The sequence below is a fragment of the Paenibacillus xylanilyticus genome (assembly GCF_013359935.1).
Taxonomy (GTDB): domain Bacteria; phylum Bacillota; class Bacilli; order Paenibacillales; family Paenibacillaceae; genus Paenibacillus; species Paenibacillus xylanilyticus.
This window is the reverse complement of the sequence record NZ_JABMCB010000197.1, coordinates 1-115,343: the sequence shown is the minus strand read 5'-3', so window position 1 is coordinate 115,343 and position 115,343 is coordinate 1. Positions and strand designations below refer to the sequence as shown.

At 47.4% G+C, this 115,343-nt stretch carries 89 protein-coding genes and 2 pseudogenes (1 of these 91 running past the window's edge); 60 read left to right on the top strand and 31 right to left on the bottom strand.

Going from position 1 to position 115,343, the window contains the following annotated elements:
* The 3 genes from HP552_RS22985 to HP552_RS22975 all read left to right on the top strand — a co-directional run.
* Positions 1-466: the 3' portion of a methionine ABC transporter ATP-binding protein gene (locus tag HP552_RS22985; protein WP_175397723.1), read on the top strand. The gene continues 320 nt to the left of window position 1, outside the view; 466 of the gene's 786 nt are visible here — the last part of the coding sequence; the start codon falls outside the window, past its left edge; the stop codon is at positions 464-466.
* A complete protein-coding gene (locus HP552_RS22980) occupies positions 463-1,134 on the top strand; it encodes a methionine ABC transporter permease (protein ID WP_175397722.1) in 672 nt (223 codons plus the stop codon). The genes HP552_RS22985 and HP552_RS22980 overlap by 4 nt, the downstream gene beginning before the upstream one ends.
* 74 nt (positions 1,135-1,208) lie before the next feature.
* A complete protein-coding gene (locus tag HP552_RS22975; RefSeq protein WP_175397721.1) occupies positions 1,209-2,048 on the top strand; it encodes a MetQ/NlpA family ABC transporter substrate-binding protein in 840 nt (279 codons plus the stop codon).
* A gap of 120 nt (positions 2,049-2,168) precedes the next feature.
* On the opposite strand, the gene HP552_RS22970 is transcribed toward HP552_RS22975, so the two are convergent.
* Positions 2,169-3,035: a helix-turn-helix transcriptional regulator gene (locus tag HP552_RS22970; RefSeq protein WP_175397720.1), complete on the bottom strand. Its 867-nt coding sequence runs from the start codon at positions 3,033-3,035 to the stop codon at positions 2,169-2,171.
* A 140-nt stretch (positions 3,036-3,175) separates the two neighbouring features.
* Here HP552_RS22970 and fabF point away from each other — a divergent pair, with 140 nt between their 5' ends.
* Complete coding sequence (gene fabF / locus HP552_RS22965; RefSeq protein WP_175397719.1) at positions 3,176-4,420, top strand: beta-ketoacyl-ACP synthase II; 1,245 nt, start codon at positions 3,176-3,178, stop codon at positions 4,418-4,420.
* Between the two features lie 73 nt (positions 4,421-4,493).
* Here fabF and HP552_RS22960 read toward each other — a convergent pair whose 3' ends face one another.
* Positions 4,494-5,723 (bottom strand): nitrate/nitrite transporter, encoded by a 1,230-nt coding sequence (locus tag HP552_RS22960; RefSeq protein WP_175397808.1) that lies wholly within the window; start codon positions 5,721-5,723, stop codon positions 4,494-4,496.
* 433 nt (positions 5,724-6,156) lie between these two features.
* On the opposite strand from HP552_RS22960, the gene HP552_RS22955 reads away from it, so the two are divergent.
* The 7 genes from HP552_RS22955 (at position 6,157) to HP552_RS22925 (ending at position 21,737) form a co-directional block, all read left to right on the top strand.
* Complete coding sequence (locus HP552_RS22955) at positions 6,157-8,343, top strand: FAD-dependent oxidoreductase (RefSeq protein WP_175397718.1); 2,187 nt, start codon at positions 6,157-6,159, stop codon at positions 8,341-8,343.
* A gap of 19 nt (positions 8,344-8,362) precedes the next feature.
* On the top strand, positions 8,363-10,495 hold the full coding sequence (gene nasC / locus HP552_RS22950) for an assimilatory nitrate reductase catalytic subunit NasC (protein ID WP_175397717.1): 2,133 nt from the start codon (positions 8,363-8,365) through the stop codon (positions 10,493-10,495).
* Positions 10,496-10,774: 279 nt separating this feature from the next.
* Positions 10,775-11,194, top strand: coding sequence for a hypothetical protein (locus tag HP552_RS22945; RefSeq protein ID WP_175397716.1), 420 nt, complete (start codon positions 10,775-10,777; stop codon positions 11,192-11,194).
* A gap of 22 nt (positions 11,195-11,216) precedes the next feature.
* The gene (locus tag HP552_RS22940; protein WP_175397715.1) at positions 11,217-16,193 is read left to right on the top strand and encodes a DUF4132 domain-containing protein; all 4,977 of its coding nucleotides are present in this window, start codon (positions 11,217-11,219) and stop codon (positions 16,191-16,193) included.
* Positions 16,194-16,838: 645 nt separating this feature from the next.
* The gene (locus HP552_RS22935; RefSeq protein ID WP_175397714.1) at positions 16,839-19,538 is read left to right on the top strand and encodes a beta-glucosidase; all 2,700 of its coding nucleotides are present in this window, start codon (positions 16,839-16,841) and stop codon (positions 19,536-19,538) included.
* Positions 19,539-19,609: 71 nt separating this feature from the next.
* The gene (locus HP552_RS22930) at positions 19,610-21,157 is read left to right on the top strand and encodes a glycoside hydrolase family 30 protein (protein WP_175397713.1); all 1,548 of its coding nucleotides are present in this window, start codon (positions 19,610-19,612) and stop codon (positions 21,155-21,157) included.
* Between the two features lie 115 nt (positions 21,158-21,272).
* Positions 21,273-21,737 (top strand): acetyltransferase, encoded by a 465-nt coding sequence (locus HP552_RS22925; RefSeq protein ID WP_217506536.1) that lies wholly within the window; start codon positions 21,273-21,275, stop codon positions 21,735-21,737.
* Between the two features lie 28 nt (positions 21,738-21,765).
* On the opposite strand, the gene HP552_RS22920 is transcribed toward HP552_RS22925, so the two are convergent.
* From HP552_RS22920 to HP552_RS22910, 3 genes are all read right to left on the bottom strand, one after another.
* On the bottom strand, positions 21,766-22,554 hold the full coding sequence (locus HP552_RS22920) for a formate/nitrite transporter family protein (RefSeq protein ID WP_095361044.1): 789 nt from the start codon (positions 22,552-22,554) through the stop codon (positions 21,766-21,768).
* Positions 22,555-22,696: 142 nt separating this feature from the next.
* A complete protein-coding gene (locus tag HP552_RS22915) occupies positions 22,697-23,107 on the bottom strand; it encodes a hypothetical protein (protein ID WP_175397711.1) in 411 nt (136 codons plus the stop codon).
* A 156-nt stretch (positions 23,108-23,263) separates the two neighbouring features.
* A complete protein-coding gene (locus tag HP552_RS22910; protein ID WP_175397710.1) occupies positions 23,264-23,482 on the bottom strand; it encodes a bacteriocin immunity protein in 219 nt (72 codons plus the stop codon).
* 456 nt (positions 23,483-23,938) lie between these two features.
* Between HP552_RS22910 and HP552_RS22905 the strand changes: the two genes are divergently transcribed.
* The 4 genes from HP552_RS22905 to HP552_RS22890 all read left to right on the top strand — a co-directional run bounded on the left by HP552_RS22905 (position 23,939) and on the right by HP552_RS22890 (position 31,715).
* Entirely contained in the window at positions 23,939-27,130 is a 3,192-nt protein-coding gene (locus HP552_RS22905) for an S-layer homology domain-containing protein (protein WP_175397709.1), read from the top strand.
* A 15-nt stretch (positions 27,131-27,145) separates the two neighbouring features.
* Entirely contained in the window at positions 27,146-30,634 is a 3,489-nt protein-coding gene (locus HP552_RS22900; RefSeq protein WP_175397708.1) for an S-layer homology domain-containing protein, read from the top strand.
* Between the two features lie 159 nt (positions 30,635-30,793).
* Complete coding sequence (locus HP552_RS22895; RefSeq protein ID WP_175397707.1) at positions 30,794-31,477, top strand: hypothetical protein; 684 nt, start codon at positions 30,794-30,796, stop codon at positions 31,475-31,477.
* Positions 31,478-31,487: 10 nt separating this feature from the next.
* A complete protein-coding gene (locus HP552_RS22890; protein ID WP_246311017.1) occupies positions 31,488-31,715 on the top strand; it encodes an SMI1/KNR4 family protein in 228 nt (75 codons plus the stop codon).
* Positions 31,716-31,717: 2 nt separating this feature from the next.
* Here the strand turns inward: HP552_RS22890 and HP552_RS22885 are convergent, their stop codons facing one another.
* Positions 31,718-32,758, bottom strand: coding sequence for a PocR ligand-binding domain-containing protein (locus HP552_RS22885; RefSeq protein WP_175397706.1), 1,041 nt, complete (start codon positions 32,756-32,758; stop codon positions 31,718-31,720).
* A gap of 310 nt (positions 32,759-33,068) precedes the next feature.
* Between HP552_RS22885 and HP552_RS22880 the strand changes: the two genes are divergently transcribed.
* The 4 genes from HP552_RS22880 to HP552_RS22865 all read left to right on the top strand — a co-directional run bounded on the left by HP552_RS22880 (position 33,069) and on the right by HP552_RS22865 (position 40,143).
* The gene (locus HP552_RS22880) at positions 33,069-34,208 is read left to right on the top strand and encodes a glycerol dehydrogenase (protein WP_175397705.1); all 1,140 of its coding nucleotides are present in this window, start codon (positions 33,069-33,071) and stop codon (positions 34,206-34,208) included.
* Complete coding sequence (gene dhaK / locus HP552_RS22875) at positions 34,208-35,977, top strand: dihydroxyacetone kinase subunit DhaK (RefSeq protein WP_175397704.1); 1,770 nt, start codon at positions 34,208-34,210, stop codon at positions 35,975-35,977. The genes HP552_RS22880 and dhaK overlap by 1 nt, the downstream gene beginning before the upstream one ends.
* A gap of 368 nt (positions 35,978-36,345) precedes the next feature.
* On the top strand, positions 36,346-38,493 hold the full coding sequence (locus tag HP552_RS22870; protein WP_175397703.1) for a hypothetical protein: 2,148 nt from the start codon (positions 36,346-36,348) through the stop codon (positions 38,491-38,493).
* A gap of 471 nt (positions 38,494-38,964) precedes the next feature.
* Positions 38,965-40,143 (top strand): alanyl-tRNA editing protein, encoded by a 1,179-nt coding sequence (locus tag HP552_RS22865; protein WP_175397702.1) that lies wholly within the window; start codon positions 38,965-38,967, stop codon positions 40,141-40,143.
* Positions 40,144-40,657: 514 nt separating this feature from the next.
* On the opposite strand, the gene HP552_RS22860 is transcribed toward HP552_RS22865, so the two are convergent.
* Together HP552_RS22860 and HP552_RS22855 are read right to left on the bottom strand one after the other, a co-directional pair.
* Positions 40,658-40,999 carry a DUF1801 domain-containing protein gene (locus HP552_RS22860; protein WP_175397807.1) on the bottom strand — a complete coding sequence of 114 codons (342 nt, stop codon included), beginning with the start codon at positions 40,997-40,999 and terminating at the stop codon, positions 40,658-40,660.
* Between the two features lie 2 nt (positions 41,000-41,001).
* Positions 41,002-41,574, bottom strand: a complete 573-nt coding sequence (locus tag HP552_RS22855; RefSeq protein WP_175397701.1) for a GNAT family N-acetyltransferase — start codon at positions 41,572-41,574, stop codon at positions 41,002-41,004.
* A 181-nt stretch (positions 41,575-41,755) separates the two neighbouring features.
* Between HP552_RS22855 and HP552_RS22850 the strand changes: the two genes are divergently transcribed.
* The 5 genes from HP552_RS22850 to HP552_RS22835 all read left to right on the top strand — a co-directional run bounded on the left by HP552_RS22850 (position 41,756) and on the right by HP552_RS22835 (position 45,996).
* Positions 41,756-42,223: a GNAT family N-acetyltransferase gene (locus HP552_RS22850; RefSeq protein ID WP_175397700.1), complete on the top strand. Its 468-nt coding sequence runs from the start codon at positions 41,756-41,758 to the stop codon at positions 42,221-42,223.
* Between the two features lie 213 nt (positions 42,224-42,436).
* Complete coding sequence (locus HP552_RS22845) at positions 42,437-43,789, top strand: amino acid permease (protein ID WP_175397699.1); 1,353 nt, start codon at positions 42,437-42,439, stop codon at positions 43,787-43,789.
* A 366-nt stretch (positions 43,790-44,155) separates the two neighbouring features.
* Complete coding sequence (locus HP552_RS36025) at positions 44,156-44,383, top strand: DUF8570 family protein (protein ID WP_512698969.1); 228 nt, start codon at positions 44,156-44,158, stop codon at positions 44,381-44,383.
* A complete protein-coding gene (locus HP552_RS22840; RefSeq protein WP_175397698.1) occupies positions 44,361-45,224 on the top strand; it encodes a prohibitin family protein in 864 nt (287 codons plus the stop codon). Before HP552_RS36025 ends, HP552_RS22840 begins: the two co-directional genes overlap by 23 nt.
* A gap of 67 nt (positions 45,225-45,291) precedes the next feature.
* The gene (locus HP552_RS22835) at positions 45,292-45,996 is read left to right on the top strand and encodes an endonuclease V (RefSeq protein WP_175397697.1); all 705 of its coding nucleotides are present in this window, start codon (positions 45,292-45,294) and stop codon (positions 45,994-45,996) included.
* 278 nt (positions 45,997-46,274) lie between these two features.
* Here the strand turns inward: HP552_RS22835 and HP552_RS22830 are convergent, their stop codons facing one another.
* Complete coding sequence (locus HP552_RS22830) at positions 46,275-47,186, bottom strand: LysR family transcriptional regulator (RefSeq protein WP_175397696.1); 912 nt, start codon at positions 47,184-47,186, stop codon at positions 46,275-46,277.
* Positions 47,187-47,316: 130 nt separating this feature from the next.
* Between HP552_RS22830 and HP552_RS22825 the strand changes: the two are divergent.
* Positions 47,317-48,361 (top strand): annotated as a pseudogene (locus HP552_RS22825) (2,3-butanediol dehydrogenase).
* A gap of 149 nt (positions 48,362-48,510) precedes the next feature.
* On the opposite strand, the gene HP552_RS22820 reads toward HP552_RS22825, so the two are convergent.
* Together HP552_RS22820 and HP552_RS22815 are read right to left on the bottom strand one after the other, a co-directional pair.
* Positions 48,511-49,023 carry a GNAT family N-acetyltransferase gene (locus HP552_RS22820; protein WP_175397695.1) on the bottom strand — a complete coding sequence of 171 codons (513 nt, stop codon included), beginning with the start codon at positions 49,021-49,023 and terminating at the stop codon, positions 48,511-48,513.
* Positions 49,024-49,182: 159 nt separating this feature from the next.
* On the bottom strand, positions 49,183-49,950 hold the full coding sequence (locus HP552_RS22815) for a helix-turn-helix transcriptional regulator (RefSeq protein WP_175397694.1): 768 nt from the start codon (positions 49,948-49,950) through the stop codon (positions 49,183-49,185).
* A gap of 201 nt (positions 49,951-50,151) precedes the next feature.
* Here HP552_RS22815 and HP552_RS22810 point away from each other — a divergent pair, with 201 nt between their 5' ends.
* The 5 genes from HP552_RS22810 (at position 50,152) to HP552_RS22790 (ending at position 57,077) form a co-directional block, all read left to right on the top strand.
* Positions 50,152-52,473 (top strand): glycoside hydrolase family 127 protein, encoded by a 2,322-nt coding sequence (locus tag HP552_RS22810; protein WP_175397693.1) that lies wholly within the window; start codon positions 50,152-50,154, stop codon positions 52,471-52,473.
* Positions 52,474-52,551: 78 nt separating this feature from the next.
* The gene (locus tag HP552_RS22805) at positions 52,552-53,232 is read left to right on the top strand and encodes a Uma2 family endonuclease (protein WP_376768979.1); all 681 of its coding nucleotides are present in this window, start codon (positions 52,552-52,554) and stop codon (positions 53,230-53,232) included.
* 254 nt (positions 53,233-53,486) lie between these two features.
* Positions 53,487-54,218 carry a hypothetical protein gene (locus HP552_RS22800; RefSeq protein ID WP_175397692.1) on the top strand — a complete coding sequence of 244 codons (732 nt, stop codon included), beginning with the start codon at positions 53,487-53,489 and terminating at the stop codon, positions 54,216-54,218.
* A 12-nt stretch (positions 54,219-54,230) separates the two neighbouring features.
* Positions 54,231-55,919, top strand: a complete 1,689-nt coding sequence (locus HP552_RS22795) for a vWA domain-containing protein (RefSeq protein WP_175397691.1) — start codon at positions 54,231-54,233, stop codon at positions 55,917-55,919.
* Positions 55,920-55,937: 18 nt separating this feature from the next.
* The gene (locus HP552_RS22790) at positions 55,938-57,077 is read left to right on the top strand and encodes a toxic anion resistance protein (protein ID WP_175397690.1); all 1,140 of its coding nucleotides are present in this window, start codon (positions 55,938-55,940) and stop codon (positions 57,075-57,077) included.
* A gap of 118 nt (positions 57,078-57,195) precedes the next feature.
* Here the strand turns inward: HP552_RS22790 and HP552_RS22785 are convergent, their stop codons facing one another.
* Entirely contained in the window at positions 57,196-57,729 is a 534-nt protein-coding gene (locus tag HP552_RS22785) for a hypothetical protein (RefSeq protein WP_175397689.1), read from the bottom strand.
* A 151-nt stretch (positions 57,730-57,880) separates the two neighbouring features.
* Positions 57,881-58,477, bottom strand: coding sequence for a TetR/AcrR family transcriptional regulator (locus tag HP552_RS22780; protein ID WP_175397688.1), 597 nt, complete (start codon positions 58,475-58,477; stop codon positions 57,881-57,883).
* A 192-nt stretch (positions 58,478-58,669) separates the two neighbouring features.
* Between HP552_RS22780 and HP552_RS22775 the strand changes: the two genes are divergently transcribed.
* On the top strand, positions 58,670-59,428 hold the full coding sequence (locus tag HP552_RS22775) for an SDR family oxidoreductase (protein ID WP_175397687.1): 759 nt from the start codon (positions 58,670-58,672) through the stop codon (positions 59,426-59,428).
* A gap of 152 nt (positions 59,429-59,580) precedes the next feature.
* Here HP552_RS22775 and HP552_RS22770 read toward each other — a convergent pair whose 3' ends face one another.
* Positions 59,581-60,615, bottom strand: a complete 1,035-nt coding sequence (locus HP552_RS22770) for a LacI family DNA-binding transcriptional regulator (RefSeq protein ID WP_175397686.1) — start codon at positions 60,613-60,615, stop codon at positions 59,581-59,583.
* 445 nt (positions 60,616-61,060) lie between these two features.
* On the opposite strand from HP552_RS22770, the gene HP552_RS22765 reads away from it, so the two are divergent.
* The 3 genes from HP552_RS22765 to HP552_RS22755 are packed head-to-tail and all read left to right on the top strand — an operon-like array spanning position 61,061 to position 64,587.
* A complete protein-coding gene (locus HP552_RS22765; RefSeq protein WP_175397685.1) occupies positions 61,061-62,353 on the top strand; it encodes a sugar ABC transporter substrate-binding protein in 1,293 nt (430 codons plus the stop codon).
* A 45-nt stretch (positions 62,354-62,398) separates the two neighbouring features.
* Positions 62,399-63,754 carry a sugar ABC transporter permease gene (locus tag HP552_RS22760; RefSeq protein WP_175397684.1) on the top strand — a complete coding sequence of 452 codons (1,356 nt, stop codon included), beginning with the start codon at positions 62,399-62,401 and terminating at the stop codon, positions 63,752-63,754.
* The gene (locus HP552_RS22755) at positions 63,751-64,587 is read left to right on the top strand and encodes a sugar ABC transporter permease (protein ID WP_175397683.1); all 837 of its coding nucleotides are present in this window, start codon (positions 63,751-63,753) and stop codon (positions 64,585-64,587) included. The genes HP552_RS22760 and HP552_RS22755 overlap by 4 nt, the downstream gene beginning before the upstream one ends.
* 339 nt (positions 64,588-64,926) lie before the next feature.
* Here HP552_RS22755 and HP552_RS22750 read toward each other — a convergent pair whose 3' ends face one another.
* The 3 genes from HP552_RS22750 to HP552_RS22740 all read right to left on the bottom strand — a co-directional run bounded on the left by HP552_RS22750 (position 64,927) and on the right by HP552_RS22740 (position 70,136).
* Positions 64,927-67,074, bottom strand: a complete 2,148-nt coding sequence (locus HP552_RS22750) for an alpha-amylase family glycosyl hydrolase (protein WP_376768981.1) — start codon at positions 67,072-67,074, stop codon at positions 64,927-64,929.
* A gap of 465 nt (positions 67,075-67,539) precedes the next feature.
* Entirely contained in the window at positions 67,540-69,312 is a 1,773-nt protein-coding gene (locus tag HP552_RS22745) for an alpha-glycosidase (protein WP_175397681.1), read from the bottom strand.
* A gap of 245 nt (positions 69,313-69,557) precedes the next feature.
* Entirely contained in the window at positions 69,558-70,136 is a 579-nt protein-coding gene (locus tag HP552_RS22740; protein WP_175397680.1) for a hypothetical protein, read from the bottom strand.
* A 422-nt stretch (positions 70,137-70,558) separates the two neighbouring features.
* On the opposite strand from HP552_RS22740, the gene HP552_RS22735 reads away from it, so the two are divergent.
* Positions 70,559-74,020, top strand: coding sequence for a glycoside hydrolase family 2 TIM barrel-domain containing protein (locus HP552_RS22735; RefSeq protein WP_175397679.1), 3,462 nt, complete (start codon positions 70,559-70,561; stop codon positions 74,018-74,020).
* 145 nt (positions 74,021-74,165) lie between these two features.
* Here HP552_RS22735 and HP552_RS22730 read toward each other — a convergent pair whose 3' ends face one another.
* Positions 74,166-74,612, bottom strand: a complete 447-nt coding sequence (locus HP552_RS22730; RefSeq protein WP_175397678.1) for a hypothetical protein — start codon at positions 74,610-74,612, stop codon at positions 74,166-74,168.
* Between the two features lie 45 nt (positions 74,613-74,657).
* Positions 74,658-76,199, bottom strand: a complete 1,542-nt coding sequence (locus tag HP552_RS22725; protein ID WP_175397677.1) for a stalk domain-containing protein — start codon at positions 76,197-76,199, stop codon at positions 74,658-74,660.
* 175 nt (positions 76,200-76,374) lie between these two features.
* Here HP552_RS22725 and HP552_RS22720 point away from each other — a divergent pair, with 175 nt between their 5' ends.
* On the top strand, positions 76,375-76,854 hold the full coding sequence (locus tag HP552_RS22720) for a DinB family protein (protein ID WP_175397676.1): 480 nt from the start codon (positions 76,375-76,377) through the stop codon (positions 76,852-76,854).
* Positions 76,855-76,975: 121 nt separating this feature from the next.
* Here HP552_RS22720 and HP552_RS22715 read toward each other — a convergent pair whose 3' ends face one another.
* Positions 76,976-77,131: a hypothetical protein gene (locus HP552_RS22715; protein WP_175397675.1), complete on the bottom strand. Its 156-nt coding sequence runs from the start codon at positions 77,129-77,131 to the stop codon at positions 76,976-76,978.
* A 266-nt stretch (positions 77,132-77,397) separates the two neighbouring features.
* Between HP552_RS22715 and HP552_RS22710 the strand changes: the two genes are divergently transcribed.
* Positions 77,398-78,627, top strand: a complete 1,230-nt coding sequence (locus tag HP552_RS22710; protein ID WP_175397674.1) for a WXG100 family type VII secretion target — start codon at positions 77,398-77,400, stop codon at positions 78,625-78,627.
* A complete protein-coding gene (locus tag HP552_RS22705; protein WP_175397673.1) occupies positions 78,627-79,097 on the top strand; it encodes a hypothetical protein in 471 nt (156 codons plus the stop codon). The genes HP552_RS22710 and HP552_RS22705 overlap by 1 nt, the downstream gene beginning before the upstream one ends.
* A 377-nt stretch (positions 79,098-79,474) precedes the next feature.
* Here the strand turns inward: HP552_RS22705 and HP552_RS22700 are convergent.
* Positions 79,475-80,066, bottom strand: a pseudogene (locus HP552_RS22700) (IS30 family transposase); the annotation flags it as partial.
* Positions 80,067-80,125: 59 nt separating this feature from the next.
* On the opposite strand from HP552_RS22700, the gene HP552_RS22695 reads away from it, so the two are divergent.
* The 7 genes from HP552_RS22695 (at position 80,126) to HP552_RS22665 (ending at position 88,521) form a co-directional block, all read left to right on the top strand.
* Positions 80,126-80,365: a hypothetical protein gene (locus tag HP552_RS22695; protein ID WP_175397672.1), complete on the top strand. Its 240-nt coding sequence runs from the start codon at positions 80,126-80,128 to the stop codon at positions 80,363-80,365.
* A gap of 252 nt (positions 80,366-80,617) precedes the next feature.
* On the top strand, positions 80,618-80,803 hold the full coding sequence (locus tag HP552_RS22690; RefSeq protein WP_175397671.1) for a hypothetical protein: 186 nt from the start codon (positions 80,618-80,620) through the stop codon (positions 80,801-80,803).
* A gap of 41 nt (positions 80,804-80,844) precedes the next feature.
* Entirely contained in the window at positions 80,845-81,111 is a 267-nt protein-coding gene (locus HP552_RS22685; protein WP_175397670.1) for a hypothetical protein, read from the top strand.
* Positions 81,112-81,346: 235 nt separating this feature from the next.
* Positions 81,347-84,484, top strand: coding sequence for a DUF3427 domain-containing protein (locus HP552_RS22680; protein WP_175397669.1), 3,138 nt, complete (start codon positions 81,347-81,349; stop codon positions 84,482-84,484).
* A gap of 393 nt (positions 84,485-84,877) precedes the next feature.
* The gene (locus HP552_RS22675) at positions 84,878-85,612 is read left to right on the top strand and encodes a restriction endonuclease (RefSeq protein WP_175397668.1); all 735 of its coding nucleotides are present in this window, start codon (positions 84,878-84,880) and stop codon (positions 85,610-85,612) included.
* A 157-nt stretch (positions 85,613-85,769) separates the two neighbouring features.
* Complete coding sequence (locus tag HP552_RS22670; protein WP_175397667.1) at positions 85,770-86,096, top strand: nucleoside triphosphate pyrophosphohydrolase; 327 nt, start codon at positions 85,770-85,772, stop codon at positions 86,094-86,096.
* The gene (locus HP552_RS22665; RefSeq protein WP_175397666.1) at positions 86,080-88,521 is read left to right on the top strand and encodes a DEAD/DEAH box helicase family protein; all 2,442 of its coding nucleotides are present in this window, start codon (positions 86,080-86,082) and stop codon (positions 88,519-88,521) included. The genes HP552_RS22670 and HP552_RS22665 overlap by 17 nt, the downstream gene beginning before the upstream one ends.
* A 164-nt stretch (positions 88,522-88,685) precedes the next feature.
* Here the strand turns inward: HP552_RS22665 and HP552_RS22660 are convergent, their stop codons facing one another.
* The gene (locus tag HP552_RS22660; protein WP_175397665.1) at positions 88,686-89,168 is read right to left on the bottom strand and encodes a hypothetical protein; all 483 of its coding nucleotides are present in this window, start codon (positions 89,166-89,168) and stop codon (positions 88,686-88,688) included.
* Positions 89,169-89,251: 83 nt separating this feature from the next.
* The gene (locus HP552_RS22655; protein WP_175397664.1) at positions 89,252-89,773 is read right to left on the bottom strand and encodes a hypothetical protein; all 522 of its coding nucleotides are present in this window, start codon (positions 89,771-89,773) and stop codon (positions 89,252-89,254) included.
* Between the two features lie 229 nt (positions 89,774-90,002).
* On the opposite strand from HP552_RS22655, the gene HP552_RS22650 reads away from it, so the two are divergent.
* The 3 genes from HP552_RS22650 to HP552_RS22640 all read left to right on the top strand — a co-directional run bounded on the left by HP552_RS22650 (position 90,003) and on the right by HP552_RS22640 (position 92,797).
* Entirely contained in the window at positions 90,003-90,776 is a 774-nt protein-coding gene (locus HP552_RS22650; RefSeq protein ID WP_175397663.1) for a hypothetical protein, read from the top strand.
* 174 nt (positions 90,777-90,950) lie between these two features.
* Positions 90,951-92,249: a galactokinase gene (locus HP552_RS22645; RefSeq protein WP_175397662.1), complete on the top strand. Its 1,299-nt coding sequence runs from the start codon at positions 90,951-90,953 to the stop codon at positions 92,247-92,249.
* Positions 92,250-92,515: 266 nt separating this feature from the next.
* A complete protein-coding gene (locus tag HP552_RS22640) occupies positions 92,516-92,797 on the top strand; it encodes a hypothetical protein (RefSeq protein ID WP_175397661.1) in 282 nt (93 codons plus the stop codon).
* Between the two features lie 11 nt (positions 92,798-92,808).
* On the opposite strand, the gene HP552_RS22635 is transcribed toward HP552_RS22640, so the two are convergent.
* Both HP552_RS22635 and HP552_RS22630 read right to left on the bottom strand, forming a co-directional pair.
* Positions 92,809-93,126: a hypothetical protein gene (locus tag HP552_RS22635; protein ID WP_175397660.1), complete on the bottom strand. Its 318-nt coding sequence runs from the start codon at positions 93,124-93,126 to the stop codon at positions 92,809-92,811.
* A 163-nt stretch (positions 93,127-93,289) separates the two neighbouring features.
* A complete protein-coding gene (locus HP552_RS22630; protein WP_175397659.1) occupies positions 93,290-93,817 on the bottom strand; it encodes a hypothetical protein in 528 nt (175 codons plus the stop codon).
* Positions 93,818-94,183: 366 nt separating this feature from the next.
* Here HP552_RS22630 and HP552_RS22625 point away from each other — a divergent pair, with 366 nt between their 5' ends.
* The 3 genes from HP552_RS22625 to HP552_RS22615 all read left to right on the top strand — a co-directional run bounded on the left by HP552_RS22625 (position 94,184) and on the right by HP552_RS22615 (position 95,513).
* Positions 94,184-94,549: a hypothetical protein gene (locus HP552_RS22625; RefSeq protein WP_175397658.1), complete on the top strand. Its 366-nt coding sequence runs from the start codon at positions 94,184-94,186 to the stop codon at positions 94,547-94,549.
* Between the two features lie 66 nt (positions 94,550-94,615).
* The gene (locus tag HP552_RS22620; protein ID WP_175397657.1) at positions 94,616-94,972 is read left to right on the top strand and encodes a hypothetical protein; all 357 of its coding nucleotides are present in this window, start codon (positions 94,616-94,618) and stop codon (positions 94,970-94,972) included.
* A gap of 40 nt (positions 94,973-95,012) precedes the next feature.
* The gene (locus HP552_RS22615) at positions 95,013-95,513 is read left to right on the top strand and encodes a hypothetical protein (RefSeq protein WP_175397656.1); all 501 of its coding nucleotides are present in this window, start codon (positions 95,013-95,015) and stop codon (positions 95,511-95,513) included.
* 103 nt (positions 95,514-95,616) lie between these two features.
* Here HP552_RS22615 and HP552_RS22610 read toward each other — a convergent pair whose 3' ends face one another.
* Genes HP552_RS22610 through HP552_RS22600 form a run of 3 tightly spaced genes read right to left on the bottom strand, consistent with a single transcriptional unit; the run spans position 95,617 to position 99,375 of the window.
* Entirely contained in the window at positions 95,617-96,780 is a 1,164-nt protein-coding gene (locus tag HP552_RS22610; RefSeq protein WP_175397655.1) for a Ger(x)C family spore germination protein, read from the bottom strand.
* Positions 96,777-98,282 (bottom strand): spore germination protein, encoded by a 1,506-nt coding sequence (locus HP552_RS22605; RefSeq protein WP_175397654.1) that lies wholly within the window; start codon positions 98,280-98,282, stop codon positions 96,777-96,779. Before HP552_RS22605 ends, HP552_RS22610 begins: the two co-directional genes overlap by 4 nt.
* On the bottom strand, positions 98,239-99,375 hold the full coding sequence (locus HP552_RS22600; protein WP_175397653.1) for a GerAB/ArcD/ProY family transporter: 1,137 nt from the start codon (positions 99,373-99,375) through the stop codon (positions 98,239-98,241). The genes HP552_RS22605 and HP552_RS22600 overlap by 44 nt, the downstream gene beginning before the upstream one ends.
* A 275-nt stretch (positions 99,376-99,650) precedes the next feature.
* Here HP552_RS22600 and HP552_RS22595 point away from each other — a divergent pair, with 275 nt between their 5' ends.
* From HP552_RS22595 to HP552_RS22555, 9 genes are all read left to right on the top strand, one after another.
* Complete coding sequence (locus tag HP552_RS22595) at positions 99,651-101,666, top strand: beta-galactosidase (protein WP_175397652.1); 2,016 nt, start codon at positions 99,651-99,653, stop codon at positions 101,664-101,666.
* Positions 101,667-101,670: 4 nt separating this feature from the next.
* Positions 101,671-102,624 carry an ABC transporter permease gene (locus HP552_RS22590; protein WP_095288712.1) on the top strand — a complete coding sequence of 318 codons (954 nt, stop codon included), beginning with the start codon at positions 101,671-101,673 and terminating at the stop codon, positions 102,622-102,624.
* Between the two features lie 42 nt (positions 102,625-102,666).
* Positions 102,667-103,548: a carbohydrate ABC transporter permease gene (locus tag HP552_RS22585; RefSeq protein ID WP_175397651.1), complete on the top strand. Its 882-nt coding sequence runs from the start codon at positions 102,667-102,669 to the stop codon at positions 103,546-103,548.
* A gap of 80 nt (positions 103,549-103,628) precedes the next feature.
* Positions 103,629-105,161, top strand: coding sequence for an extracellular solute-binding protein (locus HP552_RS22580; protein ID WP_175397650.1), 1,533 nt, complete (start codon positions 103,629-103,631; stop codon positions 105,159-105,161).
* Between the two features lie 18 nt (positions 105,162-105,179).
* Positions 105,180-107,261 (top strand): alpha-amylase family protein, encoded by a 2,082-nt coding sequence (locus HP552_RS22575; protein ID WP_175397649.1) that lies wholly within the window; start codon positions 105,180-105,182, stop codon positions 107,259-107,261.
* A gap of 59 nt (positions 107,262-107,320) precedes the next feature.
* Positions 107,321-109,654 carry a helix-turn-helix domain-containing protein gene (locus HP552_RS22570; protein WP_175397648.1) on the top strand — a complete coding sequence of 778 codons (2,334 nt, stop codon included), beginning with the start codon at positions 107,321-107,323 and terminating at the stop codon, positions 109,652-109,654.
* A gap of 108 nt (positions 109,655-109,762) precedes the next feature.
* Complete coding sequence (locus HP552_RS22565) at positions 109,763-110,656, top strand: NAD(P)-dependent oxidoreductase (protein WP_175397647.1); 894 nt, start codon at positions 109,763-109,765, stop codon at positions 110,654-110,656.
* 283 nt (positions 110,657-110,939) lie between these two features.
* Positions 110,940-111,683 (top strand): nuclease-related domain-containing protein, encoded by a 744-nt coding sequence (locus HP552_RS22560; protein ID WP_175397646.1) that lies wholly within the window; start codon positions 110,940-110,942, stop codon positions 111,681-111,683.
* Between the two features lie 263 nt (positions 111,684-111,946).
* Positions 111,947-112,804 carry a hypothetical protein gene (locus HP552_RS22555; protein WP_175397645.1) on the top strand — a complete coding sequence of 286 codons (858 nt, stop codon included), beginning with the start codon at positions 111,947-111,949 and terminating at the stop codon, positions 112,802-112,804.
* Positions 112,805-112,911: 107 nt separating this feature from the next.
* Here HP552_RS22555 and HP552_RS22550 read toward each other — a convergent pair whose 3' ends face one another.
* Genes HP552_RS22550 through HP552_RS22540 form a run of 3 tightly spaced genes read right to left on the bottom strand, consistent with a single transcriptional unit; the run spans position 112,912 to position 115,099 of the window.
* Positions 112,912-113,580, bottom strand: a complete 669-nt coding sequence (locus HP552_RS22550; protein WP_312884333.1) for a YwrJ family protein — start codon at positions 113,578-113,580, stop codon at positions 112,912-112,914.
* A 13-nt stretch (positions 113,581-113,593) separates the two neighbouring features.
* Positions 113,594-114,961 carry an arsenic transporter gene (locus HP552_RS22545; protein ID WP_175397644.1) on the bottom strand — a complete coding sequence of 456 codons (1,368 nt, stop codon included), beginning with the start codon at positions 114,959-114,961 and terminating at the stop codon, positions 113,594-113,596.
* Positions 114,962-115,099, bottom strand: coding sequence for a hypothetical protein (locus HP552_RS22540; RefSeq protein WP_175397643.1), 138 nt, complete (start codon positions 115,097-115,099; stop codon positions 114,962-114,964).
* Positions 115,100-115,343: the final 244 nt, after the last annotated feature.

Genomic DNA, 115,343 nt, shown 5'->3' with positions numbered 1-115,343 from the left:
GTGCATGCCTCTTGAACTGGCGGGTGTATCCCGGAGAGAACGGGAAGAACGTGGACTTGAGGTGCTGAAGTTTGTAGGTTTAGAGGATAAGGCGAAGCAATATCCTGCCCAGTTAAGTGGCGGACAGAAGCAGCGTGTGGCGATCGCAAGGGCTCTTGCGAGCCGGCCCGATGTACTGCTCTGCGATGAACCGACATCTTCGCTCGACCCACAGACGACGAATGGTATTCTGGACGTGCTGCGTCACGTCAATGAGACGCTGGGCGTAACTATTGTGCTGGTTACACATGAGATGGAGGTTGCGCGAAGACTCTGCCACCGGATTTCTGTTATGAAGGAAGGACGTATTGTCCGGACGCTGACAGAAGCCGAAGTTCGCAGCATTCCCGCACCACAGCCCGATTTGCTGACATCCCTGCTCACTGGTGAAGAGGCGGCGACGGCGGGAGTGGAGGGCAATGAATGATGATACCTGAATCCGTGTTGAAGTATCAGCATGAAATATGGCAGGCCATCGGAGAGACCTTTGTCATGGTAGGGATCTCGATCGCGGCAGCTGTTCTGATCGGCCTTCCGCTAGGCACCCTGCTGTATCTGTTCAGAAGAGGGCAGCGGTATCAGAACCGGCCCCTGTTCACGATTTTAGGCAGCCTCGTAAATATCATTCGTTCGTTCCCGTTTTTGCTGCTCGTTGTATTCATGATTCCGTTCACACGAATGATCGTTGGAACGGCGATGGGAACGCTCGCGGCGGCTGTTCCACTCTCGGTCATTGCCATTGCCTATTATGCGAGATTGGTGGAACAGGCCCTGCTCGACGTGCCCAAAGGTGTGGTTGAGGCTGCATCATCCATGGGTGCATCGACGATGCAGCTTGTGCTGAAATTTTTGTATGTGGAAGCACGTTCAGGTCTCGTATTGGGGCTGACCACAGCGACGATCAGCTTTATCTCCTATTCCACGGTGATGGGCATTGTGGGCGGTGGAGGCGTTGGTGATTTTGCCATTCGGTACGGATATCAGCGATTTGAGACAGATCTCATGGTATTTACGATCATTGTTATGATCATTCTGGTACAGATGATCCAGTTTACCGGAAGCAGACTGTCCCGCTGGCTCGACCGGAGATCATGACGAAACACAGGGTTTACAGATGAGAAGAATTCAGTATCGCACTACAGATTACATGATGAAGGGGTTAAACGCAGATGAAAGCAAAAATGGTACTTATGCTGCTCGCAGTTATGCTGGTTGTAGCCGCGTGCGGTAAAAAAGAAGAGACACCTGCTGCAGAAGGAAGCAATGAAGGTAGCCAAACCACACAGGAAGTCAACTTGAAAGTAGCTACATTGATTCCGCCAATGACAGATGTGCTTGATATTGTGAAACCTTTGCTGAAAGAAGATGGCGTTAATCTGGAAGTAGTTGTTCTTTCCGATAACGTTCAACCGAACACTGCACTGGCGGACAAGGAAGTGGATGCAAACTTCTTCCAGCATGTACCTTACATGAACCAATTCAACGAAGCAAATAACGCTAATCTGGTCGCTGTACAGCCGATTTACAACGCGATCTATGGCGCTTATTCCAAAAAGTATAAATCCATCGATGAACTGCCTGAAGGAGCAACGGTGGCTATTGCCAACGACCCGTCCAACATTGGACGTTCCCTGGTCATGATGGAACAGAACGGCCTGATCAAGCTGAAAGAAGGCGCCGGTTTCAATGCAACACAATCAGACATCATCGATAATCCAAAAAACTTCAAGTTCCAGGAAGTAGATCTCCTGATGCTGGCCCGCATGCTGGATGATGCAGATCTGGTTGCCATGACACCAGCGTATGCAAGCCCGCTGGGACTTACACCGAAGAAGGATGCGCTGTTCACGGAGAAGGATGATTCCCATTTTGCCATCACCCTGGTTGCACGTGAGGACAACAAGGATTCCGAAGCAATTCAGAAGCTGGCAAAACGTATGGCAGGACCTGAAGTGAAGGCCTTCTTTGAAGAGAAGTATGCTGACATCGCGATTCCGGCGTTTGAATAAAGTTTAATGTGAATAAAGTGATCAGTACCTGATTCAAAAGGACTGACTGATCAATAAGAAGATCCGAGCGGAACCCGCCCGGATCTTTTTTGTTGTTGATTATACGTGTTGTTGTAATGCTTAAACGTTAGGATTAGAGTGGCGTTCCTTCTCCCGTTCCATAAGGCGCATCAGTTTCCGCTCGGTTGCTGTATCCTGTGCAGGTGTGTATATGCTGCATCGCAGATCTGTACTTCCCTGAACCTGTAATGAGGTGAGGTCAAACAACATCTTGCCTGCTCGGGAATGTCTGAATTCGATCAGAACATCCGGGGCGCTGCTCACACTGCTTTGTTTCCACAGGGACTGAAATTCCGGATATCGATCCATCATTTCGTTCAGAAATAAATTGTACCATTCATCATCTACATATTGACCGTAATAAGCACGGAAGATCGCAAGGTATCCGAGAACAAAATCCTCCCAGTTTACCGCCAGTCTTCGGAATTCCTTCCGTTCAAACAATAGACTGATCATGTTTCGCTGTTCGGCAGGAATCTGCTCAAAATCGATGAAGACATGGCGGGCTGCGTCATTCCAGCCAACGATGTAACAGCGGCGGTCCGAAATGATGGTGGGACAATTCTGGAGCTCCTGCAGTATCTTTTGCAAGGAAGGGTGAAGCTGATAAGGTTCTTCTTCTCGGATGTGGAGCTCTGAGTAATGCTCCATGGCTAGAGAGAACAAGTACTTTCGTTCATCCGAGGTCAACTTGAGGGCGGACGCAATGTTATCGAGTACCGAATGGGATACCTGGATATCCCTTCCCTGTTCAAGCCAGGTGTACCACGTCGTGCTTACACCCGCCAATTGCGCTACTTCTTCTCTTCTCAAACCCGGTGTTCTACGCCGGGTGCCTTCTGGCAATCCCACCGCCGCCGGGGCAATTTTGGCACGTTGTGTTTTCAGAAATACGGATAATGCCTGAAGCCGGACATCCTGGTTCATCTCATTCCACCTCAACCTCGTTTATCATGGTAGTCATTATACTATTATAATTGACAACTTGTAATAGGATATTGCACGTGCCAATATAAATGCAGAAGTTCAGTTGCAAGCAAGAAGTGTCCAAGGAGGATGATTGGTATATGGAACGCGAACGGGTTGTTATTACAGGAATGGGGATCGTCTCACCACTGGGTAATGATGTAGATACATTTTGGAACGGGCTTGTGCAAGGGAAATCGGGCATAACACGTATTGATGCCTTTGACACAACTTCATATAAAACAAAAATGGCCGGTGTCGTCCGGGATTTTGACGGGGAGGGGCGGTTCGGACGCAAGGAAGCCCGCCGTATGGATCGATTTTGCCAATTCGCTGTAGCAGCAGCTGACGATGCCCTCGTGCATTCGGGTCTGGATATGGAGAAGCTGGACAGGGAGCGAGTAGGGGTATACATTGGATCCGGCATTGGCGGCATTCAAACACTGATGGAGCAAGGAAAGCTGCTGTCAGAACGTGGTCCTGGCCGGGTCAGTCCAACCCTTGTGCCCATGATGATTTCCAATATGGCAGCTGCCATGGTGAGCATGAGGTTCGGATGCTGGGGACCAACCCTTTCACCCGTAACTGCCTGTTCCATTGGCAATACTGCCATAGGGGAAGCATATCGGCTCATCCGGGACGGAGGCGCAGATGTGATTTTTGCCGGGGGTACAGAAGCTGCCATCACTGAAGTTTCACTGGCGAGCTTCGGTAATGCGACCGCATTATCGACAAGAAATGAAACCTATGAAACGGCGAGTCGACCCTTTGACGCAGGGAGGGACGGATTTGTTATGGCAGAAGGGGCAGGGATTGTAGTCGTGGAATCACTGGCACACGCACGGGCCAGAAATGCTCAGATCCTTGCCGAGATTGTTGGGTATGGAGCCAGTTCAGACGCATATCATATGGTTGCGACCCACCCGGAAGGACGAGGAGCATATCTGGCCATGAGAGCTGCGCTGGCTGATGCGAAGCTTCAGCCCCATGAGGTGGATCTGATCAATGCCCATGCGACCAGTACCGAAGCGGGAGATCTCTCGGAGACCAGAGCGATTAAACAACTCTTCGGTGAAGCTGCTTATCGCATTCCGGTAACGGCTAACAAGTCAATGACAGGACACATGTTAGGAGCTGCTGGTGGAGCTGAGGCCATCTCTCTAATCCAAAGTTTGCAGCATGGACTCATTCCACCAACGATCAATCAGGAGCAGCAGGACCCGGAGTGTGATCTGGATTACGTGCCAAATGAAGCGAGAGAGGCTGAAGTGCAGGTTGGCATGTCCAATTCTTTTGGTTTTGGCGGGCATAATGCCGTCGTTGTCTTTCGTAAATATTCATCCTGACAAAAAAGAGAACAGCACCAGCCAAAGGGCTGTGCTGTTCTCTTTTCAGGTTATGATGCAGTTACCATATCGTTTATGAAGTGAGGGATGTGGATTCCGTTTTGCTTGTGAAGGAATTTTTCAGCCATTGGCCGCGCCATTTGGACTGCATAATCAGTACCAGCAGCATGGATGCGGCAGCGATAAGACTGAGGATAACGAATCCTGGTGTATAGGATTGGTAGGAGCTGTACAGTTGACCCAGAATCAGCGGAAGTGCATATCCGCCCAAGCCTCCAGCTGCGCCAACAATCCCGGTCATCAGACCGATCTCATTGCCGAATCGTTGTGGAACCAGCTGGAACACGGAACCATTACCGGCCCCAAGACACATCATGCCCAGGAATAACATGACGACGACAACGGGAAGGGGCGGGAGGAAAGACACGCCTACAAGCATGATGCATGCACCAGTATAAAGGAATGTCAGCATGCGTGTACCCCCGATTTTGTCTGCCAGGTAACCTCCGACAGGTCGGAAGAAGCTTCCTGCAATGACGCAAAAGGTTGTGATATCGGCGGCGCGAACAGGGGACAGGCCATACTGGGTGTTAAAAAAGATGGTCAGATAGTTACACAACCCGACAAAACCGCCAAAGGTCACACAATAAAATGCACAGAACACCCAGGCATCTCTTTGTTTCAGCAATGTGCCGTATTCAGACAGCTTCTTCGGTGCTGGTCGGTGGGGACTGTTACGGGCAAAGATGGAGAACAGGATGAACACGACCACGATTGGAATGATGGCAAGCCCGAATACAACTTCCCAGCTGCCAAAATGAGTTGCCAGCCGATTGGCAAACAGGGTAGCAAGTACTGTTCCGCTATTACCTGCTCCGGCGATCCCCATGGCAAGTCCCTGATGCTCCTTGGGATACCATTGTCCTGCCAGGGGTAGAGCAGCGGCAAACGAGGCGCCAGCAACACCGAGCAGAAGAGCAACCACGTACAATTGGCTTAGCGAGTCCACCCACAGCCAGCCCAGCAATAGAGGGACAAGCGTTACACCCATACCAATCTGCGCCGTGAGCTTTGGACCGATATAATCGGACATAAAGCCAAGAACGAGTCTAAGAATGGAGCCACCAAGGATGGGCAGTGCCACCAAATTGGCTTTTTCCAAGGGGGTCATCGGGTAGTCCATTGCAATAACAACCGCAAGTGGGCCCAGCATGCCCCAGATCATAAAACTGATGTCAAAATACAGAAATGCCCCGAAGAGGCTGGGCTTATGCCCGCTCTTCCAAAAACTTTTGCTCTCCATCATTTAGCATCGCTCCTCATCCAATAGAATAATCTTAACCTGTCTATGTGCATGTTTAGGCAGAAAAAGGCCGCAATTCGTCCAGATGTTGAACGATTTGCGGCCTCATTGCCGACAGGCAGGACACGTCATTGTGTTCCCGCACCTGATTTGATCACAGCACTGTGATTTTGATTCAAATTATAAAAAGAGAATTTATTTATGTCAACAAAAATAACATAAATTTTGAAATGAATTGTTCAGAAACATAAATTCATATTTTCCGTGTTAATTTTATTGACATACAATGAGGATTGCCGTAATCTGAATTTAATATGAACTCACACAAAGGCGTGTAAGTTCCGGAGGCAACGGTGCCCTTTTCCTAATGAATGGAGAAGGGATTTTTCTGTTTATTTTTAAATCGATATGTAACAGAGACAGGGGGCAGCCCATGAGCAAGAAGAAATTGGTCGTTATCGGCAATGGCATGGCAGGTGTTAGGTGTGTGGAAGAGATTATTGCGCTTTCTTCGGATACCTATGAGATTGTCATCTATGGGGATGAACCGCGGCCCAACTACAATCGGATCATGTTATCGAAAGTGCTGCAGGGAGAGCATGCGCTGCAGGACATTATCATTAACGATTGGACCTGGTATGAGCAGCATGGCATTCGGCTGTGCACGGGCGAGATGGTCCACAGAATCGATACGCAGGCCAAAACCATTGAAACGGTATCCGGGATAAAGGAATCTTACGACATTCTGATTTTGGCAACAGGGTCCGCGCCTTTTATTCCGCCCATTCCGGGTGTGGATAAAGAGAGGGTAATGTCCTTCCGGACCATAGACGACTGCACACGCATGTCCGAATATTCCAAGGAGCATCGTAAGGCAGCCGTCATCGGTGGTGGATTGCTTGGATTGGAAGCTGCGCGTGGGTTGCTGCATTTGGGTATGGAAGCCGTAGTCGTGCATAACGCACCCTATATTATGAATCGGCAATTGGATATGCAGGCAGCGACCATGCTTCAGCGAGAACCTGAAGCGCAGGGCATGACATTCCTATTAGCCAAAAACACACAGAAAATTGTTGGCCGGTCACAGGCTCAGGGACTTCTATTTACGGATGGTTCAAAGCTTGAAGCTCAGGTTGTCGTTATTGCCGTGGGCATTCGTCCCCATGTTGATGTGGCCAGGCGGAGCGGAATCAGGACCAATCGGGCTATTGTGGTTGACGACTATATGCGTACGAGTGTGCCGGATGTGTACGCCGTTGGGGAATGTGCTGAGCATCGGGGAATCAGTTATGGACTTGTTGCTCCCTTATATGAACAGGGCAAGGTTCTCGCACGCTGGCTGTGCGGACAGGAGACAACAGAGTACAGAGGTTCCATTCCATACTCCCAGCTGAAGGTATCAGGTGTTGATGTGTTCTCGGCCGGCCATATTAGCGGAGACGGAATGCAGACGGCTGTACAGATGCTTGATGGCATTCGCGGAACGTACAAAAAAGTATTAATGAAGGATGGGAAAGTAAGTGGGGCGATCCTGTTCGGGGATACAACGGAAAGCACAAGCTTACTGGGTCTTGTTCAGCGGGGGGCTGAAGTTACTGCGCTGGCTCCCCGTGAAGATGGCCCGGATCCTGCAGAGATGGCTGCAGCGGCATTGCCTGAACAAGAGACGGTATGTGCCTGCAACAATGTAAACAAGGTGGCGATTATGAGAGCCATTCAGGATAAGGGGCTGCAAACGGCAGAACAGGTCAAGGAACATACCAAAGCCTCCGGTTCCTGCGGCGGATGTCGCCCTATGGTCGCAGCACTGGTGAAGCATACCCTGAATCTCAAGAAAAACGGCGGTGATGCAAACGGAGCGGTGACAGCAGCAGGAGCAGTGAAGTCCTTAGAAAGGCCTGTTTGCAGCTGTACGGACCTGGATCATGCCTCGCTAAAAGAAGCTTTGGATCCGATGTCTTCTGGAGATGGCTGTCTGCTTGAATCTTCAGCAGATCGCGTACGTGAGATCAATAAGAGCGATGAAATGAAAAGGATTATGCAAAGGCTGGACTGGAAAACAGAAGAAGGCTGCCGCATCTGCCGTCCTGCACTTCGTTATTATGTGCTGATCTCCAGAAGGCAGATGAACGTGCAGCAGCTTGACCAGGCTGAGACGTGGAACGATAAACTTCGGGGTACCTTTACGGGTATTGAAGTCCATGCGGATGAGCTGAAGTTCGAATCGTTGGCAGAGCAGCTTCAACTTAGGTGGAGAGGGACAGAAATGCCTTCTCCCGTGAGAGTGGCCGTGTCTGCCGGAGCCGGTTCCTGGGTAAGCCCCATTGTACAGGATATTGGCTTGCAGCAATCTCCTGCAGGTTGGGAAATTTACGTGGGTGGTCATGCAGCAAATCCGGTGAAGGAGGGAAGGCTCCTTGGACTTGCCGAGATGGAAGAAGATGCGGAACGGCTCATCTCGGCATGTATGGAGTGGTATCGCCGGACGGCTTGGTACGATGAACCCCTCTGGGCATGGGTAGAGCGATTAGGATTCATGTCGATCCGAGAGAATTTATTGGATGAACAATTCCAGCATGAGCTGGTTGGCAGAGAAGTGGGCGAAGTGACTTTTACTTGATTGAAAGGCGGGGATGGAAATGAAATCGTCAGCTGAGTACGGTTCGGCTGGTTCGAAGCTGTATGTACGGGAGACACAATGTCCTTATTGCAGCGTGCAGTGCAAAATGACCGTCGAAGAAGTTGCTGGACCAATTGCTGGTGAACGCCGTGCCATGTACACGGTTGAAGGCGTACCGAATGAGGCTTCACAGGGAAGATTATGCGTCAAGGGCATGAATGCGCATCAACATGCACTTAGTGGACAGCGACTCCTGAAGCCGCTCATTCGTCGGAATGGTGAGCTGGTACCGTGTTCATGGCCTGAAGCCATTCAGCTGATTACGAAACGCTTTGCCAGCCTTCGAGATCGACACGGTGCAGATACCATTGGAGTATATGGTGGAGGCTCTCTGACCAATGAGACGGCCTACTTGCTTGGTAAATTTGCAAGAGTTGCGTTAGGTACACGATACATTGATTATAATGGACGGTTCTGTATGTCTGCCGCCGCATCTGCCGGAAGTAAAGTATTCGGTATGGACCGGGGTCTGACGTTTCGATTGTCCGATATCCCGCGGGCTCAATGTATTGTGCTCGCAGGGACCAACGTTGCGGAGTGCCAGCCAACCCTGCTGCCTTATTTCAATCAGGCGAAGGAGAACGGGGCTTACATTATCGTTATTGACCCACGCAAGACGGCCACTGCAGCGATCGCTGATCTTCATTTGCAGGTCAAGCCGGGAATGGACGCACTGCTTGCGAACATCATGCTGAAAATAATTATGGAAGCCGGACTGGTGAACGAGCAGTTTATCGGGGCCAGAACCCATGGGTATGAGCAGCTGCAGAATGCACTGAGCGAGATTGATCTGGAAGAAGCCGCAGTACAATGCGGGGTGGACCTGTCTCTGATCCGCCAGGCTGCAATGGCCTATGGTCAGGCTGAGACAGGCATGATAATGACAGCACGTGGAGTGGAGCAGCAAACGGATGGACATCTCGCTGTCCGGCATTTTCTTAATTTGGTACTGGCAACCGGGAAAATTGGCAAGCCTGGCTGCGGCTACGGCGCAATCACTGGACAGGGAAACGGACAGGGCGGAAGGGAGCATGGACAGAAGGCTGATCAGCTGCCGGGATATCGCTCCATAGAGAATGAGCAGGACCGTGCATATGTAGCAGCAGTCTGGGGAGTGGAGCCTGAAAGCTTACCGGGAAAAGGCGTATCCGCCTACGAAATGATGGAACGGGTTCATGATCAGGAAATTCGTTCCCTGCTTGTGATGGGCTCCAATCCGGTCGTATCCAATCCCAATGTACGTTTGGTAGAAGAGGGACTCCGCAAGCTGGAGTTTCTGGTCGTGGCGGATATGTTTCTGTCCGAAACGGCAAAAATGGCCGATGTGGTGCTCCCGGTCACGGCTTATCTGGAGAACGAAGGCACGCTGACCAATCTGGAGGGCCGGGTTCTTTTGCGTGAACAGGGCAGACCGGCACCGGGTGAAGCACGCCATGATTGGGATATTCTATGCTCCATTGCTGACGGACTCGGCAAAGCTCCCTATTTTCAATATGGATGTGCCGAAGATATTTTTAACGAGCTGAGGATGGCGAGCCGGGGCGGGATTGCTGATTATTATGGAATGACCTATGAACGTTTGCGAAGGGAAAAAGGGATCTATTGGCCTTGCTCTTCTCTGGAAGATACGGGGGAAGGCCTGCTGTTCGTTGAGCGGTTCGCCCATGATGACGGCAAGGCTGCATTTACAAGCGAATTGAGCCCGGGCTGGCAAGATGTATCCCGTGAATTCCCTCTGATTCTGACCAATGGCCGCGTGCTTCCGCACTATCTTACCGGCGTGCAGACCCACCGCAGTCCAACTCTGGAAGCCCGTGAATTGGAGAATTTCGTTGAACTGCATCCGGCAGCAGCTGCTCGTAATCGAATTATGGATGGTGAGTGGGTAGAGATTCAATCTGTGCATGGCAGCTTTAATGTTCGTGCCCGCATCAAAGAAAATATTCGGGAAGATACGCTGTTTGTACCGATGCACTGGGGAGGCATTCAAAACGTCAATCGGGCGACAAGACCCGATCTGGACCCATACTGCCGTATGCCAGGCTTCAAAACGGCTGCTGTAACGATTCGTCCAATGCGATTGGCCAGATGATCGACGTTATGTTTCCTTAACACAATGCAAGTCGGATAGACTGCTGAAGTGGCTGGGAGTTCCAAGGTTATTGGAACAGCCCGGCTTTTTTTGCGTAAGTACGTTAAAATGCAATAGTGCGGAGGGTTCAGGTAAACATGAGAAATGGCTCATGATTGTGGAAGAGATATTGGTTATCATGCTAATAAGGGGTACATGTGTACGCATTTTTTTGTTTTTTCGATAGACAGAGACGTTATTAGTAGTTCAATTTATATAGAAGAAGCGGAGGAGAGCGTAGTGAACGTATGGGTCACGGTCAAAAGCCTGGGCAAGCGTAAACCCGCAATTGCCAAGCAAAGGGCAGAACTTCCGGAAACAACCGGAACGTTACGCCAACTAATCAAGAGCATGGTACGTTTGCAAGTCAACGCTCTTCAGAACAAGCAGAGCAGTGCAGAACTGCTCACTTATCTAATGCCTGAGGATATTCAGGTACAGGAATCCACCGGAAAAGTAGGATTTGGGACGGTGTATAACGAGGTCATGCCCGATCTGGAGCAAGCGGTGCAAACGGCTGTGACAGCACATGAAGATGGGCTATACAAAGTGTTTCTTAATGATGAGGAAGTGCAGGACCTGGATGAACCATTGGAGCTGCAGGAAGATGACGAATTGGTGTTCGTTCGATTTACCATGCTTGCCGGACGTCTATGGTAGTGAGTGATAAGGAGGAGATTGGATGAATCAGAACGATAACGAACAGGTATATATCAAGAGTCTGCAGGAGAAGGCAGTGTCTTTGAAAGGTATAGAGCAGGAGCTCGCGGGATATGTGGTGGAGATGGCCGGATTCACTTATTTGCGCGGAGACGAAAAAGCATACTTGAATACAGAACAGATCCTTCGGGACCGGGCTGCCGATACGCAGAATTCCTTATTTGAGCCTTTACTGAATGTACTTGGGCATCTGGTGAATGAACCGTTGGTGGAACGATTCCGTTACATTGCTGACCGAGCCACAAATTACCCGTACAGCATCATGTACGAGCGCCGGCCATTTCGAAGTTTGGATCCTGAACTGCATATTGGACAGGTCATCCGCAAACTCATTGGTTTGATGCGTATGGAGATACAGGAGTTCTCCCTGGACGAATATGTATCGCTTCGTGAATACAAGTTTGATTATTTGTATGAGATCCGATCTGTACTTCCGGATTGTATTGCCTATGAACTGGACCATCTAAACGGGGGTATGAAGCAGGCATTGCATGAGATCATTTATGGTGACAATCAGTCGGCGTTACTCACAGGCGAGATGATCAAAGGCATATTCATGAGTGACCAGGCAGAGGCGTACCAAATGGTGGGTGAGCTGCTTGTAGCAGCAAGGCTGCAGGAAGGATTGCGTCAGAGTATCGTTGAACGGATGGATGAAGGAACAATTGAGGCGTTTGTATACATATTAAAAGTAATTATCGATCACAATTTAATTCGTTTCAGTTCGGTGGTTAGGGCACTGGCCGTTTGGACAGGTATCGGGATTGACGCAGCGAATGCTCGCGTTGCTGCACAGTTAATCGAGCAGGCTTACGAAGCATTGACCGATACAGGCGTACGTGAAACTTGGATGCAGGATTCGAATGCCAATAAGTTATTTATTAGTCTGTGGGCGACAGCCGTCATTGAAGAGAACAATTTGCAGGATAAACTGATCCACATTATGGACCATGGTCCGTTGTACCAGAAGATCGTCGCTCAATATGTACTAGCGAACAGCCAGAATCGAGAACTGCGGCTTAACATTGCACGTCGTTATCTGGCGGTGCAGGATTTGGAGCTGCTGCATTGGATTGTCCAAAATTATGATGCAATGTATATGCACAACTGGCGTTTCGAGAATGGGGAGAATCAGCGCAGTATCTACATTTCGCCATTGCCTGTTTTTGCAGACAAGACGATACGGCGTCATGACTTCGACCAGTTCAAACAGTTGCTGGCCCTCATTCCCCAGGGAGGGGAAGGTGGACAGTCTGGAGTTCTTGAATATGTCCATTACCGGGTTGATCGGGATGATGTGGTCAAAAAAATGCTGTATCTGGCTGCCTACGATATGGACCCCGACTGGATCGGGGAAGTCATCGCGGTGAAGGACAAGCTGAGCCCGGAACTTCGAGGCGAGCTATTGTCCCAGTTCGTTCAGCACCCCGAAAACGAGGTGCAAAGACAGTTTATTTTTGATAGCCTTTCCGACAAAAGTATAAATAATCGTGAGAGTGCCCTTGCCAAAGCGAAGCAGCTCACCTTAACAGGCGAAGAGCTGATGCAGATGGAGGCTTTACTTAAACTCAAGACCGGATCGCTTCGCCAGAAGGTTATTCAGGTGCTTTTACTGCAGCCTGTCGAACAACTGAAGGCTTCCGTAGAACGTTTGCTGCAGGCGAAGAGCGAACTGCAGCGTCTGGGTGCGCTGGAACTGTTGACGGAAATTGCGGCAGATCCGGAACGGACAGACCAGCACGAGCAATTACAACCGTCAGCCGGACTGATCCAGAAGCCTACGTCGAAGGAGCAAAAACTGCTGGACAAGCTGACGGAGGAGGGCAGCCGATATACTGCTTCGAACGGTTTTGGCCTGTTCGACCCATCCCGGGTGGAGCCACTGCTGCAGGAGAAGCGTGATCTTAGTGGCTTCAGTCCCAAGGATATCTTCACCCTTTCGCTGGAGAAGGCTAAACCCTTTATGGAAGGATTGGACGCTCTGGTTCATCAGCACAGGGATCATGAGTATGAGGTGGAGTATTATGCGGGCTACCGAGAGACGCTCTTGATCGGAGCCAGCCTGCGCTCCATGGTGTCTTATGCGGAACGGAACAATATGAAACAGATGGAGCAATATCCTCTTCACGAAGTATGGGAGGAGTATGTTGCGCAAAGTGATCTGAACGGCCCTGAACTGATGCAGCTTTATTTTGTTTTGCAGTTCAGCACACTGAACGGCAGCTTAAATGAACATTACAGTTATTATCACGATCAATATGATTATAACGAATTAAGCAAAATCCCGTTATTGGAAGGCTGGCGCAAGTCCTTTGCCGAACAGACATATCCGCTTGTCTATATGGAAGAACTGAAACAAATGGCGGCTTCGCTGACATATAAGGATCAGGTGGCTGAATTGATCTCGGCAGCGTTCAAAGACAGCAACCCGGCAGAAACGTTTGAAATAGCGGAGAAGACGTGGGCTTCCATTATCGCAAGCATGCCGGAGGAACAACTGGAGAAGGAAACCGGAATGCTTCATATTCTGACGGAACGGTGGAACTATCTCGTAAGAAGCAGAATATACGATGATGCCAGTTTCCAAAGATTTTTCCAAACGGCTTATCAGTTTATCAACCTTGTGGGAAATACACAGCGTTTCTCCCTGTTATCATTCGAGGATTACCTGCGGGCATTCAAATTGCGTTTGATTGATGATCAGACCATGTACCGTCAGCTGCTGACGGGCGGGGATCGCCTCACATTTATTCGTGATTTGACATGGACACGGACGGAAGGCATCACAGATGATCCGGAACTCGTAGAATTACGAAATACCGTTGTTGAACGAATTTTGGAGATTGAATTGACACGAGGCGAGCTTTCGACAGAAGTCAGCACACTGGCAATGAAATTTGGAAGAATTGAAGGTATGGAACACTGGGTGCATCTTGTCTCTGCCATGGATAAGGATACCTTTGTACGAGGCTATATTTACAGCTACGGAGATAACACAACACGCAAGGAGACGTTCAGTCATCTGATTCAAGTCTGCCATCCACGGGATGGTGAAGATGAGAAGCTTCTGAGACAATTACTTGAGCAGCATCCCATTCCGGAGAAAAAGTTATTGGAAGCGGCCATGTATGCACCCCAGTGGATGGAGATCGTATCGAAGTATCTGGGATGGGAGGGGCTCCGCAGTGCGGCGTGGTACTTCCATGCCCATATTAACGAACGTTTTACGGCTGAAAAGGAAACCATCGTCGCGCACTATTCACCTATATCACCGCAGGAATTCAACGACGGGGCATTTGATATTGCCTGGTTCGAGGAAGCTTATGCAGCTGTCGGCGAGGAAAGATTCAATCTGTTATATGACTGTGCCAAATATATATCCGGCGGATCCAATCATCGCAGATCCCAGTTGTTTGCCGATGCAGCGTTAGGAAAGCTTCATCTGGAGGATATGCGTCAATCCGTGCAAGACAAGCGTAATAAGGATCATCTGTTAACGTACAGTCTGATTCCATTCCAAGAGCAGCAGGAACAGGATCTGCGTGAACGATATAATTTTATTCAGAAATTCCTGCTTGAGAGCAAGGAATTCGGAGCCCAGCGCCGTGCCAGTGAAGGTGCCGCAGCACAGATTGCTCTTGGCAATCTTGCCCGAAATGCAGGATATACGGACGTCACCCGGCTGATCTGGAATATGGAAGCGAGCAAGCTGGACGAGATGAAATCCTATTTTGAACCAAAGGCTCTGGATGAGACAACGACAGCACAATTGGTCATTGATGAGGAGGGTCAGTCTGAGCTTGTCCTTGTAAGTAAAGGTAAGTCGCTCAAATCTGTACCTGCGCGGTTCAAGAAAGACGGATACATTACGGAGTTGAAGGAAATAAAGGGCGATCTGGTTCTGCAATATCGCCGGGCAAGACAGGAATTGGAGCGTTCCATGACCGCAGAGACTGCCTTTACCGTCCAGGAAATTGCCAGCCTCATGCAAAATCCGGTCATTCGGCCGTTGATTCGTACGTTGGTATTCCAGTCAGGAGAGCGTTTGGGGTATTTTGATAGGAAGACAAGTGGAGGTTGCCTCATTGTACCTGGTCAACAACATGCGACGCATTCATTGACGGATCAGGATAACCTGGTGATTGCACATCCACTGCAACTGCTGCACAGTGGCACGTGGAGCGAGTTTCAGCGGGATCTGTTCACCCGTCAGGAACGTCAGCCTTTCAAACAGGTTTTCCGTGAGCTGTACCTTCCCAATGAAGACGAACTCGCGAATGGAACCGTATCCCGCCGATATGCCGGGTATCAGATTCAACCGAAGAAAGCCGTTGCCCTGCTCAAAGGACGTCAATGGACAGTCAGTTATGAAGAAGGGCTGCAGAAGGTCAGCTATGAGCATAACCTGATTGCCAATCTGTATGCCATGGCAGACTGGTTCTCTCCGGCAGATACGGAGGCACCTACGCTGGAGACGGTACAATTTTATGACCGCAAGACGTATAAGCCGGTAGCCTTGAAAGATGTACCGCCACTCTTCTTCTCAGAGGTCATGCGTGATGTTGATCTGGTGGTCAGTGTTGCACATGTGGGCGGGGTTGATCCGGAAGCCAGCCTGACAACCATTGAAATGCGCCACGTCATTGTCAATGAATCCCTGCGTCTGCTCAAGATCGATAATGTTCGTCTGGATGGAAATTATGCACGGATCGAGGGTGCACTCGGCGAATATGCGGTTCATCTGGGCAGCGGCAATGTATTTAAACAAGCAACAGGTGCACTTTATATCGTTCCTGTGCATAGTCAGCACCGAGGAAGAATATTCCTTCCGTTTTTGGATGAAGATCCGAGAACGGCTGAGATTTTATCCAAAATCATGCTGCTGGCAGAAGATACGAAGATCAAGGACCCACAGATTCTTGCACAGCTGAGAAGCTAGAAACAGCACAAGGTAGACAGGACCAGATCAAACAAGACCCGTTCAAGCAGGACAAGTTTGCATAGATGTATCGGTTTAAGCAAGCTTGCAAAAAAAGTTACGATAATACGTTAAGTAATAAGTGGAGAAATAGCAGCCGGAGTACCTGTTAAAAGGGACTTCGGTTGCTTTTTATTTTCGAGGTTGAATGGACGTGTACCGTGCATCCGGTTTCAAATAGACTTTGGGCCCAGAGAATCGAGACAGTTTCCTTATTTTGATAATTAATTGAATAAATTGTTAAGTTGGATGTGGGACATATCGACTGTTTTTAAAAGTGAATGTTTTGTATGATTTACGTTACAAAAATGTAAATAATTCGTTTTCATATATTGTTATCCGCATTCATCTGGACATAATGCCTAAGAACTAGTTCACTCCATTCGGCCCTATTTCCAAATTTAAGGGGATGCATTCTGCCAGAAGGTCGGCTATCGTAAGGAAGCGAAATTGCTCGCTCGCTAATTGAGCTGCACTTTTCGCAGTGATGTGCAAGGCTGCCTGAATGCTTGAATGGCTGGGACAAGCCAGTTTGCATTCCCTTGTATACATGTATTCAATATGCATACGAGAAAAATGATCAAGAGAGAAGGAGAGCTTACAAACATGAACAGAAGACTCAACCTGATTTTCCTCAAACGATGGTTTATGCTGTTAATCATCGTGGCGGTTGCGGCGATGCCGCTGCACGCCTTTGCCGCAGAAGCGGAATCCGGGGCAGACCGCCCATGGATGAACAAGTCACTGTCTGCGGAGGAACGTACCGAACTGCTGCTCAAAGCGATGACGCTGGAGGAGAAAGTCGGATTCGTTACCGGTAAAGTAAATAACTATTATGGTTTCTATAATGATGGACTGGAGCGCCTTGGCATTCCGGCATTACAGATGGCAGATGGACCGGCAGGGGTGCGGGTTGCGAACCCGGATATTCAGGACAAAAAGTCCACAGCACTGCCTGCACCGATTGCCCTCGCAGCATCATGGGATACCGATCTTGCCAAGAAATATGGTGACCTGATCGGGCAGGAAGCCCATGACACAACACATAATGTGGTACTGGGCCCTGGCCTGGATATCGCACGTACCCCTTGGGGTTCCCGTAACTTCGAATCCCTTGGTGAAGATCCGCTGCTGGCATCCGGCATGGGTGCGGCATATGTAAACGGGATTCAGAGCAATCCGGTTATTGCTACCGCAAAGCACTACATCCTGAACAATCAGGAGACAGAACGTTTCACCACCAATGCAACAGCCAGTGAACGTGCCATTCAGGAGATTTATACACGTCCGTTCAAGGCGGTGGTGGAGAAAGCGGATCTGGGTTCTGCAATGTGCTCGTTTAACCAGGTTAACGGTACATATGCTTGTGAGAACAAGGAGATGCTGACCGATGTCCTCAAGGACCAGTTCGGCTTCGAAGGGTTCGTCATGAGTGACTACGGTGCCAACTTCAGTACAGTGGAATCCGCGAACGCGGGTCTCGATCTGGAAACACCGGGTGAACCATATGGCAAATGGGGAAGCAAGCTGCTTGAAGCCGTGAACAAAGGTGAAGTCAGCGAACAAACCATTGATGAAAAGGTCAGACGGATCTTGCTTCAAATGTTCGAAAAAGGGCTGTTCGATAACCCTGTAACCAATACACAAATCAATGCGAAGGCAGATGGGGCTAAAGCACGTGAGTTTGCGGAAGAGAGCATGGTTCTCTTGCAAAATAACGACAACATGCTGCCACTGTCGAGCAAAAATCTGAAGTCTATTGCAGTGATCGGACCCGATGCGGATACCGCATCCGCAGCCGGTGGTGGTAGCAGTCTCGTTAATCCGACCTATACGGTGAGCCCGCTTGAAGGGATTCGTAACCGTGCAGGAAACGGTGTAGATGTGCAATATGCAGCCGGAACCGATCCGATCTCGGCAGGAGATGCGTTTAACGGACCGTCCGCGGTACCATCCACGCTCTTGTCTCCAGCGGGTGCTAACGAAAGTGGTTCAGACAATGTGAAAAACGGATTGCATGCCGAATACTGGACAAACAAAGATATGGAAGGCAATCCTTCTCTGGTTCGTACAGATAATCAGGTCAACATGAATCTTGGATTTTACAACTATGAAGGCTTCAATGCACAATCATCCAAGCTTCCAACGACGCCTACGGAGTTCAATGGCAAAATGTCCGCCCGCTGGACAGGTTCCATTAAGGCACCGAAAACAGGTGATTACAAACTGTCTCTGACCAGTCTGGGTTCTGCAAAACTATACGTGGATGATCAGCTGCTGGTAGACAATCAAGGTGCGAAACTGAGCACTACAAAGAAAGAAATTACGCTTAAAGAAGGCGAGTCTCACAACATTCGGATTGAATATCGTACAGATTTCCCGGTACAATCCAGTAATGACATGGGAGCCCAAGTTCGTTTCGGCTGGGAAACTCCTGAAGATGCGGTGGATGCCAAAATGCAAAAAGCAGTCGATCTGGCCAAAAAATCGGATGTCGCGGTTGTTGTGACACGTACGTATGACAGTGAAGGTTATGTAGACCGTTCCGATCTGGAACTGCCAAATAACCAGGAGCAGCTGATTCGCGAGGTAGCGGCAGCCAATCCAAAAACGATCGTTGTACAAATGAGTGGTCGCGCCGTTGAAATGGACTCCTGGCAGAAAGAAGTGCCATCCATCGTTCAGGCTTGGTATGCAGGTCAGGAACAAGGTAACGCTGTGGCACGTGTTCTGTTCGGTGATGTGAATCCATCCGGTAAATTGCCGGTGACGTTCCCATCTGACGATTCACAAACACCGGTATCCACTGCGGAACAATTCCCGGGTGTGAATGGTGTGGGCAGTTACTCCGAGGGTATCTTTGTAGGCTACAAAGGATATGACAAAGAAGGCATGACACCGGCGTTCGCATTTGGACACGGGCTGTCTTACACCGATTTTGACTACCGTAACCTGCATGTGAAAAACACAGGCAAAGGCGACGATGCTACCGTAGAAGTATCCCTGAATCTGCGCAACACGGGTAAAGTATCCGGTGCAGAAGTGGTACAGGTTTATGTAGGCAACTTGCCAACCAAAGTGGAAACTCCGGAAAAACAACTCGCTGGCTGGGCCAAGGTCGATCTGAAAGCAGGCAAGCAGCAGCGTGTCAACATTAAGCTCGATCGCAGTGCACTATCCTATTGGGATGAAAAGTCGAATGAATGGGTAATGCCTAAAGGTAAAGTATCTGTTTATGTCGGTAGTGCATCAGATGATATTCGTCTGACAGGCAGTGTGAATATCGGAAGCAAGTCCGGTAAATAAAAGGAAGAAGCAAAGAGTCGTGGCCGAATGGCCGCGGCTTTTTCCACACTTGTAGAGGAGCGTGACATGAGATGAGCTCGCGATGGAGAGAGAAGAAAACAGGGTGGATTATCCTGTTGCTCGCTGTATGCATTGTGGCTGGCTTCGGCGGATGGTGGATGACAAACCGCACCGAAGAGGACGCCATCCCGCCACCATTAGAGAAGAAACCAGCAACAGCTGAAGTATGGCTGACAACCGGAGATCAGCAGCATTTGCTGGAACCGCAGCAGCCGCTCCCCTGGATTACATCGGAAGCGAATGATTCCGAAGCAGAATTCACCATAACCATTGATCCGTCCCAAACGTATCAGACCATGGACGGGTTCGGTGCTGCCATGACAGGTTCATCCACCCACTTGATCAACCAGCTTCCGCCAGAGCAAAGAGAACAATTGCTGAAGGAGCTGTATACAACGGAAGGCTTGAATTTGGATATGGTGCGTCATACCATTGGGGCTTCCGATTATTCGGTGGATGCATCCGGTCAGCCTTCAAGTTATACGTATAATGATATCGAATCCGGTACCGATTATGATATGAATCATTTTTCGATCGACAAAGACCAGGAAGTTGTGGATATGCTCAGACAGATCGTTGGATTAAAGCCGGATATCAAGGTTATGGGCACACCCTGGACCGCTCCAGCCTGGATGAAATATGGCGAGAAGACAACGAATGGCTGGTATTTGGATTACAGCAATCCTCAGGTGTATGAAGCGTACGCACGCTATTTCGTAAAGTACATCCAAGCCTATGAGGCCCAGGGTGTGCCCATCTATGGAATGACCTTGCAGAACGAACCGGAGTTCACCTCGCCCAACTATCCGAGCATGAGTATGGGAGCCCAAGAACAGGCCATGTTTATCCGTGATTATCTTGGGCCGGCCATGCAAGAGGCAGGACTGGATACACGAATCATCAATTATGACCATAACTGGGATCAGGCAGTGGAATATACAAGCAGCGTGCTTGGGGACGAAGCGGCTGCACAATACACGGATGGCTCAGCCTTCCATTGTTATGAAGGGGATCCGGTCTCCATGTCGGAAGTGCATGATCGCTTTCCGGATAAAAATATCTATTTTACCGAATGCAGCGGCGGGGAATGGAGTCCTGATTTTGGCGAAAATCTAAGCTGGCAGATGTCCAATCTGATGATCGGTGCTCCGCGAAACTGGGCCAAAAGCGTCCTGCTCTGGAATATTGCGCTCGATCCGCAAGGCGGACCTACGAATGGTGGCTGTGCGAACTGCCGGGGAGTGGTGACAATCAATCCGGAGAATGGGGACGTGACCCGCAATGTGGAGTATTATGCGCTTGGTCATGTTAGTCGTTATGTACGTCCGGGAGCCTTAAGAGTGGATTCGACCGAAGAACGGGGCAAGCTTGAGAACGTTGCTTTTCGTAATCCGGATGGCACAATGGTGCTGGTTGCAGCTAACACAGAGAACGAAGAAGTTATTTTCCGAGTGGCCATGGAAGGAAAGACGTTTCAATACATGCTGCCATCCCAATCCGCTGCCACGTTTCGTTGGAATCTGAATCTGGTCAAGGATAGCCTGAGTAAGGATAAATGACAAGCATAAAGATGAATAGAACCATTTCGATCTAAAATGAAAAATTGGAAGTCGCTTATTGGATTTATGCAAAATGCTCATATAATAGTCACTATAGGAAAGGGGCGAAGTGAAGATGGCAATTATACCATACCGAGAGCAGGATCATGCCAAGCTGGTTTCCATCTGGGAACGTGCTGTAAGGGCAACCCATATGTTTCTGGCCGAAAAGGATATCGTTTTCTATAAGAGTGTGGTGAGTGAGGCCTTGGCAGACATGGAAATATGGGAAGCGGTAGACTTAGCGGATGAACCGAATGGTTTTATTGGGATGGACGGCAAGCACATTGAGATGTTATTCGTGGACGGGGACAAGCATGGACAAGGTCTCGGACCGATGCTTATTACGCATGTTATTCAACTTAAGGGTAATGATCTCAAAGTGGATGTGAATGAGCAAAATGAGGGTGCTGCCCGGTTTTATGCCCGAATGGGGTTTGTACAGACCGGCAGATCGGAACTGGATGGATCAGGCAATCCTTTTCCCCTGTTACATCTGGAGATGAAAAAGAAATCCTCCGCAGCCAACATCTTGAGATGAGTGGTTGCGGGGGATTTTGCTACACGAATTAATGTGTTTCATCATCAAGAAATGGTTTGTTCACCGCATAATACATGAAGCCCATCAGCAGCACGCCTCCCACCAGATTACCGAGGGTTACCGGAACCAGGTTATGGATGACTCCGCCAAATGAGATCGTTCCCGGATGGTTCAGCACGAGTGCAATCGCAAACGTACACATATTGGCTACGCTGTGCTCATACCCCGAGATGAAAAAGCAGAAGACAAAGAGCATCATGGCAAACATTTTGGCCCCGTTCTCCTTCATGAACATCGGCACGAAGAACGCAAGGCATACGAGCCAATTACACAGAATTCCCCGGAAAAAGAGCTGCATTGCCGGAGCCTCCATCTTGTGCTCCACCACACTTAACAGGAACCCGTTGACCTGAGATGAATCGAATAACCCTGTTAGATAGATTAATAGAGCAAAGACCGCAGCGCCCATCAGGTTTCCACTGTAACTGGCAATCCACAGCTTCACCACTTCGAACCAGCGCAGCTTCTTCCTGAGTGCAGCGTACGTGTAATAAAACGTATTCCCGGTAAACAGGTCACCCCCGCCATACGCAATCAGGATAATAGCCGCTCCAAACGTAAGTGCTGCCATGGGGTATGTAAATGGGGACTGCTCCATATAAAAGAAATTTCCTGTCTTAAAAGCCACGATTACCCCAAATCCGATAAACATGCTGGCCAGCATGGAGCGTGCAAGGTACCGGATCAAACTTTGTTTGTAGATCTTGTGCTTCTTCAAGGCTAGTTGTTCAACGTTGCGTAAACCTTCAGTTTCCATAATTCGCCTCCGTTTCTCGGTGTAATGTTTACATTATAACGAAAATTTGGAAGAGAGGTGGTATGAGTTTAACTACCACGGCAAAAGTTTAGCTAAACAACCATTCTTTAATAATGCGTATCTCCAAAAGTATAATGGTTATTTATTTCACTGGAAAAGGATACATGCAGGAACTGAGAATTTCGGCTTTTAGTTCTTCTGTACGTTCGCGTGGAGCTAATTCTTCCGCGTAGGAACGTTCAAGCTTGGCACGCATAAATGCCTCTGCATGTTCATTCGGGCGGGAGTGGAAGTCTTTGGCGTACTCTGCAAAGGCATCCGCATCCCTTACCTTTTTCAGCACACTGTTCAGCAGGGGGCTGCCCGCGTAGAGTAGGGAGTCGGTCTCTTCACATTCAAATTTAAGGAACATGATTGCCTTCTGTAATGCATTAATCTCACCTTGGGTCAGGTAGACAGGCTTTACGGCGTGTTCTCCGGATTCTGCATTGGACTGATCTGTGTTCTCATAAGCTTCATGTTCTCGGGAAGAAGGATCATCATATTTATTCATTGGCTATCACTTCCTTGATTCAATTGTAGTACCCGCTTCGCGGAAGAGCCAAAATCGAGCCTGTAATTTTTCTTCTCCGCTGAAAGCATCAAAATCAGGCTGTTCATTGTTATTGAATTCATATCAGACATAGCCGATCGTTCACCTCCTGAAGAACTAGAATTGGGACGGAAGCTGAATGGGGCGAGCAGCTAGCGCTTCTTCTACAATCTGCTCAGGCGTCAGGTCTCGATTATCCCAAAAAATCAAATTACTGATCTCCGCATGAGGGACCTGCAGCTGCAGCTCAGTTAGTATGTCATCCAGTTCCGCTTCGGTCCCTTCAGCATTCATCAGCTTCCGAACCCAATCTACCAATTGTGAATGGTCAGACATAAACAATACCTCCTGAATAATTCATAGTATTACTTAACTAGACTTACACAGTTTAACGCCCGCGTACAACTCCGTTTTCCATAATTATCTTTCATTTTCCAAGTGGATGATTGCATAAACTTACAAATCTCGCCAAGTTCACTTCATTATAACGAATTCTACGACAGAGATACGTTATTTTTAAAAAGAAATCGACGTAAATTTTGATGTGAACACACATTATAAAGGCACATATTGTTTGCATTATTGCGACACTTATTTGCACTTAGTTCACTAGAGTTTTCTGATTTTTTTGTATGCGTTGACATAAATCAATGTTAACAGAAGTGATCGTCGAATTATCATTAATAACCTCCTTTTAAATGGGTATTTTGTTAATCATTTTGTTCAGAATCCGTTCAGAGTTCCTTGTTAGAATATGGGCCGAAAAGGAAGTTTTATGGGGAGGAACGGACAATGAATCACGACTGGAAAAAGATGCTGCTTACCGTCACGGTCATCGGAATGCTGTGGGGGAATCAGAACGTCAATGCAGCAGAAGATCAAACAGGAGGAGCAAACAAAATATCGTCTGTTTTTACAGATGAAACCGATATTCGTTCCACTTCCCTGCAAGCCGTGCAAGAGGCAGTAAACCAAGGCTTAATCTCGGGTTATCCGGATGGCTCATTCCATCCACGCCAGTATTTGACCCGGAGAGAGATGGCTGTATTGCTGGCCAAAGCATCACAGTTACCCCTTGAAGAATCAATGGTTGCTGGCCTTAAAAGCACAGATTGGGCAGCTCCTTATATAAATGCTATTCGTAAAGCGGGCTGGATGACTGGCGATACTTTGGGGAATTTTCGTGCAAATGATCCAATTCGCCGGGAAGAGCTTGCTTCCATATTGGTAAGAGTTACGGGCACACAAGGAATCAAGGGAGGTCAGCAACAGACGATCTCAGATGAATCCCTGGTGAGCAATTGGGCCAAAGAACAGGTGCAAACTGCACTAAAGCTCGGTTTAATGGAATCCAATGAGGGCAGATTTGAATCCAAGGCTTTGGTTGAACGGCAAGATATTGCGGAGATCCTGGTGGATGTGTTTCAGACAGGAGAGCGGACAGCTTCCTTAACCGAATTGGATGGAGATATTGCATATATCGATGGGCGCCCTTTTGTAATTGGGAAGGAACTGCAAGGCATTTTGAATGAAGGAAACAAAGAAGCATTACAGAATGCTGTGGTTACCTATGATGCACGCACACGCAATCTGTCCTCCTTATCGGAAATCGAGATTACACAGGCGGGTACAGCTGCTGATCCCGTGACTTTGGATCTGAAGGGTTCATCCTATAAGGGTGTGATTTCAGTCTCGGCAGATCATGTGATTTTGAAAGCTGATATCTTGTCCCAAGTTGTTTTGAAATCTGGATCAAGTGCATTAACCATCGAAGGTGATGTTGATGAAGTAACTGTCGATACCACCGACAAAGTAACGGTTCAGGGAAGTGGAACGTGGAAACAGCTTGTACTGAAAGACGTGAAATCGTTAATTCAATTACCTGCGAGTGTGAAGACAGAGAAAGTAATTCTTCCAGAGGGCGGAGTACTATCACAGATCATTCGCAATACGCCTTCGACAACGGGACCATCCACGTCTACAGGGACAAGCACTTCAAATTCAGGTTCATCAGGGCCATCAACACCAGACCCAACACCGACGCCGACACCGGAGCCAACACCAGGCCCAACACCGACGCCGGAGCCGGAGCCAACACCGACGCCAACACCAAGCCCAACACCGACGCCGACACCGGAGCCAACACCAAGCCCAACACCGACGCCGACACCGGAGCCAACACCAGACCCAACGCCGACACCGACACCGGAGCCAACACCAGACCCAACACCGGAGCCAACACCAGATCCAACGCCTGCTCCGGAAGATCATCCTCCAGTGGCTTCAAGTGTTCTGATCTCCGGCAGCAAGCTGGAAGCTGGGGAGACTCTTTCGGGAAGGTACACCTATGATGATCAGGACGAAGATGTGGAAGGTGAAACGACTTTTAAGTGGTATAGGGTGGATAACGACGGTGTCAGCAATCAAACTTTGATTATTGGTGCTAATGAGAAGGACTATACGCTGACAGCCGAAGACAGTGGACATAAAATTATTTTCGAAGTTACGCCTACAGATAACAAAGGCGTGCATGGTTTGCCAACAACCACAGTCACAGATATCGATATTTCCGATCCTGCACCTCTGATCACAGGCCTTTCGGCAAAAACGCCGGAACAGCAATCTTATTTTAATGCTCCGTATACTCCAAGATCGGATGACAAAGACATCGCTACAGCAGTTTTGTGGAGAACAAGTTCTGATGGTTTGAACTATCAGTCCCCGGTTTATGAGTTCCAGTCGACAGACTACCGCCTGGGCAATACGATCTCAATGGACGGTAACTATAAACTTGTCGTAACAGATAAGGGTGGAAACGAGACAACCGCATATTTCACCATAGACCGAATGATTCCAGCGGTTACCGAGGTTGTTCAATCGCAGAATTACGGAAATGATCCTTCTGTGTATGATTCTGGTGACGTTATTACGGTCAAATTCAACAACTACATTAAAAAGTTTGATTCGTATGACGAAATGTCTGGGACTGGCAATGCCTCCGAGGCTAAGGGGCTGACTATGGCAGCGCTTGAAGCGGCGGCGCAGCAATCCGGGCACAGCTTCGGAGAAGGAGCGCAATTAACAGCTACTTCTTACATTCCGGTCAATCCACTTTATGGGAATGAGTTTGAAATTACGCTTGGTGAAAATGCTAACCTCCCGATTACGGGACTTGAGCTTGAGCTGGATGCAGCAGATATTTATACTCCATCCAAAACACAAGCGCCAGGTGATACAGTCTCCATAGCCATTCCTGCTCTGGAACAGATCAACCACTCTCCGGTCGTTAACGAGGCTTGGACTGCCCCTGAGTTTACAGTAGGTGAAGCTGGGAGCCTGAATCTAACCGGGCTGTTTACAGATGAGGATGCAGATGATGTACTCACTTATTCGATTGAAAACTTGACTCCAGCTATTGCGACAGTTCCGGAAGATTCGGGAGATTTGTTGACCATTACCCCGATTGCAGCAGGTACAGCGGAATTTAAGATTACCGCCAGCGATGGAAAGTCGCAGAAGGATACGGTAATTCAAGTTACGGTGAAACCTGCGATAGTACAGCCCACCCTGTTTATCTCTGAGATGGTTTGGGGGAGCGATGAAAGTACCCAGGCAATCGAGCTTTATAATCCGACAGATAATCTCATAACGAATGTAAAGCTGACCATCGGAGGAGTAGAAATGGACTTAGATTCCTTTATAATTCAGCCTCACACGGTTCGAGTGATAGCGGATTGGTTAGGTCCTTTTGATTTCGATGAAAATTATTATGCAGCTACTGACATGAATTTTGATCCTGACGGGATTGAGCCGCTTGAGGTTGTTCTTTTCATAAATGGAATTCCACTGGATTCCTCAACGTTGTACCCACAACAAACCATGCGCAGAAAAGCCGGCATCACAAGAGGTGCCGCCGCTTATCAAGAGTCGGAATGGGATATTTACCCTGTAGATACCATGGACGGACTTGGAAGTTACGAATAAGGAGAGGAATTATCAATGGACAAGTCAGCAAGCATAAAATATTTCTTGGCCGCGGTCTTAATGACCGCGTCCGTTTCTCCTTTTTCGACGGTCAGTTATGCGGCTACGAGTCAGACACTGAGCGATCTGGCAAAAGTCTCTTCGGATCGGCAGGCCGAAATCACACAGGCGGTGCAGCAAGGACTGTTGGTGGGTGACCCGGATGGCAAGTTTCGACCGTATGACAGTATTACCCGGCAGGATATGGCTGTAATTTTGACTAGAGCGCTTCAGCTGCCGACGGTTCATGCCAGAACTTCCGAATTTTCGGACGTAAAACAAACCAATTGGGCCGCTTCTTCTATTGCAGCGGTACAGCAGGCCGGTTTAATGACCGGCAACAACAAGGGGCAGTTCCGCCCTAAAGCTGCCATAACGTACCAGGAATTAGCCGTAGTGTTGAGCCGAGCCGTTCAGTGGAAAGCATCCGGAGAAGAAAATCAATCGAATAACGGTAAATTGAAATCGGCTGCACCATGGGCTTGGGATGCCCTGAACCTTTCACTTGCAGAAGGTGTTTTTAGCGAATTGGAGGTATTGAATGCCGATCAACCGGTGCAAAGACAGGTACTTGCAGGTATTTTGTTAAATTCCTTTTTCCCGGAAGATCGTGCAGCAACGCTGCAGCGAATTAACAATGGAAGCGTACAAATCAACGGCATTACCTATTCGCTTTCCAATCGGGTGAAAAGCCTCCTTGATCCTAGCAATGCGAAAGTGCTGGATGGTGCGAAAATCAAATTTCTAGCCGAAGGCCGGACTATCAGTAGCATAACTTCGCTTGAAATTATTGCAACCGGTTCTGCACCTAAGGGCGGACAAGCTGAGTTTACCGGAAACCTTAAGCTGGATGGCAGTGGGGCAACGCTGGATGGAGATCTGAAAATTTCTGGCGATTATATTTCGGTTTCAAATTTAGAGGTACATGGTGACTTTGAGATTTCTTCAAAACTTTCTCACGATTTTTTCTCAAAGGATTTGAACGTAACTGGACAAACGAGGGTTTATGGCGGTGACAGCAACACCGTTGTCTTTGAGGGTGCGTCTCTTGGCCAGGTGGAAGTGAACAAGCAGGACGTGCATGTCGAAGCCACAGGCAGCACCACGATCGATAAAATGGCCCTCCATTCGGATGCGTCGCTTACCTTCGGCGATTCCGCATCAGTCGAACAAGTTAGCCTTCTGGATGGGGCTGGAAACGTCGCACTATCCGGAAACATTGGCACCCTAGAGCTGGCAGGAAGCCAAAACGTTACCCTTGCCGGGAACGCCAATATTAATGAAGTTCAGGTCAACGGTTCGGGTGCCGCTTCGATTAACCTCACAGGCAGCATTCAGCAGCTGAAGGTTAATAATCCAGATGCCACAGTAGCCGTAGGAAACAATACAAAGGTTGAAAGTGTTTCTTTAGGTACGAACGTATTGGCGTCTGCTGTAAGCGGGGTAACTCCAGCATCGGAAACGCCGTCAGCTCCAGCGTCATCAACACCAGCACCGGTTGTCAACCAGGCACCAGTTGCAACTCGTGTTTTGGAGGACCGAACCATCTCGATCTCAGATGGAGTTGTTGTCGATGTAACAGGATTATTTAGCGATCCGGATAACGATAAGCTTACCATTGGCGCACAAACCTCGAATAGAAATGTTGTTAGGACAACATTGAGCGGCAACAGCTTAACCCTTACCCCTGTCGCTGAAGGTAGTGCGATGGTAACGCTTCGTGCCAGCGATGGAAAAGGGCATTTGGCTAGCACCTCTTTTAATGTCACTGTAGTGGATGCTCCAGCTACACCGATACCAGATCCAACACCGACACCAGAACCAACGCCGACGCCAGATCCAACACCGACACCAGAACCAACGCCGACGCCAGACCCAACGCCGACGCCAGATCCAACGCCAGCACCGGATCCAACACCGACACCAGATCCAACACCGACGCCAGATCCAACACCGACGCCGGACCCAACGCCGGCACCAGATCCAACACCGACACCGGATCCAACGCCGACGCCAGATCCAACGCCAACACCGGATCCAACACCGGCACCAGATCCAATACCGGCACCAGAACCAACGCCAACACCGGATCCAACACCGACGCCAGATCCAACACCGGCTCCCAATCAAGATCCTGTGGGAATGGATATACCGGACCAAACTTTGGAGGTAGGAGATCCGGCAAAAGATATCGAATTGACGCAGTATTTTTCGGACCCGGATCAAGATCTGTTGGCGTTTTCATCGGTAGTAACGGATGATCAAGTTGCCACCGCTGTTGTTGACGGCAGTACATTAACGATAACGCCTTTGACAGGTGGTAGTGTGGTCATTAACGTTACGGCATCAGATGCCAAGGGAGGTTCTGCTGCAAAAACCATTAATCTCACAGTCATGCCCAAAGCTCAAAATTCGAATGCTGCTCCAGAGGTAGTGGCAGCCATTCAGACCCAATTGCTAAGTCCGGGTTATACAGATGAACGGAGTTATGATGCTTCCCAGTTGTTTAGCGATCCGGAAGGAGATGCAATGACTTATTCGGCCGTTTCAAGCGATCCGGATGCTGCTCAGGTCAGCGTGAATGACAGTACGATTACGTTGTCTCCTGGAACGGCAGGGCATACCGGAACGGCTGTAGTTACCATAACGGCTACTGATAGCCACGGCAATCAGACGACATATGACTTAAATGTTGTGGCCGTTTCCCTGGTGGATAATGGGTTTATTCCGGTGAATTCGAAACAAGGGGTACCCAGCGTTACAGTGGACCTCAGTGCCTATTTCCCGACAGACTCGAACCTGCAGCAATATTGGGCGACACCGGCTCAGACCTTAACAGGACCTACGCCTATGAACGGGAAAGTTTGGAATGCTTCTCCAATGAACATGGATTACTGGATTGTTGGTGCTAACTATAAAGCGGTTTTAATTCGGGTTTCAGTATCGGCTCAGACTAATTCCAACGCTTACTTCAGCCAGTATATTGACGGAGGGGGTTACAACAAAACGATTCAAATCATGAATCCTTATTTCGGCACAAGTCAGAAGTTCGTAGGCTTCTCGCTTGAAGTTAAGCATTACAATCCGGCGACGAACCAAACAACCAGTGAAACCTACAAAATATTCGATGGCTTACCTTTGGACCAAATAAAGGATCTGAAATACGTTAATTCTATAGACCGTGCATTTTATGATTTTTTTGATCTCATCCCAACTACGTATTACAACAATGAACTTATTCTGAATGTTCCCGGTTCGAAATTAACGGCCATCATTCTGAAGAAAGACGGTCAAATCATGGATGTTCTGGGAGATCCGAATGGTCAATTGGAAATTCTGCCGAGTGGCGGAACGATTATTCGCAAGAGCGCGATCCACAGCTCCTCACCAATATATAACTTGCCGGGTGAGTGGAATTTGTATCCGAAAGGAACTTACCAATATTACGACCAGCAAACGCCATAAGTGACTTATGAATCATCTATTGCAGCCCCCATCTTGGGGGCTGCTTATTTATCATTGGTTAAAAAAGACTTAATCTACAAAACTAGATGGGGTTGAGCACTGTTATTAATAGTGAGATACGAAATTCAATTTCTATTTATAGTAAAGGAAGGTTTGATCATGAGCATGTGGTTCATACCCAAACTATTAAGTGCAGCGTTCATTGCTTTATCTGGTTCTCTTTCGGTTCCGAATCAAGATCATACAGTGTTGGCCGAGATCAAAGAAAATCATCACGAGATTACATTGAACACATCAACCAAACCTGTTCAAGGAATGTACTCCGGAATCACCGTCTCTTGGAATAACCGAACGAAATCTTTTCCGTGGGAAAACATCAGCGAACCAGCTTTTTACCCAGAAGTCGCAACGAGCAATATCGATGGGAAAGGTCAGGACGAAGCAATTATTATTCTTACCACTGGGAAGGGCATTGGGGCACGGGCTTCAGCGGTTCATGTGATAAAGGATGATTGGACAGAGATTCCCGTTGGGGACGCGGTAACCAAAGCTAAAAATGCGTTGGCTTCCATGTATAAGGAGCACACAGCAACTGTTGAATACACGATGAATATCGCGGGGAACGAGTATGTCTATTCCTATCCTATTGAAGACGCAGAAATGTGGTTTAAGCAGGCAGTTGTGGGCAATATTCTGAGGTACCGGGTTCAGGACAACAAGCTGATTGCTGAAATACCGGTGCAAGTTTCTCCGGGTACGTATACAGGTACGATTGAAGTTGAATTCAGGGAGTACAATGGTGAATTGATTCCCTCAGAAGTCAGTTACATAGAGGACTTCTGAGTCAGTAACTATGTTACACCGGGCTCTCTTGCTTGAATATGGCGCCTGCAACTTCGGTGATCCTGCCCTGTATTCTGTAAAAGAATTGGACTGGGCATACCCCGCATTTGTGGAGGCGTACCGTGAATATAAGAAGGAGTATGACCGGTCTGATGACCTGAACCCGTGCACCTCATTTCAATGGATTAATGGAGATGCTGGCCGAGTCTGCGATATGGGCCCAGGAACAGATGAATGAGTTCAGGTGACAGATTGCTCTTGAATGTATTTGCGATAGAGGGCAGGTGTAATCTCTTCAAACTTTTTGAAAATTTTAATAAAATATCCCGATTCGTTAAACCCCAGCTCATCACTGATCTGTGAGATCGGCATGTCGGTAACCTCCAGCAATTGTTTGGCCCACTTGATTTTGAGCTTGGCCAGATAAGTCGTAAAATTTTCCCCTGTCTCTTTGGAGAACAGTCTGCTGAAATAACTTGGACTTAGGTGGCACAGTTCTGCCATTTGTTTCAGTGTGACCTGCTCACTCTTGTGGCTGTGAATGTATTCAAAAGCTGGCTGCAGTGCCGGACTGGTACATGCATTGTCGCTGGGACTGCTTTTGAGATAGGCATCCGCAATGGCGTTGGTCATTTCTTTTTTGATGGATTCAATATTGCGAATGGAATAACCCGGCAAAATGGTCGAAAGATTAACGGATTCCTGAGACCCTGAGGCCTTTTCGAACATCTCTACGAGCAAATTTTTATTGAGAGCTTCCTCTACAATATAGTTGCAGAGAAGGGACAGCATATTGGAGATTTTCACGATCTCTTCATACGTCATTACAGGCAGTTGGTCATAATCATCCTGTAGTTCCTGCAGCTTTGCTTCATGCATGTGCACATTTTTGGAAGAGACGATCTGTTCCAGATCAGTGCCTTTATCTCGATCTGCAAGTTTAACTTGCCCTGCCAGCACGGCGCCAATGTATTTGCCATCAATGGTGATGGGAATGGCAATATCAATAATATTGAAATGACACAGATATACATAGGGTTCATTTAACCTTACCGCTTCCAGACCGCCGCGTGAATCACATTTTTGGCAGTAGGGAAGCAGTTCGGGATCTTTGCGTACATTCTGGCAAAATGCCTGACAGCTGCTGTGGCTGGTCACTGGAATGCCTTTGTAGTCGACCGTCAGGATGGCCAGTTTGGTTACGGTAGCGAGTGAATCCTGTAGACGCTTCCATTTATTCAGGTCGAGAATTTTATTGATGTGCAAATATTCTTTAATCATTGGGTGGAACCTCCATACGAACCTGATTGCCGGCTCTGGGCCGTAAAAAGGTAGCAACTTGTACATATTAAAATGAGAGGCGAGCGGGTAATGTAAGATCATGTCAGCATTCAACGATCCAATGACAATAAGATACCATGAATTCAGAAAAAAGCAAAAAATTACGATTGAAAATTATAATAATTTGTTATCAAAGTCCACTGTTTCACGAGCATGCATGATATATATTTAGATTAATTGTGAACAATTAAAATTTGATGTTTATACATCAAACACCATACTAACTACGCTATAGGAGGCATATATCATTATGAGAAAAGCATTTATCAGCCCAACCAAATACGTACAAGGCGAAGATGAATTGTTGAACCTCGGTTACTTTGTGAAATCCTTTGGAGATTCCGCATTGTTGATTGCACATCCCGATGATGTACAGCGGGTAAAAGCAAAGCTTGATGCAACAGCTGAGAAATTCAATATTACCTTTGTTGAAAGCGGTTTTAGAGGGGAGTGCTCCCGTCAGGAAGTTGCTCGCCTGCAAGAAATTGCGAAGGAAAAAGGCTGTACATGCACCATTGGTCTTGGTGGTGGTAAAGCTATCGACGCAGCCAAATGCGTAGCGGAAGGCGAAGCATTGATCATTTGCCCGACCATTGCTGCAACCGATGCACCAACAAGCCACTCGGCGGTATTGTACACACCGGAAGGCTCTTTTGATGACTATGCTTATTTCAAACAAAGCCCAAGCGTTGTGCTGGTGGATACAACCGTAATCGCTAACGCACCAACACGCTTCCTGGTGTCCGGTATGGGAGATGCACTCTCTACGTACTTTGAAGCAAGAGCAACAGCAAAATCGTATTCCCGTGTAAACGCAAGTCTGCCAATGGGTTCCCGCGAAGGATATACTCCGTCTGCTGTAGGTACGAATGCAGCACTAGCGCTGGCAAAGTTGTGTTATGAAATGCTGCTGACTGACGGAGCAAAAGCAAAAGTAGCCAGCGACAGCAATGTGGTGACTCAAGCGCTAGAAAATATTGTTGAGACCAACATTCTGTTGTCAGGTCTTGGATTTGAAAGTGGCGGTCTGGCCGCGGCACATGCAATTCACAACGGTTTGACTGTTCTGGAGGGTACGCATCACTTCTTCCACGGTGAAAAAGTATCATTCGGTACGATTGCACAGCTCGTCCTTGAAAATGCACCAACTGAAGAGCTGCATGAAGTCATGGACTTCTGCATCGCCGTGGGACTGCCTGTAAGCTTGGCGGATATCGGTGTAGATACCATTACGCAAGAAGAGCTGCTCAAAGTGGCCGAGATCGCTTGTATTCCGGAAGAATCGATTCACGCCATGCCGTTTCCAATCACCGTTCCTGAAGTGGCTGCAGCCATTGCAGCGGCTGACCGTATGGGACGGGAATACAAAGCTCGCCGGGAGGCGAAGTAATGAAGAAAATTATCAATCAGGCTGAAAATGTAGTGATGGAAATGTGCAACGGGATTGCGCTGGCGCACCCGGAGCTGGAATTTTTGAAAAAGTATAAAGTCATCAAACGCAGAGAGATTAATGCTGACAAAGTCAGCCTCATCAGCGGCGGCGGAAGCGGTCATGAACCGGCTCACGCAGGTTATGTGGGGAAAGGCATGCTGGATGCTGCAGTATGTGGAGATGTGTTCGCATCCCCTTCCCAGATCCAGGTATACCAAGCGATTAAAGCAACGGCTAGCAGCAAGGGCACACTCTTAATCATCAAAAACTACAGCGGCGACATGATGAACTTCAAGAATGCGGCACATCTGGCTGAAGAAGATGGTATCGACGTACAGTATGTACGTGTTGAGGACGACATTGCTGTACAGGACAGCTTGTATACGGTAGGACGCCGCGGCGTTGCGGGAACGGTACTGGTTCACAAGATTGCCGGAGCAGCAGCCGAAGAAGGCCGCAGTCTGGCAGAAGTGAAGTCCGTTGCCGAGAAGGCAGCTCAGAACGTACGAAGTATCGGATTCGGATTTACGTCCTGCACCGTGCCTGCCAAAGGTACACCAACATTCGAAATTGCGGACGATGAGATGGAGTTCGGTGTGGGAATCCATGGTGAACCGGGCATTCGCCGTGAAAAGATCGTCTCTGCCGATGAGCTTGCGGGCCGTATGGTTGAAGCGCTGCTTGCCGATATGAAGCTGGATGGTGACGCATCCGCCGAGATTGCGGTGCTGGTGAATGGTTTTGGCGCAACACCGCTTCAGGAATTATATCTGCTCAACAACTCGGTTCAGCGTGAGCTTGCAGGCCGTTCGGGTCTTCATGTAGCTACGACTTTTGTTGGTAATTACATGACCAGCATCGATATGGCTGGCGCATCCCTGACAATCCTGAAGCTGGATGATGAGCTGAAGTCCCTGCTGTTCAAGGAAAGTGATACACCTGCGTTCAAAGTATCTGGTCCTCCAGTAGCGCAAGTTGCCTATTCCGAAGCATTGGAAGCAGTCGTGACTGAAGATGTGCCTGTATCTTTCGAAGTGGAGACCCCTGCAACGTCTGCGGTAATCAACAACAATCAATTCTCCCTGGATAATATCGTCTACTTGATCGACAAGATGGGCGAGATCATCATCAAGAATGAGGTGCCGTTCTGTGAACTGGATTCCCATGCAGGCGACGGTGACTTCGGCATGAGTGTGGCGAAGGGCTTCCGTCAGCTGAAACGCGAATGGAAGCATATCATCAGCGAAGAGAAGAGAAACATCGGTTCGTTCCTGGATGCATGCTCGCTCGTAATCATGGAGTATTGCGGCGGAGCCTCCGGTCCCATCTGGGGTTCGGCATTCCGTTCGGCGGGCAAGGCAGTAGGCGATAAACAGGAGTTGAACGTCTCTGAGTTTGCCGAGATGATGCAAGCAGCGGTGCAGGGCATTCAATCCACGGGTGAGCGCTCCTTCGGACGCGGGGCGGTTGTAGGTGACAAAACTTTGATCGACGCACTCGTTCCGTGTGCAGATTCCTGGACACAAAGTGCTAGCTCTGGCGATGACTTCAAAACAGCGTTTGCTAAAGGAGCGGAGGCTGCAGTTGAAGGCGCGAAGAAAACCGAAGATATCGTGGCACGTATGGGCCGCGCGGGCACGGTTGGGGATCGCAGTCTGGGATATCCGGATGCAGGCGCGTATGCGCTTGGTGTTATTTTCACAGAACTCTCCGAGTCGATGAAATAGATACAGCGCAAACTAAAAACTAGATAGTATAGATAAAAAGATAGTTACAGCTAAAGCAAAAGCTAAGCACGATACGCAGCAAGCGACACAGGTAACGGCGCCGGATGTCCGGCGTCTTTATGTGTGCCTTTTTCAACCATACTTAAGTCTATTTTTACATGTGTAAAGTTACATTATCAGAGAATCAGGGTCATAGGCCATCCGTTTATTTCAACATTTTGCTAATTCGATTCCTCTCGCTCCGGGGTGCAATATATAGACGAACAGGAGCATTTCGATCTATATATTGAAGACTGGAAGTCGCTTATTGGATTTATGCAAAATGCTCACTTACATGATTAACATTTCATATCGATAAAGGAGTTATTATGAGAGCAGTCACATCATTCTTGAAAAAACCGCAGGGGTTGCTGGTTTTATCACTCGTCTTGGTCATCTTCGGCAGCTTGTTTGCCGGAATGTTCAACACATCTTTTTATTCCGTTAAAGTCAAAGAAATTAAATTCGAGGCCGATCACGGTACCTTGTCAGGGTTGCTGTACATGCCTAAAGGCGCGGGTGCAGATGACAAACGCCCCGTTATTATTACAACCCATGGTTATTTAAACACCAAAGAAATGCAGGATGCACCAGCAATTGAAATGTCGAGACGCGGTTATATTGTGCTCGCACTGGATATGTATGATCACGGAGATTCACGCTGGAGTGGAGAATTCTCGGTTGAGGATCGGTTCAGTACATTTTGGATATACTCTCAGTTTGACGCAGCAAAGTATATCTATGAACAGGATTTCACCAAAAAAGATGACCAAGGCAACGCGTATGTAGCCGTCAGCGGACATTCCATGGGTGGATTCTCTACCTTGTTATCCATGTACATGGACGAAATGAGTGCTCTGCAAACTGGATATCGCATGATTCATGCGGGGATCTCCGTTGGTTCAGACTACTCTTATGCAGCTGCTGTTGCACCGCAGGATCAGCTTCAGGCAGCCTATGGCAGCCGGACAGTGGGCATGATCGCAGGTCAATATGACGAGTTTTTCTTCAACAAATCCGATGAAGAGAAAACGGATGAGGAGAAAGAAGTACAAGGCACGGTAACGCGCAAAGACTTCGCAGCAACGGCTTCGGGTAAAACCTTTCTGGGACTTGCGCCAGATGCAGCAAGGGGAGAAACAGGCAAGTTTATCCCGGTGGAATCTGGTGACCTGACAGTAGAAGGTACGGTTGTACGTCCATCCCAAACAGGTGAACATATTATGTTTACACCGAATCAGACACACCCATGGAATCATTTCTCCGGGACAACGACAGGACATCTAATCGACTTCTATGCGCATGCATTCGAAGGCGTAACTTCTCCAAATCAGACCCATGTGAATCTGGATTCCGGCAATCAGATCTGGTGGGCGAAGGAAGCCTTCAATTTCGTGGCTCTCATCGGTTTCTTCCTGATGATCGTTCCATTGGTTACGTTAATGCTTAGACTGCCGTTCTTGCGTAACGCCATCAGCGGCGAGATTGCAACGGTATCCGCTGCAGTTGGTGGTGTACAGAAGACGATCTATTGGATCGCCATCGCTTTCAGCACCCTGATCCCGGCAATTTTGTTCCCGACTCTGATGGACAAAGAATCAAACGGATTGAATGTGCTTCGTATCATTGCCCTCATTCTACTGATTGTGAGTGTGCTTGGGGCTATTGTTGGATTCATTATGTCTAGCAGTAAGAAAAATGATTACAAAACTAGTGGACGACTGAAAAATATGGCCGTGGGCAGCGTGCTTCTGACGGTTGTATCTCTGGTCATGTGGCTTATATTCAATTACTCGGATAACATTGTGGCTACAAGTTCGTACTTCAATGAACCAACAACGAACCAGATCGTGTACTGGGCTCTGGTATCGGCGTTAATTATGATTCTAGTAACGTTTGCCTTCCATTACTTCTCCAAAAAAGATGCAGGCACTCGTTTCAGCGATTATGGCATTAGCCTGAATATCGTAACGATTGTTGCCAGTCTGGTCACTGCGGTTCTTGCTGTTGTGATTGGTTACGCTCTGCTGTTTGTCGTGCAGGCGATCTTCGGAACGGATTTCCGGATCTGGACGTTTGCCGTACGGACGTTCGAGAGTGATCATTTCATTACTGCCTTGCGTTATGTACCGTTTTTCCTGGTGTACTTCTTCGTAAGTACCGTTGCACTGAACGCCAATACACGCGGGAAACGAGGAGGCATGTTCCTGTCCATCGTGTTGAACGTTGGCGGACTGGTTCTCTGGATAGCCCTTCAATATGGTTTGGATTTCACCAAAGGTGTAGCTATGTACCCTGGGCAAGCGTTGAATGCGATTCTGCTGTTCGCACTGATTCCGTGCCTTGTCATTGCAGCTGTATATGCACGCAAATTGTTTGAGAAAACCAATAACGTGTGGGTCGCTGCCCTGGTGAATACGTTCTTGTTCACGATGATTACGGTGGCGAACACAGTTCTCTTCTGGAATATGGTTTAATCGAAACAGATATAAAATGAACGGGGAGGATTACACATCTAATCGATGATAACACCAGAGAACTCCTCGGACAGAAAATCTTCCGATCGCTCTTATCCCTGGATTTCCTTGATCTCCCTTGATGGGAGAAATCCAGGGATAAAGGCGAACGCTCCGCTTCTCCAGATTCTTTCTGTCCGCTGCGCTCTAGTGTAAATTATACGTTCAGTGTAATCTTAAAGTTCATTTCATATCCAACGTTTCGTTAAACGTGGATATAAGTAAGGAAGACCGCTCTGTAGCTTGGTTTACAGAGCGGTCTTTTTGGTTTAAGAAGCTATAGCGGTAGAGCAGAGATTTGGCTTGGTTATGTCAAATAGTGTAATCTGGAGAACAGGATAAGGATTGTACACGGAACAGAGTGTGAAGTTCCATTCGGTGAAATGCTAAAGCAACGACCAAATTGAACGAAGAAGGGATCGGGATTATTCAATGACACAAAAGTTATACTATGACTCTGCTTATACAAGAGAGTGGCATACAACGATTACAGGCAGAGTGGACAAGGAAGATGGCGTCTATGTCACGCTCGCGGAGACAGCTTTTTATCCGCATGGGGGTGGACAACCCTGTGATCTAGGACAAATTGGCGGTATCGCGGTTTTGGACGTAAACATCGAAGATGGCGAGGTATGGCATAAAGTCGAGCAGGCGCCTGAGCAGAAGGAGGTGCACTGCGAAATTGACTGGGAGCGCAGGTTCGATCACATGCAGCATCACACAGGGCAGCACTTATTGTCAGCCATCACATTGAAGCTGGCTGATGCCATGACGCTCAGTTTTCATCTGGGCACTGAATATGCCACGATTGATGTAGCTGCAGCTGAGTTGGAAGCGAATCAACTGACAGCGATCGAGCAAGAGGCGAACCGCCAAATTTACCGGAATGCCCGCATCAGCAGCTCTTGGGTCACTGCTGAAGAAGCAGCCCGTCTGCCGCTCGTGAAGCAGCCTTCCGTTACCGAGGACATCCGCATTGTTGAAATGGAGGGCGTGGAATATAACGCTTGCGGCGGCACACATGTAGCGGCAACAGGTGAGATTGGCATCATTAAGCTGCTGAAAACCGAAAAGGTAAAGGGAAGCACGCGCATCTACTTTAAATGCGGATTCAGAGCATTAAACGAATTTGCAGCAGCACAGCACGTGTTAAACGGGATTTCAGTGAAATTAAAAACCAGCAGGGAAGAACTGCTTGATCGTATCGACAAAATGGAAACAGATCAAAAACAGCTTCTGTCTGAGCTGAATGCGGTCAAAGCCACCAATGATACCTACTATGCGCAGGCATTGTTGTCTGCACGGGAAGGCCTGGTCATTGCCCAGGTGTTTGAGGACAAATCCCTCAAGGATATGCAGAGCCTGGCGACCAAACTGACGGAGGAACATGAGGGGATTGTGCTTTTTGCCAGCATCTCGGAAGCCAAAGTCGTTCTGGCACAGAACGGGCAGCCGCCGGAGTGGTCTTGTGGACCTTTCTTCAAAGGCAATCTCGGAGCCTACCAAGGCAAAGGTGGAGGCAGTGACAGAATGGCTCAAGCGGGCTTTGCCAGCAGTGAAGATGCCCTCGCCTTTTATGAATTTACGAAGGACCAGCTGGGACATCACTAAGTTGGGCTTTTTCCTAAGATAAGGTATACAGAGTTACGGAGAGCACGTCACGTTGTGGCGTGTTCTTTCACATGAGGGGATGCACTGCACAAGTAGAGCCAGGACATATCCTGCCATTTTCCTATGTTGTTCTCCGAATTAGAACCAATTAACAACCCAAATCATTCAAATCAATTTTACTTTGATAGAGCGGCTCAAAGAATGGCCAGATGCCTAGTTAAGGAGGGCGGTGTATTTCCTGAGAAAATGACATTTGAATCCTAAGGAGCTGACCTTGATTTGCTTTTTGCCTCACAAGGTTTTTTCTACGGTGGGGTTACCCAGTGTCGAGTAAACCCATCATTCAATCAATAACACATCTAACCCATGTAATTCCTGTGTGACTTCATTGGGATATCCCTAATTGGCCGTGAACGTCAGCGGGAATTAAGAAGAATCAAGCTGACGCTCACGTGCAGGAATTAGATCTCGCTCACTAGATCTGATCAATTACAGCCCCCAATTGTACATCCTTCTACAATTCTGCAGATGCCTGTGTCAGGAGACCGGCCAGCCATTCATAATCCGGAGTATCCTTTTCTTTGATTTTAATCGTTTTGCGTTCCTCCGGGCCCTCGAATATGCCGTCTGGCAGTTCCAGACCGGTTGCATTAAAAATGGTGAAGGACACCGCCTGCTTGGAAGGAGAGATGACCGCGGCATATTTGCCGTTTTTCAGAAAGTGTGGCTTCTTGTACTGCATGCGCTCCTGCACGTCCGGGATGGAATCATGCACCAGCTGCCGCAATTGTCTTACAACGTCAACTTGCCACGGGATTGAGATTTGTTCCATAAAATCAGTGACTTCTGCATTCAAGGTCATACTGTTCCCTCCACATTTGTTAAATTGAGTGCTTCCCATTCCGGCTTCAGAATACCCATCATCAGGCGGTCATAACGCCGTCCATCACGGTAAACTGCTGAGCGTGCGCGTCCTTCCAGTTGAAAGCCGGCTTTCTCATACGCACGAATACCTTTTGCATTATACGAAATGACGTCCAGTCCCACACGATCCAAATTCAGTTCATGGAACGCATATCGCAAAATCAGATTCAACGTTTCCGTTCCATACCCTTTGTTGCGATGTTCGGCAAGTCCGATGCCAATGGCAAGTTGTCCGCAGCGGTTGTTCCATTCAATGCTGTGAATGACAACAAAACCGATCAGTGTATCGTCCTCATGTGTCCTGAGCCTGAAGTACACTTCTTTGTTTTTCGTTTCGCCCTCATCTTCCAATTGTTTCTCTGAATAGGGGATGGCGATATCGGTATCCACATTTCGAAGATACTCCGGATCTTCATTCCATTGCAGCATCGTCTGCACGTCTTCCGCGCGTGGCGGTGTCATTTTTAATCGTTTGCTATAAAACAGGTTGTCCGTTGTCAGAGTCATGTTGGTCTCGCCCCTTGGAATCAGATAGCCTCATCATACTGGAAAATTAAGGGGTTCACAATACGCATTTCATTGTGTTTTCGGAATCTATTGTCAGCAAACCTGCCACAGTAGTAAGATGAAATTATAGGTTTAAATTCAGCGATGGAATATACCAAAATTGTCGGCAGGAGTGGTTGTTATGGAGATCAGAGTGGATGATTTGAGTGGGGATCAGGTCAAAGGATTAATCGCGGAACATTTGCTGGGTATGGCCGAAGATTCGCCGCCGGAAAGCATTCATGCGCTGGATCTGGATGGATTGAAGAAACCCGAGATTACATTCTGGTGCGCTTGGGAAGGTGATGAACTGCTGGGATGCGGAGCCATGAAGGAACTGAATGTCGAGCATGGAGAATTGAAATCGATGCGTACGGTTAATGCCCATCTCAGAAAAGGAGTAGCAAGACAAATCCTGACACACATTATTGAGGTTGCCAGAAGCCGGGGGTACAAGCGGATCAGCTTAGAGACCGGATCGATGGATTCATTTATCCCGGCACGCAGGATGTATGAAGACTTTGGCTTTGAATACTGCGAGCCTTTTGCAGATTATATATTGGACCCGAACAGTGCGTTCATGACGAAGGAGTTATCACCGCTCGGTTAATCCCCTAGTTGTTTCAATCTCGTTTTCAAAAGGGTAATCAACCAGGATTCTGTCTTCACAGGATTCTGGTTTTTTGACGTGGCCGCATGAATTGAATGAATTTGCCATAAGGAACTTCTGTGCTGAGGCATGAACAATAGGGTATACTGGAAATTATGTTATAAAAGCTTGAGAGAAGAATTACAGACGTTGTTGACATCAGGAGGACTTGAATTGGCTCAGACAGAAGGAACATTACAGAAAAAGCTTAAACCAAGACACATCAGCTTCATGGCCATGGGTGGTGTCATTGGAACCGGGATTTTCAAAGGAAGTGCCGAAACGATTGGGCTTGCAGGTCCGGGAGTAATCCTAACGTACATTTTTGCCGGACTATTACTGCTCGTTGTGATGGCTGCAATGGCGGAGATGGCCACTGTCTACAAAAACAAAAACATGAAAGACTTCGTGCAGGAAGCCTTCGGCAGCAGGGTATCCTTTGTGATGGGATGGATGTACTGCTTCCTATGGTTATCCGTGTGTGTCATTGAGGTAATCGCTGCGGGGAGCTTTTTGCAATATTGGTTCTCGGAAGTGCCGCTATGGATGCTGAGTCTGGCGTGCGCCGCATTTATTATACTCGTTAATCTGCTGAGTGTTGGGGTGTTCGGGGAGTTTGAATTTTGGCTGGCAGGCATCAAGATTGCCATGATTATTATTTTTATCATCCTGGGTACTGCATTGATCTTTGGCATTATTCCAAGTGATAACACGCCTTATCTGCATAATTACACGCAAGCCGGAGGTTTCCTTCCGAATGGGTGGTCATCGATCTTCTCCGCGCTGCTGGTTGTGATGTTCTCATATGGAGGCTCGGAGCTCATTGGTCTCACACTGACCGAGACGGAAAATGCGGACAAGGTGATGCCCAAGATTGTGGGCAATTTCATGCTGAGAATTATTTTGTTCTTCACGCTGCCCATCCTCATCATTTGCGGTCTGATTCCGTGGAATGAGCTCGGACCGGAGAGCAGCCCGTTTGTACAAGTACTGGCTTCCACAGGACTGCCCGGTGCAGCGCATATTATGAACTTTATTTTGGTGACCGCCGTTCTCTCTGCTGCAAATTCGGGCATCTACGGTGCATCCCGGATGCTGCATTCCATGGCGGTGGGCGGTGAAGCGCCTAAGGCGCTGTCCCGAACGAATCGTAGCGGCAGCCCGGTGAATACGTTGCTGGTTTGCTCCGTCATTTTGCTCGGAGGTTCCATGCTGGGACTGTTCGCTCAGGATCAATTATTCCGCGTATTGCTCGCAGTGCCCGGGTTCGTCGTGATGCTTGTATGGATCTGCATTGCCACTTCCCAGTTAAAATTGAGGAAGAGATACCCGGTCACACCGACATTCAAAGTCTGGGGATTCCCTTACGTAACCGGACTGGCCGTAATGGCGCTTGGTGTAATTGCGGTGATGTTCATATTCGATGAGGGCAATCGGTTCAGCATCAGTATCTGCCTCGGCGTTCTTGCCGTATTGATCATCTGGTCCTTGATCCGGTTCAGGAAGTCGAGTGGACAGGAAGTTTAAGGTTTGCAGAAGTATGATTGATGAGTAGAGGTATGTATCTCTAAATGGACCAAACATCTCGGCATTGATGCCGGGATGTTTTTTTTATGTGCAAAGGAATGAGCTCAGAGAGTTGAGATCAGGCGGCAACGTGGACTCGCTCTTTCAAGTCTTTTCTATGTTGAAAAGTGAGGCGGAGATCCTTGGCCAGCAAGAAGTCTCTAGAGATCATTGAAACCAGATATGAAAATAGAAGTATATATTTAGAAGAATTAAATATTTTAGTTATCGATTGGAAGAAGGGGGAGGTGGACGAAGCAACATTTTAAATAAAGTTTGGTTACGAAGGACTAGCAGGGGGAGAGTTTAAGCAGAAGTGTAATTCAAATGAACGGTGTGAGTTTTTATGTGATGATTAAATTTGTGTTTGGATACAACCATAGAGGGAGGACGTGTATGCCATTCATTGGAGGAATCATTTTAGTCTTTATCTTAGCATTTATTCTATGGTCATTAATGTTCCCGTTATTCAATATGGTAGGTAGTAGAGTCCTGAAAAGATACAACAAATTCAAACAAGAGGAGAATGTAAATGAAGAATCTAAAGACATTTAAGGTAGGAGCAATTGCAGTAGCTTTAGTGATTATTGTAGGCGTACTATTGGTGAGTTTTTTTGTGACACGAATTCCTAACGGATATGTTGGCGTTGTCTATTCACCAAACGGGGGCGTAAAAGATAATACGCTGAGTCAGGGATGGAAGTTGGTTGGTGCTTTTGATAAGGTGACAAAATATCCAATTCGAATTCAAACCGTTGAATACAAAGATATTCAGATTGCTACTTCTGACGGAAAAAACATCACAATCGATTTTGCGTACAATTATCAAGTAGAACCAAGCCAAGTGTCTTCGATCTTCAATACTTTTGGACCAATTAGCATTCAAGAAATTGAAGATACATATTTGAAAACACGTTTTCGTGATGCTGCCCGGAAAGGTATTTCTAAATTTACTGTAATTGATGTATATGGAGAAAAGTCATCTGAGGCCGGTGTAGACGTTCAACAACGTTTCGCAGACGATGTCAAAGAGCTAGGATTCATTGTATCTAATGTTACCGTTGGTGTTCCTCAACCAGATGCTAAAACCCAAGAAGCAATTGATAAAAGAGTTGAGGCATCTCAAGAGTTGGAACGTAAAACGACTGAGCTTGAAATTGCTAAAAAAGAGGCAGAACGGAAACGTGTGGAAGCACAAGGTAATGCAGACAAACTATTGATTGAAGCAGAAGGTCAAGCCAAAGCAAACAAAGAGCTTCAACAATCACTTACAAGCCAACTTGTTCAATACGAGACGATTAAGAAATGGGATGGTGTGCTTCCATATGTCAGTGGATCAAATACACCAATGATTCAGTTACCAACTGCACCTACAAAGACAGAAGAGGTGAAATAATTGGGGGGAGTTTTCTCCCCAACGGAGACATATATATTCCTTATATATCCAACTGAGAGGTAATTCAATGAATCAACTTAACATTTTACCCCCTGAACCATTCAACGAAGAAACTTTTGATCAGATCCAGCAGGAGCTGGTGCAACGTATAAACTTACAAAACAGCTTCAACAAGGAAGACATTCGTCTCGTAGCAGGAGTAGACCTGGCGTACTGGGAGGAAGAGGGACGAACACGGGCCGTGTGCTGTATTTGCGTAGTGGATTATACCACCCATGAGATCGTGGAGACGAAGTCCTTGCAGGATGAGATCAAGGTGCCGTACATCGCGGGTTATCTCTCATTCCGGGAGCTGCCGCTCATTCTGGATACGTTCAACCAACTGGAGAACGATCCCGATTTAGTCATGTTTGACGGGAACGGATATCTGCACCCGCGGCATATGGGAATAGCCACACATGCTTCGTTTTACCTCAACAAACCTACCATCGGCATCGCCAAAAGCTATCTCCGAATTCAGGACACGGACTATGAGATGCCAGCTAGCGAATCGGGGGCATTTACGGATATTGTGATTGACGGTGAAATCTATGGGCGTGCACTTCGAACGCAGCAGCAGGTCAAACCGATCTTTGTCTCCTGCGGCAATGGGATTGATATCGATACGTCTACAGAAGTAACTCTGGCGTTGATTAACAAAGAAAGCCGCTTACCCATCCCTGTAAGACAGGCTGATTTGGAAACGAAAAAGCACAGAGCAGCACGAAGATAAGTGGACGACGCTGAAGGCAAAACAGGGCCACCATTAAACGGATAAAATGGACAAAACCCTAACAGATGTGTGTTGGATTTTATTTATTTGCATTAGAACGCAACTGTTTCACAGACGAATGAGATGAGCGAAGCCCTTAGAAAAGTAAAAGTATAGATATGTACGAACGAGAAGGTACCCAGGCTGCTGGAGACAGGATGTGAAGAGACATCCCCAGCGTATGGCGTACTTTTTTGTTTTGATGGGCATGGATGTTGTAGGGGGTTTCAAGGAAACCCTTAATTCTTTAAGTAATCCAGCTCGATCGCCTGCCTGAACTTCTGGGCAAACCGCTCTGCGGCTGCGGCGACCTCCTTGGACTCGGTTTGTACGAAGCCGATTTGCATCTTGGGCTGGTCGATGGAGGCAATCTCCACCATCTTCACCAGACCTTCCTTCCATAACGAATTTTGATAGAAGGAGAAGTCGTGACCGATGCTGGCTGCTATATTGTTTCGAAGAACCGTGTTGATCGCTTCCGAGTTGTTTGTTTTGAAGAGGATGGACAGCGCTCCATAATCATACGTAAAATCCTGAATGAAATCTTCAATGAAGCCATCGCGGTACAGCGCTAGAGGATGCTCCTTCAGTTGATCAGGCGTCACCCGGTTAAGCTTGGCCAGATCGGACTGATGATGCGTGCCTACAACGAGTTTGCCGGAATACATCGGGCTGAAATGCAGTCCGTCGAATTCACGCAGCTGTTTCGTGTAGATGGCAATGAAACCAAGGTGTGCCTTGTTGTTCCGGATATCTTCGATAATCTCCATGGAGCCTTTCTCTTCAATGGAGATATTCAACCGGGGATGCTCCCTCTTCATATCGGCAGTGGTCTGGACAAGGTAGTGCATGACACTGGGAAAGGTTGATACATGCAGGTCGCCTGTCAGGCAGGACGCTTCCGCATTCAGCGATTTCAACTCATCGACCCGCTGCAAAATGTCCAGCGCCTTGGCAATGAATTGTTTGCCTTCCGCTGTAGGGTGAGTCCCCTGCCGGGAGCGTTCGAACAGAGTCAGGCCAAGCTCCTTTTCAAGACGATGGATAGATTGACTGATGGCTGATTGTGTAACATGCAGGTGCTCCGAGGCGGCGGAGAAGGATTGTGTTTTGGCAATTTCAACGACATATTCAAGCTGTTCCAGATTCATGGGTTCATCTCCGTTTTAGCATTAGTTCTACTAATATTAACATTAATATCTATAAATATGAATAATACGTGAACGGCAATATAATATATAGACAAGCTATTTTATAAGCTTAACTAAGGGGATGAAATTCATGAAAGCAGCAGTATGGTATGGCCATAAAGATGTTCGAGTGGAAGAACGGTGAAGTTCCGGTTGCTGGGGCGGGACAAGTCAAAATTAAAGTGGAATATGCCGGGATCTGCGGCAGTGACTTGCATGCTTATCACCATGGTGTAGGGATTCAGGAAGGCGAAAATCACCCGCTCTCAGGTCAGAAGGCACCATTGACACTCGGACACGAGTTTGCCGGAACGGTTAGTGAATTGGGAAGTGATGTAAGCGGTATTAGCATAGGGGATCGAGTTGTGGTAGAGCCATTGTATCATTGCGGCAAATGCGAATACTGTATCCAGGGACGCTATAACCAGTGTACTGAATTCGGATTCGTTGGTTTGAACGGTGATGGTGGTTTTGCCGAATATGTTGTTGTTGAAGCATATATGGTACACAAATTGCCTGACAACGTCTCCTTTGAAGAAGGGGCACTCGTCGAGCCTACAGCCGTGGCGTTCCATGCCGTTCGTCACAGCAAACTGAAAGTGGGTCAGAAGGTTGCCGTGTATGGTGCAGGTCCAATCGGACTGCTGACGATTCTATCTGCCAAAGCCGCTGGTGCTTCGACGATCTATGCGGTTGACGTATTCGAGGAACGCCTGAACCTGGCAGCCAAGCTGGGAGCCATTCCGGTGAACAGCGCCAAAGTGAATGCAACAGAAGTCATCCTGGAGCAATCTGGAGGCATTGATGTCGCCTATGAAGCAGCCGGTGTGCAGCCTACGATGGATAGCGCTGTAGCGGTAGTCAAAAAAGGCGGAGAAGTAGTTGTTATCGCAGCCATCCCTAACCCGCTGCTGGTAAACTTCTTCGATCTTCTGGTGAAGGAAGCGAATCTGACGGCTACACTCGCGTATCGCCACATTTTCCCTGAAGTGATCTCACTCATTGCTGAAGGAGCACTCGATGTGAAACAGGTCATCACCAAAAAAATCAAGCTGGATAACATCGTGGAAGAAGGACTTGAACTGCTGATGAGCGACAAGAGCCATGCGAAAATTTTGGTGGAAATCGGCGGTTAATAAGCACATTTTGAATGAATAGATTTCAATGAACAGCCGCTCGTAATGAGCGGCCTGTTCTGTATTTAACGATTATATGTGCAGAAACTCATATCCTCGTTCGTTCATTTTCCTGCGGTTATGCCCCTCATGTCACAATCCCAGATGAATCACGAATCATAACGATAACAAATGGCGTTGCCTCCACTGTTACGCGGACTGAATTCTTCATCCTCCACAAAACCAAAACGTTCGTATAAACGAATGGCATTAACCATCTGTCCGCCCGTAAACAGATATACCTTGTCTTTGCCCATGTCTTTGGCTGATGCAACACACTGACGAAGGAGCTCGCGGGCAATGCCGTGTCCTCTCCATTCTGGATCCACGCCAAGCAGGCGAATAAACGGATAATCAATAGGGAGTTCAAAGTTGGGATAGGCCTTATGTGCCGTTTCGAACAATTGCACCGTTCCTACGACCTGATCGTCCACTTTAGCGACCCACAATTCCGCGAGGTAGGGGTTATCCAATGATTCCTTCATATCTTTTACGTAGGCTTCCCATCGTTCCTGATCCTGAAAGGTGTCCTTGTACTCCGCGTAACTTGCAACGAGGATATGTACAATCTCTTCGTGGTCAGCTTCTGAAGCGGGATGAATCGTGACTGCCGTTGTCGTCATTTCAATTTCTCCTTCGGAAATGGGGTGGATGAAATATAGTTATTCCACATCTTAACACAACTAATTTGATCGGAATAATCAAAATATTCTATAGATTACGTATGATTTTCTATGAGTAAGTCTATGCCAACATCTTCTCTTCTCATACGAATCCAGCAATTATAAACGATTGAGCTGGGTGGAATACAGGTTATTGCGATATTCGGTTGGCGTATTGCCTTCGTACTGCTTGAACATGCGAAGGAACAGTTTGTAATCCGAGAATCCGCATTGCCCGGCAATTTCCTTTACACTAGCATTGGTATTGAGCAGCAGCTGTTTGGCACGGTTGATCCGCTCGGTGAGAATGTACGTTTTCAGGCCGATGCCTTTTTCGCGTTTCACCATTTTGGAGATATAGTCCTTGTTAAAACTGAAATGCTCCGCAATCTTGCTCACCGTGATATCCGTATGAAGATGAATATCAACCCATTTGCAGATATGGTCAACGACTGCATTATGGGGACGATAACCAGCCTCCGCGTTTCGTTCCAGCTCTTTTAACAGCAGCAGAAGTGCCGCTTCTGCCTCTTCGGGGGAGAAGGACGAGACATGCAGCAGCTGCTTGAACAGCTGATTGGCTGTCGAGGGTACAGGGATGGTCGCATGCGTTGGATAACGGTCGAATCCTTCGGTTAAAGGCTCGTAGTGAGCCCAGTAAAAGCTGACGGGAGCATCGCTCATCTGGTAACCATAATGGGTATGCCCCGCTCGCAGAAACAGCAGATCATTGGCACGAACCACGTAATGCCGATCTTCCTCCGCAATATACATCTCGCCTTCCAGCATCAAAATGATCTCATGCACAGGCATGATTCGCTTCATATGTGTCCAATTGCCTTCCGTAATGAACTTGCCGCACAGATAATATTGGAGTGGCTTTTGCATAAGACGGATTTATCCACCTTTTCTTGGATTATGAGTCTGATGTAGTTGTATTTTATTTGATAACATGTGGATAATCAAGGATTGATATGAGTCAGCAATCATGCGGCGTACAAATGGCAACACGGATTTTACCCTTTTACATGCTTCGGAAAAGATATTAAAAGTCATCATCTCATTACATAACGAGGAGGAATATGAACCATGATTGAAACGAAAAAGGGATTTCTGGGTCCTGAACATGTGCATTTGTTAAACGGGGTTTTCCAAACATCCCAACAGGTCGGGGAACGGTACCTGTTATCACTGGACATCGATCGGTTCCTGGCCCCATGTTACGAGGCACACGGATTAACCGCAAAGAAGGAACGGTATGCCGGCTGGGAAGCGCGGACGATCAGCGGACACTCTCTTGGACATTATCTGTCTGCTCTTGCTGTAACTTACCAGGCGACAGGCAATGAGAAGCTCAAACAAACACTGGATTACGCCGTCACCGAACTTGCAGGAATTCAGCAGGCGACAGGCAGCGGATATATCGGCGGTTTGACCGAGGAAGCCTTTGATGCGGCGTTCCGGGCCGAGCGTATTGGCAGTTTTGATATCAATGGATTCTGGGTTCCGTGGTACAGCGTACACAAAATCTATCGCGGTCTTATCGACGCTTACAAGCTTACGGGCAATCAGCTGGCCCTTGATGTGGTTACCCGGTTCGCGGATTGGGCCGTGGCGGGCATGAGTAGCATGACAGAGGAACAGGTACAGACGATGCTCCAGTGTGAGCATGGCGGCATGAACGAAGTGTTCGCTCAGTTGTACGGAATAACGGGTCAATCCGTTTATCTCAATATGGCCAATCGGTTCACCCACCAAATGATCCTTGAGCCCTTGGAGCAAGAGCGGGATGATCTTCAGGGCAAACACGCCAATACTCAGATTCCAAAAGTAATCGGCGCGGCCGAAATTTATAACCAGGATCATTCGCATGAGAGCTACCGGACGGCGGCGGAGTTTTTCTGGGACACAACGATTCACCATCGCTCCTATGTGTTCGGCGCCACGAGCATCTCGGAACATTATGAAGCGAAGGGCATGGAGAGCCTTGGTATCAAAACCGGAGAGAGCTGCTGTACCCACAACATGATGCATTTGACGAAACAGCTGTTTGCCTGGAACCCGGACAGTGCCTACATGGACTATTATGAAAACGCCATCTATAATCACATCCTGGGCACGCAGGATCCCGATACAGGCAACAAAACGTATTTTGCTTCCACGCTTCAGGGTCATTACAAAATCTACGGGACACATGATACCGCATGGTGGTGCTGCACAGGGTCAGGGATGGAGAATCCCGGCAAATACGCCGAGGCGATCTATTTTGAGGATGAACAGGACCTGTACGTGAATCTGTATATCGCCTCCCAGCTGGACTGGGCGTCACAGGGCTTATCCTTGAAGCTCGAAACCGATTTCCCTTATTCGGAAAAAGTAAACCTGACGATCACCGGAGGCCATGCCTCGGCCAATCTAAGATTACGCGTGCCCTCATGGCTGCAGGAGCCAATGACGGCAACCGTCAATGGGGATACGGCACATCTGTATACTCGGATGGAACCCGGATATCTCTCCATCCAGCGCACATGGTCCGCCGGGGATGTCATCACGATCACCCTGCCGATGTCACTGCGACAGTACACGTCCAGAGATGATACGCACAAGGTAGCGTTCCTGTATGGTCCCATCGTGCTGGCAGGTGCACTGGGAAGCGAAGGGCTGCCGGAAGATACCATTGTGGATGAGACGGCCCTGAATCCGAAGACAGCACCCGTACCCGTGATCTGGACGGAGAAGGAGGATGTCACTGAATGGATCAGAGAGGTGGATTCGGGAACGTTAACTTTTGAACTCAGCAAGGATGTGACGTCTACAGGTGAAGCTGTGAAGCTGATTCCGTTCTACGATGTGCATCATGAGTTTTATACGGTATATTGGCCGTTTAACGATGAAGGCGATGCGCTGGAGAAGGAACTGAATGATATCACCATCGACAGGGTGCAGCCGGACGGCCAGCAGGACGAGATCGGGCATCATCTGGATAGCAACTGCCGTGCAGAACACCATAACGGTTCATACACGGACAGCCGCAACAGGCTGCATATGTGGCGGGAAGCCTTTGGCGTCAGCGGAGCATATTTCAGTTACCAATTGGCTGTAGATGGTTCCGGTTCGAATGTTTTGTGTGTCGGCTATTGGGGCGGGGATCATTCACCATTTGAACGGGAAGGAACGCGGTATACCAGAGAATTCAGCGTTGTTGTGGATGGAACCGTAGTCGGCCAGCAGCGAATTCATATGAACAAGATCGGTGAAGTGTTCTATGCGACCTATGATATTCCTGAGACGGTTACCTCCGGTAAAGACAGTGTGACAGTAACATTTCAGGCCATTGGTGATCGTGGTTGTGCAGGAAAAGTCGTAGAGGTGCGTACAACCCGAAGCAAGCCGAAATCCCTGATCTCATAAATCGGCATCGCATGGAAATCAGCAAACACAATAGTATAATGAGGACAAAGTCGATTAGGGATCAGGGAGGTGGAATGTGTGGCAAAACCGGATAACAAAGGTATCTATAGCTTTCAGGATTGGCTGACCTGGGAAGGTACATGGGAACTCATTAACGGCAAAGCCTATAATACGTCCTCAGCACCGACCTCCAGGCACCAATTTATTGTGGGTGAGCTGCACTTCTCCTTGCGAACTTTTTTGCAGAACCAAAAATGCTATGTGTTTGTTGCACCCTTCGATGTGTATTTTAGCGAAAATGAACAATACGATACACCAGATCATGTTGTACAACCAGATCTGTCCGTCATTTGTTCGAAAGACCAAATATTCAAAAATGGCTGTCACGGTGCACCGTCTTTGATTATAGAAGTATTGTCTCCTTCGACTGCCTTGAAGGATTTTAATGAGAAATTTAATTTGTATCAGAAATATGGCGTACATGAATACTGGATTGTCGATCCTGGCAACCAGACTGTACATGTTTATACGCTAGAGGATGGAAGCTATCAGGATCGTAGATTGTATACGGAAGATCAACGATTCAATCGAAGCTGTTCCCGGAACTGGCGATCCCTTTTCAGCAGCTGTTCAGGCTGGAATAGAATATATATGGAAATACTCCGGCGCTCTGCGTCTGGAGTATTTTTTATGTCTTTTTCCGGCTCGTCCTATATAAAAAATGACACGCAATCTCCACATTCCACGTATTACCTGTAAATCTTTCTTTTTCCGTTACCGGATAATTCCGAGTTTTTCTTCGTTCCATATTGGACCCGCTGTCATGAGATTACAAAATTTGTCCACGTATCCCTGTAGATGAAATGGGATGAGCCTGCGCCACGTATATTTATGAATATCCATATTCACCGACCCGAATGAGGGCAACATCATGTACAATGAAGGATATATGCGATGGTAAATATCGACAATCGGTCCATCATATAGCGAGAAAGGAGGTCAGATCATATACGATGACCAAGTACATAAAATGGCTGGGCCTGATCTTCGGCGTTGTCATCATCAATGTTCTTTTGTTTTCGCCAGGATTCATTGGACTTGGCTTCAGTGGTGGGGCCTTTGCAACGGCGCTGTCCGTAACCCTTCTGTTCGGGAGTGTAATGGCTCTCTTTTATGGAAGTTACACCCTGCTGTTTAAACAGCCCGTGGTCTTACCCGTTAAGCAGATCGAAACCCATGAAGATTATGTGGAAGCACTGTCCTTTTATAGGCGCATTAAAGTGCTTGAAGAAGATATTACGCTGGGATTGTCCCAATTGAGCCGGATGAAGAAGAAGAAAGAAACGCTCCTGAACGTGCTGAATCAGCGGTTCGATCCGGGGGAGCTGAGCTATAAGAAATTTGCCTCCGTCACGCTAGAAGTGGAGAAGCTGCTGTACCTCAACATTCGAAGCGTGCTGAACAGACTCCATGTATTCGATGAAGCCGAATACGCCGCATTGATGAAATCCAAATCCTCCAAGATTCCACCAAAATTATTTCAGGAAAAAACCAAAGTGTATAACGACTATCTATCCTATGTGAAAGACTCGCTCCATACCAATGAAGAAATTCTACTCAAACTCGATCAGCTGCTGCTGGAAATATCACGCCTGGACAGTTTTGAAGCCGGGGATATCGAACAGATGCCCTGCATGCAGGACATTGATCAGTTAATTAAGCACACCAAATTATACAGACAGTGAGGGGTTGCATCTATGGCGAAGAAAGGGAAGTTTTTTTTCATATCGGTTGTGATGTTGGTACTTGTGTTCGGCCTGGTCTATGCGGGAATCACACTGACATCGAACTTCGGTAAATCCAGTACACAGGTGACAACGGAGAACGCAGGCAAAGAGTTGGGCAAGTTGTATGCGGACATTGCACCAGCAACGGCTGAACCCGTGAAGGGACAGATCGATCTGGATCCGGTTGATGTGGCAGAATCGCTGCCGGACATCTCCAAGTTCCCGATTACCGTTGAGAATACGACGAATGAGTATGTCGAAATTTTCTCGTCCATCGAAAAATCCGGGACTGGGGCAGACGGCTGGCTAACCGAGGTCAGTGAAGAATTCAACAAGGCTAACATTACAGTGGGCGGTCAACCGGTATCGGTAAAGATCCGCAATATTGCATCCGGAACAGCAGCCGATTACATCAAGTCCGGCAAATACGTACCCGATGCATACACGCCTTCCAATGAACTGTGGGGAGAGATGGTTGCCGCAAGCGGTGTGAAGACCGAAAAGGTATCCGAACGCCTGGTGGGGAATGTCCCCGGGATTGTTATTTCCAAAGCGAAATATGATTCGCTCGTTGACACGTACGGTTCCGTCAATGTAAAAACGGTCACCGAAGCGATTGCCAATAATGAACTCGCAATGGGGTATACCGATCCGTTTGCCAGCTCTACAGGGCTTAATTTTCTCGTGACAGCGCTGAATACGTACGATAGCTCCAATCCGCTGGGGGAGAAAGCGATTGAAGGCTTTGAGAAATTCCAGGCCAACGTACCGTTTACGGCTTCCACAACCATTCAGATGCGTGAAGCGGCGAAATCAGGTCGACTGGACGCCTTTGTGCTCGAATACCAAACGTATGTTAACACCGCTGATCTGAAAAGCGGATATGTCTTTACACCATTTGGCGTAAGGCATGACAGTCCGCTGTATGCACTGGGGCAGCTGCCGGAGAACAAACAGGAGATCATCCAAAAGTTTGCGGAATTTGTCACCCAGGCGAAATATCAGCAGTCGGCAGAAGAGTTCGGATTTAACGGTTTGCAGGACTACAAGTCCGAGCTGGCGACCGTCGATGGTGGCACGTTATTGTCCGCACAGAAAGTATGGAAAGAGAAAAAGAACGGCAGCAAACCGATCGCGGCTGTATTCGTGACCGACGTATCCGGAAGCATGGATGGCGAGCCGCTGAATCGGCTGAAGGAATCCCTCCGCAAAGGTCAGAAATATCTGGGCACGGACAACAGCATTGGCCTCGTTTCGTATTCCAGTGGCGTAACCGTAAACCTGCCGATTGCCAAGTATGATACCAACCAACAGTCCATGTTCGTGGGGTCCGTGGATAGTTTGCAAGCAGGCGGCGGTACGGCGACCTTTGATGGCATCGTTGTAGCGATGAAGATGCTGGAGGACTATATGGCCGCTGATCCGAACGTGAAGCCGCTGATTTTTGTGCTGAGTGATGGGGAGACCAACGAAGGACATACACTGAAGGATATTCGTGAACTGGTAGAGACATATCAAGTGCCAATCTACACGATCGGATACAACGCAGACATCAAGGCTCTGGAGAGCATCTCCAGCATTAACGAAGCGGCCAGCATCAACGCCGATACCGACGATGTCGTGTACAAGATCGGAAATCTGTTTAACGTGCAGATGTAAATTTAAGGGGGAGTTTGGATGTCGTTTTCGATGGAGATACCCAGCCAGAAGGAAATTCAGAAGGTCATAGAGGAAGAGGTGAAGCCCGTCCCGGCCGAGGTGGCAGAGCTGCAGCAAGTGGCAAACGCCAACGTGGAGATGATCATGTCGCTGGATTTGGAGTCACTGGATAAACGCAAGGAGATTTTGCAATCCATTGAAGGCTTTGGCATGAACACGATGAGATCCTCTTCGGAGAAAAACGCGCTGCTTCAAGTCTCTGTTGGACATCTGTCCAAGACAGGAGACGAAGGCGGTCAGGTTGCCAAAGGCCTGACCGAGCTGCACATGCAGTTGAAGGATCTCGACCCCAGCGTGGTCGACTTCGCCAAGACCGGATTCCTTGGCAAGTTGTTCAATCCGCTGCGGGCCTATTTTCTCAAATACCAGAAGGCCGATGCGGTCATCGCTGACATCGTAACTTCCCTGGACAAAGGCAGAGCCATACTTCGGAACGACAATACAACGTTGGAGATTGAGCAGCAGACGCTGCGAGAACTGACCAAACGGCTGCAAAAAGAAATCCAGCTTGGTGTGCTTATGGATGAGTCGATTGACGGACAGATCGAGGCCGCCAAGGTCCGGAATGAAGACCCGGAGAAGGTCCGTTTTATCACCGAAGAGGTTCTGTTCCCGCTGCGACAGCGTGTCATGGATCTCCAGCAGATGCTGGTCGTAAATCAGCAGGGCATCATGGCAATTGAGGTGGTTATCCGCAACAACAAGGAATTGATCCGCGGAGTCGATCGGGCCAAGAACGTGACGATCTCGGCATTGAAAATTGCCGTAACCGTTGCCAGTGCGCTATACAATCAGAAGATTGTTTTGCAGAAGATCGAGCTGCTCAATCAGACGACCAATGACCTGATTGCAGGCACGTCCAAAATGCTGAAGGATCAGGGGATTGCTATTCAGAAGCAGGCGTATGATGCCAGCATCTCCGTGGATACGATGAAACAGGCGTTCACCGATGTGCTGTCTGCGCTTGACTCCATCAGTCTTTATAAGCAGGAAGCTCTGCCAAGAATGCGGGAGACGATTATCCAGTTTCGTGAGCTTGCTGACACCGGCGAGCAGCAGATCCAGCGGTTGGAGAAAGGGCAGAAGCTGGGGCTGTAATCATAAGAGAGAAATAAATACGCCGTAGATTGTTATCTTTATGTATGGTTAGAAAGAAGCGACTATTCTCCATTAAGCATGGGAATGGTCGCTTTTCTGGGTTTCATGAAGATAGGTACTAGCTGCCATACCCCAAACTTCTTGCATAAGCGTATAACTGTTCTTCACATTGCTCCATTAGAACACCAGCGGTGTTTACTTTGGCATTACCCTGTTTTAGTAACGTGTAATTCACTTTGTTCTTGGATACTGCCTTTTGGTACAGGAGGTACCCCTCGAGCTGAGTGTAGCTTGCCTTGATAAATATGTCGTGGATTTTCTTGATTTTCGGGTTGGTAGGCTTGATTTGTTTTGCCTTGGATACCAATTTCGTATAATTGGGGATCACCGTATTTGTAAGTTTAAGATACATGGACTTGCGATTCGTTGAAGTTACCTGGGTGTCGATGCTTTCCAAAGCGGTAAAGGCTTTGGCCTCATAAGTTTCAAGAGCAAATAACTGAGTAGTGTACTCTTTAAATTCTTCATAACTCTGATCTGAATATGTAGAGGTTGCTGCATTGGCTGCATTGGCAGAAGCTGCTGGAGAGAGAAGCACTCCGCCAATCAAAACAAAACTGGTAAGCAATGATATAATCCACGACTTCTTCACTTGTAATTGTCATCCTCCTTTAGTTTTTATTCCATTGGATAACCTAACATATAAATACCAGAAATTACAGGAATGTATTTACATCATTTTGGTGGGAAAAGCTTTCTTGAAATTCCTCTCGATCAACATACTATAGGGAAGTATAGCGATATTAATTTTCTTTCAACAAGACGTTGTCAGGCCTGTAATGAATGATCTTGAACAACTCCTCGGCCATGTAGACGGGGCTGTGCTTGAAATCCTGTCTGATCCACTCCAAGATCATGCCGAATATCGCATGAGACTGGTAGCTTGCCAGCAGTTCAGGGTTAATGTGCTGCGGGAAGATGTGATTCAGATCCTGTAAGGAGAGATCCCGAAGAACATCACAGATCATGCGTTGAAAGTTGGAAGAAGCCTCTGATTTCACAACCAGCGTGTAGAATTGTGCGTGCTGGTGCACATGCTCAAATATGGTGATTGCCGAAGACGGCATCAGACCAACCTCGAACTCTTTCATACCCTGATAGGGTTTGCGAAAAGAAGTCACCAGATCCTGTATCACATCATCGATGATTTCGTTGAACAGGTCTTCCTTGTACTGATAATGTCTGTAGAAAGTACCTCGATTTAGGTCGGCTCGCTGCACAATATCCGTAATAGAAATTTCTTTAAAGGCATGTTTTTGCATCAAATGGATGAGTGCATCCTTCAATGCAGCTTTTGATTTCTTGATTCTTCGATCCATGGAATTCGGAATTTCAGACATCTATTTTTCTCCTCTCCAGTTTACTCTATCTTTTAAAGTACATTCAGGCTTATAAGTGTTGTTTAACGTACAACTGGACAAGCTTTTACTGATTGAAGTGAAACGCTATGACTTATTATACTAAGGATAGGAGTTAATGAACATTTGTTTGTTAACTTATTGTAAACGAATACACAAAGGAGGATACATGAGATGAAACTTCAAGATAAAGTAGCTGTGGTTACAGGCGCAGGTTCAGGTATGGGGAAAGCAATCGCCACGTTGTATGCACAAGAGGGTGCCAAAGTGGTTGTTTCAGATATTAACGAAGAATCCGCACAGACGGTCGTCAATGAGATCAAAGCCCAAGGCGGAGAAGCCATCGTGGTTCTGGCCAATGTGGCCAAAGAGGAAGATGTGCAAAACCTGATTGATACAACGGTCAGCACGTACGGTACCGTAGACATTCTGGTGAACAATGCAGGGATTATGGACGGCATGGAGCCGGCTGCTGAGATAACAGATGAAAAGTGGGAGCGCCTCTTTGCAGTGAATACCACAAGTGTAATGCGTACTACGCGCAAAGTCCTTCCCATCTTCCTGGAGAAGCAAAACGGTGTCATTGTTAACGTTGCTTCGGCAGGCGGATTGCATGGTGGCCGTGCGGGAGCTGCATATACGGCATCGAAGCATGCTGTGGTCGGCCTTACCAAAAATACAGGGTTTATGTATGCAGGGCAGGGCATTCGCTGCAACGCCATCGCTCCGGGTGGGGTAGCAACAAATATCAGTTCCTCCATGGCAGGGATCAGCCAATTCGGTGCGTCCAGACAGCAGCTGGGCATGGCGATTAACCCGCGCATAGGAACAAGTGAAGAAATTGCCAAGGTAGCCCTGTTCCTCGGTTCGGATGAGTCCAGCTTCGTGAACGGAACGGTGATTGAAGCCGATTCAGGCTGGAACTCTTATTAATCCGAGAACGGAATGAAATAGGAATTACGGTATGTAAACAGGAAGCCGCATGTGTGCGGCTTCTTTTTTTTCTGCCAGAGACCTTTAATTTGCAGCATCTTGGTCCAAATAGGACAAACGTTTGCATTGATGCATTGAGCTTCATAAATGGTTTAAACGGATGCCGGCTTAGACTTCGAAAAGAGAGAAGATTCGCGCACAATCAGACGATGCGGAATAATGACCGGATTTTGAGGCAGTGCTTCCCTGTTCAGAATTTTTAGCAGAACTTGAACTGCAGTATAACCGAGCTGGTAGGTCCCAATGTCAATAGAGCTTAGCGGTGGTGAAGCCAGTTCCGATAAGGCGATGTTGTTAAAGCTAACAACGCTGATGTCTTCCGGCACACGGTAACCGAGTTCGGCAAGAGCTCTCAGCACCCCGAAGGCAACATTGTCATCAATGACAACGATCGCAGTAGGTCTGTCCGGCAAGGACATGAACAGCGACATGGCCCGAAATCCGCTCTCCTGTAGAAACTCGCCTTCCACAATCCAGTCGTTATTCGCGTGCAGGCCCGCTTCGGCAAGCGCTTTTTCGTACCCTCGCATGCGATCATGCGATAATGTAATATCCGGTGGGCCGCTGACAAATCCGATTCGGTTATGCCCCTGGGCGATTAAATGCTGGGTCGCATCATAAGCGGTCTGCACATTATCGTTATCAACCATGGGTGCATTCGGATGAGCCTCGCTGCGCCCGATCAGCACGAAAGGAAACTTTTCCTCTTCCAAAAAGGAAATGATCGGATCGTCCCGTTTGGAGCCGAGCAGCAGAATGCCATCCACTCTCCGGCCATGAACCAGGCGGGATATCGCATGTAATTCACTGTCAGTGGACGTTTCGGTGGTCAGCAGTAATTCGTAATTCATGCGGGTGGCATGCGTAATGATTCCCCGCAGCAGTTCTCCAAAAAAGTAATTCTGAAACAGCTCTTCTGCAGGGCGTGGAAGCATGATGCCAAGGGTTTGAGTCGTTTTGGAAACCAGGCTCTTGGCCATGATATTGGGATGATAATTCAGCTCTTTCATAATTTGCTTCACTTTGAGAGACGTCTCGGTGCTGATTCTGGGATGGTTGGAAATCACCCGTGAAACTGTAGAAGGGGAGACACCCGCCAATTTGGCAATATCTTTGATAGTAATCATGTAAAAAATCCCTTCTGATCAATCATTTCAACATTCTCCTATGGTAATCCAACAGATTCGATAAATCAATTGCAAACTGCAGCATACGGGATGCATGGGAAGTAAAAATAAGGAAGAAAGAGTCAGAACAAGGAAACAGGAAGTTACTGGATCTAGAACAAGAAAAATGGGTAAAATTGAGCGAATATGGCTTGTGCAAACGTTTGTGCAAAGAAAGTCTCGTATTGTATGATGTGATTGTTGTTATAGCGCTTACATAAGTGGTTTTTGCTTACATCCGAGAGTGTTTCCCCCTGAATACATAACTTTGAAGTAGACTTGTCGTCCATCTGAGCAAACGTTTGTACCAAAGCGAATATGGATTGCAAAACCTGTCATCACACGCAGACCAAAGGGAGAAAAGCGCAAGATTTTTGAACCAAACAGAGGGAAGGGGACATTTTACATGAGAAAATGGCAAGGGGCAACATTGTCCGTTATGATGGCCTTTACACTGGCCGCGTGCTCTGCTGGAGGCGGAAGCACCTCTCCTACTACGGGGACGGGGGGCGAGAATGCAGGGGAGGTTGTAGAGCTGACAGCTGAGAACCTTCAGCCGGAAGAAGGCGCTACCCTCGTTATCTGGGAAGATAAGAACCAACAGAGTTTTGTGGAAGAGAGAGCCAAGAAGTTTGAAGAAAAGTATGGGGTAACCGTCAAAATGGAGGAGCTGCCTCCGACAGATCAGGTAACCAAACTGACTACGGATGGCCCGGCAGGCCTGGCAGCAGATGTTGTTGTGTTCCCGCACGATAAGATTGGAAGCGCTTCAGAGGCAGGGCTTATTTTGCCGAATGATATTTTTGAAGCGGAGACAGTAGCGAACACCAGTGAAAATGCGCTGAAGGCCGTAACGTTTAAGGACATCTTATACGGATATCCGTACAGCGTGGAAACGTACGCCCTCTTTTATAACAAGGCGCTTTATCCTGAAGCACCGAAGAACTTTGAGGAAATTGTCAGCTTCGCCAAAACCTTTAATGACGTGAAGTCCAACCAATATGCCCTGATGTGGGAATTGCAGCAGTTCTATTATAATTATGCCTTCCTGGCTTCACAGGGTGGTTATATTTTCGGGGATAACGGAATGAACAGCGAAGATCTCGGTCTGAATAATGAAGGAGCCCAGAAGGGTGGAGAGTTCTTACAGACGCTGAAGTCGGAAGTGCTGCCGCTCAAGATGGGTGACGTGAACTATGATATCAAAAAAGGACTATTCTCCAGCGGTAAGCTGGCTATGGACATCAACGGTCCTTGGACCATTGCCGATTATCGCAATGCGGGCATTGATTTCGGCGTTGCACCACTCCCTGCGATCGATGGTAAACCAATGACATCGTTCTCCGGAGTCAAAGCCTATTATGTGAATGCATTTACCCAATACCCAAATGCAGCCAAACTCTTCGCGGCCTTCCTCTCTAACGAAGAAGCCCAGATGGCCAACTTTGAAATGAATGGTACACTTCCAGCCAACTCCAACGTGGCAGCCGATCCGAAGGTGCAGGAGGATCCGATCAACAAGGCATTCCTCGAACAATTCAATAACTCGACGCCAATGCCTTCGCTTCCCGCGATGGATAGTGTCTGGGGCCCGATCACTTCAGCTGTTACCGATATATGGGATGGCGGCAAAGATGTGAAGGCATCGCTGGATAACGCAGTGAAGCAGATTCAGGAAAGTCTGGCAACGGTTCAATAAACGGATGAAGCACCAGGTTTGGAGAAGGTGGGGAGGAGAGAGCGAATGAAACAACAGCATGTCCCGGTGTCTGTTAGGCCCAACAGGGAAAAACAGCACCGGATGACAGCGGCCATATGTTCGATCATACTGCAAGGTCTTGGACAATTGTACAATCGGCAATGGATCAAGGGGATTTGCCTACTGTTACTGGAGGGGGCAGGGCTTGCGTACCTGCTTCCCCGCCTGTCACAGGCCGTATGGGGAATATGGACACTGGGGGAAAATACGCAGCGCTTTGTCAAAGTGAATGGGTCCACGGTGCTTCAACGGGGTGACCATTCGATCTTTTTATTGTTAGACGGAATTATCGTACTACTGGTGTTTTTTGTGTTTATCCTGATCTACATCCTGAACATTCGCGATGCGTATTACACAGGACTTGCGAGGGAGGAAGGGAAGAAAACACTGGGAGCGGCAGCTTCGCTCAGAAATATGATGGACAAAAATTTCCCGTATCTGTTTTTGTCCATTCCGGCTTTGGGGGTTCTTTTCTTCACGGTTATGCCGATCCTGTTTACGATCACCCTCGCGTTTACCAACTATTCGGCACCGGATCATATCCCGCCTGCCAAACTCGTGGATTGGGTAGGGTTCAAGACTTTCAGTGATCTGATTCAGCTCAAATCATGGAGTCATACCTTTTTTGGTGTATTAACGTGGACAGTGATATGGGCGATTTTGGCCACGGTGACCACTTATTTTGGCGGAGTGCTTGTGGCGCTGCTGATCGAGCAGCGGGGCATTCGGTTCAAAAAGCTGTGGCGGACCATATTTATTCTCCCTTATGCCATACCACAGATCATTTCCTTGCTGCTCATGCGAAATCTGTTCAATGGCCAGTTCGGTCCGATCAATACGTACATGAGAGCTTTTGGTCTGGAGGGGCTGCCCTGGTTGACCGATCCGTTCTGGGCCAAGGTTACCGTTATCGTGGTTAACATGTGGATCGGTATTCCGGTCAGCATGGTGCTGATCCTCGGCGTCTTGACGGCAATTCCGCGTGATCTGTACGAGGCCGCTGAAGTGGACGGAGCATCCGCATTCCAGAAATTCCGGATCATCACGATGCCATTCATTCTTTTTGCAACAACTCCGGTGCTGATTATGCAGTTTGCCGGAAACTTCAACAACTTCAATGTTATCTTCCTGCTGACCAACGGGAATCCTCTGCGCGGCGACTACCAGTATGCAGGGGCAACAGACCTGCTGGTGACCTGGCTTTACAAGCTCACGCTGGACAACAACAAATTCAATATGGCTTCAGCCGTAGGCATCATCATCTTCATCATTATTGCGTCGTTTTCCATCTGGAATTTCCGCCGCTCCAAATCGTTTAAGGAGGAGGACATGATTCAATGAAGAAACGCAATAACCCGATGCGCCTAACTCTCAGTTATGTGCTGTTGATTATTATCACCGTTGTCTCCATTTATCCGGTGTTGTGGATCTTTCTCTCTTCTCTGCGACCGGGGGCGGCGCTGTACAGCGAGCGCTTATGGCCGGAAGCTTTCACTCTGTCCCATTATGGCGAATTGTTCAATAATCCATCGTTCATGTATGGCAGGTGGTATCTGAACACGCTCAAAATCGCCTTTTTCACCATGATCTTCTCAACCCTTATGGTAACACTCGGCATGTATGCACTCTCCCGTTTCCGATTTCGGGGACGGCAAACGATTCTCTCTACCATGCTGATTCTCGGCATGTTCCCAAGCTTTATGAGCATGATCGCGATCTATATTATTTTGCTGCAGATCAAATTGCTCGACACCCATGCCGCGCTGATCCTTGTGTATTCTTCGGGGGCAGTACTGGGCGGATTTATCGTAAAAGGGTTCTTCGATACGATTCCTCGCAGTCTGGATGAAGCAGCACGCATTGATGGCGCAAGTCATCTGAGGGTATTTACCAGCATCATTTTGCCACTATCCAAACCGATGCTGACCTATGTGGCGCTTACCAGCTTTACTGGCGCGTGGATGGATTTTATCTTTGCCCGGCTTGTTTTGCGGACGAAGGAAAACTGGACGCTTGCGGTAGGCATGTGGGACCTGGTCAACCGGTACCAGGACAGTAACTTTACGATGTTTGCTGCAGGGGCCGTACTGATTGCAATTCCAATTACATTGCTCTTTGTATTCTTGCAGCGTTTCCTTGTTCAAGGACTCACTACCGGTGCATCCAAAGGATAATGTCGTGCCATTAACAGCATAGTCAGCCGCCATAATAACGGCCACTCATTCAGGCACTTCCGTGATGCCATGTCTTTCGTCGACTGGCATTACAGCGGAAGTGCCTGATTTTGCATTGATTCTATTCCACTGAGCTAAAGTGTTTTGTGGCTTAAGGGCAAGTTGATTGTGGTTAGCCTGTGTGGGCTCTAAGCCACGTCTCGATATTGCCCCTGCTGCACTAACTGTCCGTGTAACTCATTCTGATCGACGATCCGGACCTATCGTTAAACAGCAAAACCCGGAGCGTACACTGTATAAGTGTGGCTCCGGGCTTTATGAATGATGACTATGAAATAACTATTGCCAGTTCACGGTCACTGTGGCTGTTCCGCTGGTTGGTGTGGTAAAGGTGTGATTGGAGCCACCCTCCCATGTAATGGTTGCGCCGTTCTTTTTGAAGAATTTGAACTCCAGCTGTTTCCCGGCAGGCACGCTTACATCATAATACCATGTCGGGTAGGCATGAATGACCTGATTGAAGGCTGGCCCAATAGCTGCTGCACCTGTGGTCCAGTTCCCCAGTTCTCCCACATTTCCTGTCAGGTAGATGTTCTCACCTAGAGCAGTGGTGGCATTGTTAATCACGAAACGTACGGACACCTGATCACCGCTAAGAATGGTGAAATCGTTGTAGGCATTGCTGTTCACACCATTTGCAGCCACTTTGACTGCGTAATCACCAGCTGCTGCAGCAGGAATGGTGACTTTGATTTGAGTGTCTTCCCAGGATGTGATGGCCGAGCCTGTAACAGCTGTTGTACCGAAGTAAACGGTGCCTTTGGTGGAACCAAATCCGCGTCCATCAATGGTAACCACATTACCTGGTTTGCCCATTACAGGACCCACATGTCCAATGCTCGGTGTTGTTTCACTGGAGGTATACTCCCAGACTGCCGTAGCTCCTGCCGCCAGCGTGAAGGAAGAGACACTGCCTCCGCTGGAAGTGATGTTGCTGCCATTAAGTGCGCCGCCCAGTACATCGTTATAAGTACCTGTTGGGAGCGAAGTACTCAGGTTCGTGATGTTCGCTGAAGCTGTGAGATTGCGGTTGACGGCAACGACGGCCACACTGCTGCCAAATTTACGTTCATAGATATACACGTCATTGTTGATCCAGCGCTGCTGAGTGGAACCGTAGGCAATGGCCGGATTGGTTTTGCGTAGGGGTGCGAGCTTGCTGATGACGTTGAAAGCGGTGGTGGATTTGGAGAAGGAAGGCATTTTGCCCCGGTTGTCAGGGTCTCCGTTCCCTGTCAAATACTGCTCGGTACCATAATAGATGGCAGGCACACCGCGTGAGGTCAGTGTGAAGGCAAGAGCCTGTTCCAGACGGCGGTTGTTTACTGCACTTGTTTTGAAACGATCCATATCATGGTTATCGATAAATGTGACCTGGTCATTGACCTGGTTGTAGTCAGCTGCTGTAGCCGTAATCATGGAATCCAGCGCGTACATGTTGGACGTGTTGTCCCGGAACACGTTGCGGACGGCCGAGTTGAAACGGAAGTCGAGCAGGCTCATGCCGGATTCGTTGGCAAATTCCGTGTTATCCGCATCTGGTGCAGCCGATCCCAGGAACCATTCACCGAAGGTAAACACCGGTTGGTGCGCATAGATGGATGACATCCAGTTTTTTTGCCAGCCCTGAGGCATGTGCTTCACTGCATCGACCCGGATGCCGTCCACGCCCATATCCAGCCACAGCTTGATTGCGTCTTTGAAGTATGTATCGATCGTGCTGTTATTGTGATTCAGATCGGCCAGATCGTAGAGGTTTTTGTAGATGCCATTCTCAAGGGTAGAGAAATCAGAGCCGCCATTGTGGTGGAAATAGCCGTTCGTATCATTGGTGTATCCGCCAACCAGGTTGCCGTTATCGTACAGCTTGCCATTCTCGGCAAAAGAAGTATCGGTTTCCATGGCAGGCGAAGTATGGTTCGGTGCAAAATCAATAATGATTTTGATGCCTTTCGCATGAGCGGTCGTAATCAGATTTTGAAAATCGGTCATGGTCCCGAAATACGGATTGGTCTTTTTGAAATCCCTTGCCCAATAGCCGTGATAGGCTGTGTTCGTTACGCCGCTGTAGTTAATGGTAGCGAAGATGTTCTCCACAGGTTGGGAGATCCATAGGGCCGTGACGCCCAAATCGCTGAAATAGTTGTCATTGATTTTGTTGATCAATCCCTGCCAGTCGCCTCCGCAATACAGCTTCAGGTTGCTGCAGGTCGCATCATAGGCGGCTCCAGTAGGGTTATTGGAAGGATCACCATCCAGGAAGCGGTCGGTGAAAACTTGATAAATAACATCGGTACTGAAGTTCTGCTTGTTGGTGACAGCGGTATCCGGATCGGCATAGATCGCGGAAGCTGGCAGGAAAGGCAAAGCGCTGCCGGCAAGCAGGCTAAGGGTTAGCGTGGTACTGAGGAGAACGCGTTTGGCCATTTGAAACATGGTAATCCACCCTTCGTGAATGTAGTAGTTTTCAACAAAAACAACTCATCTGGCTCTGAATAATAGCGCTTTCAAGTATAAAAAATGATATTCAGTAGGTTGTAGACTTCCCTCCTTTGACACGCCAACAACCCCGGTACCTCCTTCGGGAGTTACCGGGGTTGTCCTAAACCACTGGGGTTTAAAAGCATGGCCCTCGAGTTATGATCACAAGGTTATCGTAAGAAATATTGGATCTTATGTCAATAACTTTTTTAAGAGAATTATTTTTCCAGATATCTGTGGGTTATCTATAATGAAAGCGGACTGAACGTGCTCAGTGTCCAGCCCGCTTTTTTAGTGGAAAGGGAGGAGAGGCAGTGACAAAATTGATACGCTGGTTCGCAATGGCGGTTGCGTGATGCACACATAACCTGTATTAATGCTTCATGGTGTAGTCTTTGAGGAAGAACCCTGTCAGGCCTCCGCAGGCTGTTTCACATCGAGCTGCAAGAGGGAGAAGCTGTATGCTTCCAGCTCCAGAGACAATTTATTTTGCTTTGCTTCTATAGAAGTGGCTGTAAACAGATCGCGCCAGACGCTCTGATTGGTCAGCGGCAAGTCTATGCTGCAGGATTCTTCACCAGCGTTCAGCACAATGAGGAAACGTTCACCCGCAGCTGAATCCACCCGTTCCATTGCAATACATGGATCTCCAGCTTCGGCATGAAGTATCTTCAACTCGGTGCTGCGCAGTGCAGGGTGCTCTTTGCGCAAGGCAATCGTCTGCTTAAAGAAATCAAGAAGTTCAAGATTTTGTTTGGTTTCATCCCATTCCATGCATTTGCGGCAGCCAGGATCATAGCCGCCATCCAGGCCCACTTCGTCTCCGTAATAGATGCAGGGTGCACCTGGATACGTGAGCAGCAGTGTAACGGCAAGCTTCATCTTGCGTACATCCCCGTCACACAAGGTCAGCAGTCTGGGTGTATCATGGCTGCCCAGCAGATTGAAGGCAACCTCAGTCACTGGCCGGGAATAGGCTGCGAGCAGTTTACCGATCTCATTGGCGAAGCCCAGTCCGTCCAGTTTGCCGTGAACGACATAGTCTAGTACGGAATTGGTGAATGGGTAGTTCATCACCGCATCGAATTGGTCTCCCTGCAGCCACATTAGTGAATCATGCCAAATTTCGCCGAGCAAATAGGCGTCAGGCTTGAGTGCTTTTACCGTTTGACGGAATTCACGCCAGAACTGATGATCCACTTCATTCGCTACATCCAGTCGCCATCCGTCGATATCCATCTCCTCAATCCAGTAACGTGCCACTTCCAGCAGATAAGCCTTAACCTCGGGATGCTCCGTGTTCAGCTTCGGCATGAGCGGTTCAAACGCAAAGGTATCGTAGGTTGGTATGCCATCTTCAATGCGTGGCGGCCAATCCCTCACGTAGAACCAGTCAGCATAAGGGGAAGCTGCTCCGTTTGCGAGTACGTCAGCAAAAGGAGGAAACTCTCTTCCGGAATGATTGAATACGGCATCCAGAACAACACGTATGCCGCGCTGATGACAGGCATCCACCAGTTCCTTCAGTTGTTCATTGGTTCCAAAATGCGGATCCACCTTCATATAATCGGCCGTGTTGTATTTGTGATTGGTCGTAGCTTCGAACAGGGGGCAGAAATAGATCGCATTCACGCCAAGCTGGCTCAGATGATCCAGATGATCAAGCACCCCTTGCAGGTCACCGCCAAAGAAATTCACCGGTGTAGGCTCACCTCCCCAGGGCTCGGCGTTTTTCGGACTAAGGGATGGGTCGCCATTCGCATAACGTTCAGGGAAAATCTGATAAAATACAGCGTCCTTGACCCAGGCAGGCGGTTCAAAAATGTCGACCGGATTCATGAATGGAAAATCAAAGAACTCCAGCGGATGATCCGGCAGGGCGTCCTCGAATCCCCGTTCGGTCATCCATACATTGTTCTCTCCCTCGACCAGCTGGAAGCCGTAACGCAGTCTCCGGTAGGGAGGCTGGGTCTCGACTTCCCAATAATCGAACAGCTCATCCCGGGCAAAGATTCGCATGGGGGTGTGGGTGATGGTTTGCTCCCACCCATACTTATCCCCGGTGATGGCAATGACGGCGTCCAGATCCCCGCGTTTGGAACGAAGACGAAGGTGCATGGTGGAGCGGTCGTAGGCATAGGACCAGTTCAATTTGGGACGGTGGTAAATGGCTTCAAGAATCATGTTGAATCACTCCTTATAGATGAAATTCAGATGACTTCGGCCATGAAAACGCAAAAAAGGCACAACCTCCATTGTTCACGAGGTTGTACCTTTCGGCAGCATAGCCTTTTGATTATACGGCTATTATACGAATTATCCCGGCAAAAGAAAACACTTTTTTTTCCTGAAATCTCATTTTATTTAAAATGAAAAACCAGTGCTGTTATCATACCTTTACCCAGGTTATCCGACTGGAGTTTGCTTCATTAAAAATCATAGCCCAGTTCTTTGGAGTATGCTTGGATTTCTTTTTTGTATTGCTCAAGGATTTTGATGCCTGTGTCAATTTTGGCATTGCCTTGCTTCAGAAGGGCACTGTTTACTTTTGTTTTGGAAACGGATTTCTTGAACAACAGGTATCCTTCAAGCTGTGCGTAGCTTCCTTTGACGAGTTTGGCATGGATTTTTTTCAGTTCCGCATTCTCCGGCTTGATCTGCTTCAGCATGGACACATACTTGGTGTAATTGGGAACCGCAGTATTGTTCAATTTCAGGAAGATGGATTTGCGGTTGGCGGATGTAACATACGTGCTGCCAATGGAATCCAGAGCCTTTTTCTCATAAACTGTTGTTTTCTCCAGGGCGAACATGTAGTCCAAAAAATCTTCCTCGTCAGCGCTAGGAATCGGCTCTTGTTCCGACGTGTCCACTTCCGTGTAGTTATCTTCCGAATATGTAGTGGTGGTGTCTTCCGCTGCAGCTGCATAGGAACCAGCAGGAGCGAATACCCCGCCCAGCAAAACAAAACTCATAATAATCGATAATACCCAAGATCTCTTCTTCATGTTCCATGTCCCCTATCTATAGATGTGATTTTATTCCAATGGATAATCTAACATAGACCTACAAGATATTACAGGAATTGATTTACAGAATAATGGATATCTTATTTGTTTCCTGAATTTGAATCCTAAGACTGACCTTAAAGATATTAAAAATAGGTATAAAGGAATATCCATGTGTTCAAATATGAACTCTCAGCCGAAGAAGAGCAGTGGTCATACCATCCCAAGAGGAGAATCACAGGTGTGGATTGTTCATATATTCTCACCAAAATATGCATAAAATTGACGTACTAGGATTGGTCAGATGGTATAATCGGATGGAGTGTTAATGTCTCGCCGCATATATTCCGAAAAGGTTATCGGTGCGGATCTTTATTCTTTTGTAACCGTAATCATAAATCACACAGAAAGTGAGAATAGCGATGAACCAGAAAAAGCTTTTTAATGATGGATGGCAATTTGCCAAGAGCAACCTGGATGTTACGGGGCCTGAAGGACTGGCGTTTGAACCTGTGGAACTTCCCCATGACTGGCTGATCTACAATACACTCGACCTGTACGAGGACAGCATTGGATGGTATCGCAAGACATTCCCGTACACGAAGGATGATCAGCAGCTTCTGCTTTGTTTTGACGGCGTTTACATGGACTCTTCCGTTTATGTAAACGGCCAACTGGTAGGGGAATGGAAGTACGGATATTCCGCCTTTGAACATGAAATCACGAATGCATTGGTGGAAGGCGATAATGAGATTGTCGTGAAAGTGGTTCACCAAAGTCCCAACAGCAGATGGTATTCCGGGGCCGGGATCTATCGTAATGTATGGCTCAAAACAAGAGACCGCAATCACATTGTGACCGATGGTATCTATGTCTCGATCAAGCAGCAGCCATCGGGCTGGCAGGTTGAATTGGATACGGAGCTGAACCTTGATCAGAACGCACAGCTTGTGCATACGATCCGGCATGAGGGTCAGGTCATTGCTTCCAACAAAGCGGAGGTTAAGGCAGCTGCTGATGGAGATGCGAATGCAGTAACGGACAGTCAGCAGCTCGTGGTGGAGAACCCGAAACTGTGGAGCACGGATGAACCGAACCTGTATGAACTGGTAACAGAGCTGCAATTGACGGGTCCCGACCAAAACGTGCAGACCATCGAGTCGGTATCCCAACGTATCGGCTTCAGGGACATCAAGCTGGATGCGAATGAAGGGTTCCACCTGAACGGGGTCAAAATGAAAATGAATGGTGTGTGTGAACACCATGATCTGGGCGCGCTCGGAGCCGCTTTTAACCTGACGGCACTTCGCAGAAGATTCAATCTACTGCGGGACATGGGCGTCAACGCGATCCGGACCGCGCACAATATGCCTGCCAAAGAGTTCATGGAGCTCGCGGATGAGATGGGCATGCTAATCGTCTCGGAAGCCTTCGATATGTGGGAAAGAGCCAAAACGCCATATGATTATGCGAGATTTTTCCCGGAATGGGCACACACCGACGTGAAAAGCTGGGTGAAGCGGGATCGTAACCATCCAAGTCTGGTCATGTGGAGTATTGGTAACGAAATCTATGATACCCACGCAGATGAGCGGGGACAGGAAGTCACCCGGATGCTGATGGATTATGTACTCGAATTTGATCCAAAAGGCAATGCAGGTGTAACCATCGGTTCGAACTATATGCCTTGGGAAAATGCGCAAAAGTGTGCGGATATCGTGAAGCTGGCTGGCTACAACTACGCGGAAAAGTATTACGATAAGCACCACGAAGAGCATCCGGACTGGATCATCTATGGCAGTGAGACATCTTCGGTTGTACAGAGTCGTGGGATCTATCATTTCCCGTTTGAGCAATCCATCCTGGCAGATGATGACGAGCAGTGCTCCGCACTGGGTAACAGTACGACAAGCTGGGGCGCGAAATCGGCAGAATACTGCATTTTGGCTGAGCGGGATCGACCGTATTCACTGGGGCAATTCCTGTGGACCGGGTTTGATTATATCGGGGAGCCGACGCCATATCATACGAAGAATTCCTATTTTGGACAGCTGGATACCGCAACGTTTCCGAAAGATTCCTACTATATCTACCAAGCGGCCTGGACCGATTACAAAAAGAGTCCAATGGTGCATCTGTTCCCTTACTGGGATTTCAGCCCTGGTCAGCTGATCGATGTACGCGTGTGCAGTAATGCGCCGAAGATTGAATTGCAGCTGAACGGCAAGACAATCGGAACGTATGATATTGATCATGCGAACGGTACCCAACTGGTCGGCTGGTGGAAAGTGCCGTATGAAGAGGGTGAACTGAAAGCGATCGCTTATGATGAAAACGGCAGCGTAATTGCAACCGATGTGCAAAGATCCTATACGGATGCGAAGAAGGTTCGTCTGCTGGCCGATAAGGGTCAACTGCAAGCGAACGGTACCGATCTTATTTTCGTGGAGATCCAAGTGGAAGATGAAGCTGGCAATCCTGTGCAAAATGCAAACAATCGTGTACACGTCAATGTGACAGGTGCTGGACGTTTGCTCGGTCTGGATAACGGAGACAGCACGGACTACGATCCATACAAAGGGCTCAGCAGAAGATTGTTCAGCGGCAAGCTGATGGCGATTATCGGTGCAACAACCGAACCGGGAACGATCCGGATTGAGGTGACCTCCGAAGGGTTGGAAAGTGCAGCGGCTGAGTTTGAAGCGAAAGCAGTAGATGGCGAAGTAGGGAGTGCGTCCGCATCCACTGCAATTCAGGGACAAACCACGTTGACGAAGAATGAAGAACGTCCGGTTCTCACCGGGCGTGCACAGGAGATTCCTTTACGGAAAATTGAGATTATCAGTCCAGCCGGGCAAGCATTTGATCCATCGACCCAGGAGATGGTGGTTACCGCCAAACTGTATCCTGAGAACACCTCCTACCGTGACATTGAGTGGGCTGTTGTGAACGATGCCGGCATTGAGTCCAACATTGCCAAGGTCGAAGCAAATGGACTGGAAGCACGCGTGTCAGCGCTGGGCGATGGTGAATTCCGACTTCGGGCAACGAGCAGTAATGGTACGGATAAAACGAAACTCATTTCCCAGTTGGAGTTCAAAGCAGCGGGTCTGGGAACAGCCTATAAAGATCCGTACGGCTTCATTACTGGCGGACTTTACGATTACACCAAAGGTGATGTCGGGAACGGTAATGAACGCGGTGTAGCGACAAGTCGGGATGGAGAGACACATGTGGGCTTCCGCAATATCGACTTCGGGCCGTACGGCTCTGATACGATTACGATTCCGATCTTTGCATTGTCCAGTGAGGAGTACTTCATTCAGATCTGGGAAGGCATGCCGGATGAAGAGGGAAGCACAATGCTTGCAGATGTGGTGTATGACAAAGAATCCAGATGGAATGTATATCAGGAGGAAACATACCAACTGTCCAAGCGACTGAGCGGGATTACGTCGATCTGCTTTGTAACGAAGCAGAAGATTCATATCAAGGGTTTCTCGTTCGAGCGTCAGAGCCGTGCATTCGAGCAAAACACAGCCGCTTCTTGTGATCATCTCTATGGTGACACATTTACGATCCGGGAAGACTATGTGGAGGGGATCGGGAATAACGTATCGCTCGAATTCGAGAACATGGACTTCGCGTCAGAAGGTACCTCGAAGCTCGTCATCTATGGCCGTTCGCCGATTGATAAAAACACGATCCATATCCGCTTCTCAGGTGAAGAAGGACAGAGCAACCAGCTGGTTGAGTTCACGCAGTCCGAAGGGTATGAGGAGCGGGTGTTTGAGCTTGAGCAGGTATCAGGCGTGCAGAAGGTAACCTTTATCTTCCTGCCGGGAAGTCAGTTTGACTTTGGCTGGTTCCGGTTTGAGAAGTAAGTGGTTTTAACGAAGTAGGAGCTTTTAAGGTAAGAGTGAAATAAAGTGAATAAATCCCCTTCAAGCTGTGTGATTTAAGTTCCAATGAACCTAAACCGTACGCGTGGAGGGGATTTTGGTATGTAACCTATTCGAGCGCGAATGTTTAACGGAATTGCTCCGCACGTATGGAGAGGTCCATTTCGTGCCCTATTCTGCTGTAGATGTACACTTTGACACTAGTGTCCTGTAAGGCAAGGAGATTCACGGTTTTTTCATTGTTTTTGCTGATCGTGGTCTCTATAGGCTCACTGTAGTCGTCGACATACAGGTTCATATACATGGGATGATTACTATGATTTTCAATGATGATGTCCGCAAGTGTTCCATTGTCAGCAACCATCGTGAAGCTGCCGGTGTATGCTGCACGGCCTTGATGATGAGTCTGAAGAATGAGAAGAGCATTCGGATCTGATTTCATGGGAGCTTCTGCAGTGTTGACGATCTTAGGTAGCGGTTCAGCGGGTACGGAACGTTCTGCATCAAGAGTATTTGTAGGCAGCAGCAGGACAGATAAGACCATCCCTGCACTTATCATTTTTTTAAACCACATTAAAGTAATCCTCCTGGAAATTCGTGAAATCTCAATTTCACGCTGCTATTTAACACTTTTAATCGTTAACATCCTTTTTTTCACATCCCAGTTCACATCCAACCCCAGACCCTCGAATACTTCAAAGGGTACGGTTGTTGCACCCGAATAATTGCTTATCGGTTCTGGTAATGAGATGGATTGAGCTGCAGAGGATGTCGCAGATTTCACGATTGCCTTCGTCTCGTTTGGACGGATTGTGAGGGTATGATCCTCATATTTTAACGTATAACCTTCAATTAAACCGTTCGCCATGTGAACTTCAAATGTTGCATCAATTGCTGCAGCTATGGCTTTGACGGGAACTTGAACGGTATTTGAGGTCTGGACTGCCGAGTACGTGGACTGGAACAGTTTATCGTTAATATACACATCGGTGCCGAGCTTGGCCTGAACGGGTTTGTAAACCATGCCTCCAGATGACGTTGCAGGTGCCCCAGCCTCCTGATACTTGTCACCTCCCCAACCCCAGACAGTTCCATCAGCGGAAAGCGCAAGGCTATGATAATACCCTGCCGAAACATCAGTGATACCGGACAAATGATTTACTTTGCCTTCTTTACCTGTCACCGTACGCCCGTAGCTATACACGTCTCCAGAAGTGGTTAACAACAGTGTATAATACGAATTTCCGTCCAGCTTCTTTACATTGAGGTCGTGGTGGAAAGCAAGTGGCTTGCCTTTTTCGTCCAGACCCCAGACTTTCCCGTTCTGGTCCAGTGCAAGCAGGGACGTATCTGACCTATTGATTGAGGAAATGTTGGACAGACCCTTTAACTTGGTTGGTTTGGACGGGGATTTACCAGGTTGGTTTGGTTCGTCCCATGTCCATACGGAGCCATCCTTCTTCAAAGCATATCCTTGTTGGCCAGCTGATCCTACTTGGATGATGTCTTTCAATCCGCTTACTGCGTGTGGACGGTGCATAACTTCAGAATTGATTGCTTGATCCCCTGGGCGCTGCCATGACATGACTGTCCCGTTCTGGAGAAGGGCGATGTTGAAAGAACCGGCCACCACATCCTTCGCAGCGGTGATGCCTTCGACTTTGTTGGGGAGTCTACCAGCGCCCCACTCCCAGACGGTTCCATCTGCCTGGACGGCTGCATTATTGCCACTGCCGGAGGCTGAGATGTTTGTAACATGCTCAAGCCCCGGAATACGAATCGGACTGGACGTATGGCGGTAACGAATTTCTTCACTGACACCAAGCTCTCCGAACATATTGCGACCCCAAGCCCAGACGGAACCGTCACTTCGCAGTGCGATTGTATAATAATAAGCACCTTCCACAGCGGTGTAGTGAAGTTTGTTTTCTGTGGCTGTTGGTGTGGTAAGGACGGTAGATGTACCACCGGATGGCAGCGAATTTGTTGCTGCATATGATATGGAACCGTGGCCTAGCCCGGTCAAAAGGATTGTGGTTAAACAAGTAGAAGTGACCGCCAGGCGCCATCTACGTTCTGTGTTACTTTTTACACGGGAATCAAGCATTAAGGGGAATTGTTCTTGTACCACTTTATGATCAGATGGCTTCAGCCAGCGCATGAGATTCGCCTCTTTTTCGTGTGGAATTTGGGGTCAACCACATTTCTATCTTTGTAAACGTTCAGGGGAGTGAAGTAGTTACAAAGAAATGATAAAATTCCTATATATTGAAAACAAGAATGACACTATGATATTTGAATGGCTGAATATTTCCGTGAAAATAAGGAGGCGAACCATGAATTTTAATGAAGATGTACTATGGAATCAACTGCAGGATGTGAGGCAATTTACACTTGGTGTGTGCGAGTCTGTGGATGAGGGGCAGGTTAATGACGTACCCAAGGGATTCAATAACTCCATCTTATGGAATGTGGGACACATCATTCTGGATCAGGATATATGGTTTCATTATCTCATTGCTGACGAGTCGGAAGTTCCCCCTGACTATGCAAAGTTCTTCGGTTACGGGACAAGCCCGGCAACATGGGAGGCGGCACCCCCATCTTGGACGGAATTGTTGGAGCTCTTAAGGGTTCAGCCGGACCAATTGAAGAGCAAATTTGCGGGTCGTTTGGAAGACCCTTTGCTGCGAGAAAGCGAACTTGGCATGAGTACGATCGGTGAAGTGATTCCGCGTACACTCTACCATGAGTGGTACCACCTGGGGTACATTCAGTCCATTCGTAGATGTCTGAGTGTATCTCCCGCAGGTTGATGGCTACATATATTAAAATTGTAGATAGGAAAATCCTGTGGAGCATGTATCAAATTTTTATATGCATTTGAAAAGCCTTGGAATAGACAACAAGAAAGAGTTAACTCATGGTGATCATGAATTAACTCTTTTTCAGTTTCAGTATATATGGAGAATGAGTGCTTTGTTCCGGAGGTGCTGATTTGTCAGACACTTCAACTGCAAAGTACAGTATGATGGGGAGAATGAGCACAATAAAGCCGATGATTATAGCAATGATGATATTTCTTTTGTTCAAGTGGACAGGCTCCTTTCTTGAAATGAGATTTTATCTTTTGGAACTGTAACATATATTAACCAATGTATAAGGTGTTGGAAGAGTTTTGATTGATGAGAGATATGGGATACGTTTGTGCACTAATGCGAAAGGTTACTACCTAAAGTATGTTGCTTCACTACCGTTTAACCTGTAAGGAAATGAATCCCTCGTTTGATTCCAATCCTCCTTCTGACTTGTTAAAATTTAGGCATATATACTATGGTCAGGTTGGCGGTGAAGATGGAATGCAGCGAATTGAGGTTCATCCCGATGTATTAGAGGAGAAAGCACGGCTTGTTCAACAGAAGAAGCAGGAACTGGAGCGGATCGTCTGGGAACTGGAAAAATCAATCTACCTGTTGCAATCCGATTGGTCGGGCGTAACAGGGGAACGATTCTTCTGGGACTTTATGCAAGTGAAAGAAGTGTTCCCTACGACACTGAGTCTATTAAATAAAATTCAGGAGTATTTTAACTATGTAGCAGATAATTTCAGGACAACTGATGGCTCAGGCGAGGTCGCCTTATATATTCCTGAGGAACTTAAACAGACCTTTGCTAAGGGGCTTGCGGATGGTTCAGTTGGAGAAACGGTAACCGGAATAGGGCAGACGGTGGAGGCCTTCGCCGATAATCCGTTAAGTACGGTGGGCAGTCTGGCCTATGCCTTGACTTTAGGTAAGGTGGTCGATGCTGGCAGAGGGATTAAGTTTGCTTGGGATGCAGCATGGGGAACTGGTACGGCAAGATCTGATGTGGAGCAATTTGTAGAAGAGCAGAAGAAACAGGTCGATCAGGATGGATTGGGCTATTACAGCGGCTCGATGGCAGGTCAGGTACTGGCCTATGCTTTATTTGGCAGAGCGTTTCATGCTGTCGAGAATAAGCATAGCGATCTGGGAGGATCGGGTGGAGGTAAGTCGGAGTCGGGTGAAAAAAGTACAGACATAGGGGGAAGTCCACCTAAAATCAATGAACCTGTAAAGATTAAAACAAATAAGGGAATAGAGGTTGAATTCACTAATCCCTCAGGGAATACAATTAGCTGGGTTGATCAAAATCCGAAAAATATTCCAAACGCAATTGAGAGTTCGATTAAAAGCCCTAATTCAGGCAGAGCTCTTGAAGGCAGGGTCGGAGAGTATGTTCAACAAAGAATAGAGGTAGTTGGATTTGCATTGAAAGCAAACAGTGTTACAACAAGCGAGGTAGCAGGGGATTTAGATGTTGTTACTAATAAACAAATTATTGAAGTTAAAAAGTCTACGTCCGCATTAGACATAGAACAGATTGATAAATATATTAATCCAGATAATCCTAAGTTTTTCAATTATGACATGAAGGAAGTTATTGTTTATATTGACAAACCTATTGATATGACCAATAAATACGTAAAAGAAAATATAAATCATTTAAGAGACTCGGGTGTGATCGTTGTTAATTCACTAGATGAATTAGGAGGAGTGTTGAAATAATGGGAATGTCGGCGGCTGTTCTATTCAAAAGCGGAGAAAGTATTGAAATAAATAAGTTATTATATAGTCTAATTGATCTATGTAATAAAGAAGGATTATACCATAGTCAAGACTTGAAAAAGGTTGATGAGGACGAAAAATTAAAATATTGTGAGTTTTGTGTTAGTGATATTCCATTAAAAGATAGTTATGACAGGCAGCTATGTTTTGGGATTGCTGATGAACCTTATCCATATAAACTTGTTAATTTTGATTGGGATCCTTCAGAAGATTACTTCAAAACAGTGGTATCGAGTGACTTTGATGATAACGAAGATTTATTATTTAAATTTCTGTTTGCCTTTCTAAATGAATTTCCGGTTGCAAAAGTTTGGATCGAGGAAGATTGGTTCTATACAATTGAAGACCTGAAAGCGATAAAAGCTTCTTATGATAATAATTGGTGCTATATAAACCCCAAGGATACCTAGATGATTGACTGAATTTAATAATGAAGAGAAATTTCAGGATATATTCGAAATAAAAAAATAAGTAAAAGCACTTCTACTAGAACAACCGTAGAGGTGCTTTATTATGTCAGAACAATTGATGAGATCTACCCCACGTTGGACAATAATAGAGATGGATTTCACGTACATACAGAATAGAATATTCCAGCACTATCTTACACCAATTCGAAGTTTTATCATGAAACAAGGCAAGGCATATACTTTGAGGAGGTTCTGAAAAAAGTGAGTTCTTTAATTTTATTGAAGAATCTAGATAACTATTCCCCTGAATCAGCGTTAGATTCATTTTAGCAGGCAGCTCAGGGAGCAGGTATGTTTTGTACTTTAATGACGAATTGTCAATCCAAGTGCGACATTTCCTCTGAAAAGGATTCGTAAGCGGTTCTCCATCCCAAACATATTCGTGGTCTATTATTGGTGAGATCGAGTGAGCGGGCAAGCTCTTCGTCCTCCACCCCAGCAAGATCCGTGCCTCATTGGAACCACGTTGCCAGGATGAATATGGATCAGCAAAATAAACGTCCAGGTCATGGGTTGCTTCCACATTCGTATAGCAAGCAAACTCCTTTACACGGTCAGCCGTGGCGGTGAGAAATGTCCCCTTCGGGTACTGTGAGATAGCTACACCGAGGGCAATTTCCATGGACAAGGCTGTCCGATCCGGCATGAGAACGGCGGTATACAGACGTGTCTTCCGTTCGACAAGCGTGGCTACGCATCCTTTACTTTTTCCGCGACCGGATACGATCGTGTCCAGCTCCAAATGCCCAAACGTTTCACGAGACGAACCTCTTTCGGACGGTAGGAAATAGGCTTTCCAATGAGAAATCTACCGCGAGTTTCTGCGGGTTTCTGGCGCTTTCCTTTGTGCCGAAGGACCTGTAGCACACCTCGAACCAACCTTCCGGTGTATATCCAGCGATAGATGGATATTATCGACAGGTTTAAACCGATAGAAGAGTAATACTACTTATGAAAGGAAGAGGATAATGGCTTCACTAGTGGAACTAACTAAAGAACTTGAAAATGATACGATTAAAAATGAAGATTTAATTGTTTGTATGGAGGCTTACAGTTATCGAGTTGTTGTTATGGCGATGTTTAAAGCTATAGAGAGAAATTATTGTGATAAGAGAATAGTTGCTAGATTAGCTGAGCTAAGTAAGCTTTTGAAAGATAATAAATTTTTAGTGGAAAATTTTATTGAATCAGAGTCATACAAAGAATAGGGTTATTTTTGTGAATTATATAAATTAAAGTGACACAATTTTCTTGTATGAGGTCATAAAAAAACGATTAAACCAATATTTTAAAAAAAGCAATTAAACTGAAAGACTTATTCCAACTTAATTTATGAGTTAGGAGTGAGTCTTTTTTTTATAGGTTAAGAACAGGAATCACACATGGGGTATAGTTGAGGGCAAGCCTTATTTATCTACTATTAAGATTATCCAATAGAAATAATTATGGAGGTGTAGTACATGGAAAGTGAAGAAATGGTGAAAGCATTAGATCGGTCGATAAACTATGAGACATATATTCAAAAGATGAATGTTAATGAACTAATTGGAATCATTGATAGTTTAGAAAATTTGGATGAAGTTACTACTGCACTAACTGAACTGGCAATCAGGGACAAGGGTTTAGCAAAAAATTTCATTCTCTAAAAATATTGGAGAAGGATTTGGGGGACGAGTTCCTCCAGGCAATGGCTTTTAACTTGTTATATGAAGTTGATAACGAAAAAGCCTGGCAGATTGTTAACAGTAAATTAACGAATGCATCGGCAGCATTGTTAGGGGCAATTATGGATAGTTTAGCATCCGATAGTTTACAACGCTTTAGGAGATCACTTCCATCTACTTTCCTCAAAACAGTTCAACTGAGATATTTAGAACTGACTGATTCTGAAAAAAAGCTTATCTCTGAGCATTATGATTGGTTTAAAGAATCATTTGAAGAAAAACTGAAGTAGCATATTGAGTTAATGGGGTTTATTTAAACGCTTCATACAGATATTCACATCTAAGATTAAACTAATAAGTAAGCACTTCTACCAGACCACAAGTAGAGGTGCTTTTTCCTATGAAATCAAACAACTAATGAAATCTTCCACATGTTGGACGATAATATAGAAGAAGCAATATATAGCTATAACCTGTACATACAGACTAATCCACAACCATCCTACACCCACACGAGGTATTTCCATGAAACAGGGCATATATGAACAGCTTATCAACACCATCACCAGGCAGGAGATTTCTGCTCTGAACCCGGATGTGTATGACTTTGGGACCGAGAAGTTGGATGCGGAGGAAGCTCGGAAACTACTGTCCACGTATTTGGCTGCGGTAACCCGGCGAGCACTGAAGATTGTGAGAGAACAAACCGAAGACAGTACAGCAGTACTTGCGCAGATCCGCACATGTAATGAAATTATTGCTACTTTGAAAGGTACGCTTGGGGAAGAGGAGTATAGCGAGTTGCAGCTGGATGAGCAGGGAGAGGTACTGACCCATGTGTATTCCAAGCTGAACAGTATTCGGGCTGTACGGGATTCGAAAATTATTCGCCCAGATACACCTATCGCTCAAAGCTCATTATTTACAGGCGCGAAGTCCGAGCCGAGTATGCTTTTGGAGTTGCAAAAAGAGATCGTGACAGCAGACCGGATCGACTGGCTTGTGTCATTTATTAAATTCAGCGGGCTTCGTCTACTTTTGGAACAGCTTCAGCAATTCACGGCGGGCGGTGGGAAGTTGCGGATTATCACGACTACCTATATGGAAGCAACCGACCTCAAGGCCATTACCGAACTCAGCAAACTGCCTAACACAGAGATCCAGATTTCCTATGATACCAAAGTGACACGACTACACGCCAAAACGTACATTTTCCACCGCGATACTGGATTCACTACAGCTTATGTTGGTTCTTCCAACCTGTCCAACCCGGCGCTAACCAGTGGTATGGAGTGGAACCTCAAGGTGACGGAGAAGGATTCACTCGACGTGCTTCGCAAGATTGAAGCGACCTTCGAGAGCTACTGGAATGACCGCGAATTCACGCGATATGTGGCTGAGGATGAGGAACATGAGGCACAGTTAAAGGCGGCTCTGAATCGTAAAAAAGATCAATCCAACCAGTTTCATCTCGACATCCAGCCCTTCGATTATCAAAAGGAAGTGCTGGAACAGCTGCACGCCGAGCGTACGCTGTATGGACGAAACCGTAACCTGATCGTTGCTGCCACAGGCGTTGGCAAAACGGTTATCTCAGCCTTCGACTACAAGCGATTCCTGGCAAGTCACACGGGAGCAAAAATTCTATTTGTCGCACATCGAGAAGAAATTCTGAAACAGAGCCGTGATACGTTCCGGTACATCCTGAAGGATATGAACTTTGGCGAGCTGCATGTGGGGAACCATCGGGCCGAGGCGCTAGACCATCTATTTATTAGCATTCAGAGCCTTAACTCCATGAAGCTGACAGAGATCACAAGTCGGGATTATTACGATTACATCATTGTTGATGAATTTCACCATGCGGCAGCACCCTCGTATCAAAAGTTATTGTCACATTATGAACCGCAGATTTTATTAGGACTAACAGCGACTCCTGAACGGATGGATGGCAAAGATGTTACCGCCTACTTCGATCATACGATTGCCGCCGAGATTCGTCTGACCGATGCTATTGATCGGAGGCTGCTGAGCCCATTTCAATACTTTGGCGTAACCGATACCGTGGATCTGTCCCAAGTAAAGTGGTCGCGCAAAGGATATGACCTTAATGAACTGGAGAAGCTGTACACTCACAACAAAATCCGTGCCACTCAGATCATCCATAGCCTGAACAAATATGTGACTGACCTTGAGGAGGTAAAGGGACTTGGGTTCTGCGTAGGGGTGGATCATGCGCTGTATATGGCAAAAATCTTCAACGAAGCGGGCATTCCATCCATGGCCCTGCATGGCGGGTCGAGCGAGCAGGAGCGTCATTCCGTGAAAGGGCAGCTGGTGAGAGGGGAACTGCACATGATTTTTGTCGTGGACCTGTACAATGAGGGCGTGGATATTCCGGAAGTGAACACCATCCTGTTCCTGCGTCCTACCGAGAGTCTGACCGTATACTTGCAACAGTTGGGTCGTGGACTACGGATTGCGGAGGGCAAAGAGTGTCTAACCGTTCTCGACTTCATTGGACAAGCCCATCAGGAGTACAGCTTCCAGGACAAATTCAGGGCCTTGATCGGCACAACCAAACATTCCATCTCGCACTACGTCGAGAACGGCTTCTCGAACCTGCCTCGCGGCACGTTCATTCAATTGGAAAAACAGGCGAAGGACTACATCATGCGCAACCTGAAGCAGGTGAACCGTAATCGCAGAGCCTTAATACAGAAGCTGCAAACGTTCCAGCAGGACACGGGGTTATCACTGACGCTGGCTCATTTTGTAGAACATCACGGGATGACACTATACGAATTCTATGGCGGACGTTCTGGTAAAAGATATTTCCGCGGCCTGCTGGCTGAAGCCGGACTGACAGCGCCAATCGAGGGTGAGCAGGCGGAATATATCCGCAGACTGCCGTCTGTGCTGACGATTAACTCTAGAAGCTGGTTGACTTTCATGATCGACTATATTGAAAAGGGGAAAGAACCCACTACCGCCGATGAGCAGCGCATGTTCATTATGTTCTATTACACCTTCCATCGGGCTGCGCCTGAGAAACTAGGACTGAGAAGCATCGAAGAGGGTGTGCAACGGGTGCTGTCTTGTGATGCATTTCGAGCAGAGCTTGTGGATATTTTTAAATATAATCTGGCTCATCTGCGATTTGTGGATAAAAGCAATTCATTCCCATACACTTGCCCACTGGATATCCACTGTATGTACTCTATTGACCAGGTGCTTGCTGCCTTCGGCTATTGGAACGCCAAGCAATCACCCGCCTTCCGTGAAGGTGTAAAGTATTTTGCAGATGAACAAACTGATATTTTCTTTATAACGCTCAATAAATCGGATAAAGACTTCTCACCCTCCACGTTGTACGAAGACTATGCGATCAATGAGCGTCTCTTCCATTGGCAGACGCAAAGCCGGGTGTCTGAAAATACAGCTACTGCGCAGCGATATATTCATCACAGAGATAGAGGTAATCGAATTGTCCTTTTTGTCCGTGAATATAAGGAGGAGTATAACTATACGTCTCCATTTGTCTTCTTGGGCGAAGCAGATTATGTGAGTCATGAAGGGAACAAACCGATGAGCTTTGTGTGGCGACTACGAGAAGAGATGCCAGCTAAGATGGTGGCGGTGGCGAATAAGTGTATTGTTTGAATAAATGAATGGACCTGCAATGTATAGCAGGTCCTGTACTGCAGTTGGATTAATAATGATATTGCTTACCGTGACAAACCCGACTAAAGAGACTTTGATCAATGGGTCGTATAGCTTTGATAGAAGAGTTGATAATGAATGGGTCAGTGCCAGGATCAATCTGTTCGGTACTTCAATTATTAAAGAATGCCACTACAACAAGATTTGATATTTATTTCTATCTTCAATACGGGACTTGGGACAGAATGGTTGGGTTCAGGGAAAATGTTGTTTTGTTAGATTTCAATAATCAAATTTTAAGGAGCAATACTGTACATTATTATTTGCTGAGGCAAATGAATATTTAAATATAGAGATATTAATAACATTATCAAATTCCTAAGGAGAATATTAATGAAAGAAATCATATGGTTCGTCATTGGAATTATAGCTCTAGGGGTTATTGCTGGACTATTACAACCTTCAAAAAAGAAAAAAAGAAGAAGTTCCAGTACACGGAAGAAGCAGAATACTAAAAAGCCAGTAAATAGCGGATTTAATCGTTCATCTTCTATGTGCAGACCTGACGAAGTGATTCTAACTTTACCGTTAGATAAAATGACTGGAGCAGAGTTTGAACGCTTGCTTACACTCTACTTTAGAGACCAAGGTTATACGGTAAAAGAAGTTGGTATTGGTGGTAAAGATGGTGGAGTAGATCTGGTTATTAGGGATAAAAGAGGAGAGAAAACAGCGGTTCAAGCAAAATGTTATGCCGATCATAACAAGGTGCAGGTCATGACTGTTCGGGAACTAGTAGGAGCGAAAAGAAATCATGACTGTATTTTATCTCTAATCGTAACTACATCTGATCTTACAGGTCCAGCAAGAAAAGAAGCTGATCAATTCAAAGTGGATTATTGGCACGGTGGGTTAGTAGACAGTAAGCTGCGCAGTTGGGGGAAATGGACGCCTTCCAATAAAAAAATAAAAACTATTACGACCAAGAAAGATCAATCTTCATCTGAAATAGTATCTAATATAAAGTGTAGTTGCGGGGCTGCAATGGTTAAACGAAAGAATAAGGCTGGAGCAGAGTTTTGGGGATGCAGCAATTTCCCGAATTGTCGAAAAACAAAAGCTATTTGATTAACCACATCGCAGAAAAGGGCTTCTATTGAATAGACATTAGAATATACTGCTATACAAAAGCCAATCTCTCCCCATGGCACATGGTATAATGGCAAAAAGGGAGATTCTGGCGAGATGCAGGAGGACTTCCACAGTAGAAAGGATGTTGTACGACATGCCTACATACAACAAATTGGTACGGGACAAAATTCCGCATATCATCGATTCCAGTGGTAAGGAATGCCGAACACGCATTCTGGACTCGGAGGAGTATAAGCAAGAACTAAGAACGAAGTTACAAGAAGAGTCGGATGAGTACGTAAGTGCAGCAAGCGAACAGGAAGCATTGGAAGAACTAGCTGACATGCTCGAAGTGATTCGGGCACTTGCAGAGGTGCACGGGGCGAATGCTGCACAGCTCGACAAGCTGCGGGCGGATAAAGCTGAGGCACGCGGTGGATTTCAGGAGCGGGTGTATCTGATCGATGTCGACGAAGCTTAACGTTAAACTGATTACAGACAACCTGGCAGATGAACTGATCACCCGGATGCAGCATGCGTCCGGGATTTATATTATGACGTCCTTTATTATGCAGTCCGGGGTGAAGCTGCTGGCCCCGCATCTGAAACGGGCGGCAGAACGTGGAGCCGAGGTACGGATGCTCGCAGGAGATTATCTGTATATCACGCAGCCGGAAGGACTGCAGGCGTTGTGTGAGGTTGATCCACGAATTGAGACACGACTGTGGCGAAGTATGGGAACTTCTTTTCACCCAAAAGCCTATCTGTTCGATCATGACAACGGCGAAGGACTGCTGATTGTCGGCTCGTCGAACTTTTCATTTACGGCGCTGAAGACGGGGTATGAATGGAATCTCGCGATGAATGCGGAGGCGGAGCCGTATACGTTTCAGATGGCCTTGGACAAGTTTATGCAGAGCTTCTATCATGAGACAACATTACCGGTTAACTCGGACTCGATTGCGCTGTATGAAGAAGAGTACCGAAAGTATCACCAGAAGAACCCAGAGATGATCCAGCGAATCACGGAAATGGAAGAAGCGGAGTTTGGGACGGGGTTACCAGAGGAAACAGAGGAAGAAGCCCCCGAGTTGTCGCTTGTACCGATACAGCCGCGGTTTGCACAGCTCGATGCACTTGAAGCGTTGGATAGCACGATGGAAGAGCAGTACAACAAGGCGATGGTCGTCATGGCGACCGGGCTTGGCAAAACGTATTTGGCGGGCTTTTTTGCCCAACGGTTCCAGCGGATACTGTTTGTGGCGCACCGGGAAGAGATTTTGTTCCAGGCGAAGAGGTCTTTTCAGCGGATCATGCCGGAGCGCAGTCATGGTATCTATAACGGGCAGCACAAGGATGGAGCGTCGGATTGTGTGTATGCTTCGATCTTTACGTTGAGTATGCAGCGGCATCGGGATGGTTTTGCAGCGGATGCGTTTGATCTGATCGTGGTGGATGAGTTTCACCATGCGGCTGCGAAGACGTATATGTCGGTGATCGAGCATTTTCAGCCTAAGTTCCTGCTGGGCATAACGGCTACTCCGGATCGACTGGATGGCAAGGATGTGTATGCACTCTGTGATGGAAACGTGGCCTACCAGATACATTTTATCGATGCGATCCGGCGAGGATGGCTCGCTCCATTCCAATATTACGGTGTATTCGATGACACGGATTATTCGCAGATTCGCTGGATCGGTACCAAATATGATGAAGAACAGCTCATGGCGGTTCAGCTGCATGAGGAACATGTGGAAAAAATCTATTTGGCCTGGCTGGAGCATAAGCAGACACGTACCATTGGCTTTTGCTCGTCGATCCGGCAAGCGGATTATTTGGCTGCGTATTATCGCAGTCAGGGGGTGAAGGTACTCAGTCTGCATTCGCGGACATCGGAGATGTCCCGTGAGGAAGCCATCCGGCAGCTTGATGAGGGTGACCTGGAGGTTGTGCTGACGGTGGATCTGTTCAATGAGGGGACAGATATACCGCGTGTGGACACACTTTTGTTCGTTCGTCCAACCGAGTCGCTCACGGTATTCACCCAGCAGGTGGGGCGTGGTCTGCGACTGGCGGAAGGCAAATCACATTGTGTCATCATCGACCTGATCGGGAACTACCGAAATGCGGATGTGAAACTGAGTCTGCTGGATGTGCGCAAGGAGTTGGAGGGAAGCAGGAAAGACAGGGATTCGGCTGTGCCTGAGGTTCCGGCTAACTGTGGAATTCATCTGGAGACGCAGGTGGTGAACCTGCTTCAGGAGCTAAGCCGCAAACGGCTGCCGCGCCGCGAGAAACTGCATCAGGATTTTCTGGATGTGAAACGGGAACTGGGGCGTATTCCGACTTATCTGGAGCTGCATCTCATGGGACGTTCCAAGAGCATTGGGTATCGGAGCGAATTTGGCTCATATGTTGGGTTTCTCTATTGGGCGGAGCTGCTGTTCCCGGTTGAGGGAGAGGTGTACGTCCGTCAGGAAACGTGGCTGCGCGATGTAGAGAAGACGGTTATGAACAAAAGCTACAAGATGATTGTGCTGCTGTACATGCTGGAGCGAGGCGAAGAACACTGGATGGACCCGGTAACGCCGGGCGAGATGGCGAGATTTTTCCATACGTCCCTAACGGAGAAGGAGTACCGGAAACGGAAGGACTTTTCGGACAAAGACAAGCTTGCACTCTGGGAATGGAACGAGAAGACGGCAGCTGAAGTCGAGAAGTTGATTGTTGATATGCCAATGTCCAAGTGGAGTAAGGCGAAGGGGAGTATGACTCGTTTCGAGGATGGGGTGTTTTCGCTTAATGTGCAGGTGCAGGATGCGAAGGAACGGGCACTTTTGTGCCGTTGGACGAAGGAGATTTGTCTGTACCGATTGCATGCGCATTTTGAGCGGGGTATGGCATAGAACAGAGAAGAGAAGCTGCAGCGAGACCCACTTGGGAATCGGGCAGCTTTTTTTTGCAGTGCGGGTAGTTAGGGTGGATATCTTGGAGCAAGGGAATCCATCCCAATAAAATTGCGTTTAATGGTTGATTACGAACAGAAATTTTAAATTATTCTGGTCTATGTTTATTGGTCAGATGTAATTTTAGATATTTCTAATGCGATTTCCTCCAGACTATAATTTCCATTCAAGCCTTTAATACTAGAGGGGAATTTTCCATCCAATTCTATGAGTAATGAGTTTGCAGATTTTTGGGTGTAGTAAGAGCCTATATTATCTAAAAACATCACATACTTGGACCCGGATTTCACATAGTAGTCGGGATCAGAAAGATTTATGAGTAGCGAATGATCTGATTCATCCCCTTTTAGCGACTTTAATACCTTTAGATTTGACTCTTGTGATGGTGGAGTACTATTTTTATTTTTAGTATCCGTTATTTCTCCGTAAACAATTAAATCTGAAGTAGATACAAGTTCTTCGAAATTATAGGAAGGCCAATCTCCAGAAGAATTGTTGTTGTTGCTGTTTGTTTGACTAGATGATTGGCAAGAGCTAAGTATAATGACGGCTAGAAACAATACAGATAGTTTAATTTGTATACGCATTCTACTCATCTCCTTTGTATAAATTTGATAATAGAAAATAAAGTGGAGAAGTAGGTGATATCAACTACTTCTCCATCTGAAAATTAATTCAAACTAGATTGTTCACTATCAAAAGCTGATTCAAAATCTTTTAATTCTGTGAAACTTCCTTTGAAATCTGGGATGTTACTAGTACATAGACCGTCTACTTCTTTAATGACAGAGTTTTTATCACTCTCATAAAAGTAGTCGCCTTGTTGTCTTAATAACATAATGTATGTTTTCCCTTTTTCAACATAATCTAGAGCTTGATCCAAAACAATTTTATCATGTGAGTTTCCTTTGATTGTATCTAGAATTTCCAATGTAGCCAATTGTGCTTGTGGCTGCCCATCAACATGTGGTTTCGATTGTGTATCTATAACTTTTACATGTACTACGATATCCGATTGTTCTGTAACTAGATCCTCAAAATTGAATTCTGGCCAATCGGCATGTGGTATTGGATTATAGAGGTCGGATTCAGATGTTGATGATGCACTATTTCTATATGATTTTATATCGTTGATATCATGGGCTTGCGGAGTGGTTATTACTGTTCGATCTCTTTCATAGCTCATGCGCATAAGTAGCAGATCCAATTGCTAGAGATAACAAACTACCTAGCAAGAGAACTTTTGATAACTTTTTCTTCATTTTAATTGACTCCTTCAAGGCCCATCCTCTCAAAATATGATATAGCGGGGATTTACGATGTTGAAACCGGTTCGACACCAAAAATGGATATCTTTGTAGTATAATCCATTTGGTTCTGGATCGGAACCCTGCAACAGGAGATGAAAGGGGAGATTGGCATTGAAAAAGGAAATAGGTGTGTGGCTACTATTGGGTGCAGTTTTACTTGCAGGATGTGACTCAGTTCCATCAGACGTTGTTCCGCAAAAACAGATCGAGTCTACCACTAATCAGGTAACAACTCAGCCCAAGCAAGAAACGGATCCAACATTAAATTGGCTCGGATCTTCGGAGGGTGAACAAGTACAACTTTATGATAATAAGGAAGCAAAAAATTCACCTCATAAATTCACTCTAGAGATAAATGGAAAGACCAAAGACTTTGATTGGTACTATCTTGGGGATATGGGAACGGACCCACAGGTATTTTATACGGATCTTACGGGGAACGGTAAGGAAGAAGCAGTAGTAATCATCCAGACTGGAAGAGGGACTGGCTTGAATAATTACGAAATCCATGTCGTGAACGCTGATGACTTCTCCGAAATTAGAGTACAGAGGTACGAAGAGATTGTAGCTGATCACATTGAATCGCATGTTGCGAAGAACGGAGATGGTACGTTAGCGATTGCAGTTAAAGCACAAGGACAAGCATATAACTTCGATTATGATTTTGATCCAGCCCCGGATTACGATCAAGATGAGCTTGGATTTGGGGGTGTAACGATCTACCGGCTGGAGAATCAGAAAATTAGATTAAATCTCTCCGGATCTGTCGGCATATCTCCCACATATGTGTGTGATTTTAATGTGACCTACGCATATGACCATGGCAAGAACGAATTTATAGTTGATCAGATTGAAGTTGAACCTGTTGAAAATGGAAAAGGATAACCCCGTTGCATGACACATCTGTCATTTCAAAAAACGCTTACAAACTTTCAATTCTACCCTACCTTTTCCGGAGCGAAGCTGAGATAATGGGAGAGGAATAAGGCGTGAAATATTGGCCATTAAGCTTCAACCACTGCAGAAAAACAAAGCTACATACCCATAGGAGGAGTAGAGATGACTACACAACCAGTACAACTGATCCAGTCCACGGAAGGCCAAGCATTGCTTGCCCAAATGTACGGACAGCAGCAGGTAGAGGAACAGACGGCTCGGTACACGAAGCTGAACGCAACATTTGAAGAGTACTTTGGTGCGCAGGAGAGCAGCAAGTTGTTTAGCGCAGCCGGACGCAGTGAGATTGGTGGTAACCATACGGATCATAACCATGGCAAGGTGCTAGCGGGCAGCATTACACTGGATACAATTGCGGTGGCTGCACCAACCACGGAGTCGGTAATTACCTTTTATTCGGAAGGCTATGACAAGAAATATGTAATCGATCTCAACGATCTGACGCCGAAGGCGGAAGACGATGGTACAACAGCGTTGATTCGCGGTATGGCTGCGGGATTCGGAGAATTTGGATATAAGGTAGGCGGCTTTCAGGCGTACATCTCCAGTAACGTGTTCTCGGCATCTGGCTTAAGTTCATCGGCGTCATTCGAGATGCTGATTTGTACGATTTTGAATCATTTCTACAATGATGGATCGCTGGATGTCGTGGTCATGTCCAAGATTGGTCAGTATGCAGAGAATCAATATTGGAACAAACCGTCCGGACTGCTGGATCAGATGGCTTGTGCATATGGTGGTCTGATTGCGATTGATTTTGAAAACCCGGCCGAGCCTGTCATTGAGCCTGTCCAATGGGATTTCCAACAGAACGGCTACTCACTGGTCATTGTAAACACAGGTGGAAACCACGCGGATCTGACCGAAGATTACGCTGCTGTGCCTTATGAGATGAGAGCGGTTGCTCAAGCACTGGGCAAAGAATATGTTCGGGAAATTACGGCAGAGGCGATTTATGCCAATCTCAAGAAAGTCCGTGAAGCTGCGGGAGATCGTGCGGTGCTGCGTGCGCTTCATTTCCTGGAGGAAAACAATCGGGTGGATGGTCAGGTGCAGGCGCTGCGGGATGGACGTTTTGCGGATTTCCTGAACCTGATTACGGCGTCCGGGAACTCTTCCTGGAAGTGGCTCCAGAATGTATATCAGAGTGGTTCCGTGAAGGAACAGGAGATTGGGATCGCACTTGCACTAACCGAAAATTATCTGCAAAACCTTGGCGATGGCGCCTGCCGCATACACGGTGGTGGGTTTGCCGGAGTTATTCTGACGATCCTTCCTAACGAAAAAGTGGAGGAGTATATGTCCTGGATGCATGGCATGCTCGAGACGCCAATTATTGTCGTTAATGTGCGTGCACAAGGTGCAGTATGCCTGAATGCCTTGATCGAGAACGCGGGCTAAGACAGTCACTTGTAATAATTCGAGGTAACCATTAGCTCGGTACCAATAAATATTAGTTCATTCATGCATGGCGGTTCTTCCTCTTGGCGTGGGTCATGGGAGAGGGCCGCTTTTTGCTATGTTCAATTTTCTATAAAAAGTAAAACTTTGAAGGTTGTTACCGTGTTGATAAGGTAGTGCTTTCAAATTGAGGGATTAAGTGTTGATGTATTGAACATGCATCAGAATGTTATTGCAATATATTTTCGCATGGGGGGATATGGAGAATGACTACAACCACAGTGTCTGAGCAGGAAGAGGAGCGTTTATACGAAGAATTACGGCGTGCGCTGGAAGATGTAGAAGAAGGCGAGCAGCGGCAAAGAGTTCTGAATCGCATGATCAGGCAGCTCAAATTCGCCAAATGGCGAAAAGAACGAATGCGCAAGTTCGATACCTACTGCCAAAATGTAACGCCCGCAACACTTTGGATTATTTTAGGTACAGGGGCGCTTACGCCAGTTTTGTTATTTAGCATGTTCATATGGGTATCGTTGTGGGTGGAATGAGGCTGAAGAGTTTACTTCTTTAGATCAAGAAGCTCTTTGGGCACAATGGCATTCTTTACTTCAAAAGTGTCATAATTGACGAGAATCGTGACCTCTGTTTCTTTATTATTTTCTATATGTCCGCTCAAACTAACATTATGACTTAGATCCGCTGGAAGGAATTTGTGTTCTGTGAACTGAACGTCCACTCCATAGTTCTCTTTAAAATAGGCAAGGCTCACTTGCTGGGCTTTCTGTATAGTATCTTTTTGCTCGTCTGACGTACATCCGGTAAATACAAAAATGCTTATCATTAGAAATATGAATATAAGATATTTTTTATGGATCATGTTCACTTGATTTCTCCTTGCAGTACTGTAATTGATAGTGTACATGTATAACATATTATAAGTTTAATTGGAATTACATAGGAAAAAAGAACCGCTAGCAATCGGATTTAGCATTCCGACCTTAACGATTCTTTGAGTTAGACTTATGTTAGTGCGACACTTGCTAATGCTTACCGTCTAAGGTTTGCACCTGTCCTTGCATATACTGATGATATTCACGGAAACTGCTGATGTGATGCAATGCATCGGTTTTGGAAGACTGGGTCTTGATTTTTCCGTTTCCTGGGTTGTTCTTCATTTGAGTCAGAACCGTTTTGGATCCTTCGATATCACTGGACATTTCCTGAATTCGCTGGAGCAACGCCGGATGTCCTTCGTGTTGAAGCATCTCAGCGAGGGGTCTCATTTCCTCAAGTTTTTGGCTGGATCGTTCGAGCGTGGTCATCACCTGATCCCCGTCGGTTTTCGCACTCAACGAAACCATCCGGTGAATATGATCTTTCTCCATTCGCTCAAGCGCCTCCAGATGGGAAGCTTCCAGTCGTTTGGGATCGTTCCAGCTCTCGGTTTGAACCCCTGGTTCATTTTGCTGTGATGCCTGGTTTGCGTTATTCCCGTTATTCCCACATCCCCATAGTAAAGATGAACAGGTCAGGATTGCACCGACTGCAATGATGCTTTTCAAGCTCATATTGTCACTCCTTCAATATTTTCCTGAAGGTAGTATGAGCTACAGCCATCAGAATCATGCCTGCTTGTTTCACTTTTTTACTAAAAATTACGCATAACCCCAAATATTCTGGTAGTAACAGCCCATGTTGACTTTGTATTAATTCAATTTATAAGGTTGAAATTGCAGACTATTAGCTTATTTTTGCAGGCCTGCATTTTCGTCTATGTGGTCTTGATTTATAATAAATTTATTTGATTAAAAGGTAATTATTCCAAATGGACTATATCTAGCGGTTGAACAACGTGTTCGATAAGTTTTTTTCGGTCCATATCTAACGAAGTAAGGCGTATTTAATCACGTTTACCTGCAAATCAAGGGAGGGCTATGCACATCTACAACAACCCGATCTGGCGCTGGACCTTTACGCTGCTGTATCCCGCCATTATTTTCATCTATCAGAGCTGGGGGCCAATCTTGGATTCGTGGGCAGTTCCCATTATCTTTGTTGCTCTATTTTGCTTTCTGTGGAGCGGGATTGAGGAGATGTTTATTTCGACCGGACTGACCTGGTTTGTGGCTATTCCGTGCTGGTGGTATTTTATCGAGCGTCCGAAGCCGTCTTTCGGTGCGGAGCATTTTGCGGCACATTTATGGTTAATCGTCATCATCTATATCGTTGTTGTCCTCATTCCCCAAGCGCTTATTCTGACCACGCGTTTGCGGATCATGGATTATTTGAATAAAAAGTGAGATAGGAGAGGGCAGCTGTTTGCCTTTTCTTAGATCATTCAACTCATGCATTGGAGAGATGTAGATTTGCCAAATATAGACCTAGATCGAAGCAAAGAAAGAAGTTTTTTGTACATTTTGATATTCACTTTATTATACGGTTTGACGTTGCTGCTCTGGCCGTTGATCGCTTTTGCCATGGGAATGTCGCTCGCTGCACCGACACCTCCCGAATACGAGGTCGCAAGCCGTCTGGAAGGTACACTGCTTATGACGTATCCCATCGGTGTTATTGCAGCTATAATCTCGGGTTGGGCATCTTATCATGCGAAAAGATATATCTTTCCTTACTGGATCATGCAGCTGCCTCTGTTATGGTTTGCGGCCTGGATATTGGTAAGTTACTTAGGAACAGCGCTATCTGAGGTGCCATTTTTACGGTAGTCTTAATATACATAGCTTTACAACCCAGGGAGGGATGCATATGAATCGCATAAAACGAGTCAACAAACCATATTTCATCTTTCTGCTCTGGAATGTACTTATGGTCTTTGTCGTACAAGGGTTAACATTTCATCATGAACCTGGCAAAGGAGTTTCGGGCAACGGTAATCCGGGAGTTCTGGTTCTCTTTCCATCCCTTCTGACATTTGTAATCCTATGTATCTGGACAGTATCACTGTCCAAATGGTGGCTATATGATCAGCGCCAGTACAGGGGTGGGAAAGTATACATAATGGTGCTCCTCTTTGCCATCCTGCTGTGTGTACTGTCTGTCTTCCTGGAGCTTCAAATGATCGAGAATTTACGCATAAAGCTTCATGGTTTTACGAGTGACCCGGATTCGGCAGTATACCGTTTTGGCTGGTTGAACCAGTACACGAATACGCTTTTTTATAACCTTCCGATCCTGCTGTTCGGGCTGTCATTTTCTACATTGATTGGCTGCCTTATGGAACGGAGGGTGCATAGTAGCAATCAATGAATCCTATCTTCATCTTCCATACCTGAAATGAAAATAATCCGAGTATTAAACAAAAATCCCCTTATTCCGGCTTCAGCCAGACAAGGGGATTTTGCTGCTCTTGCTACACTTTCCTGCGGAATTTACCCGTATAAGGAATGGTAATTTTAACTTTCAGCTGCTGGATTGAATCCTCCGTAAGGATCATCTTGGAGCCATCGTCTGAAAGCTTGCGCCACAGGCTCGGATTTTTGCGATATAGCTTTTCCTCAAGGCCATAGATATCGACACCGCGTTTCAGTCCCTGACGGTACGTTTGCAGGATCTGATCCCGTAACGTGTTCTCGCTGAATTCGACCATCTCATCATAGGAGATCGGGTTGAGGTATTCATACAAGGCTGTCAGGTACTTGGCATCAATGTTGAAACGAACTTCATTGCCTTGAATGACAGGCTCAATCTTAAGGCTGGGCAGGCCGACACTAAGGACCCCATAAATGGTTCCTTCATTTTCAATAGCCAGTGGTGCGCGCCGCAGATCCTTGAGCAGCCAGTGGTATCCTGGGAGTTTAGTGCGGGACAAATATTCAAAGTTATTTCCGGTTCTTTCGAAAAAAGCTCCGTCGATCACAAACAGTTCATGACTCTTTTTGTTCTGCGACCAATGATCCTTGTTCAGGGCAATACATGGCAGATAGGTTGTCGTGGACGGATCGTTATGGGTAGCAATGAGCTTGAAGCTGAGCACCGGAGGAAAGAGGGACTCCTCCAGAAAACTGGGAAGCGGGTTATGCAGAATGCTGTCCAGCGGCGACATATTGTATATGGACGTAGCACTTAGAATATCTTCAAGCGGTTCACGAGTGCCGTACACCCAAGTCGTATATCTTGATTCAGGGAAACGTCCGAGCATATCAAACACATCCTTGATATGATTGCTTGTCAGAATATTTTCGGCCATAACGATGGCCGTCACATGTCCCCAGGCAATATGGAGCTGGGCACTGCGGAACAGTTCATTTACAGCCAGATTCAATGTTTTCCCCGCTGCATGTCCCACCCATATGGGAGGAGGCTTCTCATTTTTGGTTGAACTCTCACTTTTGGCTACACTGGCAAAGTCCATAGTCTGTACGTACACGTGATACATTCCGTCCTTATAATCGACGCCGATCGCTTTGGCATAGTCGACCTGTTGAATCTCATAGGCACTCCAACACCCGCTGGTCACGATACACAGAGCAAGACTAAGCAGACCTAACGAACATCGGCGTATCTGCTGTTTCATCGATCATTACCTTCCTTGCGAGGCTTCTGCGTTTCGAGATATACGGGTCTGCGTTTCATCCAGCCCTTCGGCAGCTTGAACATGGAGGCGAGGGCCTGTTTGATATTCAGCGGACTCAGCGGGGTCAGATAAGGGATGCCGAATGACTTCAGATCGGTCAGATAGATCAGGAACAGGATAATGGACAGAATGAACCCATATATACCAAGGGATGCTCCCAATACATAACAGAAAAAGCGCAAAATCAGAACCGAGCTCGTCATGACCTGATTCACGATCGTTGCCCCGGCGACGACCGTTACGGCAATGACGACAATCATGAGCGGGGAGACCATGCCCGCACGAATGGCTGAATCCCCGATGATCAATCCTCCAACGACGGTCAGCGTCTGACCAATGGCGCTAGGAAGCCGTACCCCTGCCTCCCGGAACAGCTCCATCAAAAGCATAATGAGAAACATTTCTACACCCGATTCCATAGGCAATCCCATTCGTCCAACCGAGATCGTGGCTACCAGCGGGAAAGGCAGCTGGTCCATGTGAAATGAAGTAAGGGCAATATAGAAGCCAGGCAGGAATATGGTTACCAATAGTCCGATAAAGCGCAGCATGCGGCCCATATTCACCGAAAGAAATGGAAAGCTAGCATCCTCGGGTGATTTGAGAAGCAGAAACAGATTTACCGGGCCAATGATGACGCTTGGATTGCCATCCACAATGAGGACGAAGCGACCGTTCTGTAGACATTCCGCTGCAAAATCGGGTCTGCCCGTGTAATGGGTTACCGGAAACAGGGTGACTTTCGAAGGCGACAGCAATTCTTCCAGCTCATTCGCGGTCAGGATTCGTTCCGTATCAATTTTACGCAGCCGATTCTTGACATCATCGATCAGATCAGGGTTCGCAATGTTTTTGATATACATCAGTGCTACTTTGGTCACCGAACGTGAACCGATTAATTCAATATTGCAGGCCAAATCGGCTGTCCGCAGACGTGTGCGAATTAACGTGATATTGACGGACAACCGTTCGATAAAGCCGTCCCGGGCTCCGCGGATGGATACTTCAGTCGTGGATTCTTCTGGCGTACGGGTAGGGATATTGGAAATATCCATGCTCCACATCGTCTGAAGGGAAGGGATACTGATGAGCATATGCCCCTCAAATACCCGCAGGGACATCAGTCTCGTTCCCAGAGCCTTATCCTGCAAATCCATGCGGGTCCATTGAAGGGTGATGGATCTCTCAATATCGGATGTACGAACAAAGTGAGTACTCTCGTAGGCCCGCGTCAATTCGGGAAGAATAATATCATAGATGGATTTGCTGTCCACCATGCCGCTGCAATACACGATGATGATCTGTACGGGAGACTCCCCGATCATATGGCTGCCGATGATAACATCGTCTGATCCGGCAAAAAAGGTCGTCAGGTTGTGTTCGTTGATACGAAAAGACTCATCCGGGTGAAGGTCCTTCTGGGGTGTGGTTGTGATCGGCATGGGCAGGAGCCTCCTTGTCTTTTTTATGTATGAACGCGGCCAGGGTCAACAGAATAGTGACAACGGACACATAGGCCAGCATCACGGGAAACTGAATATGATTCACATAATATTCGACATAGTCAATTCGCCACCACTGTACGGCCACAAAACACATGATGAATGCGACGGACAAAACAGCGATGTATCTCTTTCGGGGTCTGCGAAAATCGAGCAGATCCACAATGAGATAGATGGAGATAGCCACTCTGGCAAAAGAACCACTCAGCCATTGATAGATGGATAGGAAATCCACGTGCTGGAACAATTTCCCGATATTGACCAGCTTCCATTGTTCATAGGGGCTGTTTCGCTGCTTGGCCGCTTCCTCCGGACCGAATTCAACAATAGCTCCCATAGTAGGGCCTATCGCCATAGTAATCATAAATAGTCCGAGGAGCAGAACGTGCCACCAGCGAATTTTGCTTTTGACTTTGTGCTGAAAGAGCATCAGTATCCAGATCTCCATCAGTCCTGCGAGCGAATAAATCATGCCTTTCAGAACGGGACCGGCACCATATTCCATGATCGGGAACAGCTGGCCATAGTCCTTGTATTTCATGTTGGCTGACATCACGAAGTATCCGAGCAAAATCACGAAGGGGAGCAGGATACTTGAAGTCATGGCAATGGACCGGATTCCTTTGGCAGCCGACCAGGCAGCAACTAACACTCCACATCCTGCGAGCACGTATGTCGGGGTGAATTGCAGATAAGTGGACACCGTCCAGTTCGTTGTCTCATATAGGGTATGTGTTCCGAGTGCAAGCAGCAGAAGTGAGGCAGAAATACGGAAGATCCAGGAAGGGACAATGCCGAATTCCCGCGTAATCCAGTCCGTCAGGCGCTGTCCCCTCACCCGGCGAATGATCACGAACATCATACATAGAAACAACATGAAGAAAGGCGCAGCAGCCGCTACGGATAACCAGCCGTCTCTGCCAGCCTGATCCAGAATCGCCGGAATAGACAGAACATGGCATACAAGTCCGGCACTGAGCAAAATGATGGAAAAGGAAAGCCATATCGTGATTTCACCCTTTTCACGGCTCATGGGAATCCTCCTTTCCGTCCAAGGAAGTTTCCGTTAGCTTGTACAGCATATGGGATTTCGATTCCTCTTATCTGCTTTTGAAGCAAATGCTTCATATCATGGCGAACGGACAATTTTTGTCCCCATTTCCGGGGTGTTTGCCATAATGCTGCACATCTTCCCGGGTAGAACGGACATATATTTCCTGCTTCACATCTGCAAAAAATGTCCCTACTGTGCCTGTCATTCAGGGTTTACCGTTAAGGTACATCGCAGACAAGAGGAGGACGATGCGAATGAACTGGTGGTCTTCAAACCGGCTTCGCCTGATTCAAAACAATCTCCGCGAGATTGACGCGGACATGAATGTGGACCTGTTGATGAAGGAGCTCCAAGAATTCCAAGCCAATGTGCTAATGATGAATGCAGGAGGAATTTTTGCCTTTTATCCATCTACATTGGAGCATCAATATGTTACGCCTTATCTTCAAACCGATTTACTGCAGGAGGCCTTACTGAAGGCCCATGCGCTTGGAATGAAGTTTATTGCCCGCTTCGATTTCAGCAAAGCGCACGAATCGCTGTTTGAGGCACATCCGGAATGGTTTTATCGTGACCGTAACGGACAGGAAGTAAATTACTACGGGATTGTGCATACGTGCCTGAACGGGGAATATCAGCAGGAGAAGTCCATCGAGTCAATTACAGAAGTGCTTGAGAAGTATCCGGTTGACGGCATTTTCTTCAATATGTTCGGTTACCAGCACTGGGATTACAGCGGGAACCACTATGGACCTTGTTATTGTGAGAATTGCAGGCGTCGTTTCCAGGAGGTTTGCGGGGCTGAACTGCTGGACTATACAGGTCCGGAGCATGAATTGCATACAGCGTACCTTCATTTTCAGGAGGTTACCTCCCGAGAGATTCTGAACAAAATCCATGACGAGGTAAAATCCCGCTGGCCCCATGTGGCAATTAGCACCTACCATCCGCATCAAGTCGATATCATTCGCAAGGAATCGAATACATCGCTCACCCGCAGCTTGCCCTTATGGCCGTATTCGGCCTCAGAGAATGTAGCTTCTGTAGTGAGCAGCTGGGACGATAAAAGGGTCAGCAATTGCAGCATCAATGCCATAGATCTGACCTATCGATTCACGGGTGTCTCCCCCTATGAGACAGAAGTAAGGTTATACCAAAATATCGCCAGTGGATCCGGGCTCGACTTCTGCATTATTGGGGCGTTCGAGGGGTACCCGGATCGAAAAAACTTTGCGGCAGCCCAGGAGATATTCCGATATCATGCAGCACATGAACATATCTATGGGAGTCTCGCTACAATGGCTGAAGTGATCTTAATTAAACCAAGGGCAGCTGAAGCGGGGACCGAATATTTGGGACTGTTCAAAATGTTAAAAGAATCTCATGTGCTGTTCGATGTCATCGTTGAAGATCAGATAACAGCCATGAAGCATAAGCTGGCTGCGGTGAAGGCGGTCATCCTGCCTGGTTTACAAAGACCCCAACCAGACACCATAGAAACGCTGGGCGATTTGCTCAAACAAGGAGTTGCACTGCTTGCTACAGGAAATGCCTTACGCGACGATGCAGAAGCGTTGTCTGACTGGTTTGGGGCCGTTCATACAGGAAATACCGACATGCTTCCAGCTGCATACCTCCAGGTAACAGATGTTGATCGTTTTCCCAGTCTGAAGGACCGGGAATGGATCACGGTTAGCAGTGGTTTTGCACATGTGCAATTTGATTCCGCAAAGACAGAGTGCTGTATGCCTTATATTGAACCTGCATCTTTTGGCCCGCCGGAACGGGCGTATGGACACCAAGTGGGCGAAAGCTACGGACTGGGGATCTCCCATCCGGCAAATGGTGGTACAGCCGCCTATTACACATGGAACCCGGGCGTTCTGTATTACAGACACGGCTTCGAAGACCACAAACATGCCGTGACGGATGTTCTGACTCGGTTGATAGGTGAGAGTCTATTGAAGACGGAGCTGCCTGCCAGTACGGAGCTGTTTCTGAATCGGACGGACCAAGGGCATGTGCTTCTCCAGCTTCTGAACTTGTCCGGCTTTAACGGAACGACATACATGGAAGCGATACCGCTATTCAACCAAATCATTGAGCTGAACACGATGGGGACACCTGCTCGTGCCTACTCATTGTGTTCATCGGAGTCCATTCCAATCGAAGTCGTGGGGAGCAGCGTAACTCTAAGCATTCCTAGGCTGAAGAGCTATGAAGCCATTGTGATCGAGATGGACCCTGACCTGAAGAAAGAGGTGACATAAACCGATGAAACCCCAGATAACGACGGTGAACCGTGCGACGGGCAAGCTGCAATCGGGCAGTCTTCTGTCACGAATGTATAAACACCGTATGATCTATTTGCTTATTTTGCCGGGGCTGCTGTATTTCCTGCTGTTCAAGATCGTGCCTCTCTGGGGACTGCTGCTGGCTTTTCAGGATTACAATCCGTTCCTCGGGTTTACGGGAAGTGAATGGGTGGGATTCAAGCATTTTAATGAACTGTTTGCCAGCTCCAACTTCTACATCATGCTGCGTAATACACTTGCCATTAATCTGATCGCGCTGGTGTTCCATTTCCCGCTGCCGATCCTGCTCGCCTTGATGTTAAACGAAATTCGGCATGAGACGTTCAAACGAATCAATCAATCTATTGTGTATCTACCTCATTTTCTATCATGGGTCGTCGTTGCCAGTATGACGTTTTTCCTGCTCTCGACGGACGTGGGCATCGTGAACAAGCTGATTGCACAGAGCGGTAAGGACACGATTTCATTTCTATCGGAACCGAATTATTTCTGGGGACTGCTTACAGCTCAAAGCATGTGGAAGGAAGCCGGCTGGGGAACGATCATTTTCCTCGCAGCCATGGCGGGAGTGGACCCTCAGCGGTATGAAGCTGCTGTTGTCGACGGGGCCGGACGTTTCCGGCAAATCTGGCATATTACGCTGCCTGCCATCCGCCCGACCATTATCATTTTGCTGATTCTTCGCCTGGGCAGCATGGCCGATACGGGTTTTGAACAAATTTTGCTGATGATGAATCCGCTGGTTCGTTCGGTTGGAGAGGTGTTTGATACGTATTCCTACACGTATGGCATATTGCAAGGCAAGATCAGCATTGGGGTTACCGTAGGGCTGTTCAAGGGGCTGGTCGGATTGTTCCTGATCGTGGCGGCCAACAAAATTGTGAGAAGACTCGGACATGAAGGGATTTATTAAACTTGGAGGGTTGTTGTTCTTTCCTGAACAGGAGGATAGGTTATGAGCTTTGTTGTGCAGAAAAAGGGGCTGACGCTCTTTGACTGGATCAATTACATTCTGGTTGCTTTAATCTCGCTGGCATGCATATTCCCGTTTTTGTATGTATTCAGTGTGTCGTTTACGGATCCGAAGGTGTATGTGCCGCTCAAGTTTTATCTGTTCCCGGAGAAATGGTCGCTGGAATCCTATCGATATATTTTATCGACCAACAGTTTTATCAATGCCTTTAAAAGCACGTTGTTTATTACCATCGTAGGTACCATACTGAATATTATCGTATCCTTCACCATGGCTTACGGGTTAACCAAGCGATCTCTGCCCGGGCATAAGTGGATTATGGGATTGGTCATTTTCACATTGGTGTTCAGTGCGGGGATTATTCCGAATTATTTGCTCGTGAAAGAGCTGGGACTGCTGAACTCGTACTGGTCCATGATTCTGCCTGGACTGACGAATGCCTGGAGCCTGATTGTGATCAAAAGTTTTCTGGAATCCCTTCCTTCCGAATTGGAGGACGCGGCACAGATTGATGGATGCAGTGATCTCACAGCGTTCTTTCGGATTATTGTACCGTTATCCATGCCAGCGATTGCTACGTTTACACTATTTTTTGCAGTAGGACACTGGAATGCGTATTTCAATGCCTTAATCTATTTGTCCGATTCGAGCAAATGGACGCTGCAGCTGCTCATCAAGACGCTGGTCATTGATTCAAATTCCGTCGCCGTAGCACAGGCAGGCGCAAGTGATGAAAGTGTAGTGCCGCAGGAGACCATTCGAATGGCATCAATCGTACTCGCAATGGTACCAATTCTGATCGTGTATCCATTCTTGCAGAAGCATTTTGCCAAAGGTGTCATGATTGGTTCGGTCAAAGGCTGACTGTTGATGAAGTTGGGCTATTGCCTATGTATAAATGCAAACGCTTACTATATTTCTGACGATAAGGGAGATGACGGCGAATGAACAAGATCAACAAACGATGGACAACATGGCTATGCATGTTCTTGGCAGTATCCATGCTGGCAGCATGTACGGGAAACAGCGGTTCCGGTGAGACTGCAGGCAGCAATAATAGCGGGGAGTCGGGTAGCGATCAGCCGCTGGATATCAAGATGTTTGCAGGCTTGTACAATGAAATTCCCGATATGAACAACGAATACTGGACCGAATGGGAGAAACGTACCAACGCCAAACTCGATATTGAGTGGGTCCCTTCGGGAGATCTGGATACAAAGCTGGATTTGCTTCTCGCCTCGGGCGATCTGCCGGAAGTGGTGGCCTACCAGAATCAGATTCGCCCAACCCTGATTACCGCGATTAAAAATGGTGCTTTTTGGGACCTGACTCCTTTTCTTGGAGATCTCAGTGAATATCCGAACCTGAAGGAGAACCTCGCGCCCGATGCTCTCAAGTACCTGTCAGTGGATGGGGGCATTTACGCCGTTCCACGCTCCCGTTCCCGAGTTGATGGAGGACTGAAAATTCGGGAGGACTGGCTAAAGCAGCTGAATCTGCCCATTCCCAAGACATTCGAGGAATATAGAGAAACCCTGAAGAAAATTGTGGACAGTGATATGGATGGCAATGGAAAAAAGGATACGGTCGGCTTGTTGTTTGTCAACAATCCACCAGCCATGTTCCAGGCCGGATTCGGGGCGTATAACCCGACCTATGATAACGATGGCGGGCTCATGAGCCCCGGTTTAACACCACAATATGTGGAGATGGTCGAGTGGTTCCGCGGACTGTACGCGGATGGGCTGCTGTCCAAGGAGTATGCCGTTATGAAGGAGAGTCAGGCGGAGGAACTGTTCAAGACCAACCGGGCCGCGTCCTACGGACGTCCGATCTGGTGGGATCATGAATGGGAGCAGGCCATGAAACAATCCGGGCAGCCAGATGCCAAAATTCTGAACTTGTCACTGACGGGTCCCCATGGGGATGCAGCGGTCGGACTGGAGACCGGAGTTGCGGGCGGTTTCTATATTTCGAAGAAGGTGCCAGAGGAAAAGGTGAAGCAGCTTCTGAAGTATTTTGACATGACCGCTTCTCAGGAGATGACGGATTTCGCCTACTATGGAATCGAAGGCACGCACTATACGGAGAAGGATGGACAGAAAGTGCTGACCGAGCAGGGTGTCAAAGAAGTCAACACAACCAGCAAAGGGGCGGGAGTGCTCGCGTATGCCAAATGGGGCAAGGTCATTAGTGCTTCCGGCGACAAAGCTTATAATGATGCCAAAATCAAGGAAGTGGAGAACTTCGACGAGATTGGAAAGATCGACTTCTATCGGGTGATTACCTCAGAAGCCTGGAGAGAGACGTGGCCCAAATACGGAGACGAGTACAGTTCCATGATGACGAGAACGATTGTAGGACAGATCAGTGTGGAAGAATTCAAGGCCTACGTGGACAAATTGAACAGCCAGCCAGACATTAAGCAGGCATATCAGGAAATGGCCAACGCCTATGAGCAATTTAATCAACAATAACGAAGTAGAGGAGAAGCGATGAAAACTCCAAACCCCAATGATAAGGAACAGCGTCCCTGGTGGCAGCAGCCACTGCGTATCATTCAACCGAACATGCAGGTAAAGGACACCGGGAAGATTGATCCCGAACGCCTTGCGGATCAAATGCTGGAGATGGGTGCCAATGCGATGGTGTTTAATGTGGGTGGAATCTACGCCTGGTACCGATCCGATGTGGCATTTCATGTGCACAATGAATACTTGCCCCGCGGCAGCGATCTGCTGCGGGACATGATCCGGAGCTGTCATCAGCGGGGGATTCGCTTTATTGCCCGCTTTGATTTCAGTAAGGCAGAGGATTCGGTCTATTTGCAGAAACCCCAGTGGTTTGTGCGCAGGGAAGGCGGGCAGCCGGATATTATCGGAGCCACCCGTCCAGGGGCTTGGCCTCTTCTGATGTCGACCTGCATTAATGGAGGTTACCGTAACGAAGAGCTGGCTGTTCCTGTTATCCGTGAAGCACTGGAACGGTATGAAATTGACGGTGTCTTTTTCAACGCACCAGGATATGTATTTTGCCAATGCTCCAAGTGTCAAAAGAAATATAAGGACATATATGGCACAGCGCTGCCGGAAACTTCTGCGGAAATGGCATCTGATTTTGCAGCCCGCTGTTTCGATGATAATCTGGGCCGGATGTATGAGGTAATCAAGGCGGTTCGGCCCGAAGTGCCGATGATTCTGTACTATAATCTGCATCGGGATAATCTGGAGAAACGAGTCTCTATCACCGATATGCTCTGTACCGAACCGCAGGACGTCTTGTCACTTGGTCACACTCGCATCCCGGAGTTTTGGCAGCCAGCACTCAGTATTAAGGTGGGGCGGTCCGTTCCAGGCCGTCCTGATCCTTTCGGGATCGTTCACTCTTGTCCAGGCATGGACTGGCGTCACACCGGGCTCCCGCCTGCCGAATACCGGTTCTGGCTCTCGCAGATCCCTGCCAATGGCGGCCAGCTCTGGCATTCATTAACCGGAATCCCGGATACGATTACCGATAAGCGCATTTTGCGTACCGTGACGGAAGTCAACAGGGATGCGGCGAAGCTGGCTGCTTACATGGATGGGGCGAAGCCAATGAACCAGGTGGCGATCATGTGGAGTGCCAATCGTTCAGCAGAAGGCTTGGCTGAGGCACTAATCCATAAACATATCCCGTTTGATGTGATTTTGCCTGAACAGATGGCGAGCGTGAACCTGCATCTTTATCCGGTTGTTCTCTTGCCTGAAGGATTTGCGTATTCGTCCGACTTTGCAGAGTTGCTCCACGATTATGTGAGTCAGGGTGGCCGCATTATTGCAGAGGGCGAACTGCCGAAGGATGAGAACACGAATGAATATGTGCTGACGGACCTGTTTGGTATTTCCGGGGAAATGCAGGAGAGTGAGGATTTGGTTGCTTCATACCTGCGATTTGAACAAAGGAATTTTACAGGCGAAGAAGTGAACCCGCTGCAGCAGAAGCTGCAGGAGACCGAATTAATACCGCATCGCGGCAGGGTCATCTATTGTCAGCCTATCGATGCAGAGGTGCAGGTCCTGGCTACGCTGGTCCCCCCATTTTCCCCATTGGAAAGTGTCGGAGCTCCTCCAGAACGGGCATCACTGGCCGTAAAACAGACAGAACTGCCACTGGCGCTGCTGAGAACGTATGGAGCAGGGAAGACATTATATTTCCCTTTTTCACTCAGCAGCCTGATACAGGAATTTAAATTGGAGGACCACTTCAGATTGTTTGCCAATGCTGTAGATTTGCAGCTGAACGACAGAGCTCTGGTATCGATCACAGAAGCACCCGGATTACAGCTGACAGTTTTCCGCAAGGATCACAACCTGCTGATTCATCTGGTAAACGGAGCAGGGCGCAGACCCTTGTCATCCGTACTTCCGTTACACGATATGGTTATCACGGTCCGTTCAGGGGAGGGAAGTCCCGCCGGCGAAGCTGAAGCATTGATGGCTGGAGTACATCTGAAGACGGAGATGATCGGAAGTGAACTGAAAATTAACGTGCCTACGCTGGACGTTTGGGAGTGTATCCGGGTACCTCTCTTGATATAATGAACCCGAACAGTTTATGGCGAGATGAGTGCAGGACAGCAGCAGACGGGGGTGATTCCATGAGGCGCATGATGCAGACCATCCAATCAGCGCTTGACCGCTGGTTCGCAACGAATGGTTATCTGAAAAGACTGATTTGGTTGGGGTGCATGTCGGTGGTCATTCCGGTCGTGCTTGCCGGAAGCGCTTACTATCATTTCTCCATGATTAAATTGACCGAACAATTCCAGGATAACAATATGGCCTCATTGAATTTGCTCAAAGACAGGGTGGAGAATATTCTAACCAATATGGAGCATGAATCCATGCAGCTTGCCAGTGGTCCGTTAATGCGAAATGCACTGGGGAGTACCCATTATAAGAGTGATTACTTTCTCCATCTGGATCTGCTTGATCTGTTTCAACTGCATAAAAACACCAATAACTTGATTGAAGAAATGATTTATTTTGACGCTAAAACGGATATGGTGTTGTCCCATTATTATGGATTGGTTTCGCTCGCAGATTACAAGGAGAAGCAGGATATGAAGGCTGCACTTGAAGGGAACACACAGGCAGGGTGGGCGTACCTGCCTCAATCCGGAGAAGCAGGCTACATTTCCTATGTCAGGAAACTGCCCGTCATGGGCCAGGGGGAGCCGCGAGGAGTAGTTATCTTGCAGATGAAAGAACAGGAGCTCCGGAGTTTGCTCCGCAGCTATTCCGTCAGTCTGGAGGATCAGTCTCTGGCCATTCTTAATGCAGACCAGCAAATTATTTTGCACACCGACGGGCCTGGCGAGATCGGCAAAATGGCATCGGAGGATGCTGTGCTGCAGCAGATCGCATATGCAGAAGGCAGGGAACGGTCGGGTCATGAAGTGCTGAAGGGTGAACACGGCAATGAGCTTGTGGCATATGCCTCGGCATCGATGGGGAGGACGTATGTGTCCCAGCTCCCTGAGCGGGAGATGATTGCCCAATTGAACTGGATTAAGGTATTAATCCTGATTTCGGTATCCATCTTTGTGCTGGTAGGCATGCTGCTCACCTGGTTCAGTTCACGACTGGCCTATAATCCCATCCAACAGCTGCTGCGATACGGGGAAAATTTGCGCAGGAACGGGCATGAATCTTCTCCGCAAGGAAACGAAATTGAATATATCAGGTCATCACTCAGCTATCTCAATGAACAGACGGAGACCCTGAATCGGTATATCGAAGGCATACAGCCCGATCTGCGCGATCGTTTTCTGCAGAAGTTACTGCAATTTAGCGGTTCATGGAGCGGCAGCAGGCTGGATGAAGAATGCGCCAGACATGATGTGCCAACAGAGGGGCAATTTCTGGTGCTGGTTGTCAAAGTCGAGAATCTGGTGAAGAAAAAACGTTTCTTGCCCAGCGAAGGACCGGTGATTGTATTTGCGCTGAGAAATGTAATGGATGAGCTGCTCAGCCAAGAGCATGACTTGAGGGGATATGTCGTAGACAAAAATGACAGTGACTCGGTAGCCATACTGCACTTCAATCCGGAGATACCTTCTTCTGAAGCAAGACAGAGGGTATGTCGTTACGCTGAGGATATTCATCATGCCCTGGACCAGTATTTATCCTTTTCAGCTGCAGTGGGCGTGGGGCGTCCCGGTCAACTTGCTGGCGTAGCGGAGTCTTTCCGCGAAGCCCAGCTCGCCCTGCAATATCGGTTATTTGACGATGCTGAGAATGTTCTGTTCTATGAAGATATTCTGGCCACCCAGCGTAATCCGGTCTTTATGTATCCCCGGGAGATGGAAGAGGAGATCCTTGAATCCCTATGGAATGGAATGCTTCCCCATGCGGAAGATGCGCTTCACAGGTTTTCCAAAAGAGTTCGTTCCTCCGAATCTTATACTGTCATGATCCAGGGGTATCATATGCTGCTATCGGCGATCATTCAATCCATGGAAACGAAGGGTCCCGGCATGCTGGAACGGCTGGGCGGGAATCTGTTCGATCAGCTTCAGGAGAATCAGACATCGAAGGAAATGCACGACTGGTTTATCGGTGTGCTGTTTCCGTTATGCATTGAAACCAGTCAGGATCTCCGCACCAATTCTTCCCGTCTGATCGTCCAGCGGGTCTGTGAACATCTGAGCAGCAGGCCCGAAGGATTGCAGTCATTATCGGATTGTGCTGAACTGGTGAACGTCAGTCCTTCCTATCTGAGCAGGCTGTTCAAGAAGGAGATGGGGGTATCCTTTATCGAATACTTAATGAATCTGAAGGTGCAAAAAGCGAAGCAATTGCTGCAGGACACCGATTATACCATTACGGAAATTGCCGAACAGGTAGGGTATTCCGAACGTAATTTGAACAGGGCATTTCAGCGTTTCGTTCAGATGTCGCCTAATCAATATCGGATGTCGGTCCGCTAGATTTGATGCAAATGATAGACGGCGGCGTACGAAAGCTATAACATACAGATATAGCGATCCAAGACGAGCAATTCACAAAAACATAGAGAAACAAGGAGGAAACCTACGATGACAAATACGACGAAGGCACCTGGAGAAACGAAAGTTGGCTTTATCGGTACAGGCGTTATGGGCAAAAGCATGGCAGGTCACATCCAGCAGGCGGGCTACCCACTGCATGTTTATACGCGTACGGCTGCCAAAGCGGAAGCATTGGTGAATGAAGGGGCCGTATGGCATGACACACCAGGCAAACTTGCAGCGGAGTGTGATGTCATTATCACTATGGTAGGGTATCCGAAGGATGTAGAGGAAATCTATCTTGGTGAAGATGGTCTTGTGGCAAACGCCAAGCCAGGTTCAACCCTGATTGATATGACAACCTCCAGCCCCATGCTGGCTGCTCGCATTTTCGAGGCTGCAGAGTCCAAAGGACTGCATGCTTTGGATGCACCGGTATCGGGTGGAGATATTGGCGCACGGGATGGCAAGTTGTCCATCATGGTTGGTGGTACTTCGGAAGCATTCGAAGCGGTACGTCCGCTGTTCGATTGTATGGGCACCAACATTGTGCTGCAGGGCAAGGCTGGTTCAGGCCAGCATACCAAAATGTGTAATCAGATCGCCATTGCATCCGGCATGATGGGTGTGTGCGAAGCACTTGCTTATGCCAAAACATCGGGTCTGGACGCGGAAAATGTGCTGAAGAGCATTGCGACCGGAGCAGCCGGAAGCTGGTCGCTTAGCAATCTCGGTCCGCGTATGATCAAGGGTGATTTTGAGCCTGGATTCTATGTAAAACATTTTATCAAAGACATGGGGATTGCCCTTGAATCGGCCAAAGCTATGGGCATGAAGACGCCGGGTCTTGCGCTCGCGGAATCCCTCTATCAGGAAATATCCAGAAACGGTCTGGATGAGAAGGGTACACAGGTGCTCTATACGTATTATCTTCAAGCTTAATTGAAACTTATCACAAGAAGCAGCGTGTTCTTTTTCTTAGATGGAGAGGGAATACGCTGTTTTTTTAATTTTCGGCCTATCACATGCGTCTAAAGTCACAGTATTGGTTAAATATTATCTTATACTTTGGTTTATAAAAGAGAATTAGGCCTGTCGCCCTTTAATTTCACCCTACTTTATCCGACATAAGTAATAGAAGTTTACATAATGGAAGTGCAAAGATGTCGTTCAACTGTCGTAATGGTCCCCTGTAACTCATACTATATTAGAACGGAGCTTGCCCATGTTCAAAAAAATCCTGTCTCTGTTCAAGACACAGCCAGAGCTTGCCAATCCGATTACAGCTTCTGCCGGAGCGATGCCGGCAGCTAGCCCAGCGCCTGCACGACTGGTCCGGAGCCGTCGCAAATCCAAGTCAAAATCCAAACACGAATCGGACTGGATCAGAGAGCCGGAAGAACCGAGCACAGCAGATCGGTTGTACAGTCTTCCAGGGCAATACAAGGTCCTGAATGATCTGCTCGTTCCCAATCCGAAATCACGTTCGGGCTATTCCCAGATAGATCATGTTGTCATTGGCCCGCGGGGGATCTTCGTCATCGAAACCCGCAACCTGACGACAGGTGAGATTCGTGGAGGCCGCAGAGAAGCCAATTGGACCGTCAGCACCAGCCGAATCAAGATGTATAATCCTCTGATGCAGCATCGGGGCCATGTTGAGGCCGTTCATGCACATCTCGGAGATTATAAGCGTATGCGCCTGATTTCGATGGTGACCTTCACCAACCGCTGCCGAATCAGCGTGGATCCTGCAGTGCGGTATGTGAATTCGGATGAACTGGTAATTTATGATCATGAATTGGTCGAAACCATTCTGCGCAAAACGGAAAAGCTTGAGGCAGATGTCCCTGAGACGTTATACAAGGAACAGGATATTCAGGCCATCTATTCCCTGCTCTCCGCAGCCAATTGCACGGAACCACAGACCCGAGCAGAACATATAGAGAAGGCCAAAGGTATTAAATAGCTTTTTTGCAGACACTGTTATCCTTCGGGATGACAGTGTTTTCTTTGTACTTTGGTTGGGGAATCCAGTCATGACAGCTCACAGAGACAGGTACATCGTCGTATACACCCAAAATTTAACTTATGATAGAATGTAAACCAATGCTTACCTGTGAATATGGCATGTTATCCGAATGTAGATCATAAATGGAATATGAATTCAATTTTACATGCCATGGTTAATGTAGTTTATATGCATACATAAGATAAGGGGAAGATTATGCCATGAGATGGACACAACCGATTCGGATGTTTACGGCGATATTCAGCTTGGCTGCGGTTCTGACCGCATGCGGCGGCGGGGCCAAGGAAACTGCCAGTCAAGAGCCTGTTCAGGAGGCGGGTACTGATGCGACAGCGAGCAGCAGCACCGAGCAGTCCGGAGCCGAAACTGCAGCGGCAGAGGAGATCGGGAGTAACACTTCGGAACCAGCCTCCACTGGTACGGAAACGTTGAAAGAACTGCAGGACGAATACGCGGACAAGCTTGGTTATATTCGCATCCCCCTGGACGATCATCCGGTTCGCAGGGTCAGTGAGGAAGGTTCCAAAAATATTAACGTTGCCAATTACAGCGATACAGTGGTGGATATGAATGCGGAGGTGCCGATTCATGCCAATACACAGCGTTTGATTGATGATGCATTTCCCTTTTTTACGACTGTTCAGGCACCTGACGTGTCTTATATAACCTGGGAGGAAGCCACCAATCTGGAACGGGCGATGGTCAAAACGCTGTTTATCTCGCGTGAAGGTCTGCTGATTACTGAAGATGCCATGAATAACAAGGATTACAGCAGCCAATCGTTTCAGGACTCCATGGATTTCTTCAGAGTAACCGCCAAATTTGAATCCATGGCCCCGGTTGCGCAGCACCCATATGACATCACCTTGAGCCAGCTCTATGACAAGGCCCGCAATTCATGGGGCAAGCTGGCAGCCATGGACCCCGAGCAGGATGAGGCAGCATTTGCCGAGATGTACAAGACGGCGAGAACAGACGCCAATAACGCCATGGGTCTTCTCAACGTATTGCTTTCCACGAATGAGGAAGAGCGCATGGAGCAGACTTACGGAAAATAGAAAAGAAGCTAGCCAATGTATAGACTTGCACGAATATCTTCACCAAAAAATAAAGAAAGGTCCATCTGTGATAAGCAGAATGGACCTTTTTCTCGTAATACCCCCATTTAAGGCAAATGAATGGTTTGAACATGATCGGTGTGCATAATCAAGGTATTGCCCTCTGCTTCAACCAGTTCAAGTAAATTGTTGTCTGCAGCTTTCAGTAATCCAGCCCGATATGGCTTGTCACCCAGATTCAGGATGACAAGTTCACCAACCATTTTCTGAAGCTGTTGTTCCAGTGTACGGGAAAGGGGCATGGACGCAGGCTGAATGGGGAAATGCTGCTGACTTAGGGAATAGGGTGTGCTGTTTGTCGGAGAAGGTATAATGTATTTCAGATGATTGATGGAGACGTAGACCGCATGATGTAGTGGGGAGAAGAATATGAAGTAGTCGTTCATAATATTCGTAATATAACCATGCAGTGTGCGTCCGCCTATCGAAATTTCACTGAATCTTCCACGGGCATTCATCAATATTTTGCGATACGATATATTGTTGTGATCCATTTCGGGATCAGGCGGTGGTACGTTGGTAGTGGAGCTAGTATCCTCCGCTTTATTCACATGCATGGATTGAAGGTGATGAAGGGGCACATAGGTGAATCGCTGTTGTCCGTAAACCACAATCAAGTCCTGACCCATATCAATAATCTCACCCTGAATCGGAAATTTACAGCCGGATAATTCCAATTCGATGGATTTTCCAAGCCACATTGTTGGGAATTTCACAGTATACCTCCTCTCAATATAGAATAGAAGTCCAAATATATAGGGAAAATAGGCTGACAATTAGACTAATTGGTATCACAATAAAGGTGACTTTCATATACTGTTTCCAAGAGACTCGCACATGGTGGGTCTTTAAAATATACATCCAGATCAACGTTGCTAGGGTGCCTATAGGTGTCAGTAAGGCTCCAATATCACTTCCCAGAATGTTGGCAAGATAGGCCAGATGCAGCTGTGTATCACTTAACTGAAGATCTGTTACTGCAAATGTTCCGATCATCACAGAAGGCAGGTTATTGAACAGATTGGATAATAGAGTAAGCATTAGCCCTGATACAGCAATGAGGCTGGCGTTACCACCTTCTACCAAAGGTTGCATCCATTGAATGATAGTAGCTGTCATTCCAGCCCGATGAAGACTATCCACAATAATATAAATGCTGAAGGCGAAAAGTAGAATATGCCAGGGCGTTTGAGTGATTACATCCTTAAGTCCAGTCCGGGTGCGATACCAACGCACAGCCAGCATAAGAACAACACCTGTGATCGCGACAACCTCCATACGAATGCCCCATTGCTCAGCGAGAAAGTATCCTGCACGAATAAATACGACAATTCCGATACAGACTCGAAACAGCCACCAGTCCACCTTCTTTGCGCTATCGGTTGGTTGCGTCTCCTGATCTCCTGTTTGCAGCGGATGATACCCCGAACCGGATGGAGATTGCAAGGATATAGGGAAGTGATGAATAACCTTGGGAATACTTTTTCGAAAATAATAGAATAGCAGTACCGTCATCACAATAATTCCCAGCATCGATGGCACAAACATCATCTGGGTATAGGTGTTTAGGTTCAAACCTACCATTTGCAAAGCGATCAGATTCGCGAGATTACTAAGTCCAATTGGCGCGCTGGAAGCCGTAGCGATAAGCGCTCCTGAAATCAGGTAAGGTAACTGCTGATGCATTTTCAGGCGAAGTATGGAGCAGATTCGCAGAATAATTGGTGTTGTGATCAATATACTGCCGTCGTTGTTGAAGAAGACCGTCATGAGAAAACAGAGCAATAGAATCAGCCAGAACAATCGGAAGCCGGAGCCTCGTGCCTTTTCGATCATATTGATAGCGATCCAGCGAAAAAAACCGATGCTATCGAGAATGATCGACATAACGATGGTAGAGAGAATGGTTACGGCTGCACCGGAAACAATCCCGAAGATGCCAACGATATGAGCGAAACTGCTCACGCCAGTTAAAACGAGAAGAAGGGCGCCTAGCGAAGTAGGAATGGACTCGTTTAATCCGCCAGGCCGCCACATCAGGAAAATGACAGTGATCATAAATACCCCGAAGGTTAACCACAATTGGTAATCAGGCATTTACTGTGATTCACCTCCCAGGGGGAGAAGTCCTGGTGAAGATTGAATCGAGTGTTCGTGTGTCGGAGTGGGCCTTCCAGGTGAAACGATCCAGTATAAAGGCACACCGATCAAGACAATGGCAATGAAGATCAACATGATGATTCCCCCCTTTAAACTGGTTGATAACTTAAGCTGTTACGTGATCATTAAGATCTCTTTTTACCGCCGGATTTGTTGCCGCCAGACTTGTTGCCACCAGATAGGTATAGGTAAGGCTTTGACTACGTCGCTACCTTTTCCCCACCTCCACACCGTGCATGCGACTTTCACCGCACACGGCGTTCCATCTTGATAATAGTTTAATCGATCATTCCCAAGTTACTCAATTTACGGTATTGGT

Excerpts from the sequence above, each read along its gene's own strand:
- HP552_RS22970 (WP_175397720.1), bottom strand. The coding sequence starts at position 3,035 with ATGAACCAGGATGTCCGGCTTCAGGCATTATCCGTATTTCTGAAAACA.
- HP552_RS22540 (WP_175397643.1), bottom strand. The coding sequence starts at position 115,099 with ATGTTGATCTTCATTGCCATTGTCTTGATCGGTGTGCCTTTATACTGG.
- HP552_RS22635 (WP_175397660.1), bottom strand. The coding sequence starts at position 93,126 with ATGATCCATAAAAAATATCTTATATTCATATTTCTAATGATAAGCATT.
- HP552_RS22835 (WP_175397697.1), top strand. The coding sequence starts at position 45,292 with ATGAATCAACTTAACATTTTACCCCCTGAACCATTCAACGAAGAAACT.
- HP552_RS22610 (WP_175397655.1), bottom strand. The coding sequence starts at position 96,780 with ATGAAACAGCAGATACGCCGATGTTCGTTAGGTCTGCTTAGTCTTGCT.
- HP552_RS22645 (WP_175397662.1), top strand. The coding sequence starts at position 90,951 with ATGACTACACAACCAGTACAACTGATCCAGTCCACGGAAGGCCAAGCA.
- HP552_RS22910 (WP_175397710.1), bottom strand. The coding sequence starts at position 23,482 with ATGTCTGACCATTCACAATTGGTAGATTGGGTTCGGAAGCTGATGAAT.
- HP552_RS22865 (WP_175397702.1), top strand. The coding sequence starts at position 38,965 with ATGACACAAAAGTTATACTATGACTCTGCTTATACAAGAGAGTGGCAT.
- HP552_RS22630 (WP_175397659.1), bottom strand. The coding sequence starts at position 93,817 with ATGAGCTTGAAAAGCATCATTGCAGTCGGTGCAATCCTGACCTGTTCA.
- HP552_RS22980 (WP_175397722.1), top strand. The coding sequence starts at position 463 with ATGATGATACCTGAATCCGTGTTGAAGTATCAGCATGAAATATGGCAG.
- HP552_RS22765 (WP_175397685.1), top strand. The coding sequence starts at position 61,061 with ATGAGAAAATGGCAAGGGGCAACATTGTCCGTTATGATGGCCTTTACA.
- HP552_RS22920 (WP_095361044.1), bottom strand. The coding sequence starts at position 22,554 with ATGGAAACTGAAGGTTTACGCAACGTTGAACAACTAGCCTTGAAGAAG.
- HP552_RS22775 (WP_175397687.1), top strand. The coding sequence starts at position 58,670 with ATGAAACTTCAAGATAAAGTAGCTGTGGTTACAGGCGCAGGTTCAGGT.
- HP552_RS22600 (WP_175397653.1), bottom strand. The coding sequence starts at position 99,375 with ATGAGCCGTGAAAAGGGTGAAATCACGATATGGCTTTCCTTTTCCATC.
- HP552_RS22670 (WP_175397667.1), top strand. The coding sequence starts at position 85,770 with ATGCCTACATACAACAAATTGGTACGGGACAAAATTCCGCATATCATC.
- HP552_RS22615 (WP_175397656.1), top strand. The coding sequence starts at position 95,013 with ATGAATCGCATAAAACGAGTCAACAAACCATATTTCATCTTTCTGCTC.
- HP552_RS22940 (WP_175397715.1), top strand. The coding sequence starts at position 11,217 with ATGAATCAGAACGATAACGAACAGGTATATATCAAGAGTCTGCAGGAG.
- HP552_RS22560 (WP_175397646.1), top strand. The coding sequence starts at position 110,940 with ATGTTCAAAAAAATCCTGTCTCTGTTCAAGACACAGCCAGAGCTTGCC.
- HP552_RS22695 (WP_175397672.1), top strand. The coding sequence starts at position 80,126 with ATGGCTTCACTAGTGGAACTAACTAAAGAACTTGAAAATGATACGATT.
- HP552_RS22790 (WP_175397690.1), top strand. The coding sequence starts at position 55,938 with ATGTCGTTTTCGATGGAGATACCCAGCCAGAAGGAAATTCAGAAGGTC.
- HP552_RS22735 (WP_175397679.1), top strand. The coding sequence starts at position 70,559 with ATGAACCAGAAAAAGCTTTTTAATGATGGATGGCAATTTGCCAAGAGC.
- HP552_RS22585 (WP_175397651.1), top strand. The coding sequence starts at position 102,667 with ATGAGCTTTGTTGTGCAGAAAAAGGGGCTGACGCTCTTTGACTGGATC.
- HP552_RS22575 (WP_175397649.1), top strand. The coding sequence starts at position 105,180 with ATGAAAACTCCAAACCCCAATGATAAGGAACAGCGTCCCTGGTGGCAG.
- HP552_RS22905 (WP_175397709.1), top strand. The coding sequence starts at position 23,939 with ATGAATCACGACTGGAAAAAGATGCTGCTTACCGTCACGGTCATCGGA.
- HP552_RS22660 (WP_175397665.1), bottom strand. The coding sequence starts at position 89,168 with ATGCGTATACAAATTAAACTATCTGTATTGTTTCTAGCCGTCATTATA.
- HP552_RS36025 (WP_512698969.1), top strand. The coding sequence starts at position 44,156 with ATGAACGGTGTGAGTTTTTATGTGATGATTAAATTTGTGTTTGGATAC.
- HP552_RS22915 (WP_175397711.1), bottom strand. The coding sequence starts at position 23,107 with ATGAATAAATATGATGATCCTTCTTCCCGAGAACATGAAGCTTATGAG.
- HP552_RS22960 (WP_175397808.1), bottom strand. The coding sequence starts at position 5,723 with ATGGAGAGCAAAAGTTTTTGGAAGAGCGGGCATAAGCCCAGCCTCTTC.
- HP552_RS22795 (WP_175397691.1), top strand. The coding sequence starts at position 54,231 with ATGGCGAAGAAAGGGAAGTTTTTTTTCATATCGGTTGTGATGTTGGTA.
- HP552_RS22855 (WP_175397701.1), bottom strand. The coding sequence starts at position 41,574 with ATGACTCTGACAACGGACAACCTGTTTTATAGCAAACGATTAAAAATG.
- HP552_RS22890 (WP_246311017.1), top strand. The coding sequence starts at position 31,488 with ATGTTACACCGGGCTCTCTTGCTTGAATATGGCGCCTGCAACTTCGGT.
- HP552_RS22810 (WP_175397693.1), top strand. The coding sequence starts at position 50,152 with ATGATTGAAACGAAAAAGGGATTTCTGGGTCCTGAACATGTGCATTTG.
- HP552_RS22975 (WP_175397721.1), top strand. The coding sequence starts at position 1,209 with ATGAAAGCAAAAATGGTACTTATGCTGCTCGCAGTTATGCTGGTTGTA.
- HP552_RS22755 (WP_175397683.1), top strand. The coding sequence starts at position 63,751 with ATGAAGAAACGCAATAACCCGATGCGCCTAACTCTCAGTTATGTGCTG.
- HP552_RS22730 (WP_175397678.1), bottom strand. The coding sequence starts at position 74,612 with ATGTGGTTTAAAAAAATGATAAGTGCAGGGATGGTCTTATCTGTCCTG.
- HP552_RS22545 (WP_175397644.1), bottom strand. The coding sequence starts at position 114,961 with ATGCCTGATTACCAATTGTGGTTAACCTTCGGGGTATTTATGATCACT.
- HP552_RS22750 (WP_376768981.1), bottom strand. The coding sequence starts at position 67,074 with ATGGCCAAACGCGTTCTCCTCAGTACCACGCTAACCCTTAGCCTGCTT.
- HP552_RS22885 (WP_175397706.1), bottom strand. The coding sequence starts at position 32,758 with ATGATTAAAGAATATTTGCACATCAATAAAATTCTCGACCTGAATAAA.
- HP552_RS22625 (WP_175397658.1), top strand. The coding sequence starts at position 94,184 with ATGCACATCTACAACAACCCGATCTGGCGCTGGACCTTTACGCTGCTG.
- HP552_RS22570 (WP_175397648.1), top strand. The coding sequence starts at position 107,321 with ATGAGGCGCATGATGCAGACCATCCAATCAGCGCTTGACCGCTGGTTC.
- HP552_RS22900 (WP_175397708.1), top strand. The coding sequence starts at position 27,146 with ATGGACAAGTCAGCAAGCATAAAATATTTCTTGGCCGCGGTCTTAATG.
- HP552_RS22840 (WP_175397698.1), top strand. The coding sequence starts at position 44,361 with ATGAAGAATCTAAAGACATTTAAGGTAGGAGCAATTGCAGTAGCTTTA.
- HP552_RS22580 (WP_175397650.1), top strand. The coding sequence starts at position 103,629 with ATGAACAAGATCAACAAACGATGGACAACATGGCTATGCATGTTCTTG.
- HP552_RS22690 (WP_175397671.1), top strand. The coding sequence starts at position 80,618 with ATGGAAAGTGAAGAAATGGTGAAAGCATTAGATCGGTCGATAAACTAT.
- HP552_RS22925 (WP_217506536.1), top strand. The coding sequence starts at position 21,273 with ATGGCAATTATACCATACCGAGAGCAGGATCATGCCAAGCTGGTTTCC.
- HP552_RS22815 (WP_175397694.1), bottom strand. The coding sequence starts at position 49,950 with ATGCAAAAGCCACTCCAATATTATCTGTGCGGCAAGTTCATTACGGAA.
- HP552_RS22605 (WP_175397654.1), bottom strand. The coding sequence starts at position 98,282 with ATGCCGATCACAACCACACCCCAGAAGGACCTTCACCCGGATGAGTCT.
- HP552_RS22935 (WP_175397714.1), top strand. The coding sequence starts at position 16,839 with ATGAACAGAAGACTCAACCTGATTTTCCTCAAACGATGGTTTATGCTG.
- HP552_RS22880 (WP_175397705.1), top strand. The coding sequence starts at position 33,069 with ATGAGAAAAGCATTTATCAGCCCAACCAAATACGTACAAGGCGAAGAT.
- HP552_RS22720 (WP_175397676.1), top strand. The coding sequence starts at position 76,375 with ATGAATTTTAATGAAGATGTACTATGGAATCAACTGCAGGATGTGAGG.
- HP552_RS22680 (WP_175397669.1), top strand. The coding sequence starts at position 81,347 with ATGAAACAGGGCATATATGAACAGCTTATCAACACCATCACCAGGCAG.
- HP552_RS22740 (WP_175397680.1), bottom strand. The coding sequence starts at position 70,136 with ATGAAGAAGAGATCTTGGGTATTATCGATTATTATGAGTTTTGTTTTG.
- HP552_RS22705 (WP_175397673.1), top strand. The coding sequence starts at position 78,627 with ATGGGAATGTCGGCGGCTGTTCTATTCAAAAGCGGAGAAAGTATTGAA.
- HP552_RS22780 (WP_175397688.1), bottom strand. The coding sequence starts at position 58,477 with ATGTCTGAAATTCCGAATTCCATGGATCGAAGAATCAAGAAATCAAAA.
- HP552_RS22685 (WP_175397670.1), top strand. The coding sequence starts at position 80,845 with ATGGCTTTTAACTTGTTATATGAAGTTGATAACGAAAAAGCCTGGCAG.
- HP552_RS22710 (WP_175397674.1), top strand. The coding sequence starts at position 77,398 with ATGCAGCGAATTGAGGTTCATCCCGATGTATTAGAGGAGAAAGCACGG.
- fabF (WP_175397719.1), top strand. The coding sequence starts at position 3,176 with ATGGAACGCGAACGGGTTGTTATTACAGGAATGGGGATCGTCTCACCA.
- HP552_RS22725 (WP_175397677.1), bottom strand. The coding sequence starts at position 76,199 with ATGCGCTGGCTGAAGCCATCTGATCATAAAGTGGTACAAGAACAATTC.
- HP552_RS22830 (WP_175397696.1), bottom strand. The coding sequence starts at position 47,186 with ATGAATCTGGAACAGCTTGAATATGTCGTTGAAATTGCCAAAACACAA.
- HP552_RS22640 (WP_175397661.1), top strand. The coding sequence starts at position 92,516 with ATGACTACAACCACAGTGTCTGAGCAGGAAGAGGAGCGTTTATACGAA.
- HP552_RS22850 (WP_175397700.1), top strand. The coding sequence starts at position 41,756 with ATGGAGATCAGAGTGGATGATTTGAGTGGGGATCAGGTCAAAGGATTA.
- HP552_RS22770 (WP_175397686.1), bottom strand. The coding sequence starts at position 60,615 with ATGATTACTATCAAAGATATTGCCAAATTGGCGGGTGTCTCCCCTTCT.
- HP552_RS22665 (WP_175397666.1), top strand. The coding sequence starts at position 86,080 with ATGTCGACGAAGCTTAACGTTAAACTGATTACAGACAACCTGGCAGAT.
- dhaK (WP_175397704.1), top strand. The coding sequence starts at position 34,208 with ATGAAGAAAATTATCAATCAGGCTGAAAATGTAGTGATGGAAATGTGC.
- HP552_RS22590 (WP_095288712.1), top strand. The coding sequence starts at position 101,671 with ATGAAACCCCAGATAACGACGGTGAACCGTGCGACGGGCAAGCTGCAA.
- HP552_RS22820 (WP_175397695.1), bottom strand. The coding sequence starts at position 49,023 with ATGACGACAACGGCAGTCACGATTCATCCCGCTTCAGAAGCTGACCAC.
- HP552_RS22760 (WP_175397684.1), top strand. The coding sequence starts at position 62,399 with ATGAAACAACAGCATGTCCCGGTGTCTGTTAGGCCCAACAGGGAAAAA.
- HP552_RS22800 (WP_175397692.1), top strand. The coding sequence starts at position 53,487 with ATGACCAAGTACATAAAATGGCTGGGCCTGATCTTCGGCGTTGTCATC.
- HP552_RS22955 (WP_175397718.1), top strand. The coding sequence starts at position 6,157 with ATGAGCAAGAAGAAATTGGTCGTTATCGGCAATGGCATGGCAGGTGTT.
- HP552_RS22930 (WP_175397713.1), top strand. The coding sequence starts at position 19,610 with ATGAGCTCGCGATGGAGAGAGAAGAAAACAGGGTGGATTATCCTGTTG.
- HP552_RS22895 (WP_175397707.1), top strand. The coding sequence starts at position 30,794 with ATGAGCATGTGGTTCATACCCAAACTATTAAGTGCAGCGTTCATTGCT.
- HP552_RS22565 (WP_175397647.1), top strand. The coding sequence starts at position 109,763 with ATGACAAATACGACGAAGGCACCTGGAGAAACGAAAGTTGGCTTTATC.
- HP552_RS22675 (WP_175397668.1), top strand. The coding sequence starts at position 84,878 with ATGAAAGAAATCATATGGTTCGTCATTGGAATTATAGCTCTAGGGGTT.
- HP552_RS22555 (WP_175397645.1), top strand. The coding sequence starts at position 111,947 with ATGAGATGGACACAACCGATTCGGATGTTTACGGCGATATTCAGCTTG.
- HP552_RS22655 (WP_175397664.1), bottom strand. The coding sequence starts at position 89,773 with ATGCGCATGAGCTATGAAAGAGATCGAACAGTAATAACCACTCCGCAA.
- HP552_RS22595 (WP_175397652.1), top strand. The coding sequence starts at position 99,651 with ATGAACTGGTGGTCTTCAAACCGGCTTCGCCTGATTCAAAACAATCTC.
- HP552_RS22870 (WP_175397703.1), top strand. The coding sequence starts at position 36,346 with ATGAGAGCAGTCACATCATTCTTGAAAAAACCGCAGGGGTTGCTGGTT.
- nasC (WP_175397717.1), top strand. The coding sequence starts at position 8,363 with ATGAAATCGTCAGCTGAGTACGGTTCGGCTGGTTCGAAGCTGTATGTA.
- HP552_RS22745 (WP_175397681.1), bottom strand. The coding sequence starts at position 69,312 with ATGATTCTTGAAGCCATTTACCACCGTCCCAAATTGAACTGGTCCTAT.